This is a genomic window from Bradyrhizobium sp. Pa8, assembly GCF_052588265.1.
The window spans coordinates 396,891-508,863 of record NZ_CP176767.1; the positions used below are offsets into that span (position 1 = coordinate 396,891).

General features: G+C 64.4%; 109 protein-coding genes, 1 tRNA gene and 3 pseudogenes (2 of these 113 only partly in view). 62 read left to right on the plus strand and 51 right to left on the minus strand.

Features of this window, described 5'->3' with window-relative positions; translation table 11 throughout:
- Positions 1 to 319: the 5' portion of a 3-isopropylmalate dehydratase small subunit gene (leuD, locus tag ACKWRH_RS01830; RefSeq protein ID WP_106945535.1), read on the minus strand. Its footprint begins 287 nt before the window's first position; 319 of the gene's 606 nt are visible here — the first part of the coding sequence; the start codon lies at positions 317 to 319; the stop codon falls past the left edge of the window.
- Positions 320 to 400: 81 nt separating this feature from the next.
- Complete coding sequence (locus tag ACKWRH_RS01835; protein WP_445219085.1) at positions 401 to 799, minus strand: metallopeptidase family protein; 399 nt, start codon at positions 797 to 799, stop codon at positions 401 to 403.
- Positions 800 to 965: 166 nt separating this feature from the next.
- On the opposite strand from ACKWRH_RS01835, the gene ACKWRH_RS01840 reads away from it, so the two are divergent.
- Positions 966 to 1,247 carry a hypothetical protein gene (locus ACKWRH_RS01840; protein WP_445219086.1) on the plus strand — a complete coding sequence of 94 codons (282 nt, stop codon included), beginning with the start codon at positions 966 to 968 and terminating at the stop codon, positions 1,245 to 1,247.
- A 49-nt stretch (positions 1,248 to 1,296) separates the two neighbouring features.
- Complete coding sequence (locus ACKWRH_RS01845) at positions 1,297 to 1,557, plus strand: hypothetical protein (protein ID WP_445219087.1); 261 nt, start codon at positions 1,297 to 1,299, stop codon at positions 1,555 to 1,557.
- Between the two features lie 10 nt (positions 1,558 to 1,567).
- On the opposite strand, the gene ACKWRH_RS01850 is transcribed toward ACKWRH_RS01845, so the two are convergent.
- Positions 1,568 to 1,867, minus strand: coding sequence for a DUF1330 domain-containing protein (locus ACKWRH_RS01850; RefSeq protein WP_445219088.1), 300 nt, complete (start codon positions 1,865 to 1,867; stop codon positions 1,568 to 1,570).
- Positions 1,868 to 2,058: 191 nt separating this feature from the next.
- Between ACKWRH_RS01850 and ACKWRH_RS01855 the strand changes: the two genes are divergently transcribed.
- Positions 2,059 to 2,622 (plus strand): hypothetical protein, encoded by a 564-nt coding sequence (locus tag ACKWRH_RS01855; RefSeq protein WP_445219089.1) that lies wholly within the window; start codon positions 2,059 to 2,061, stop codon positions 2,620 to 2,622.
- 51 nt (positions 2,623 to 2,673) lie between these two features.
- Here the strand turns inward: ACKWRH_RS01855 and ACKWRH_RS01860 are convergent, their stop codons facing one another.
- The 7 genes from ACKWRH_RS01860 to ffh all read right to left on the minus strand — a co-directional run bounded on the left by ACKWRH_RS01860 (position 2,674) and on the right by ffh (position 8,613).
- Positions 2,674 to 2,883: a hypothetical protein gene (locus ACKWRH_RS01860; RefSeq protein ID WP_445219090.1), complete on the minus strand. Its 210-nt coding sequence runs from the start codon at positions 2,881 to 2,883 to the stop codon at positions 2,674 to 2,676.
- A gap of 94 nt (positions 2,884 to 2,977) precedes the next feature.
- Positions 2,978 to 4,384: a 3-isopropylmalate dehydratase large subunit gene (gene leuC / locus ACKWRH_RS01865; protein WP_445219091.1), complete on the minus strand. Its 1,407-nt coding sequence runs from the start codon at positions 4,382 to 4,384 to the stop codon at positions 2,978 to 2,980.
- Positions 4,385 to 4,705: 321 nt separating this feature from the next.
- Positions 4,706 to 5,086 carry a 50S ribosomal protein L19 gene (gene rplS / locus ACKWRH_RS01870; RefSeq protein ID WP_445219092.1) on the minus strand — a complete coding sequence of 127 codons (381 nt, stop codon included), beginning with the start codon at positions 5,084 to 5,086 and terminating at the stop codon, positions 4,706 to 4,708.
- 108 nt (positions 5,087 to 5,194) lie between these two features.
- On the minus strand, positions 5,195 to 5,950 hold the full coding sequence (trmD, locus tag ACKWRH_RS01875) for a tRNA (guanosine(37)-N1)-methyltransferase TrmD (protein WP_445219093.1): 756 nt from the start codon (positions 5,948 to 5,950) through the stop codon (positions 5,195 to 5,197).
- A 116-nt stretch (positions 5,951 to 6,066) separates the two neighbouring features.
- On the minus strand, positions 6,067 to 6,624 hold the full coding sequence (rimM, locus tag ACKWRH_RS01880; protein ID WP_445219094.1) for a ribosome maturation factor RimM: 558 nt from the start codon (positions 6,622 to 6,624) through the stop codon (positions 6,067 to 6,069).
- 9 nt (positions 6,625 to 6,633) lie between these two features.
- Positions 6,634 to 6,966 carry a 30S ribosomal protein S16 gene (gene rpsP / locus ACKWRH_RS01885; RefSeq protein WP_014490649.1) on the minus strand — a complete coding sequence of 111 codons (333 nt, stop codon included), beginning with the start codon at positions 6,964 to 6,966 and terminating at the stop codon, positions 6,634 to 6,636.
- Between the two features lie 99 nt (positions 6,967 to 7,065).
- Positions 7,066 to 8,613, minus strand: a complete 1,548-nt coding sequence (gene ffh, locus ACKWRH_RS01890) for a signal recognition particle protein (RefSeq protein WP_445219095.1) — start codon at positions 8,611 to 8,613, stop codon at positions 7,066 to 7,068.
- Positions 8,614 to 9,061: 448 nt separating this feature from the next.
- Between ffh and ACKWRH_RS01895 the strand changes: the two genes are divergently transcribed.
- Positions 9,062 to 10,126 carry an MBL fold metallo-hydrolase gene (locus ACKWRH_RS01895; RefSeq protein WP_445219096.1) on the plus strand — a complete coding sequence of 355 codons (1,065 nt, stop codon included), beginning with the start codon at positions 9,062 to 9,064 and terminating at the stop codon, positions 10,124 to 10,126.
- A gap of 159 nt (positions 10,127 to 10,285) precedes the next feature.
- On the opposite strand, the gene ACKWRH_RS01900 is transcribed toward ACKWRH_RS01895, so the two are convergent.
- Together ACKWRH_RS01900 and ACKWRH_RS01905 are read right to left on the minus strand one after the other, a co-directional pair.
- Positions 10,286 to 11,005, minus strand: coding sequence for an SIMPL domain-containing protein (locus ACKWRH_RS01900; RefSeq protein ID WP_445219097.1), 720 nt, complete (start codon positions 11,003 to 11,005; stop codon positions 10,286 to 10,288).
- A 5-nt stretch (positions 11,006 to 11,010) separates the two neighbouring features.
- Positions 11,011 to 11,754 carry a GyrI-like domain-containing protein gene (locus ACKWRH_RS01905; protein WP_445219098.1) on the minus strand — a complete coding sequence of 248 codons (744 nt, stop codon included), beginning with the start codon at positions 11,752 to 11,754 and terminating at the stop codon, positions 11,011 to 11,013.
- A gap of 206 nt (positions 11,755 to 11,960) precedes the next feature.
- Here ACKWRH_RS01905 and dapF point away from each other — a divergent pair, with 206 nt between their 5' ends.
- Complete coding sequence (gene dapF, locus ACKWRH_RS01910; protein ID WP_445219099.1) at positions 11,961 to 12,836, plus strand: diaminopimelate epimerase; 876 nt, start codon at positions 11,961 to 11,963, stop codon at positions 12,834 to 12,836.
- Entirely contained in the window at positions 12,836 to 14,089 is a 1,254-nt protein-coding gene (gene mtaB / locus ACKWRH_RS01915) for a tRNA (N(6)-L-threonylcarbamoyladenosine(37)-C(2))-methylthiotransferase MtaB (protein WP_445219100.1), read from the plus strand. Before dapF ends, mtaB begins: the two co-directional genes overlap by 1 nt.
- Positions 14,090 to 14,240: 151 nt before the next feature.
- Here the strand turns inward: mtaB and ACKWRH_RS01920 are convergent, their stop codons facing one another.
- The gene (locus ACKWRH_RS01920; protein WP_445219101.1) at positions 14,241 to 15,350 is read right to left on the minus strand and encodes a DUF2336 domain-containing protein; all 1,110 of its coding nucleotides are present in this window, start codon (positions 15,348 to 15,350) and stop codon (positions 14,241 to 14,243) included.
- Between the two features lie 105 nt (positions 15,351 to 15,455).
- Positions 15,456 to 16,157 (minus strand): RluA family pseudouridine synthase, encoded by a 702-nt coding sequence (locus ACKWRH_RS01925; RefSeq protein ID WP_445222603.1) that lies wholly within the window; start codon positions 16,155 to 16,157, stop codon positions 15,456 to 15,458.
- A 222-nt stretch (positions 16,158 to 16,379) separates the two neighbouring features.
- Between ACKWRH_RS01925 and ftsY the strand changes: the two genes are divergently transcribed.
- Both ftsY and ACKWRH_RS01935 read left to right on the plus strand, forming a co-directional pair.
- The gene (gene ftsY, locus ACKWRH_RS01930; protein WP_445219102.1) at positions 16,380 to 17,327 is read left to right on the plus strand and encodes a signal recognition particle-docking protein FtsY; all 948 of its coding nucleotides are present in this window, start codon (positions 16,380 to 16,382) and stop codon (positions 17,325 to 17,327) included.
- A gap of 2 nt (positions 17,328 to 17,329) precedes the next feature.
- Positions 17,330 to 17,932, plus strand: a complete 603-nt coding sequence (locus ACKWRH_RS01935) for a septation protein A (protein WP_445219103.1) — start codon at positions 17,330 to 17,332, stop codon at positions 17,930 to 17,932.
- Between the two features lie 195 nt (positions 17,933 to 18,127).
- On the opposite strand, the gene ACKWRH_RS01940 is transcribed toward ACKWRH_RS01935, so the two are convergent.
- From ACKWRH_RS01940 to ccmA, 5 genes are all read right to left on the minus strand, one after another.
- Positions 18,128 to 18,721: a DsbE family thiol:disulfide interchange protein gene (locus tag ACKWRH_RS01940; RefSeq protein ID WP_282524166.1), complete on the minus strand. Its 594-nt coding sequence runs from the start codon at positions 18,719 to 18,721 to the stop codon at positions 18,128 to 18,130.
- Positions 18,722 to 18,731: 10 nt separating this feature from the next.
- The gene (gene ccmD / locus ACKWRH_RS01945; protein WP_014490637.1) at positions 18,732 to 18,917 is read right to left on the minus strand and encodes a heme exporter protein CcmD; all 186 of its coding nucleotides are present in this window, start codon (positions 18,915 to 18,917) and stop codon (positions 18,732 to 18,734) included.
- Complete coding sequence (locus tag ACKWRH_RS01950; RefSeq protein WP_445219104.1) at positions 18,914 to 19,645, minus strand: heme ABC transporter permease; 732 nt, start codon at positions 19,643 to 19,645, stop codon at positions 18,914 to 18,916. The genes ccmD and ACKWRH_RS01950 overlap by 4 nt, the downstream gene beginning before the upstream one ends.
- Positions 19,646 to 19,736: 91 nt before the next feature.
- Positions 19,737 to 20,405 (minus strand): heme exporter protein CcmB, encoded by a 669-nt coding sequence (gene ccmB, locus ACKWRH_RS01955; protein WP_445219105.1) that lies wholly within the window; start codon positions 20,403 to 20,405, stop codon positions 19,737 to 19,739.
- A gap of 277 nt (positions 20,406 to 20,682) precedes the next feature.
- Positions 20,683 to 21,285 (minus strand): heme ABC exporter ATP-binding protein CcmA, encoded by a 603-nt coding sequence (ccmA, locus tag ACKWRH_RS01960; RefSeq protein ID WP_445222604.1) that lies wholly within the window; start codon positions 21,283 to 21,285, stop codon positions 20,683 to 20,685.
- A gap of 244 nt (positions 21,286 to 21,529) precedes the next feature.
- On the opposite strand from ccmA, the gene acnA reads away from it, so the two are divergent.
- The 3 genes from acnA (at position 21,530) to ACKWRH_RS01975 (ending at position 26,227) form a co-directional block, all read left to right on the plus strand.
- On the plus strand, positions 21,530 to 24,250 hold the full coding sequence (gene acnA / locus ACKWRH_RS01965) for an aconitate hydratase AcnA (protein ID WP_445219106.1): 2,721 nt from the start codon (positions 21,530 to 21,532) through the stop codon (positions 24,248 to 24,250).
- Between the two features lie 217 nt (positions 24,251 to 24,467).
- Positions 24,468 to 25,244 (plus strand): DUF1223 domain-containing protein, encoded by a 777-nt coding sequence (locus ACKWRH_RS01970; protein ID WP_445219107.1) that lies wholly within the window; start codon positions 24,468 to 24,470, stop codon positions 25,242 to 25,244.
- 611 nt (positions 25,245 to 25,855) lie between these two features.
- Positions 25,856 to 26,227 carry a DUF2794 domain-containing protein gene (locus tag ACKWRH_RS01975; protein WP_014490631.1) on the plus strand — a complete coding sequence of 124 codons (372 nt, stop codon included), beginning with the start codon at positions 25,856 to 25,858 and terminating at the stop codon, positions 26,225 to 26,227.
- 113 nt (positions 26,228 to 26,340) lie between these two features.
- Here the strand turns inward: ACKWRH_RS01975 and ACKWRH_RS01980 are convergent, their stop codons facing one another.
- From ACKWRH_RS01980 to ACKWRH_RS01995, 4 genes are all read right to left on the minus strand, one after another.
- Entirely contained in the window at positions 26,341 to 26,871 is a 531-nt protein-coding gene (locus tag ACKWRH_RS01980; protein WP_445219108.1) for a GNAT family N-acetyltransferase, read from the minus strand.
- Between the two features lie 226 nt (positions 26,872 to 27,097).
- Positions 27,098 to 27,889: a Bax inhibitor-1/YccA family protein gene (locus ACKWRH_RS01985; protein ID WP_014490629.1), complete on the minus strand. Its 792-nt coding sequence runs from the start codon at positions 27,887 to 27,889 to the stop codon at positions 27,098 to 27,100.
- A gap of 270 nt (positions 27,890 to 28,159) precedes the next feature.
- Complete coding sequence (locus ACKWRH_RS01990) at positions 28,160 to 30,730, minus strand: ABC transporter permease (protein WP_445219109.1); 2,571 nt, start codon at positions 30,728 to 30,730, stop codon at positions 28,160 to 28,162.
- Positions 30,727 to 31,449, minus strand: a complete 723-nt coding sequence (locus ACKWRH_RS01995; protein WP_445219110.1) for an ABC transporter ATP-binding protein — start codon at positions 31,447 to 31,449, stop codon at positions 30,727 to 30,729. Before ACKWRH_RS01995 ends, ACKWRH_RS01990 begins: the two co-directional genes overlap by 4 nt.
- A 55-nt stretch (positions 31,450 to 31,504) precedes the next feature.
- On the opposite strand from ACKWRH_RS01995, the gene ACKWRH_RS02000 reads away from it, so the two are divergent.
- The 12 genes from ACKWRH_RS02000 (at position 31,505) to ACKWRH_RS02055 (ending at position 45,628) form a co-directional block, all read left to right on the plus strand.
- Positions 31,505 to 32,140 (plus strand): GDSL-type esterase/lipase family protein, encoded by a 636-nt coding sequence (locus ACKWRH_RS02000; protein ID WP_445219111.1) that lies wholly within the window; start codon positions 31,505 to 31,507, stop codon positions 32,138 to 32,140.
- Positions 32,141 to 32,314: 174 nt separating this feature from the next.
- Complete coding sequence (gene thpR, locus ACKWRH_RS02005) at positions 32,315 to 32,851, plus strand: RNA 2',3'-cyclic phosphodiesterase (protein WP_282524177.1); 537 nt, start codon at positions 32,315 to 32,317, stop codon at positions 32,849 to 32,851.
- Between the two features lie 229 nt (positions 32,852 to 33,080).
- On the plus strand, positions 33,081 to 34,265 hold the full coding sequence (zapE, locus tag ACKWRH_RS02010) for a cell division protein ZapE (RefSeq protein WP_445219112.1): 1,185 nt from the start codon (positions 33,081 to 33,083) through the stop codon (positions 34,263 to 34,265).
- Positions 34,266 to 34,506: 241 nt separating this feature from the next.
- On the plus strand, positions 34,507 to 35,475 hold the full coding sequence (gene mdh, locus ACKWRH_RS02015) for a malate dehydrogenase (RefSeq protein WP_028150483.1): 969 nt from the start codon (positions 34,507 to 34,509) through the stop codon (positions 35,473 to 35,475).
- 206 nt (positions 35,476 to 35,681) lie between these two features.
- Positions 35,682 to 36,878, plus strand: coding sequence for an ADP-forming succinate--CoA ligase subunit beta (gene sucC, locus ACKWRH_RS02020; RefSeq protein WP_445219113.1), 1,197 nt, complete (start codon positions 35,682 to 35,684; stop codon positions 36,876 to 36,878).
- A gap of 4 nt (positions 36,879 to 36,882) precedes the next feature.
- A complete protein-coding gene (locus ACKWRH_RS02025) occupies positions 36,883 to 37,362 on the plus strand; it encodes a DUF1579 family protein (RefSeq protein ID WP_354241455.1) in 480 nt (159 codons plus the stop codon).
- A 33-nt stretch (positions 37,363 to 37,395) separates the two neighbouring features.
- Complete coding sequence (gene sucD, locus ACKWRH_RS02030) at positions 37,396 to 38,280, plus strand: succinate--CoA ligase subunit alpha (protein ID WP_445219114.1); 885 nt, start codon at positions 37,396 to 37,398, stop codon at positions 38,278 to 38,280.
- Positions 38,281 to 38,417: 137 nt separating this feature from the next.
- On the plus strand, positions 38,418 to 41,387 hold the full coding sequence (locus tag ACKWRH_RS02035) for a 2-oxoglutarate dehydrogenase E1 component (RefSeq protein WP_445219115.1): 2,970 nt from the start codon (positions 38,418 to 38,420) through the stop codon (positions 41,385 to 41,387).
- A gap of 159 nt (positions 41,388 to 41,546) precedes the next feature.
- Entirely contained in the window at positions 41,547 to 42,788 is a 1,242-nt protein-coding gene (gene odhB, locus ACKWRH_RS02040; RefSeq protein WP_445219116.1) for a 2-oxoglutarate dehydrogenase complex dihydrolipoyllysine-residue succinyltransferase, read from the plus strand.
- A 56-nt stretch (positions 42,789 to 42,844) separates the two neighbouring features.
- Entirely contained in the window at positions 42,845 to 43,606 is a 762-nt protein-coding gene (locus ACKWRH_RS02045; RefSeq protein WP_445219117.1) for an SDR family oxidoreductase, read from the plus strand.
- 57 nt (positions 43,607 to 43,663) lie between these two features.
- Entirely contained in the window at positions 43,664 to 45,064 is a 1,401-nt protein-coding gene (lpdA, locus tag ACKWRH_RS02050; RefSeq protein WP_445219118.1) for a dihydrolipoyl dehydrogenase, read from the plus strand.
- A 33-nt stretch (positions 45,065 to 45,097) separates the two neighbouring features.
- Positions 45,098 to 45,628 carry a hypothetical protein gene (locus ACKWRH_RS02055; protein WP_014490615.1) on the plus strand — a complete coding sequence of 177 codons (531 nt, stop codon included), beginning with the start codon at positions 45,098 to 45,100 and terminating at the stop codon, positions 45,626 to 45,628.
- Positions 45,629 to 45,813: 185 nt separating this feature from the next.
- On the opposite strand, the gene ACKWRH_RS02060 is transcribed toward ACKWRH_RS02055, so the two are convergent.
- The 4 genes from ACKWRH_RS02060 to ACKWRH_RS02075 form a co-directional block, all read right to left on the minus strand.
- The gene (locus ACKWRH_RS02060) at positions 45,814 to 46,404 is read right to left on the minus strand and encodes a DUF4337 domain-containing protein (RefSeq protein WP_445219119.1); all 591 of its coding nucleotides are present in this window, start codon (positions 46,402 to 46,404) and stop codon (positions 45,814 to 45,816) included.
- A 114-nt stretch (positions 46,405 to 46,518) separates the two neighbouring features.
- Positions 46,519 to 48,057 carry a sulfatase gene (locus ACKWRH_RS02065; protein ID WP_445219120.1) on the minus strand — a complete coding sequence of 513 codons (1,539 nt, stop codon included), beginning with the start codon at positions 48,055 to 48,057 and terminating at the stop codon, positions 46,519 to 46,521.
- Between the two features lie 5 nt (positions 48,058 to 48,062).
- The gene (locus ACKWRH_RS02070) at positions 48,063 to 49,466 is read right to left on the minus strand and encodes a class I SAM-dependent methyltransferase (RefSeq protein WP_445219121.1); all 1,404 of its coding nucleotides are present in this window, start codon (positions 49,464 to 49,466) and stop codon (positions 48,063 to 48,065) included.
- A complete protein-coding gene (locus ACKWRH_RS02075; protein ID WP_253573733.1) occupies positions 49,453 to 49,701 on the minus strand; it encodes a hypothetical protein in 249 nt (82 codons plus the stop codon). The genes ACKWRH_RS02070 and ACKWRH_RS02075 overlap by 14 nt, the downstream gene beginning before the upstream one ends.
- Before the next feature lie 328 nt (positions 49,702 to 50,029).
- Between ACKWRH_RS02075 and ACKWRH_RS02080 the strand changes: the two genes are divergently transcribed.
- The gene (locus ACKWRH_RS02080) at positions 50,030 to 50,602 is read left to right on the plus strand and encodes a hypothetical protein (protein WP_445219122.1); all 573 of its coding nucleotides are present in this window, start codon (positions 50,030 to 50,032) and stop codon (positions 50,600 to 50,602) included.
- 9 nt (positions 50,603 to 50,611) lie between these two features.
- Here the strand turns inward: ACKWRH_RS02080 and ACKWRH_RS02085 are convergent, their stop codons facing one another.
- The gene (locus ACKWRH_RS02085; RefSeq protein WP_445219123.1) at positions 50,612 to 51,577 is read right to left on the minus strand and encodes a tyrosine recombinase XerC; all 966 of its coding nucleotides are present in this window, start codon (positions 51,575 to 51,577) and stop codon (positions 50,612 to 50,614) included.
- Positions 51,578 to 51,691: 114 nt separating this feature from the next.
- Between ACKWRH_RS02085 and ACKWRH_RS02090 the strand changes: the two genes are divergently transcribed.
- Positions 51,692 to 53,902 (plus strand): primosomal protein N', encoded by a 2,211-nt coding sequence (locus ACKWRH_RS02090; RefSeq protein WP_445219124.1) that lies wholly within the window; start codon positions 51,692 to 51,694, stop codon positions 53,900 to 53,902.
- Positions 53,903 to 54,129: 227 nt separating this feature from the next.
- On the opposite strand, the gene ACKWRH_RS02095 is transcribed toward ACKWRH_RS02090, so the two are convergent.
- Positions 54,130 to 54,639 (minus strand): septal ring lytic transglycosylase RlpA family protein, encoded by a 510-nt coding sequence (locus ACKWRH_RS02095; protein WP_445219125.1) that lies wholly within the window; start codon positions 54,637 to 54,639, stop codon positions 54,130 to 54,132.
- 627 nt (positions 54,640 to 55,266) lie between these two features.
- On the opposite strand from ACKWRH_RS02095, the gene ACKWRH_RS02100 reads away from it, so the two are divergent.
- The 6 genes from ACKWRH_RS02100 to ACKWRH_RS02125 all read left to right on the plus strand — a co-directional run bounded on the left by ACKWRH_RS02100 (position 55,267) and on the right by ACKWRH_RS02125 (position 62,185).
- Positions 55,267 to 55,827: a F0F1 ATP synthase subunit delta gene (locus ACKWRH_RS02100; RefSeq protein ID WP_445219126.1), complete on the plus strand. Its 561-nt coding sequence runs from the start codon at positions 55,267 to 55,269 to the stop codon at positions 55,825 to 55,827.
- Positions 55,827 to 57,356, plus strand: a complete 1,530-nt coding sequence (gene atpA, locus ACKWRH_RS02105; protein WP_063980422.1) for a F0F1 ATP synthase subunit alpha — start codon at positions 55,827 to 55,829, stop codon at positions 57,354 to 57,356. Before ACKWRH_RS02100 ends, atpA begins: the two co-directional genes overlap by 1 nt.
- A gap of 141 nt (positions 57,357 to 57,497) precedes the next feature.
- Entirely contained in the window at positions 57,498 to 58,373 is an 876-nt protein-coding gene (locus ACKWRH_RS02110; RefSeq protein ID WP_445219127.1) for a F0F1 ATP synthase subunit gamma, read from the plus strand.
- Positions 58,374 to 58,427: 54 nt separating this feature from the next.
- Positions 58,428 to 59,870, plus strand: coding sequence for a F0F1 ATP synthase subunit beta (gene atpD / locus ACKWRH_RS02115; protein ID WP_445219128.1), 1,443 nt, complete (start codon positions 58,428 to 58,430; stop codon positions 59,868 to 59,870).
- Positions 59,871 to 59,966: 96 nt separating this feature from the next.
- Positions 59,967 to 60,374, plus strand: a complete 408-nt coding sequence (locus ACKWRH_RS02120; RefSeq protein WP_445219129.1) for a F0F1 ATP synthase subunit epsilon — start codon at positions 59,967 to 59,969, stop codon at positions 60,372 to 60,374.
- A 149-nt stretch (positions 60,375 to 60,523) separates the two neighbouring features.
- Positions 60,524 to 62,185: an adenylate/guanylate cyclase domain-containing protein gene (locus ACKWRH_RS02125; RefSeq protein WP_445219130.1), complete on the plus strand. Its 1,662-nt coding sequence runs from the start codon at positions 60,524 to 60,526 to the stop codon at positions 62,183 to 62,185.
- A gap of 135 nt (positions 62,186 to 62,320) precedes the next feature.
- Here the strand turns inward: ACKWRH_RS02125 and ACKWRH_RS02130 are convergent, their stop codons facing one another.
- From ACKWRH_RS02130 to ACKWRH_RS02170, 9 genes are all read right to left on the minus strand, one after another.
- Entirely contained in the window at positions 62,321 to 62,821 is a 501-nt protein-coding gene (locus ACKWRH_RS02130) for an RNA pyrophosphohydrolase (protein ID WP_028158540.1), read from the minus strand.
- A gap of 63 nt (positions 62,822 to 62,884) precedes the next feature.
- The gene (locus ACKWRH_RS02135) at positions 62,885 to 63,391 is read right to left on the minus strand and encodes an RNA pyrophosphohydrolase (protein ID WP_445219131.1); all 507 of its coding nucleotides are present in this window, start codon (positions 63,389 to 63,391) and stop codon (positions 62,885 to 62,887) included.
- 71 nt (positions 63,392 to 63,462) lie between these two features.
- A complete protein-coding gene (locus ACKWRH_RS02140) occupies positions 63,463 to 64,686 on the minus strand; it encodes a divergent polysaccharide deacetylase family protein (protein ID WP_445219132.1) in 1,224 nt (407 codons plus the stop codon).
- Positions 64,687 to 64,831: 145 nt separating this feature from the next.
- The gene (locus ACKWRH_RS02145) at positions 64,832 to 66,187 is read right to left on the minus strand and encodes a S41 family peptidase (RefSeq protein WP_014490597.1); all 1,356 of its coding nucleotides are present in this window, start codon (positions 66,185 to 66,187) and stop codon (positions 64,832 to 64,834) included.
- Positions 66,184 to 67,563 (minus strand): murein hydrolase activator EnvC family protein, encoded by a 1,380-nt coding sequence (locus ACKWRH_RS02150; protein ID WP_445219133.1) that lies wholly within the window; start codon positions 67,561 to 67,563, stop codon positions 66,184 to 66,186. The genes ACKWRH_RS02145 and ACKWRH_RS02150 overlap by 4 nt, the downstream gene beginning before the upstream one ends.
- A 32-nt stretch (positions 67,564 to 67,595) precedes the next feature.
- On the minus strand, positions 67,596 to 68,078 hold the full coding sequence (rlmH, locus tag ACKWRH_RS02155; RefSeq protein WP_014490595.1) for a 23S rRNA (pseudouridine(1915)-N(3))-methyltransferase RlmH: 483 nt from the start codon (positions 68,076 to 68,078) through the stop codon (positions 67,596 to 67,598).
- A 93-nt stretch (positions 68,079 to 68,171) separates the two neighbouring features.
- A complete protein-coding gene (rsfS, locus tag ACKWRH_RS02160) occupies positions 68,172 to 68,528 on the minus strand; it encodes a ribosome silencing factor (protein WP_282524195.1) in 357 nt (118 codons plus the stop codon).
- Between the two features lie 208 nt (positions 68,529 to 68,736).
- Positions 68,737 to 69,381 (minus strand): nicotinate-nucleotide adenylyltransferase, encoded by a 645-nt coding sequence (locus tag ACKWRH_RS02165; RefSeq protein ID WP_445219134.1) that lies wholly within the window; start codon positions 69,379 to 69,381, stop codon positions 68,737 to 68,739.
- Between the two features lie 23 nt (positions 69,382 to 69,404).
- Complete coding sequence (locus tag ACKWRH_RS02170; protein ID WP_445219135.1) at positions 69,405 to 70,700, minus strand: glutamate-5-semialdehyde dehydrogenase; 1,296 nt, start codon at positions 70,698 to 70,700, stop codon at positions 69,405 to 69,407.
- A 195-nt stretch (positions 70,701 to 70,895) separates the two neighbouring features.
- Between ACKWRH_RS02170 and ACKWRH_RS02175 the strand changes: the two genes are divergently transcribed.
- Together ACKWRH_RS02175 and ACKWRH_RS02180 are read left to right on the plus strand one after the other, a co-directional pair.
- Positions 70,896 to 71,174: a type II toxin-antitoxin system ParD family antitoxin gene (locus ACKWRH_RS02175; RefSeq protein ID WP_445219136.1), complete on the plus strand. Its 279-nt coding sequence runs from the start codon at positions 70,896 to 70,898 to the stop codon at positions 71,172 to 71,174.
- A 132-nt stretch (positions 71,175 to 71,306) separates the two neighbouring features.
- Positions 71,307 to 71,459 (plus strand): type II toxin-antitoxin system RelE/ParE family toxin, encoded by a 153-nt coding sequence (locus tag ACKWRH_RS02180; protein WP_445219137.1) that lies wholly within the window; start codon positions 71,307 to 71,309, stop codon positions 71,457 to 71,459.
- 10 nt (positions 71,460 to 71,469) lie between these two features.
- Here ACKWRH_RS02180 and proB read toward each other — a convergent pair whose 3' ends face one another.
- Positions 71,470 to 72,591 (minus strand): glutamate 5-kinase, encoded by a 1,122-nt coding sequence (gene proB, locus ACKWRH_RS02185; RefSeq protein ID WP_445219138.1) that lies wholly within the window; start codon positions 72,589 to 72,591, stop codon positions 71,470 to 71,472.
- A gap of 195 nt (positions 72,592 to 72,786) precedes the next feature.
- Here proB and ACKWRH_RS02190 point away from each other — a divergent pair, with 195 nt between their 5' ends.
- Positions 72,787 to 73,752, plus strand: a complete 966-nt coding sequence (locus ACKWRH_RS02190) for a Bug family tripartite tricarboxylate transporter substrate binding protein (RefSeq protein ID WP_445219139.1) — start codon at positions 72,787 to 72,789, stop codon at positions 73,750 to 73,752.
- A 182-nt stretch (positions 73,753 to 73,934) separates the two neighbouring features.
- Here the strand turns inward: ACKWRH_RS02190 and ACKWRH_RS02195 are convergent, their stop codons facing one another.
- The 3 genes from ACKWRH_RS02195 to ACKWRH_RS02205 all read right to left on the minus strand — a co-directional run bounded on the left by ACKWRH_RS02195 (position 73,935) and on the right by ACKWRH_RS02205 (position 77,260).
- On the minus strand, positions 73,935 to 75,569 hold the full coding sequence (locus ACKWRH_RS02195; protein ID WP_445219140.1) for an alkaline phosphatase family protein: 1,635 nt from the start codon (positions 75,567 to 75,569) through the stop codon (positions 73,935 to 73,937).
- Positions 75,570 to 75,651: 82 nt separating this feature from the next.
- Positions 75,652 to 76,692 (minus strand): GTPase ObgE, encoded by a 1,041-nt coding sequence (obgE, locus tag ACKWRH_RS02200; protein ID WP_445219141.1) that lies wholly within the window; start codon positions 76,690 to 76,692, stop codon positions 75,652 to 75,654.
- Between the two features lie 85 nt (positions 76,693 to 76,777).
- Entirely contained in the window at positions 76,778 to 77,260 is a 483-nt protein-coding gene (locus ACKWRH_RS02205) for a MaoC family dehydratase (RefSeq protein WP_014490587.1), read from the minus strand.
- 118 nt (positions 77,261 to 77,378) lie between these two features.
- On the opposite strand from ACKWRH_RS02205, the gene ACKWRH_RS02210 reads away from it, so the two are divergent.
- Positions 77,379 to 78,293, plus strand: coding sequence for a DMT family transporter (locus ACKWRH_RS02210; protein ID WP_445219142.1), 915 nt, complete (start codon positions 77,379 to 77,381; stop codon positions 78,291 to 78,293).
- Positions 78,294 to 78,473: 180 nt separating this feature from the next.
- Here the strand turns inward: ACKWRH_RS02210 and ACKWRH_RS02215 are convergent, their stop codons facing one another.
- The 3 genes from ACKWRH_RS02215 to rplU form a co-directional block, all read right to left on the minus strand.
- Positions 78,474 to 79,067, minus strand: a complete 594-nt coding sequence (locus ACKWRH_RS02215) for a GNAT family N-acetyltransferase (protein WP_028149983.1) — start codon at positions 79,065 to 79,067, stop codon at positions 78,474 to 78,476.
- Between the two features lie 143 nt (positions 79,068 to 79,210).
- Entirely contained in the window at positions 79,211 to 79,480 is a 270-nt protein-coding gene (gene rpmA / locus ACKWRH_RS02220) for a 50S ribosomal protein L27 (protein ID WP_011083253.1), read from the minus strand.
- A gap of 97 nt (positions 79,481 to 79,577) precedes the next feature.
- Positions 79,578 to 79,967, minus strand: a complete 390-nt coding sequence (rplU, locus tag ACKWRH_RS02225; protein WP_445219143.1) for a 50S ribosomal protein L21 — start codon at positions 79,965 to 79,967, stop codon at positions 79,578 to 79,580.
- Between the two features lie 332 nt (positions 79,968 to 80,299).
- Here rplU and ACKWRH_RS02230 point away from each other — a divergent pair, with 332 nt between their 5' ends.
- Positions 80,300 to 81,433 (plus strand): ROK family protein, encoded by a 1,134-nt coding sequence (locus ACKWRH_RS02230; protein WP_445219144.1) that lies wholly within the window; start codon positions 80,300 to 80,302, stop codon positions 81,431 to 81,433.
- 168 nt (positions 81,434 to 81,601) lie between these two features.
- Here the strand turns inward: ACKWRH_RS02230 and ACKWRH_RS02235 are convergent, their stop codons facing one another.
- Entirely contained in the window at positions 81,602 to 82,450 is an 849-nt protein-coding gene (locus tag ACKWRH_RS02235) for an alpha/beta fold hydrolase (protein WP_445222605.1), read from the minus strand.
- 250 nt (positions 82,451 to 82,700) lie between these two features.
- Between ACKWRH_RS02235 and ACKWRH_RS02240 the strand changes: the two genes are divergently transcribed.
- From ACKWRH_RS02240 to ACKWRH_RS02310, 15 genes and pseudogenes are all read left to right on the plus strand, one after another.
- Positions 82,701 to 82,790: transfer RNA gene (locus tag ACKWRH_RS02240), tRNA-Ser, on the plus strand.
- A 211-nt stretch (positions 82,791 to 83,001) separates the two neighbouring features.
- The gene (locus ACKWRH_RS02245) at positions 83,002 to 83,256 is read left to right on the plus strand and encodes a hypothetical protein (RefSeq protein WP_445219145.1); all 255 of its coding nucleotides are present in this window, start codon (positions 83,002 to 83,004) and stop codon (positions 83,254 to 83,256) included.
- Positions 83,257 to 83,272: 16 nt separating this feature from the next.
- Complete coding sequence (locus ACKWRH_RS02250; protein WP_445222606.1) at positions 83,273 to 85,021, plus strand: restriction endonuclease subunit M; 1,749 nt, start codon at positions 83,273 to 83,275, stop codon at positions 85,019 to 85,021.
- Between the two features lie 8 nt (positions 85,022 to 85,029).
- A complete protein-coding gene (locus tag ACKWRH_RS02255) occupies positions 85,030 to 86,457 on the plus strand; it encodes a hypothetical protein (RefSeq protein ID WP_445219146.1) in 1,428 nt (475 codons plus the stop codon).
- Complete coding sequence (locus ACKWRH_RS02260; protein ID WP_445219147.1) at positions 86,457 to 87,251, plus strand: hypothetical protein; 795 nt, start codon at positions 86,457 to 86,459, stop codon at positions 87,249 to 87,251. The genes ACKWRH_RS02255 and ACKWRH_RS02260 overlap by 1 nt, the downstream gene beginning before the upstream one ends.
- Before the next feature lie 8 nt (positions 87,252 to 87,259).
- Positions 87,260 to 87,424 (plus strand): hypothetical protein, encoded by a 165-nt coding sequence (locus ACKWRH_RS02265; protein WP_445219148.1) that lies wholly within the window; start codon positions 87,260 to 87,262, stop codon positions 87,422 to 87,424.
- Positions 87,425 to 87,439: 15 nt separating this feature from the next.
- Positions 87,440 to 87,523, plus strand: a pseudogene (locus tag ACKWRH_RS02270) (winged helix-turn-helix domain-containing protein); the annotation flags it as partial.
- Between the two features lie 96 nt (positions 87,524 to 87,619).
- A complete protein-coding gene (locus ACKWRH_RS02275) occupies positions 87,620 to 88,153 on the plus strand; it encodes a restriction endonuclease (RefSeq protein WP_445222607.1) in 534 nt (177 codons plus the stop codon).
- A 417-nt stretch (positions 88,154 to 88,570) separates the two neighbouring features.
- Complete coding sequence (locus tag ACKWRH_RS02280; RefSeq protein WP_445219149.1) at positions 88,571 to 89,524, plus strand: LysR family transcriptional regulator; 954 nt, start codon at positions 88,571 to 88,573, stop codon at positions 89,522 to 89,524.
- A gap of 142 nt (positions 89,525 to 89,666) precedes the next feature.
- A complete protein-coding gene (gene leuC, locus ACKWRH_RS02285) occupies positions 89,667 to 91,100 on the plus strand; it encodes a 3-isopropylmalate dehydratase large subunit (protein ID WP_445219150.1) in 1,434 nt (477 codons plus the stop codon).
- Positions 91,101 to 91,748 carry a 3-isopropylmalate dehydratase small subunit gene (gene leuD / locus ACKWRH_RS02290; RefSeq protein WP_445219151.1) on the plus strand — a complete coding sequence of 216 codons (648 nt, stop codon included), beginning with the start codon at positions 91,101 to 91,103 and terminating at the stop codon, positions 91,746 to 91,748.
- The gene (gene leuB, locus ACKWRH_RS02295) at positions 91,745 to 92,884 is read left to right on the plus strand and encodes a 3-isopropylmalate dehydrogenase (RefSeq protein WP_445219152.1); all 1,140 of its coding nucleotides are present in this window, start codon (positions 91,745 to 91,747) and stop codon (positions 92,882 to 92,884) included. The genes leuD (ACKWRH_RS02290) and leuB overlap by 4 nt, the downstream gene beginning before the upstream one ends.
- Positions 92,884 to 93,933 (plus strand): ABC transporter substrate-binding protein, encoded by a 1,050-nt coding sequence (locus ACKWRH_RS02300; RefSeq protein WP_445219153.1) that lies wholly within the window; start codon positions 92,884 to 92,886, stop codon positions 93,931 to 93,933. The genes leuB and ACKWRH_RS02300 overlap by 1 nt, the downstream gene beginning before the upstream one ends.
- Positions 93,930 to 94,763, plus strand: coding sequence for an ABC transporter ATP-binding protein (locus ACKWRH_RS02305; protein ID WP_445219154.1), 834 nt, complete (start codon positions 93,930 to 93,932; stop codon positions 94,761 to 94,763). Before ACKWRH_RS02300 ends, ACKWRH_RS02305 begins: the two co-directional genes overlap by 4 nt.
- A complete protein-coding gene (locus ACKWRH_RS02310) occupies positions 94,760 to 95,635 on the plus strand; it encodes an ABC transporter permease (protein ID WP_028158517.1) in 876 nt (291 codons plus the stop codon). The genes ACKWRH_RS02305 and ACKWRH_RS02310 overlap by 4 nt, the downstream gene beginning before the upstream one ends.
- A gap of 25 nt (positions 95,636 to 95,660) precedes the next feature.
- Here ACKWRH_RS02310 and ACKWRH_RS02315 read toward each other — a convergent pair whose 3' ends face one another.
- The gene (locus ACKWRH_RS02315) at positions 95,661 to 96,554 is read right to left on the minus strand and encodes a LysR family transcriptional regulator (protein ID WP_445219155.1); all 894 of its coding nucleotides are present in this window, start codon (positions 96,552 to 96,554) and stop codon (positions 95,661 to 95,663) included.
- A 116-nt stretch (positions 96,555 to 96,670) separates the two neighbouring features.
- Between ACKWRH_RS02315 and ACKWRH_RS02320 the strand changes: the two genes are divergently transcribed.
- The 5 genes and pseudogenes from ACKWRH_RS02320 to ACKWRH_RS02340 all read left to right on the plus strand — a co-directional run bounded on the left by ACKWRH_RS02320 (position 96,671) and on the right by ACKWRH_RS02340 (position 102,154).
- A complete protein-coding gene (locus ACKWRH_RS02320; RefSeq protein WP_445219156.1) occupies positions 96,671 to 98,311 on the plus strand; it encodes an FAD-dependent oxidoreductase in 1,641 nt (546 codons plus the stop codon).
- A 79-nt stretch (positions 98,312 to 98,390) separates the two neighbouring features.
- Complete coding sequence (locus tag ACKWRH_RS02325; protein ID WP_445219157.1) at positions 98,391 to 99,371, plus strand: Bug family tripartite tricarboxylate transporter substrate binding protein; 981 nt, start codon at positions 98,391 to 98,393, stop codon at positions 99,369 to 99,371.
- 115 nt (positions 99,372 to 99,486) lie between these two features.
- A pseudogene (gene pip, locus ACKWRH_RS02330) lies at positions 99,487 to 100,438 on the plus strand (prolyl aminopeptidase).
- A gap of 161 nt (positions 100,439 to 100,599) precedes the next feature.
- A pseudogene (locus ACKWRH_RS02335) lies at positions 100,600 to 100,734 on the plus strand (IS5/IS1182 family transposase); the annotation flags it as partial.
- A 61-nt stretch (positions 100,735 to 100,795) separates the two neighbouring features.
- A complete protein-coding gene (locus tag ACKWRH_RS02340) occupies positions 100,796 to 102,154 on the plus strand; it encodes an IS701 family transposase (RefSeq protein ID WP_445217214.1) in 1,359 nt (452 codons plus the stop codon).
- A 56-nt stretch (positions 102,155 to 102,210) separates the two neighbouring features.
- Here the strand turns inward: ACKWRH_RS02340 and ACKWRH_RS02345 are convergent, their stop codons facing one another.
- Entirely contained in the window at positions 102,211 to 102,606 is a 396-nt protein-coding gene (locus ACKWRH_RS02345) for a VOC family protein (protein WP_014490564.1), read from the minus strand.
- A 221-nt stretch (positions 102,607 to 102,827) separates the two neighbouring features.
- On the opposite strand from ACKWRH_RS02345, the gene ACKWRH_RS02350 reads away from it, so the two are divergent.
- The 4 genes from ACKWRH_RS02350 to ACKWRH_RS02365 all read left to right on the plus strand — a co-directional run bounded on the left by ACKWRH_RS02350 (position 102,828) and on the right by ACKWRH_RS02365 (position 106,410).
- A complete protein-coding gene (locus ACKWRH_RS02350) occupies positions 102,828 to 103,490 on the plus strand; it encodes a hypothetical protein (RefSeq protein WP_445219158.1) in 663 nt (220 codons plus the stop codon).
- A 36-nt stretch (positions 103,491 to 103,526) separates the two neighbouring features.
- Complete coding sequence (locus ACKWRH_RS02355; RefSeq protein WP_445219159.1) at positions 103,527 to 104,363, plus strand: alpha/beta fold hydrolase; 837 nt, start codon at positions 103,527 to 103,529, stop codon at positions 104,361 to 104,363.
- A gap of 164 nt (positions 104,364 to 104,527) precedes the next feature.
- Positions 104,528 to 105,799: a DUF2157 domain-containing protein gene (locus tag ACKWRH_RS02360; RefSeq protein WP_445219160.1), complete on the plus strand. Its 1,272-nt coding sequence runs from the start codon at positions 104,528 to 104,530 to the stop codon at positions 105,797 to 105,799.
- Complete coding sequence (locus tag ACKWRH_RS02365; protein WP_445219161.1) at positions 105,796 to 106,410, plus strand: GDYXXLXY domain-containing protein; 615 nt, start codon at positions 105,796 to 105,798, stop codon at positions 106,408 to 106,410. The genes ACKWRH_RS02360 and ACKWRH_RS02365 overlap by 4 nt, the downstream gene beginning before the upstream one ends.
- A gap of 7 nt (positions 106,411 to 106,417) precedes the next feature.
- Here ACKWRH_RS02365 and ACKWRH_RS02370 read toward each other — a convergent pair whose 3' ends face one another.
- Positions 106,418 to 107,776: an aminotransferase-like domain-containing protein gene (locus ACKWRH_RS02370; protein WP_445219162.1), complete on the minus strand. Its 1,359-nt coding sequence runs from the start codon at positions 107,774 to 107,776 to the stop codon at positions 106,418 to 106,420.
- Positions 107,777 to 107,937: 161 nt separating this feature from the next.
- Between ACKWRH_RS02370 and ACKWRH_RS02375 the strand changes: the two genes are divergently transcribed.
- Entirely contained in the window at positions 107,938 to 108,798 is an 861-nt protein-coding gene (locus ACKWRH_RS02375) for a DMT family transporter (RefSeq protein WP_445219163.1), read from the plus strand.
- A gap of 681 nt (positions 108,799 to 109,479) precedes the next feature.
- On the opposite strand, the gene ACKWRH_RS02380 is transcribed toward ACKWRH_RS02375, so the two are convergent.
- On the minus strand, positions 109,480 to 110,694 hold the full coding sequence (locus ACKWRH_RS02380; protein WP_014490558.1) for an EAL domain-containing response regulator: 1,215 nt from the start codon (positions 110,692 to 110,694) through the stop codon (positions 109,480 to 109,482).
- Positions 110,695 to 110,729: 35 nt separating this feature from the next.
- Here ACKWRH_RS02380 and ACKWRH_RS02385 point away from each other — a divergent pair, with 35 nt between their 5' ends.
- Positions 110,730 to 110,921, plus strand: coding sequence for a hypothetical protein (locus ACKWRH_RS02385; RefSeq protein WP_445219164.1), 192 nt, complete (start codon positions 110,730 to 110,732; stop codon positions 110,919 to 110,921).
- 584 nt (positions 110,922 to 111,505) lie between these two features.
- On the opposite strand, the gene ACKWRH_RS02390 is transcribed toward ACKWRH_RS02385, so the two are convergent.
- Positions 111,506 to 111,973 carry the 3' portion of a hypothetical protein gene (locus tag ACKWRH_RS02390; protein WP_445219165.1) on the minus strand. It continues 696 nt past the right edge of the window, so the window shows 468 of its 1,164 coding nt (coding positions 697-1,164); its start codon lies beyond the right edge, outside the window; the stop codon is at positions 111,506 to 111,508.

Sequence of the window (111,973 nt, forward strand, 5' to 3'; positions counted from 1 at the left end):
AGATGTCACCGAACGAGGTCGAGATCACGCAGCGGATGCCGAAGTCGAGCAGCGCCCAGGGCGCGTGCTCACGGCTCGAGCCGCAGCCGAAATTGTCGCCGGCGACCAGCACCTTCGAAGTGCGATAGGCCGGCTGGTTGAGGACGAAATCCGGATTCTCGCTGCCATCGTCCTTGTAGCGCTGCTCGGAGAAGAGCCCCTTGCCAAGGCCGGTGCGCTTGATGGTCTTGAGGTACTGCTTCGGAATGATCATGTCGGTGTCGACATTGATGATCTTCAGCGGCGCCGCGACGCCTTCCAGCGTGGTGAACTTGTCCATGGTTGCGCTTTCCCGGGGGTGGTTTTGGGAACGGATATTTATCGTGTCCGGGCCCCGAATCCTAGGCCGAATTCGGCAGATCTAGTCTGCTCGGGCCTCAATCGCGGCCATATCGTCGTCCGAGAGGCCGAAATGGTGGCCGATCTCGTGGATCAGGACGTGGCGGACGATGTGGCCGAGGCTCTCATCGTGCTCGGCCCAGTAATCCAGGATCGGCCGGCGGTAGAGCCAGACCATGTTGGGCAGCCGCGCCACATCACCCAGGCTCTGCTGGGGCAGCCCGACGCCCTGGAACAGGCCGAGCAGGTCGAACTCGCTCTCGCATTCCATCTCGTCCATGACTTCCTCGGTCGGGAAGTCGTCGACACGGAGGATCACGCCCTCACAGAGGCCGCGAAATTCCGCCGGCAGCCGCTCGAAGATGTCATGCGCCGTCGCTTCCATCTCGGCCAGCGACGGTGCTTTCAATTCCGTCCACATGGGCTTTTCTTAGCGCGGGTTCCGTGGCGATGCATCCGGCTTTATAGGAGGCTACGAAGAGTTGACGCCGCGCGCGAAAACGAGGAGCGTACGGCGCCTCAAGGGGATAGCTCAGGTGGGTGGTGGTGCGATGCGGGCAGGAACAGCAGTACTGGTTCTACTTTGCATGGGGTTGTTTTCGCAATTTTGCGTTGGTGCGGAAGCCCAGACGGCCGGCGCCGGCGTCAGGCTGGCCCAGGTGGCCTCGCCAGACGACGTTCCCCCGCCGCGCAGGCGCCCGCCCGCGCGGCTGCGCGTCACGCCCTACTACGCTCCGGACGGCGTCTATCCGCGCTACAATCCGGGTCCCGACGCGGTCCGCGAGTGCAACGCCACCTATGTGCAGGAATATCGGCCGAGCGGCACGGTGATCGTGCCGCATATGAGCTGCTACTGGCGGCGGGGCTGACGCGCCTCAACGGCCGTGTGATGCCCGCATCTTGAGGGCGGAGTTCGTCATGACGAGATGGATTGCATTGGCCGTTGTCGCCGGGCTCGCAGCGGGTTTGCCTCGCGCTTCAACCGCGCAGAGTGTGACGAAGTCGGATGCCTCGGCCGGGACAGCGATTTTCGATGCGAGACGGCACGCAAGACACCATGACGTTGCGCGGCGCTCAGCGACCCATGATCCGCATTATTACGCGCGGCCCGTCTACTACCGTCCCTATCCCTACGGCGTGCCGGCACCCTTCGTGTTCGGCTACGGGCCGTGGTGGTGACACCGCCGCGTTAGCCCGCCGGCGCAAATCCCTTGACCAGCAGCACGGTCGCCTGCGCGCCCGCCTTGCGATCGCGCGAGATCTCTTCGTAGTCCGGCGAATTCGAGAAGGCGAGGAACGCGGCCTCGTCGGGAAACGACATCATGACGAGCTTGTCGAACGGCCATGGGCCCTCGAGCACGCGCGGCTGTTCGTCGGCGGCGAGCAGCCGTCCATCGTGCTTTCTGAACACGTCGAAGAACCGCGCCTGATAGCGGTCATAGGCCGCGCGGTCCGTCATCTTCAATTGCGCGATCGCGTAGACGGTCATCTCTCGAATTCCTCTTGTCGGCATCGCAATCGTATATGCGTCTGCGCTGCACGTGGCGGGAATGTCTTCATTCATGGGGCGTTCACGTCGCTGTCCCTAATTTAATGTCGGGATCGACTGTCAATGAACAGGGATGACGCGGGCTGGTAACGAGCGTCGCAACTCCGCTGTCCAGACCCAAGGAGGACTCCATGCTGAGGATATTGGGTCTCAGGGCAAGCCCCATGCGCTTGCTCGGGATTGCGGCCGCCACGACGCTGATGCTGTCGGCCGGGAACGCGCGTCGTGCTGAAGCGCTGAGCTTGATCAATCCGGCAACGTCACCTGCAACGAAGGCTGCGGCCGACGACCTCGTCACCCAGGTTCGCCACGGCGGCGGTGGTGGCGGACATGGTGGTGGCGGCTTCCATGGCGGCGGCGGTTTTCGTGGCGGTGGTTTCCACGGTGGCGGAGGACATATCGGCGGTTTCCGCGGCGGCGGCTTTCGTGGCGGCCATATCGGCGGCTTCCGCGCCGCGCCCGCCTTTCACGGCGGCGGCTATCGCTACGGCGGATTTCGCCACTATGGCGGTTACCATCGCTACGGGATCTATCGCCCGCATTACGGCTATCGCCACTTCCACCGGCGCTATTATTACGGCGGCTACTATCCCTACTACCACTATCCGCGCCGCTGCCGGGTGATCTGGACCTATTACGGCCCGCGCCGCGTCTGCCGGTGGCCTCGCTGGCACTATCCGTACCGCTATTGGTAATCGCAATCGAAATGAAAAGGGCGCCGCGACGGCGCCCTTTGTTCGTGTGGCCTAGAGCCAATCCTTCAGCTTCCATGACGCCGGCTTCCACCGCGTCAGGTTCTCGAGCTTCCACTGCTTGATCATCGCCGGTGGCCAGCGGCTGAGCTTCGAGGTCTCCTCGACCTCGGGCTTGGCGACGATGGGCAAGGGCGTTACGCGCCGCCGGTGCTGGCGCGTCGCCTCGCCGATCAGATCGACATATTCAGGCTTGTTGGCCATGAGTTGTGTCCTCGCGAAACCGTCGCGAGGACACAGTGTCGGCGATGCCGATTAACGGCCGTTTGCCGCTTTAGCTCAAATTGCAGGGAGCGGCTTACCGCCACTCCCTGACGTCGACGAAGTGACCCGCGATCGCGGCTGCTGCCGCCATCGCCGGCGACACCAGATGCGTGCGGCCCTTGAAGCCCTGGCGGCCCTCGAAGTTGCGGTTCGAGGTCGAGGCGCAGCGCTCTTCCGGGGCCAGCTTGTCCGGGTTCATCGCGAGGCACATCGAGCAACCGGGCTCGCGCCATTCGAAGCCGGCCTTGATGAAGATCTTGTCCAGACCCTCAGCCTCGGCCTGCTCCTTCACGATGCCGGAGCCCGGCACGACCATGGCATTGACATGCGCTGAAACGGTCTTGCCTTCGGCAATCTTCGCCGCCGCGCGCAGATCCTCGATGCGGCCGTTGGTGCAGGAGCCGATGAAGATGCGGTCGACCTTGATGTCGGTGATCTTCGTGCCCGCCGTCAGGCCCATGTATTTCAGGGCGCGGTGCTTGGAGAGACGCTTGGCCTCGTCCGCGATCTGGTCAGGATCGGGCACGATGCCGGTCACCGAGATGACGTCCTCAGGCGAGGTGCCCCAGGTCACGATCGGCGGCAGCTTGGCAGCGTCGAGGCGCAGCTCGTGGTCGAAATGCGCGCCGTCGTCGGAGCGCAGCTTCTCCCAGTAGCGCATCGCCGCGTCCCAGTCCGCGCCCTTCGGTGCCTTCGGGCGGCCGCGGAGGAAGTCGAACGCCTTCTGGTCGGGCGCAACCAGGCCGGCGCGCGCGCCGCCTTCGATCGACATGTTGCAGACCGTCATGCGGCCTTCCATGCTGAGCGCGCGGATCGCATCACCGGCGTATTCCAGCACGTAGCCGGTGCCGCCGGCAGTGCCGATCTCGCCGATGATGGCGAGGATGATGTCCTTGCCCGTCACGCCCTCCGGCAATTTGCCGTCGACGGTGACGCGCATGTTCTTCGCCTTCTTCTGGATCAGCGTCTGCGTCGCTAGCACGTGCTCGACCTCGGAGGTGCCGATGCCGTGCGCGAGCGCGCCGAACGCGCCATGCGTCGAGGTGTGGCTGTCACCGCAGACGATGGTGGTGCCGGGCAGGGTAAAGCCCTGCTCGGGCCCGATGACGTGGACGACGCCCTGGCGCTTGTCGAACTCGTCGTAATATTCGATGCCGAATTCCTTGGCGTTCTCGGCCAGCGCCTTGATCTGCTCGATGCTCTCCGGATCGGGATTCGGCTTGGTGCGATCGGTGGTCGGAACGTTGTGGTCGACGACGGCGAGCGTCTTTTCCGGCGAGTGCACCTTGCGGCCGGTGGCGCGCAGACCTTCGAACGCCTGCGGCGAGGTCACTTCGTGCACCAGATGGCGGTCGATATAGAGCAGGCAGGTGCCGTCGTCGGCTTCGTGCACCAGATGGTCGTTCCAGATCTTGTCGTACAATGTGGTCGGCTTGGACATGAGCTTCAGCTCCAGGAATGTTGTGTGCGGATATGCGCGGTCACGCGCGGGCAACAAAATCGTCAGCGCAGCTTTTAGGCTGCGCGCGTAAGCTCTGACGTTGCCGAGGTCGCGAAGCGTCCGAAGAACCGACCAGGCAGCCGCGAGCGATCGTCGATGACGATGCGCGTGACGGGGGCGAGGCTGGTCTGATCTGGAAACATTCCAAGAATATATAGCAGGCCGATTTGGAAGCGCGAGTGCTTTGACGCGCACGGCTGACGCAACAAAAAAGCGCGGGGTTTTGCCCCGCGCTCTCTAGAACTTGCCTTATGGCGAAGATTACTCGCCGACGGCAGCCGCGCGGTCCTGCTTCTCGACGATGCGGGCCGACTTGCCGCGAAGGTTGCGGAGGTAATAGAGCTTGGCACGACGCACCTTGCCGCGGCGCACCACCTTGATCGAGTCGATCATCGGGGAGAGCAGCGGGAACACGCGCTCGACACCCTCGCCATAGGAGATCTTGCGGACGGTGAAGCTCTCGTTGAGGCCGCCGCCGGAACGGCCGATGCAGACGCCTTCATAGGCCTGCACGCGGGTACGGTCGCCTTCGACGACCTTCACGTTGACGATCACGGTGTCACCGGGACCGAATTCCGGAATCTCCTTGCTGGCGGAGAGCTTGTCGAATTGCTCTTTTTCGAGCTGTTGGATCAGGTTCATGGGTAAATCTCCATCGGCGCGCCCAGCCGCAGGACGGGGGCTGCGCGAAATTCGTTGATCCAGCTATTGCGGATGTGGCCGCTCCTATAAGGCAAGCCGGAGCGTTTGTCACCCGTCTGTCTTGTTTTTTGGCGTTTTTTGGCGTCCGGCCCGATTCGGGGCTTTGGCCGGGATTTGGGCCCATAAATCAGGCCGCCGGGCCGCCGTCAGGGACTCGGATTGTGCCCGCCGCCAGGCTGCAACCTTGGCGTGGTCGCCGGAGGTCAGGGTTTCCGGGATCGGAGCCCCCTCGAACAGCTGCGGACGGGTGTATTGGGGGTATTCGAGGAGGCCCTCCGAAAAGCTTTCCTCGGTTCCCGAGGCCTCCTTGCCCATCACGCCGGGCAGCAGCCGGACGCAGGCGTCGATCAGGGCCAGCGCGGCGATTTCGCCCCCGGACAGCACGTAGTCGCCGATCGAGACCTCCTCCAGGCCCCGTCCATCGATCACCCGCTGGTCCACCCCCTCGAACCGTCCGCAGACGATCAGGGGGCCCGGACCCTCGGCCAGCTCCATCACCCGCGCCTGGGTCAATGGCCGACCCCTCGGGCTCATCAGCAGTTTCGGCCGGTCCGGGTTGATCTCGACGGCATCGATCGCCGCCGCCAGAACATCGGCCCGCAGCACCATGCCCGGTCCGCCGCCCGCGGGGGTGTCGTCGACGCTCCGATGCCGGTCGGTGGCCGAAGCCCGGATGTCCCGCGCCTCGAGCTCCCAGAGCCCGCCAGCCAGCGCCCGGCCGGCCAGGCTCACGCCGAGCGGCCCCGGAAACATCTCCGGAAACAGCGTCAGCACCGTCGCGCGCCAAGGTGAAGGGTTCGTCATTGTTTCCCGATCTCGTCGTCCCGGGGCGTGCGGAGCGCGAGCCCGGGACCATAACCACCGCAGTCAGTTTTGCGATGATCGGAGCCACCAGCTTAGCCAAAAACCACGGCCTATGGTTATGGGTCCCCGCGTTCGCGGGGACGACTCGGAGAGAGAGCCTCGCCCCCGTCCTCACCCTCGATCTCCTGCGGCAGCGCGATCACAACGCGTCCACCTGCGAGATCGACTTCCGGCACCACCGCGTTTGTGAACGGCAGCAGCATCGTCGTGCCCTTTGGCGGCGCGATCTCGATGATGTCGCCAGCGCCGAAATTGTGGATCGCGAGCACGCGGCCGAGCGCGTCGCCGTCGGTGGTGACGGCGGCGAGCCCGATCAGGTCGGTGTGGTAATATTCGCCCGCATCGGTCGCGGGCAGCTTTTCGCGCGCGACGTAGAGCTCGATGCCGTTGAGGCGCTCGGCCTCATCGCGGGTCGTGACGCCCTTGAACGTCGCGACCAGATGATCCCTGGCCTCGCGCGCCTGCGCGACCTCGAACTGGCGCTTGCCGTCCTTGGCGAGAAGCGGACCGTAGCGCTTGATGGCAAAGGGATCTTCGGTGAAGGTCCACAGCTTGACCGCACCGCGCACACCATGCGCGGCGCCGATCCGCGCGACGCAGACCAGCGCCGACATGATCTGACCTTACGCCTTCGCGGCGGCTTCGGCCTGCGCCTTGCGCTCCTTGCGCGGCACGGCCTTCTGCGGGTTGTTGCGCGCTTCGCGCTTCTTGACGCCGGCGGCGTCGAGGAAACGCGCCACGCGGTCCGACGGCTGCGCACCCTTGGCGACCCAGGCCTTCACCTTGTCCATGTCGAGCTTGAGGCGGGCCTCGTTGTCCTTCGGCAGCAGCGGGTTGAAATAACCGAGACGCTCGATGAAGCGGCCATCGCGGGGAAAGCGCGAATCGGCGACGACTACGTGGTAGACGGGGCGCTTCTTGGTGCCTGCACGAGCGAGGCGGATAACGACGGACATTTAGTTCTCCTTCGAAGTACGGTTTGCAAAGTACGTTTTGTTCAGTTGATTGGTATTCCGCGTTGCGCGGGACGCTTGCGATCCCCCGCGACGAATTCCTCATTTCTTCTTGCCGGGAAAACCGCCGAGCCCCGGAAGGGTCGGCTTGCCGCTGAGGCCCGTAAGCCCCGGCAAATTCGGCAGGCCGGAGCGAAGACCGGGCGGCAGATCCTTCGGCAGGCTGGGCAGACCCTGCCCGCCGCCGCTCTGCATCTTCTCCTGCATTGCCTTCATCTCTTCAGGCGAGGGCGGCTTCATGCCGCCGCCAAAGCCCATCGCCTGCGCGATGCCGGCGAGCGGGCCGCGCTTGCCCGAGCCCATGGCCTTCATCACGTCGGCCATGTTCCGGTGCATCTTGAGCAGCTTGTTGACCTGCTCGACGCTCTGGCCGCTTCCCGCGGCGATGCGCTTCTTGCGGCTGGCCTTGAGCAGGTCGGGATGACGGCGCTCGTCGCGCGTCATGGAATCGATCACCGCGACCTGGCGCTTCAGGATCTTGTCGTCGATGCCGGCGGCCGCGATCTGGTTCTTCATCTTGGCGATGCCGGGCATCATGCCCATCAGCCCGCTGATGCCGCCCATGTTCGCCATCTGCAACAGCTGCTCGCGCATGTCGTTGAGGTCGAACTGACCCTTGCGCATGCGCTCGGCGGTGCGCGCGGCCTTCTCGGCGTCGATGTTGGCGGCGGCACGTTCGACCAGCGACACCACGTCGCCCATGCCGAGGATGCGGCCGGCGATACGATCGGGATGGAAATCTTCCAGCGCGTCGGTCTTTTCACCGGTGCCGATCAGCTTGATCGGCTTGCCGGTGACGGCGCGCATCGACAGCGCGGCGCCGCCGCGGCCGTCGCCGTCGACGCGGGTCAGCACGATGCCGGTGAGCCCGACGCGCTGATCGAAGGCGCGTGCAAGATTCACGGCGTCCTGGCCGGTGAGGCTGTCGGCGACCAGCAGCACTTCATGCGGATTTGCGGCGGCTTTGATCGCCGCTGCTTCCGCCATCATCTCTTCGTCGAGCGTGGTGCGGCCGGCGGTGTCGAGCAGCACGATGTCGTAGCCGCCGAGCTTGCCGGCTTCGAGTGCGCGCTTCGCGATCTGCGGCGGCTGCTGGCCCGCCACGATCGGCAAGGTCGGAATGTCGAGGTCGCGGCCGAGCACGGCCAACTGCTCCATCGCCGCGGGGCGATAGACGTCGAGCGAAGCCATCAGCACCTTGCGCTTGTCGCGCTGGACCAGGCGGCGGGCGAGCTTCGCGGTGGTGGTCGTCTTACCCGAGCCTTGCAGGCCGACCATCATGATCGGCACCGGCGGCACGGAATTGACGTCGATGGTCTGGCTTTCGGCGCCGAGCGTGTTGATCAGCTCGTCATGGACGATCTTGACCACCATCTGGCCGGGCGTGACCGACTTGACGACGGTGGCGCCGATCGCCTGCTCGCGGACGCGCTCAGTGAAGCTGCGCACGACTTCGAGCGCGACGTCGGCCTCGAGCAGTGCGCGGCGCACCTCGCGCATCGCGGCGTCGACGTCCTTTTCGGTCAGCGCACCGCGCCCCGTCAGACGATCGAGAATGCCACCAAGCCGTTCCGACAGACTGTCGAACAATGCCGTTGTCCCTTGTCCTGCTCGCGCAGGGTTGCCGTGTTCACCACTGTCATGCCCCGGCTTGACCGGGGCATCCAGTACGCCGCGGCACCTCGGTTCAGCCGAGCGGCCTCTGGGATACTGGATCGCCCGATCAAGTCGGGCGATGACCACTTCCTTGGCAAGCGATCTTCCAAACACCTTTACGCCCGAGGGCGCACAGCGCTGTCGGGCGTTGACCTCTGGCCTCCAGGGCCAGTCGGCGGGTCGAAAAGAAAGCCTTTCCGAGAAAGTGGCGGGGTTAAACGCCGCTCCCGCCCAAAAGTCAAGGAAAGTTAGGGGGCCGGGGTGCCTTTGCCAGGGCAAGGTCCTGAGAATACGGCACTTTTGGCGACCGGTTCCTTTTGCCTGGGCTCCGCCCATATAGAAGATGATGACTTACCTTCGTTACCATCCCTGAAGCCCGCTTGTGCCGATCACCCGCCGCCGCCTCTTTGGATTGATCGCTGGTGGCGCCGCGCTGGTCGGTGTTCCGCCCCTCTGGATGTCCCGCATGAAAACCTATGACGGCCCGGTCTCCGACCATTTCGACGGCCTGACCTTCTTCGATCCCGACGGGGCGCCGCCCAGATCCCTAGGCGAGGTGCTGCGCTGGCAATTAGGTGCCCGGGGGCAGCGCGCGGACTGGCCCGACTGGGTGCCGAACTCTCACGCCGACACGCCACCCGCCCGAGTCGAGGGCGACAAGGTGCGGCTCTCCTTCGTCGGCCACGCCAGCTGGCTGATTCAGGCCGGCGGCCTCAACATCCTCGTCGATCCCGTCTGGTCCTCGCGGGTCTCGCCCGTCAGCTTTGCCGGTCCGAAGCGGCACAACGACCCCGGCATCGCGTTCGAGAAGCTGCCGAAGATCGACGTCGTGCTGGTTTCGCACGGTCATTACGATCATCTCGACATCGCGACGCTGTCGCGGCTCGCCAAGAATTTTGCACCGCGCGTGGTCACCCCGCTCGGCAATGACGTGACGATGCGCAGCACCGACTCTTCCATCAAGGCGGAGGCCTTCGACTGGCACGATCGCGTCGAGCTCGGCGGCGGCATCGCCGCGACGCTGGTGCCGACCCGACACTGGTCGGCGCGCGGCATGTTCGATCGCAATAAGGCGCTGTGGGCGAGCTTCGTGCTGGAGACGCCGGCGGGGAAAATCTACGTCGTCTGCGATTCCGGTTATGGCGACGGCGGGCATTTCCGCCGCGTCGCCGAGAAGCACGGGCCGCTGCGTCTGGCGATCCTCCCGATCGGCGCCTACGAGCCGCGCTGGTTCATGCGCGACCAGCACATGAATCCGGAAGACGCCGTGAAGGCGCTGGCCGATTGCGGCGCGCAAGCCGCGCTCGGGCATCATCACGGCACGTTCCAGCTGACGGATGAAGCGATCGACGCGCCGGCGAAGGCGCTGGTCGAAGCGCTCGATACCGCGAAGATTCCGCAGGAGCGGTTCGTGGCGATGAAGCCCGGGCAGGTGGTGGAGATATGAATCCATCCACGTGCACAACTGTGCCCCGGACGCAGCGCAGCGTCTCTTCGACGGTGCGCTGCAGAGCCGGGGCCCATGCTGCAGCACGTGCCGTAGGATTTCTGGGTCCCGGCTCTGCGCAGCAGCGTTTCACGCTGCAGCGCGTCCGGGACAAGACACTTATTTGCCTTCAGGGCGAATGATCGCCCAGCTCACATTCACCGTCACCGACAGCGTTTCCTCGCCCGGCGCTACTGCCGCGGGCGCCGCCATCGGCGCGGTCGCCATTCTTGCCTTGAACAGCGGCACCGGAGCGCCGCCCTCGGATACGCTGAGCGGCGCGCCGAGCGTGACGCCGGTGGCCTTGGCGTAGATATCGGCCTTGCGCCGCGCGTCGACGACCGCCTGTTCGCGGGCGTCGTCGAGCAGTTTTGAGGCCTGCGTCACCTCGAACGAGATGTTGCCGATGTCGTTGGCGCCTGCGCCGACCAGCGTGTCGATGATGCCAGCGACCTTGGTCACGTCGCGGATTTTCACGGTGACGCGGTTAGAGGCGCGAAAGCCGACCACGGGCGAGGCGCCGGTGGATTTGTTCTGGCCATACTGCGGCTGCAAGGACAGGCGCGAGGTCTGATAGTCCTTCTCGGCGATGCCGGCGCCCTTCAGCGCCAGCAGCACCTTGCCCATCGCGGCGTTGTTGGCGTCGGAGGCTTCCTTCGCCGTCTTGGCGTCGTTGGCGACGCCGGCATCGATCTGCGCGAGATCGGGTGCCGCGGAAATCGTGGCTTCGCCGCTCACCGAGATCGCGGAGGGAAAATCGTCCGCGCGTGCGGGCGCCACCAGCAGCGTGGCGGCGAAAGCGGCGGCAAGGGACGTAAAAAGGACGGCAGGCTTCTTCATCTCTCTCACTTCAATGGCACGAACACGTTGATCACGAGCTTGTCCTCCGCCGTCTTCAGGGGATCGGTGAGGTACTCCTCGACAAAGGTGTCCTTGGCTTCCAGCTTCTTGTCGTCGAGGTGATTGGTGATCGCCTCATAGGTGTTGTCCATGTTGTCGTAGGAGCCGCGATGGACGAACTTCAGCGCCTTGCCTTCCGGCGATTTGCCGATGCTCATGTCCTTGGGCAGGTTCTTCGGGTCCTGCTCGACCGGGATCTCGGCCAGGAAGGTGAAGCCGGTGTCGTCGGTCGAGGTGTAGACGATCATCGAATTGCCGACGGGCTTGATGCTCTGCTTGTCCAGCAGCGTGTTCAGCGCCTTGAAAGCGTCGATCAGCGTGTCGAAGGCCGAATCCCAATTGGCGGTGCCCTTGACCATCAGGACCTTCTTCGGCTCGAGCGTGGTCTCCTGGCCAAAGGGATCGGCGGTCTGCACCGGAGCAGGCGTTGCGGCCGCAGCGGGCGGTGGGGCCGCCGGAGCGGGTGACGGCGAAGCGCTGGCCGCAGGCGATGGCGCCGGAGAGGGTGCCGCCGCGGGCGCAGGTGCGGCACTTGCGGCCGGGGAGGGCGAGGCCGACGGAGCCGGCGAAGGGCTGGCCGACGCGGCGGGCGCCGGGCTCGGGGTCTGCGCCAGAGCGCCGGGCACGCCAAACGACATGGTCGCTGCCGGGATCAGCGCGAGCAGTGCGAGGCGACAAAAACGATTCATTCTATTCTCCCCAAGGGCTTATGCGCCAAGGCCTTACATCCCCAAGGCCTTAAGCCGGCCGCGCGTCCCGGATCGCGCGAACCGCGCCGTTCTAACACGCGAGGGCCGAATTCGTCCCATGACAGATGCGTCATGGCCATGGCGGCAAATCACTGGCCAAGCCACCAAGGATCGCCATATAAGGCAGGCGAAATTCGGGAAATTTCATGAGCGCTCTGGCCAACCACGCATTTGCCAAGATGAACGGCATCGGCAACGAGATCGTCGTTGTCGACATGCGTGATTCCGCCGCGCCGGTGACGCCGGACGACGCCCGCGCGGTCGCCTCCGCGACGGGCGGCGTGCCCTACGACCAGCTCATGGTGCTCCGGAAGCCGCGGTTCGACGGTACCGAGGCCTTCATCAGCATCTACAACAATGACGGCTCCGAGGCCGGCGCCTGCGGCAACGGCATGCGCTGCGTGGTGCGGCGTATCTTCGAGAAGACCGGGCAGACCACGGCAACGTTCGAGACCGCCGCGGGCCTGCTCAATTGCTGGCAGGGCCCGGCGCCCGATCTCTACACCGTCGATATGGGCGCGCCGAAGTTCGGCTGGCAGGAGATTCCGCTGGCGGAAGAGTTTCGCGACACCCGCTACATCGAATTGCAGATCGGGCCGATCGACAATCCGATCCTGCATTCGCCCTCAGTGGTGAGCATGGGCAATCCGCATGCGATCTTCTGGGTCGAGGACGTCAACGCCTACGATCTCGAGCGCTTCGGTCCGCTGCTGGAAAATCACCCGATCTTCCCCGAGCGTGCCAACATCACGCTCGCCCATATCGTCGATCGCGACCACGTCACGATCCGCACCTGGGAGCGTGGCGCGGGCCTGACCAGAGCTTGCGGTTCGGCGGCCTGCGCGACCGCGGTTGCTGCCGCGCGGCTGAAGCGCACCGAGCGCAATGTCGAGATCACGCTGCCCGGCGGCAAGCTCGGGATCGAATGGCGTGAAAGCGACGACCACGTGCTGATGACGGGCCCTGCGACCTTCGAATACGAGGGCTCCTTCGATCCGGCGCTGTTTGCGCCGGTCGGCTGATGGCCGTCGACGTCGTCACCTTCGGCTGCCGCCTCAATGCCTTCGAGGCCGAACTGATCCGCCGCGAGGCCGAGGGCGCGGGCCTTTCCGACACCATCGTCATCAACAGTTGCGCCGTCACCAACGAAGCGGTGGCGCAGGCGCGCCAGTCGATCCGCAAATTGAAGCGCGAGCGGCCGGGTGCTCGCATCGTCGTCACCGGCTGTGCGGCGCAGACGCAGAGCCGGATGTTCGCAGACATGGCCGAGGTCGATCGTGTCCTCGGCAATGACGACAAGATGCGCAGCGAGGCCTGGCGCGATGCGCGTGCCGCGTTCGATCTCGGTGCGAGCGAAAAAATCGCCGTCAGCGACATCATGGCGGTGAAGCAGATGGCGCCGCATCTGATCGACGGCTTTGCGAGCGGCCTGCCGCGCGTGTTCGTGCAGGTGCAGAACGGCTGCGACCATCGCTGCACGTTCTGCATCATCCCCTACGGCCGCGGCAATTCACGCTCGGTGCCGATGGGCGCGGTGGTCGATCAGGTGCGGGCGCTGGTTGCGCGCGGCCATGCCGAGATCGTGCTGACCGGTGTGGACCTCACCAGCTATGGCGCCGACCTGCCGGGTGCACCGAGACTCGGCATGCTGACGAAGCAGATCTTGCGGCATGTGCCGGAGCTGCAGCGCCTGCGCATCTCCTCGATCGATTCGATCGAGGCCGATGCCGATCTGCTGGATGCCATCGGCGACGATGCGCGCCTGATGCCGCATCTGCACCTGTCGCTGCAATCCGGCGACGACATGATTTTGAAGCGGATGAAACGGCGGCATTCGCGCAACGACGCGATTGCGTTCTGCGACCAGGTGCGCCGCCTGCGCCCGGACATCGCCTTCGGCGCCGACATCATCGCGGGCTTTCCGACCGAGACCGAGGAGATGTTTTCGCGCTCGCTGGATCTCGTCGAGGAGTGCGGCCTGACGTTCCTGCACGTCTTCCCGTATTCGCCGCGCCCCGGCACGCCGGCCGCGCGGATGCCGCAGGTCGCAGGCGGTGCGATCAAGGAGCGGGCGAAGCGGCTGCGTACGGCGGGCGAAGCGGTATTGCGACGGCGGCTGCAAGAAGAAGTGGGTGGGACGCGCGATGTGTTGATCGAGAGCGGCAGCCAGGGGCGCACGGAGCATTATCTGCCGGTGGCGATCGCGGGCGAACGTGTTGGCCGTGTGGTGCAGCTGATGATTGCCGGCAGCGATGGCGAGCGGTTGACCACATAGTCGGTGTCGTCGCCCGGCTTGACCGGGCGACCCAGTACGCCGCGGCCTCTCCGCATCCCACTAACTCTCTGGAATACTGGATCACCCGCTCCAGTGCGCAATTGCGCACAAGGCGGGTGATGACACCGGTGCGTAGCGCGCGGCGCGCGCCCTACAACGCCCGCACCTGCCAGAATCGCAGCGTCCGCCGCGCGTTCTCCGGCGTCATTCGCGCGTAGTTGCTTTTCGCCCTCGCGATATCCGCGGGCTTCATCGCGCCGGTGGCAAAGCGACTCTCGAGCACGGCGGCTGTGGTTTCCCAGCTGAGCTGGGCCGCCTTGCACGGCACCAGCAGGCCGTCCTCGCGCAGGCTCTGCATCAGCGGACGAATCACCTCAATGGTCGATCCGGACAGTGCCGCCAATGCAGCCACGGCTTCCTCATAGCGCCGCTGCGCGGCGAAGCCGAGCAGCGTCGCCTCGGTCAGCTGGCCCGTCGCCTTGAGATTTGCGATGGCCCGCTTGGCGCCTTCGAAATCGCGCACGCCCGACATCTCGCGCTCGACACCGACGGTCACGGCGGCGATCGCGCCCTGGATCTCCTCGAACAGATGCGGCGGTGCGCGCGACAGCAGCCGGGTACGCACGGTATCCGTCGCCGAGCGCAGCAACCGGCGGCGCAAGTCGGACGGCAGGTCGACGCGGACGCCGACGCTCACGGCGAGCTCGGAATCGGCCTCGGCCTGCCCGACGATGACGGCAAATCCGTTTCCGGAAACGCGCGCGCCGGGATTGGCGGCAAGCCGCCGACTGACGCTGGGATAGCGCCGCGCCAGCAGCGCATCGGTGACGATCTCCTTGAGCCACCAGCGCCCGGCGACCGCGAGCAGATGTGGCTCGCCCTTGCTGGAGGCGATCTTCACGAGCTCGCCATCGTCGAGGCGCGCGGATTCCTGGAGCACGGGGCCGGCGATGCGAATTTCGTCATTATTGGCGAGGCGGCGGATCACGGAGGGCGGCGCCTGCGCGATCGGCGCAAGCTGCGCGCTGATCTCGGCCAACGCAATTCGTGCGCCCATGTCGGCGATGGCGCGCAGCTCGATGGTGCCGATCAGGCGCTCGAGCACGTCGTCGAACAGCGCGATCTGCTCGTCGTCAAAACTGCCGGCGGAGGAGAGGAAGAGGTCGGTGACGCGGCGGGCCGTTTCCAGGCCTTTTTCCGCCGAGCCGAGCCGAATCGCGGATTCGACTTCATCGATGATCGAAAACTCGGCCGTGGACATGACGCGTTGCTCGTCCTGAGCGAATGACGGGAGCTTGTTCTAAGCAATCGCTATCATTAGAGACGAGCACTGAACGTTTCGTAAACCACGCACCCCGGGCGGGCGCTATTCCCCATTCCAGCCGCAGGCGCGGAGCTTCTCGTGCATGTGGGGCGGGGCCGGCGCGACCACGCGGACCGGCTCCTTGTTCCGCGAGATCGGCACCACGATCTCGCGGGAATGCAGATGCAGCCGCGGCTCGCCGAAGCGCGGGCCGTTGCCGTAAATGTTATCGCCGAAAATCGGCCAGCCGGTCGCGGCCGAATGCACCCGCAATTGATGGGTGCGGCCGGTCACCGGTTCCATGGCGAGCCAGGTCAGCCCGTCGCCCCGTCCCATCACCTTCCAGTTGGTGATCGCCTTCTGGCCCTCGGGATCCGGTTTCTGCCACCAGCCACGCTCGGCATTGAGCCGGCCGAGCGGCATGTCGATGGTGCCTTCGTCCTCGGCAGGGCCGCCCTCGACCACGGTCCAGTAGGTCTTGCCGATCTTGCCGTGCTTGAACAACAGGCCGAGCGAGGCCGTCGCCTTGCGGTGGCGGCCGAGCACGAGGCAACCGGAGGTGTCCTTGTCCAGACGGTGGGCCAGCACCGGCGGTCGCGGCAGGCCGAAACGAAGCGCGTCGAACGACGTTTCCAGATTGGCCCCGCCCTTGGGGCCGCGATGCACCGGCAGGCCGGCGGGCTTGTCGATGACCAGCATCAGCCCGTCGCGATGGAGCACGCGCGCCAGGATCTCGTCGGCAGTCAATTCGGGAACATCGAGCAATTGCAAGACTTTCGGTCAACACTTTCGTTTGGGAGCCGGAACGGCTAACACACCAGTGCGGTGGATTTGGCATTCGCTCAGCGCTAGCCGCGAAACGCGAAGCGAATGCCAAATCCAGGGCCGCACTGGCAACAATATTTTCTCGTGCCGCTCTTCAATTTGAAGTTCCTAACCGGACTTGCGGCAAGAGAGTCGGAACTTCAAATCGGCGGCACGAGCACCATGAACGATACCACGTCAGATCCCCCCAAGCTGAGCTGGTGGCGCCGCCTGTCCAACGGGCTGAAGCGCACCTCGTCCTCGCTCGGGACCGCGGTCGCCGACCTCGTCACCAAGCGCAAGCTCGACCGCGCCATGCTCGACGACATCGAGGACGTGCTGCTGCGCGCCGACCTCGGTACCTCGGTCGCGGTGCGGATCGCGGATGCCGTCGGCACGGGGCGCTACGACAAGGCGATCTCGGCGGACGAGGTCAAGGACGTCGTCGCCACCGAGGTCGAAAAGGTGCTGGCGCCGGTGGCAAAGCCGCTCGAGATCGATACGGCCAAGAAGCCGTTCGTCATCCTCGTCGTCGGCGTCAACGGCTCCGGCAAGACCACGACCATCGGCAAGCTCTCGCAAAAATTCGCATCCGAAGGCCGCAAGGTGATGCTGGCCGCCGGCGACACGTTTCGCGCGGCAGCCATCGAGCAGCTCAAGGTCTGGGGCGAGCGCACCAGGACGCCGGTCATCGCCGGCACGCAGGGCTCGGATTCGGCAAGCCTTGCCTTCAGCGCGCTGACGGCGGCGAAGGAGCAGGCCATCGACGTGCTCCTGATCGACACCGCCGGCCGCCTGCAGAACAAGGCCGAGCTGATGAACGAGCTCGAAAAGGTCGTGCGCGTGATCCGCAAGGTGGATGACACTGCGCCGCATGCCGTGCTGCTTGTGCTCGACGCCACAGTCGGCCAGAACGCGCTGTCGCAGGTCGAGGCCTTCCATCGCACGGCGGGGGTCACCGGCCTCGTGATGACGAAGCTCGACGGCACCGCGCGCGGCGGCATCCTGGTGGCGCTCGCGGAGAAATTCAAACTGCCGGTGCATTTCATCGGCGTCGGCGAAGGCGTCGACGATCTCGCGCCGTTCACCGCGCGCGATTTCGCCCGTGCGATCGCCGGAATCGAAAGCTGAGAATGGACAAGACCCAGCCGCATCCGCTGTTCAAGCTCGCGACCGAGCTCGGTCCGCTGCTCGTGTTCTTCTTCGTGAATGCGAAGTTCAATCTGTTCGCCGCGACCGGCGCCTTCATGGTCGCGATCGTCGCGGCGATGATCGCCTCCTACGTGGTGACGCGCCATATCCCGATCATGGCGATCGTGACAGGCGTGATCGTGCTGGTGTTCGGCACGCTGACGCTGGTGCTGCACGACGAGACCTTCATCAAGGTCAAGCCCACCATCATCTATGGCCTGTTCGCGGCGATCCTCGGCGGCGGACTGTTGTTCGGCCGCTCCTTCATCGCTGTGATGTTTGACCAGATGTTCAACCTGACGCCGCAGGGCTGGCGCATCCTCACGCTGCGCTGGGCGCTGTTCTTCGCCGGCATGGCGGTGCTCAACGAGATCGTCTGGCGCACCCAGAGCACGGATTTCTGGGTGAACTTCAAGGTGTTCGGCGTCACGCCGATCACGATGATCTTCGCCATCGCCCAGATGCCGCTGACCAAGCGCTACCATCTCGAACCGGTGTCGCTGGAAGCGAGCGAGGCCGAGGCGGGGGATGTAAGGAAGGGGTGAGCTCTCTCAGCTCGTCATTGCGAGCTGAAATGCGGCCACGCACTCAACTGTCATCGCCCGGCTTGACCGGGCGATCCAGTATTCCAGAGACAGTCGTGAGATACGGTGAGGCCGCGGCGTACTGGATGCCCCGGTCAAGCCGGGGCATGACAGCGATGCTTGTAACTGGCTTGGTCGCTCGCACTGACGACGACGTCAGCTCCCGGCCTTCAATGCCTTCTCCATCTGCGGCAACAACACGGTCCGCAGATTGTCCGGCGTGATCGGTCCGACCAGCTTGTAGACGATGGTGCCCTCGCGTCCGACGACGAACGTCTCCGGCACGCCATAGACGCCCCATTCGATCGAGGCGCGGCCGTTGGCATCCACGCCGACGCGGCCGAACGGGTTGCCGTAGCGGCCGAGGAAACGGCGCGCATTGTCGGCCGCGTCCTTGTAGTTGATGCCGACGAGCTGGAAGCGCTTGTCCTTGGCGAGCTCGGTCAGGAGCGGCGCCTCGTCATGGCATGGCACGCACCAGGACGCCCAGACATTGACGAGGCTGACCTTGCCCTTGAAGGCGGCGGGATCGAGGCCCGGCACCTGCGAATTGTCGGCCTGCAATCCCTCGAGCGGCGGCAGCGCGGTCTGCGGGGCCGGCCGCCCGATCAGCGCGGACGGAATCCGCGAGGGATCGCCGCTGCCGAGCCGGAACCAGAACAGCAGCGCCAGGGCGATGAAGGCGATCAGCGGCAGCACCATCAGGAAGGTGCGGCGCTGCGGCGGAGCGGAAGTCGGTTGATCGCTCATGATTGATCGCTCACGGCGTGTCCGTTGCGCTGCGTCCGGAGCGGCGCGTGACGCCGCTGCGGTCGAGCTCGCGCAGGCGCTCGGTCTGGCTGCGATAGTCGAGCACGATCCAGCCGATCAGGATCACGACGACGAGCGCGGCCGCGGCATAGGACGTCACGATGAAGGACGCGTAGGGACCAAGCGACATCGTCATGCGGCCTTCTGGCTCGCCTGCATCATCTGCAAGGAGCGGACGCGGCGGCGCAAGATCTCGTTGCGCATCGCCGCCAGGTGCAACGTGACGAACAGCAGCGTGAACGCGATGGCCATCAGCAGCAGCGGAATCAGGAACGATTTGTCGAGCGTCGAGCCGCCCATGCGCATCACCGACGCCGGCTGGTGCAGCGTGTTCCACCAATCGACCGAGAACTTGATGATCGGCAGGTTGATCGCGCCGACCAGCGTCAGCACCGCGGCCGCGCGCGCCGCGCGCGAGGGATCCTCGACCGCGCGCCACAGCGCCATCAGGCCGAGATACATCAGGAAGAGGATCAGCACCGAGGTCAGCCGCGCGTCCCATTCCCAATAGGTGCCCCACATCGGCCGGCCCCACAGCGATCCCGTGAGCAGCGCGAGGAAGGTGAAGGCAGCGCCGATCGGCGCGGCGGCTTTGGCCGCGACGTCGGCGAGCGGATGCCGCCACACCAGCGTGCCCAACGAGGCGATGCTCATCACGCCCCAGACGAACATCGACAGCCAGGCGTTGGGCACGTGGATGAACATGATCTTCACCGTCGCGCCCTGCTGATAGTCGTCGGGCGCGAGAGCGGACTGGTAGAGGCCGATGGTGAGCAGGATGACGGTCGCGGCCGCAAGCCACGGCAGCACCCGCGCCGTCAGCGCGAGGAACCGTGTCGGATTGGCGAGGTCGATCAGCGTCATGGTATTCTGATAATCACAGGTAGGCACTCACGCAATCAGCATAAAAGCGCGCAGCGAAAGTTGATCGGGGTCAAGGGCAATCCAGCCCATTTCAATCGAGACCATGGCGCAGGCTCGCGGCCGCCGCGAAAGGGCCGATGATGAGGCTGACCAGCGACAGCGCGCACAGGATCGAGAACGGCGCGCCGAACGTCATGGGACCGACGATCACGGCCTGCGAGGCCGCGACGCCGAAAATCAGCACCGGAATCGACAGCGGCAGCACCAGCACGGCCATCAATAGTCCGCCCCGGTGCAGCGTCACCGCGAGCGCCGCGCCGATCATGCCGGTGAAGGTCAGCGCCGGCGTACCGGCCAGGAGCGTCAGCGCCACCGCCCCGGTTGCGACCATGTCGAGGTTGAGCAGCAGGCCGAGCACCGGGGTTGCGACAATCAGTGGCAGGCCCGCCGCCAGCCAATGCGCCAGCGCCTTGGCGGCGCAGGCGAGTTCCAGCGGCGTCCGGCTCATCGCGATCAGGTCGAGCGAGCCGTCCTCGTGGTCGGCCATGAACAGCCGGTCCAGGGTGAGCAAGCTCGCCAGCAGCGCGCCGAGCCACAGGATCGCCGGTCCCAGCCGCGACAGCAGCGCCAGATCCGGCCCCACCGCGAACGGCATCAGCACCACCACGGTCAGGAAGAACAGCACGCCGATCAGCGCCCCGCCGCCGACGCGGAGCGCGATCCGGATGTCCCGGCGGATGAGCGCGGACAGGGCGGTCATGGGGTGGCTCCGACGGCGAGGCGGCCAAGTGAGCCCAATTCATGGCCCAAGCAAACTGGGCTCCCTCCCCCCTTGCGGGGGAGGGCGGGGGAGAGGGGTAGCCCCGGGGAAAGTGCTTGTCGGGTCTCGACCTCCAGCAACGGAGCGCCTGTTTCCCAGGCGCTAGAGCCGAAACGTCCTACCGTGTGGCACCCCTCTCCCTGACCCTCCCCCACAAGGGGGCAGGGAACGGACGGAGCGGTGCCAGGCCTCTCGAAAAGCTGAGGGTCAGCGAATCTCATACCATCTCCCCAATCCTCAGCTCCCGCGAATCGATCCCCAGCGGCGCATGGGTCGCCGCGATGATCAGGCCGCCGCGGCCGAGATGCTCCCGCATCAGGCCCTCGAACATGCCCTGGCCGGCCACGTCCAGCGCCGTGGTCGGCTCGTCCAGCAGCCAGACCGGGCGGCGCACGGTCAACAGCCGGGCCAATGACAGGCGGCGGCGCTGGCCGGCGGACAGGAAGGCGGCCGGCAAATGGGTGGCATGATCGAGCCCGACGATGGCGAGGCTCTTGGCCGCATCACTGCGCTCGCCGCCCAGAAAATCAGCCCAGAATGACAGGTTTTCCGCCACGCTCAGCGCCGGCTTCAGGGCGTCGCGATGGCCGAGATAGTGGCACTGCTCGGGCAGCGTCAGCTCGGCATCGCCGCCGGCGAGCGCGATTGTCCCGCCGGCCGGAATCAGCAGGCCCGCGATCAGCCGCAGCAGCGAGGTCTTGCCCGAGCCGTTGCGGCCGACGACCGCCACGGTCTCGCCGGCGACAGCCTCGAAATCGAGCCCGGAAAACACCTCGCGGCCGCCGCGCACGCAGACGACCCCGCGTCCGGACAGCTGCATCTTGCCTTGGTTCAATCCGCTCAAAGCCTGGCCTCAGGAAATCTTGGGGTAGCGCATGGGAATTTTTGGCTCGCGGATTGCTGCGGCACGTTTGTGGCTGTGGCGGCGCGGTTAGAAAGCTTCTATAAGCCCGGAACTACTTGATGCAGCAACTCAACCTGCCCCTGCAAGCGAACCAGCCGGACTCGCTGACGGTGTTAAAATACCCCTTGCCGGGTATAACTAACAATTGGGATTTTCCTACATGACCTCGCTCGACAGCTTCAAATGCAAAAAGACCCTCAAGGTCGGCGCCAAGACCTATGTCTATTACAGCCTGCCCACGGCCGAGAAGAATGGTCTGAAGGGAATTTCGAAACTCCCCTATTCGATGAAGGTTCTGCTCGAGAACCTCCTGCGCAACGAGGACGGCCGCACGGTCAAGAAGGAAGACATCGTGGCGGTGTCTAAGTGGCTGCGCAAGAAGTCGCTGGAGCATGAGATCGCGTTCCGCCCGGCCCGCGTGCTGATGCAGGATTTCACCGGCGTGCCGGCCGTGGTCGATCTCGCCGCGATGCGCAACGCGATGCAGAAGCTCGGCGGCGATGCCGAGAAGATCAATCCGCTGGTTCCGGTCGACCTCGTCATCGACCACTCCGTGATCGTGAACTTCTTCGGCGACAACAAGGCCTTCGGCAAGAACGTCACCGAGGAATACAAGCAGAACCAGGAGCGCTACGAGTTCCTGAAGTGGGGCCAGAAGGCGTTCTCGAACTTCTCCGTCGTGCCGCCCGGCACCGGCATCTGCCATCAGGTCAATCTCGAATATCTCTCCCAGACGGTCTGGACCAAGAAGGAGAAGATGACGGTCGGCAAGAAGACCGGCACCTTCGAGGTCGCCTATCCCGACTCGCTGGTCGGCACCGACTCCCACACCACCATGGTCAACGGTCTCGCCGTGCTCGGCTGGGGCGTCGGCGGCATCGAGGCGGAAGCCTGCATGCTCGGTCAGCCGCTGTCGATGCTGCTGCCCAACGTCGTCGGCTTCAAGCTGAAGGGCGCGATGAAGGAAGGCGTCACCGCGACCGACCTCGTGCTCACCGTCACGCAGATGCTGCGCAAGCTCGGCGTGGTCGGCAAGTTCGTCGAGTTCTTCGGCCCCGGCCTCGACCACCTCTCCGTCGCCGACAAGGCGACGATCGCCAACATGGCCCCCGAATACGGTGCGACCTGCGGCTTCTTCCCGGTCGACGCCGCTGCGCTCGACTACCTCAAGACCTCCGGCCGCGCTCCGGCGCGCGTCGCGCTGGTGCAGGCCTATGCCAAGGCGCAGGGCCTGTTCCGCACCGCCAAGTCGGCCGATCCGGTGTTCACGGAAACGCTGACCCTCGACCTCGGCGACGTCGTTCCCTCGATGGCCGGTCCGAAGCGCCCCGAAGGCCGCATCGCGCTGCCGTCGGTCGCCGAAGGCTTTTCGCTTGCGCTCGGCACCGAGTACAAGAAGACCGAAGAGCCGACGAAGCGCTTTGCCGTCGACGGCAAGAACTTCGAGATCGGTCATGGCGACGTCGTGATCGCCGCCATCACCTCCTGCACCAACACCTCGAATCCGAGCGTCTTGATCGGCGCCGGCCTGCTTGCGCGCAACGCTGCCGCCAAGGGCCTCAAGGCAAAACCGTGGGTGAAGACCTCGCTCGCGCCGGGCAGCCAGGTGGTCGCGGCCTATCTCGCCGATTCCGGTCTCCAGGCCGATCTCGACAAGGTCGGCTTCAACCTGGTCGGTTTCGGCTGCACCACCTGCATCGGCAATTCCGGTCCGCTGCCCGAGGAGATCTCGAAGTCGATCAACGACAACGGCATCGTCGCGGCCGCCGTGCTCTCCGGCAACCGCAACTTCGAAGGCCGCGTCTCGCCGGACGTGCAGGCGAACTATCTGGCTTCGCCGCCGCTGGTCGTCGCCCACGCGCTCGCGGGCAGCGTCACCAAGAACCTCGCCGTCGAGCCGCTCGGTGAAGGCAAGGACGGCAAGCCGGTGTACCTCAAGGACATCTGGCCGACGACGAAGGAGATCAACGCCTTCATGAAGAAGTTCGTGACCGCGTCGATCTTCAAGAAGAAGTATGCCGACGTGTTCAAGGGCGATACGAACTGGCGTAAGATCAAGACGGTCGAGAGCGAGACCTATCGCTGGAACATGAGCTCGACCTACGTGCAGAACCCGCCCTATTTCGACGGCATGAAGAAGGAGCCGGAGCCGGTCACCGACATCGTCGAGGCGCGCATCCTCGCCATGTTCGGCGACAAGATCACCACCGACCACATCTCGCCGGCCGGTTCGATCAAGCTCACCTCGCCCGCCGGCAAATATCTCAGCGAGCATCAGGTGCGTCCGGCCGACTTCAACCAGTACGGCACGCGTCGCGGCAACCATGAAGTGATGATGCGCGGCACCTTCGCCAACATCCGCATCAAGAACTTCATGCTGAAGGGCGCTGACGGAAATATTCCGGAAGGCGGTCTCACCAAGCACTGGCCCGACGGCGAGCAGATGTCGATCTACGACGCCGCGATGAAGTACCAGCAGGAGGAAGTGCCGCTGGTGGTGTTCGCCGGTGCCGAATACGGCAACGGTTCCTCGCGCGACTGGGCTGCGAAGGGCACGCGCCTGCTCGGCGTCCGCGCCGTGATCTGCCAGAGCTTCGAGCGCATCCACCGCTCCAACCTGGTCGGCATGGGCGTGCTGCCGCTGACCTTCGAGGAAGGCACCTCCTGGTCGTCGCTCGGCCTGAAGGGCGACGAGAAGGTCACGCTGCGCGGCCTCGTCGGCGACCTGAAGCCGCGTCAGAAGCTGACCGCGGAGATCGTCTCCGGCGACGGTTCATTGCAGCGCGTTTCGCTGCTTTGCCGCATCGATACGCTGGACGAGCTCGATTACTACCGGAACGGCGGCATTCTGCACTACGTGCTGCGCAAGCTCGCGGCCTAAGCGCGAATTTGTGAACGGTGGCTCACCGCGACGTGAGTAGAAGGTTAAACGAGGGCGGCCTATCACAGGGCCGCCTTCGTGCGTTAGAACACGCGTCCGATGGTCCCGCCCGGCGGAAAACCTCGCTCCGGACGGCTGAATGTACGATGCCCGTAAGACTACGGTGACCATCAGGCGATAGGATTTTCCCCCACGCGTGCGAGGTGTGACGTTCAACATGACTGCAATGATGGCTTCTAATCTGGTTTCGCGCTGGTCCGGTGCACTCTGGTCGGGAGCACTCGGCATCTGCGCCATCGTCGCCGTCATCCGTCCCGCCGAGGCTGATCCCCGCGCCGTGGTCGAGCTCTTCACATCGCAGGGCTGCTCCTCCTGCCCGCCCGCCGACCAGGTCATCGGCGATCTCGCCAACGACCCGTCGATCATCGCGCTGAGCATGCCGATCGACTATTGGGATTATCTCGGCTGGAAGGACACGCTTGCGGATTCGCGCTTCTCGGCGCGGCAGCGCGCCTATTCGCGCATGCGCGGCGACCGCGAGGTCTATACGCCTCAAGTCGTGGTCAACGGTTCGACGCATGTCATCGGCAGCGACCGCGCCGGCATCGAGAGCGCGATCGGCAAGACCGACAAGGGCACCGGCGTGATGAGCGTGCCGGTGACGATGTCGCTTGCAGGCAAGCAGATCAACGTCTCGGTGGCGGCGAGCAAGGAGTCACCGGTCTCGCACGGCGAGGTCTGGATCTGCTCGATCACGAAATCGGTGCCGATCGCAATCAGCCGCGGCGAAAATCGCGGGCAGCAGATCACCTATCACAACGTCGTGCGCAACCTGCTCAAGGTCGGCGACTGGAACGGGCGTCCGGAAAGCTGGACGGTGCCGTTGGAAAATCTCACGCGCGACGGCGTCGACGGCGCTGTGGTCTATGTCCAGGACGGCAGCCGTGAGAAGCCGGGTGCGATGCTCGGCGCGGCGTACACGTCGCTGCACTAGATCCGATTTCTCTCGATAGCGTCGCACGCGCTCTCACGCCTCATGATGAGGAGCGCGCCCTCGCGCGCGAGGCGGACGATGCTGCGCATCGCCGCGAGAACCATGCAGGCCCGGCTGATGCAGCTCGATCTCGATCCTTCGAGACGCCGTTTCGCGGTTCCTCAGGATGAGGGGAGAGAGTTGTCTTCGCGTTAATCAGAGGGAAGCTGGTCGTGCCGGAAACGTCACGACACAAACCAAAAAGGACCAACTTGCGTTGGCCCTCCTTGTCGCGCGTACAGACCCGATCCTGACGGCCCCGGGGGGCTGGGGGCTGAGGAATCCGGAACCGAAAGGACCGGGTCAACGCACATAAGTCTTTTCGCAATGCAGGGCGGCAGGCGCTTGGCAGAAAAGCGGCGATATCAAGATTCCTTCTAACGATCCCGTGACGGTTTGCCGCGACAGAGTTCCACTCCTGCGTGTGCTCCGATTCGCACCTGATTCAATGAGTTGAGTGAAGAGCCCCTTGCGGCGGGGAACGGTTGGCGCGATCATGCAACTGTCATGATCCGCGGTTCCGGGGACGGTCTTCGCGGATGCGATCATGCCGCGAGATGAGGAGGCGCTCGATGAGTCTGACGCCGGAGGATGCCGATCCGAGCGAGCAGCGCGCAGTGGCGCGCCCCGCCGCTGCGAATGCCCAACCCAACCGGGTGACATTCAACCGGCTGGAACTGAACCGCATCCTCAACCTCTACGGCCGCATGGTCGCCGACGGCGAGTGGCGCGACTATGCCATCGACTTCCTGAAGGACCGAGCGGTGTTCTCGGTCTTCCGCCGCGCCTCGGAGGTCCCGATCTATCGCATCGAGAAAGACCCGCGGCTGGCGCGCAAGCAGGGCATGTACAGCGTGATCTCGGCGACCGGCCTGATTCTGCGCCGCGGCCACGAGCTCGAGCGCGTGCTGCTGGTGATCGATCGCAAGCTGGCGGTGGTGTAGCCGTAGTGCCGTAGGATGGGTAGAGCGAAGCGAAACCCATCACCTTCGGTCACTCAGACTGGGCTTGATGGGTTTCGCTGCGCTCTGCCCATCCTACGATGTCAGCTCGCGCCCTATTTCCCCGGCACCGTGCTCGCGCCTTCGCCGAGGTCGCGCTGCATCATCACCGTGTCGAGCCAGCGGCCGAATTTCAAGCCAACATTCGGATGCGTGCCGATCATCTTGAAGCCGCCGCGCGTGTGCACGCCGATCGAGCCGGCATTGGCGGAATCGCCGATCACCGCGATCATCTGGCGGAAGCCGCGCGCCTCGCATTCGGTGATCAGCCGCTCCAGCAGCAATGAGCCGATGCCGCGGCGGTGGAACGAGGGATCGAGATAGATCGAGTTCTCGACCGTGAAGCGGTAGGCCGGGCGCGGCCGGTAGGCGCCGGCATAGGCATAGCCGGCGACGCGGCCGTCGAGGATGGCGACGAAATAGGGATAGCCGCCGTCGATCAGCGCGCGGTAGCGGCGCGTCATCTCGGCCAGATCCGGCGGCGCCAGCTCGAATGTCGCGGTGCCCTCGCGGACGGCCTGCTGGTAGATGGCGGTGATGGCGGGAAGGTCGGCCTCAATGGCGGGCCTGATCTCAGGTGCGGACATGGGAGGAAGATTAGAGCCTTCCCGGGACGGCTGGAAGGGGGCGAAGGCGCCTCTCCGCCGTCATTGCGAGCGCAGCGAAGCAATCCAGAAATGCGCCTGCGGAGGGTCTCTGGATTGCTTCGTCGCAAGCGCTCCTCGCAATGAGGGCGTTTGGGGAAAGATCCCGGCGCAAACAAAAACCCCGGCCTCTCGGCCGGGGTTCGTATCCGTTCTCTCGGTTGATCGCTTAGTCGCGCTGGCCGAGGAGCTGCAGCAGCAGCGTGAACAGGTTGATGAAGTTCAGGTACAGCGACAGCGCGCCGGTGATGGCCGCACGCTCTGCGATGTCACCGCCGGCCGAGGCGTAGCCGTAGATGTAGTCGTTCTTCAGTCGCTGGGTGTCCCAGGCGGTGAGGCCGGCGAACACCAGCACGCCGACCACGGACACGATGAACTGCAGCATCGTGCTGGCCAGGAACAGGTTGACCAGGCTCGCGATGATGATGCCGATCAGGCCCATGAACAGGAACGAGCCCATCCCGGTCAGATCACGCTTGGTGGTGTAGCCGTAGAGGCTGAGCGCGCCGAACGTGGCCGCGGTGATGAAGAACACCCGCACGATCGAGGTGTGCGTGAACACCAGGAAGATCGAGGACAGCGAAATGCCCATCAGCGCCGCGAACACCCAGAACAGGATCTGCGCGGTCGAGGGGGCGAGACGGTTGATGCCCGCCGAGATCACGAACACCATCGCGAGCGGCGCGAGCATGAACAGCCACTTCAGCGGGCTGACGAACATCGCGTAGCCGAACGGCGTCAGGAACAGCTTGCCGACGCGGACGGCTTCCGGGGTCGGAACGTCGGTCACGGCGGCCATATAGACGCCGAGCGCGGCCAAGCCGGTGATGGCGAGGCCGATGCTCATGTAATTGTAGATGCGCAGCATATAGGCGCGCAGGCCGGCATCGACCGTCGCGGCGTCAACACGCCCGGCGGCCCTGCCGAAAGGAGAAGCGTAGTTACGGTCTAGGTCCGACATGGTCGAATTCCCGTTGGTTAGCCCGGTCCGGCATGAGGGTCGCCATGCCGCCGGTTCGTCAAATTCTATCTCGGATACCGATCTGTGCCGACTAAATTCTGGCTCATAATCGGGGCTCCGAACCCATTGGATATGTGGGAAACTAACACATTCGCTGCAACCGTCCACGCGCGGCTGAATGTCGCCCTCGCCCGCAATCCTGGCGAGCAGACGTGGTTAATCGCTGGAATCGTGCGATTCCGACATCGCGGGGTCGCCCGCTACCATTTGTCACAAATTCCGCAACACCGTGGCGGGCTTTTTGTTCAATGCCAGCAGCGTCCCGGCAAGCCCAAGTCCGACCGTGACCACCAGGGCCGCCGCGACCACGCCGGCCGCGCTGCCGGCCTGCCAGACGAAACTCAGCGTCATCAGCCGCGTCACGATCATCCAGGCCGCGATGCTGCCGGCGATCACGCCGAACACCGCGGTGGCAAGTCCGATCAGCAGGTATTCGAGGGCATAGGCGCCGAGCAGCCGCAGCCGGGTCGCGCCGAGGGTCTTGAGGATCACGGCATCGTAGACCCGGTGGCGGTGGCCGGCGGCGAGCGCGCCGCCCAGTACCAGGATCGCCGAGATCAGGGTCACCGCGCTGGCGCCGCGGATCGCGAGCGCCAGATTGGTCACGACCGAGCCAACCGTCTCCATCACCTCGCGCACGCGCACGCTCGTCACCATCGGATAGGCGTCGGCGACCTCCTTGATGATCTTGCCGTCGCCGGCCGCAGTGCCGCCGGTCTCGGTCAGCGTCGCGATATGGGTATGCGGTGCGCCCTTGAAGGCGTTGGGCGAGAACACCAGCACGAAATTGATGCCCATGCCCTGCCAGTCGATGGTGCGCAAATTGCCGATCTTGGCGGGGATGTCGCGGCCGAGCACATTGACCACGATCTCGTCGCCGAGCTTGAGACCGAGCCCGTCGGCGATCTTCTTCTCCATCGAGACCAGCAGCGGGCCGGAATAGCCGGCGCTCCACCATTCGCCCTCGACCACCTTGGAGCCCTTCGGCAACTCGGCGGTGTAGGTCAGGCCGCGGTCGCTTTGCAGCACCCATTCGGAATCGGTGGTGGGCTTGAGGTCCTCGGCACGGACCCCGCGCGCGGCAACGATGCGCCCGCGCAGCATCGGCACGTCCTCGACCTTTGCGCCTGGCGCGATCCGGCGCAGATAGCCGTCGAACTGCTCGGCCTGCGTGCTCGGGATGTCGATGAAGAAGAACGACGGCGCGTGCTCGGGGAGGGCCGCAAGGAACTGCCGCCGCAGATTGCCGTCGATCTGGGTGATGGTGACGAGCACGGCGAGCCCGAGCCCGAGCGACAGCACGACGGAGGGCGTCAGCGCGCCCGGCCGGTGGATGTTGGCGATCGCCAGCCGCAGCATCGGCAGGCGCGTGCGCGGCAGCCGGCGCGCGATCGTCATCAGCAGGGCGGCGATGCCGCGGAGCAGGGCGAACACGACGACGGAGGAGGCCACGAACACCGCGGCGATGCGCTTGTCGAAGGACAATCCGATCACGACCGCGATCAGCAGCGCGATCACGACGGCCATGAACACGACATAGCTCCAGCGCGGCCGGTGCCATTCGGAGCTGATGGTGTCGCGGAACAGCGCGGCGACAGGCACGTCGTGCACCCGCCCGAGCGGCCACAGGCCGAAGGCGAGCGCCGTGAGCAGGCCATAGACGAAGGACAGCGCGAGCTCGTCGGCATGCACGGCCGGCACCACCGGCAGCGGCAGCAGTTTTCCGAACAGGCCGACGATGGCGAACGGCATGGCGGCGCCGAGCGCAAGGCCGATCACCGAGCCAATTCCCGCCAGCAGGAGGACCTGCGCCAGATAGATGCCGAACACGTCGCGGCCGGTGGCGCCGACCGCCTTGAACGCCGCGATGACTTCGAGCCGGCGGTCGATATGGCTCTTGACGGCATTGGCGACGCCGACGCCGCCGACCAGGAGCGCCGCGAGGCCGACCAGCGTCAAGAATTGCGTGAAGCGGTTGATGTTGCGCTCGAGCTGCGGCGAGGCATTGGAGCGGCTGCGGATCTCCCAGCCGGCCTGCGGCGCAGCGTTGCGCGCGTCCGCGATGAAGGCGTCGGTGGCGCGCTCGCTGTTGCCGGTGTCGGGCAGCTTCACCCGGTACACCCAGCGCACCAGGCTGCCGGGCTGGATCAGGCCGGTGGCGCGCAGGCCCGCCTCGCTGATCAGGAAGCGCGGCCCGAAACCGATGCCGCCGGCGAGCTTGTCGGGCTCGGCTTCGACGGTGCTGCGGATCTGGAACGTTGCGCTTCCGATGGTGACGCGGTCGCCGGTCTTCAGCGACAGCCGCGCCAGCAGCGTCGGATCGGCGGCGGCACCGAACGCGCCGTCGCGCTCTGCGAGCAGGTCGGACATCGGCAGCGGCGGCGCCAGCGTCAGCTGGCCCAGCATCGGATAGGTGTCGTCGACCGCCTTCATCTCGACCAGCGCGAGCTGGCCGTCGGCGGAGCGCGCCATCCCGCGCAAGGTGGCGGCGGTGGACACGGTGCCGCGCGAGCGCAGGAAGGAGACTTCCTCGGGCTTGGCCTCGCGCTGGAACAGCACGAAGGAGACGTCGCCGCCGAGCAGCGTGCGGCCCTCGCGCGCGAGACCGTCGCTCAGGCTTGCCGAGACCGAGCCGACGCCGGCAATGGCCATCACGCCGAGCGCGATGCAGGCGATGAAGACATAGAAGCCGCGCAGGCCTCCGCGCAATTCGCGCAGCGCGTAGCGCAGCGACAGCGCGACGCCGTTGGGCTTCGCGGACGGTTCGGCCGCGATGCTCATGCCGGGGCAGACTGGGTGTCGATGCGGCCGGAGCGCAGGCGGATCACACGATCGCAGCGCTGCGCGAGCGAGGAATCGTGCGTGACCAGCACCAGCGTCATGCCGCGCTCGGCGTGTTTGTTGAACAGAAGATCGACGATCTGTTTTCCCGTCGCCTCGTCGAGATTGCCGGTCGGCTCGTCCGCGACGAGGATGGCGGGATCGGGCGCCAGCGCGCGGGCGAGCGCGACGCGCTGCTGCTCGCCGCCGGACAGCTGCGTCGGATAGTGATGCAGGCGATCGCCGAGTCCGACCGATTGCAGCTCCTGCGCCGCGCGTCTTGCAGCGTCAGGGTTGCCGGCGAGTTCGAGCGGCACGGCGACGTTCTCGAGCGCCGTCATGGTCGGGATCAGATGGAAGGACTGGAAGACGATGCCGACCTGGCGGCCGCGGAAGCGGGCCAGCGCGTCCTCGTCGAGGGCATTGAAAGGCGTGCCGTTGACCACCACCTCTCCGCTATCAGGACGCTCCAGCCCCGCCATCACCATCAGCAGCGTGGATTTGCCCGAGCCTGACGGGCCGATCAGGCCGATCGTCTCGCCCGAGGCGACCCGCAGGCTGATATCCTTGAGGATGTGAACGCGTGCCGCGCCCGTACCCAATGAAAGATTGACGTTGGAGATGGCGATGGTGTCCGGCGCGGTGCCGGCGAGCGAAGAGGTTTCGATGCGACTGTCCATGGTCCGGTCATATGGCAACTCCGCACACGCGGTCGAGAGGCGTTACGGATTGTTCATGCACATAGCCGTGTTGATGTTCGCTTTGATGACGGCGGTGGATCCGGCATGGGCCGAAGCGGCAAAGCCGGCCAAGCTTGTCGTTCTCGGCGATTCCCTGAGCGCCGGCCTCGGCCTCCCGACCCAGGACGCATTCCCCACAAAACTTCAAAAAGCCTTGCAGGCCAAAGGCATAGCGGTCGACATGACCAATGCGGGCGTGTCCGGCGACACCTCGTCCGGCGGCCGTGACCGGCTCGACTGGTCGGTCCCGGACGGAACCGACGGCGTGATCATCGAGCTCGGCGCCAACGACGCGCTGCGCGGCATCGATCCCGACCTGACGCGCACTGCGCTGACCGACATCGTCCGGCGACTGAAGGCACGCAAGATCGCGGTGATGCTGTGCGGCATGCTGGCGCCGCCGAATTACGGCGCGGAATACGCCGCGCGCTTCAATTCGATTTATCCGGATATTGCGAAGAAATTCGACGTGCCGCTCTACCCGTTCTTCCTCGACGGTGTCGCGGCCGACGCCAAGCTCAACCAGGCCGACGGCATTCATCCGACCGCCGCCGGCGTCGACATCATCGTCGGCAACATCATGCCCACCGTGGAGGCATTTTTGCGCAACATAAGCGAGCAGCGCCGCTGAAAAGCGGGCACCGCTAACCCTAATTCCCAGGGTTTTACCGGGGTGAGCCGCGCGATGCTTCGCAGAGTCATACAACTGCGATAGGAATCAGGGTACCGGTGATTCGTCGCCGGCTCTAAAATTTGGATATGATCCTTCCCAGGGATCATGCCCAAGCATCGGGAGTGCGAAACGATGCCGCGTTTGTTCACAGGTCTGGAAATTCCGGCCGAGATCGGCCAGACGCTTTCCAATTTGCGGGGCGGCCTTCCCGGCGCCCGCTGGGTCGATCCCGAAAATTATCATGTTACCCTGCGCTTCATCGGCGATATCGACGGCATGTCCGCCAACGAGATCGCATCGATGCTGTTTCGCGTTGATCGCAAGCCCTTCGAGGTGAAGGTGCAGGGGCTCACGAGCTTCGGCGGCCGCAAGCCGCGCGCCGTGGTCGCAACCATCGCGCCGAGCAAGCCGCTGATGGAATTGCAGGCCGAGCTCGAACGCATGATGCAGCGCATGGGCCTCGATCCCGAGGGGCGCAAGTTCACCCCGCATGTCACGCTGGCCCGGCTGCACGACGCCTCCGACCGCGACGTCGCCGACTATCTCTCGCTGCGCGGTTACTTCCCGAGCAAGGCGTTCATGGCCGAACGCTTTGTCTTGTTCTCGTCACGCGCATCGACCGGCGGCGGCCCCTATGTGGTCGAGGACGCCTACGAGCTGTGTGAGTAGCACCGCTCTCGTGCCCCGGACGCGGCGCAGCGCCATCAGCGCGTTTACGCGCGTCTTCGACACGCTATGGCGGTGCGCTGCCGAGCCGGGGCCCATCGCTCCACGATCGATGTACGAAATAGTGAGTCCTGGCTCTGCGCAGGGTTACTGCGTGCTGGGACGCGGAACGCATACCTCTCGCACCAATTCACGGCTTGCAATTTCCGCGCATCTCTGGCGGTAAAGAGCCATGCTCTCCACCACCAGTTCCTCATTCCGCGAGGCATACCAGGCCCAGATCGCGTCCGGCGCGATCGAGCCCGATGCTGCGCAGGCCGAAATCGCCGAAGCCTATGCGGCGCTCGATCACCGGCTCGCGAATTACAAGCCGCAGCGCAAGCAGGGCCTGCTCAGTCGTCTGTTCAGCGGCGACAAGGACGAGGCGCCGCGCGGGCTCTACGTCCATGGCGAAGTCGGCCGCGGCAAGACCATGCTGATGGATCTGTTCTTCCAGCACAGTACAGTCGAGCACAAGCGCCGCGCGCATTTCCACGAGTTCATGGCGGAAGCGCATGAGCGCATCTACGATTATCGCCAGGGCATCTCGCGCGGCGAGATCGCCGATGGCGATGTCATCGCGCTGACCGCGAACGCGATCTTCGAGGAAAGCTGGCTGCTCTGCTTCGACGAATTCCACGTCACCGACATCGCGGACGCGATGATCCTCGGCCGCCTGTTCGCAAAGCTGTTCGAGCTCGGCACCGTGGTGGTCGCGACCTCCAACGTCGCGCCCGACGATCTCTACAAGGGCGGCCTGAACCGTTCATTGTTCCTGCCCTTCATCAAGCAGATCACCGACCACATGGACGTGCTGCGGCTCGATGCGCGCACGGATTTCCGCCTGGAAAAGCTTCAGGGCGTGCCGATGTGGCTGACGCCGGCCGACGGCGACGCGGACGCAGCGCTCGACCGCGCCTGGTCGAAGATGACCGGCGGCGCCAAATGCAAGTCGCGCGATATTTCGTTCAAGGGCCGCATTCTGCACGTGCCGTGCTCGGCCCATGGCGTGGCGCGGTTCGGATTTGCGGATCTCTGCGAAAAACCGCTCGGCGCGTCCGACTACCTCCGCCTCGCGCACGATTATCACACCATCCTGGTCGACCATATTCCAGTGATGGATTTTTCCCAGCGCAACGCCGCCAAGCGTTTCATCACGCTGATCGATACGCTCTATGACAATGCCGTGAAGCTGATGGCCTCGGCTGATGCCAATCCGATCTCGCTCTACCTCGCGCACGAGGGCAACGAGGCCATGGAGTTCAAGCGGACGGCGTCGCGCCTGATCGAAATGAGCTCGGAGTCCTATCTGGCGCTGCCTCACGGTCGCAAGGATTCCACCGCCAGCGGCTCCACCAAGGGCCTGGTGGAGACTTAAGTCCTATTTGCCAGCGCTGTCATTCCGGGGCGTCGTGAAGCGACGAGCCCGGAATCCATACTCCCGCTGGTGGTTGTGGATTCCGGGCTCGCGACTTTCGTCGCGCCCCGGAATGACAGGGATGCGCTTCAATATTCGCCAAGCCCGACAATTGGGCATCCACCGACTTGAACGGGGGGAGCGAAAGGGATAACCACCCGTCTCAGTTTTCCCTCCTTACGTGTCTAAAGGACAGGTTCACATGGCGCGCGACAAGATTGCTTTGATTGGCTCAGGTCAGATCGGCGGAACGCTGGCTCATCTCATTGGCCTGAAAGAACTGGGCGACGTGGTGATGTTCGACATCGCCGAGGGCGTGCCGCAGGGCAAGGCGCTCGACATCGCGCAGTCGTCGCCGGTCGACGGTTTTGACGCGCACTACACCGGCGCCAATTCGTACGAAGCCCTCGACAACGCCAAAGTCTGCATCGTCACCGCCGGCGTGCCGCGCAAGCCCGGTATGAGCCGCGACGATCTCCTCTCCATCAACCTCAAGGTCATGGAGCAGGTCGGCGCCGGCATCAAGAAATACGCCCCCGACGCTTTCGTCATCTGCATCACCAACCCGCTCGACGCGATGGTGTGGGCGCTGCAGAAGGCTTCGGGTCTGCCGCACAAGAAGGTCGTCGGCATGGCCGGCGTGCTGGATTCCTCGCGCTTCCGCTACTTCCTGGCCGACGAGTTCAACGTCTCGGTCGAGGACGTCACCGCCTTCGTGCTCGGCGGTCACGGCGACACCATGGTGCCGCTGGTGAAGTACTCCACCGTCGCCGGCATTCCGCTGCCCGACCTCGTCAAGATGGGCTGGACCTCGCAGGCGCGCCTCGACGAGATCGTCGACCGCACCCGCAACGGCGGCGCCGAGATCGTCAATCTGCTCAAGACCGGCTCGGCCTTCTACGCGCCCGCCGCTTCCGCGATCGCGATGGCCGAGAGCTATCTGCGTGACAAGAAGCGCGTGCTGCCCTCGGCCGCCTATCTGAACGGCGAATACGGCGTGAAGGACATGTATGTCGGCGTGCCCGTCGTGATCGGCGCCAAGGGCGTCGAGCGCGTCGTCGAGATCGAGCTCGCCGGCAAGGACCGCGAGGCTTTCGACAAGTCGGTCGGCGCCGTACAGGGCCTGGTCGATGCCTGCAAGAAGATCGCACCCGATCTTCTCGGCCGCTAAGCGGAAAAATCCCCGCCGAAGACCGAAATCCGGTCTTCGGCGGTTTCACTTCCGGGGCCGTCTGACCGGGCGGGCGCCCGGTTCGGCAGTCCAGAGATCTCGATGTCAAAGAATCCGGGTTGCAGTTCCTGTGGTATATGGTATGCCAGCCACAAGACTGAGGTGGGCCCAAGAGGTCACCGCCCGCGGGTTCAGGGAGCGACCATATGAATATCCATGAATATCAGGCCAAAGCGCTGCTGAACGAGTTCGGCGTCGCGATCTCCAAGGGCGTCCCCGTCCTGAAGCCCGCGGACGCGGAAGCCGCCGCCAAGGCCCTCCCGGGCCCGGTCTGGGTGGTGAAGAGCCAGATCCACGCCGGCGGCCGCGGCAAGGGCAAGTTCAAGGAAGCCTCGGCCGGCGACAAGGGCGGCGTCCGCATCGCCAAGTCGGCCGCTGAGGTCGCCGAATTCGCCAAGCAGATGCTCGGCGCCACGCTCGTGACGATCCAGACTGGCCCCGCCGGCAAGCAGGTCAATCGCCTCTACATCGAGGACGGCTCGGACATCGACAAGGAGTTCTACCTCTCGATCCTGGTCGACCGCGAGACCTCGCGCGTGTCGTTCGTGGTGTCGACCGAAGGCGGCGTCAACATCGAGGACGTCGCGCACAACACCCCCGAGAAGATCGTCACCTTCTCCGTCGATCCCGCGACCGGCATCATGGGCCATCACGGCCGCACCGTCGCCAACGCGCTCAAGCTCTCCGGCGATCTCGCCAAGCAGGCCGAGAAGCTCACCGCGCAGCTTTACGCCGCCTTCGTCGCCAAGGACATGTCGATGCTGGAGATCAACCCGCTGGTCGTGACCAAGCAGGGCCAGCTCCGCGTGCTCGACGCCAAGGTGTCGTTCGACGACAATGCGCTGTTCCGTCATCCCGAGGTGCTCGCGCTGCGCGACGAGACCGAGGAAGACGCCAAGGAAATCGAGGCGTCGAAATACGACCTCAACTACGTCACCCTCGACGGCAACATCGGCTGCATGGTCAACGGCGCCGGCCTCGCGATGGCGACGATGGACATCATCAAGCTCTACGGCATGGCGCCGGCGAACTTCCTCGACGTCGGCGGCAGCGCCAGCAAGGAGAAGGTCGCGGCCGCCTTCAAGATCATCACCGCCGATCCCAACGTGAAGGGCATCCTCGTCAACATCTTCGGTGGCATCATGAAGTGCGACGTGATCGCCGAAGGCGTCACGGCCGCCGTGCGCGAGGTCGGCCTCAGCGTGCCGCTGGTGGTTCGCCTCGAAGGTACCAATGTCGAGCTCGGCAAGAAGATCATCCGCGAATCCGGCCTGAACGTGGTGCCGGCCGACAATCTCGACGACGCCGCGCAGAAGATCGTGAAGGCCGTCAAGGGAGGCTAAGGCCATGACCCAGGACCATCTCGCCGCATCATCTCCGCTTGCAGAGCACACGCGCCTCGCCGCGTTCGCCGGCGAATGGAATGGCGAAGAGGTGGTCTTTCCGTCGCGCTGGGTCGCCGGCGGGCCGGCGACCTCGCACGTCGTCGCGCGCATGGATCTGAACGGCTTCTACCTGATCCAGGACTGTGTCCAGATGCGCGACGGCAAGCAGGCTTTCGCTACCCACGGCCTCTTCACCTACGACCGCGACGACCGGACCTACAAATTGTTCTGGTACGATTCGCTCGGCTACACGCCGCCCTCGCCCGCCTCCGGCGGCTGGGTCGGCAAGACCCTGACGCTGGTGCGCGGCTCGCTCCGCGGCAATGCGCGCCACGTCTACGAAATCATCGACGACGATTCCTACTCGTTGAAGATCCAGTTCTCGCCGGACGCGGAAGGCTGGGCCGACGTGCTCACCGGCATCTACCGCCGCATCCACTGACCTCTCACTCGTTAGTTCGCGAAAGCAGACCTCATGTCCATCCTGATCGACAAGAACACCAAGGTCATCTGCCAGGGCTTTACCGGCAAGAACGGCACCTTCCACTCGGAGGCCGCGCTTGCCTACGGCACCAAGATGGTCGGCGGCACCTCGCCGGGCAAAGGCGGCGCCACGCATCTGGGCCTGCCGGTGTTCGACACGGTGCGCGATGCGCGTGAGAAGACCGGCGCCGATGCGTCGGTGATCTACGTGCCGCCGCCGGGTGCGGCCGACGCGATCTGCGAAGCGATCGACGCGGAGATCCCGCTGATCGTCTGCATCACCGAGGGCATTCCTGTTATCGACATGGTGCGCGTGAAGCGCTCGCTAGCCGGTTCCAAGTCGCGCCTGATCGGGCCGAACTGCCCGGGCGTCATGACCGCCGGCGAGTGCAAGATCGGCATCATGCCCGCCAACATCTTCAAGACCGGCAGCGTCGGCATCGTCTCCCGCTCCGGCACGCTGACCTATGAAGCCGTGTTCCAGACCTCGCAGGAAGGCCTCGGCCAGACCACCGCGGTCGGCATCGGCGGCGACCCGGTCAAGGGCACCGAGTTCATCGACGTGCTGGAAATGCTGCTCGCCGACCCCAAGACCGAATCGATCATCATGATCGGCGAGATCGGCGGTTCCGCCGAGGAGGACGCCGCCCAGTTCCTCAAGGACGAGGCCAAGCGCGGCCGCAAGAAGCCGATGGTCGGTTTCATTGCCGGTGTCACCGCGCCTCCCGGCCGCCGCATGGGCCATGCCGGCGCGATCATCTCCGGCGGCAAGGGCGACGCCGGTTCCAAGACCGATGCGATGAAATCGGCTGGGATTACAGTGTCGCCGTCTCCCGCCCGCCTCGGCCACACGCTTGCCGAAAAGTTGAAGGGCTAATTCACTTCTTCGTACTTTTCCGGGCGAAGTTTCGTAGCAAATAGGATAAATGGTGCCTGTCGCACTGGGCCTCTGCCGGGGAGCTCAGCGCCAGCGCCGTTTGTTATGCGCGAACCGAAATCGCCAGGAACTCAAGTATGTCTCGCCAGGACGCGAACGCAGCCTTTGCCCTCTCTTCCTTTTTGCAGGGCACCAACGCCACCTACATCGACGAAATCTACGCCCGCTACGAGAAGGACCCGTCCTCGGTCGACGCCGAGTGGCAGGAGTTCTTCAAGAGCCTCAACGACCAGCCCGGCGATATCAGCAAGAACGCCGAAGGCCCGTCCTGGGAGCGCGCCAATTGGCCGCTGACACCGCAGGACGACCTCACCTCCGCCCTCGACGGCAACTGGGCCCAGGTCGAGAAGGCCGCCGGTGCCAAGATCGCTGCCAAGGTGCAGGCCCAGGCGGGCAACAAGAGCGCTGATTTCTCGTCCGCCGACGTGCTCCAGGCCACGCGCGACTCCGTCCGCGCGCTGATGCTGATTCGCTCCTACCGCATGCGCGGCCACTTCCACGCCAAGCTCGATCCGCTCGGCATCGAAGCCCCGCGCAACCGCGAAGAGCTCGACCCGCGCACCTACGGCTTCAGCGAAGCCGATTTCGACCGCAAGATCTTCCTCGATCACGTGCTGGGGCTCGAATACGCCACGCTGCGCGAGATCACCGCGATCTGCGAGCGCACCTACTGCCAGACGCTCGGCGTCGAGTTCATGCACATCAGCAACGCCGCGCAGAAGGCGTGGATCCAGGAGCGCATCGAGGGGCCGGACAAGGAAATCTCGTTCACCCGCGAAGGCCGGCGCGCGATCCTGACGAAGCTGGTCGAAGCCGAAGGCTTCGAGAAGTTCTGCGACACCAAGTTCACCGGCACCAAGCGCTTTGGCCTCGACGGCGGTGAATCGCTGATTCCCGCGCTCGAGCAGATCATCAAGCGCGGCGGCAATCTCGGCGTGAAGGAAGTCGTGCTCGGCATGCCGCATCGCGGCCGCCTCAACGTGCTGACCCAGGTGATGGGCAAGGCGCACCGCGCCCTGTTCCATGAATTCAAGGGCGGCTCGGCCAACCCCGATGCGGTCGAAGGCTCCGGCGACGTCAAATATCACCTCGGCGCCTCCTCGGACCGCGAGTTCGACGGCAACCGCATCCATCTGTCGCTGACCGCCAACCCCTCGCATCTCGAGATCGTCGATCCCGTGGTGCTCGGCAAGGTCCGCGCCAAGCAGGACCAGCACGGCGATCCGCCGGACCAGCGCATCTCGGTGATGCCGCTGCTGATGCATGGCGACGCCGCGTTCGCCGGCCAGGGCGTGGTCGCGGAATGCTTCGGCCTGTCGGACCTGAAGGGCTACCGCACCGGCGGCTCCGTGCACTTCATCGTCAACAACCAGATCGGCTTCACCACCTATCCGCGCTACTCGCGCTCCTCGCCCTATCCGTCCGACGTGGCGAAGATGATCGACGCACCGATCTTCCACGTGAACGGCGACGACCCGGAAGCCGTCGTGTTCGCGGCCAAGGTCGCAACCGAGTTCCGGCAGAAATTCCACAAGCCCGTCGTCATCGACATGTTCTGCTACCGCAGGCATGGCCATAACGAGGGCGACGAGCCGGCTTTCACCCAGCCGGTGATGTACAAGAGGATCGCCGCGCATCCGTCGACGCTCGAGCTCTACGCCCGCCGCCTGATCAGCGAAGGCGTGATGACCGAGGGCGAGGTCGATAAGGCCAAGGCCGACTGGCGCGCGCGGCTCGACGCCGAGTTCGAGGCCGGCACCTCCTACAAGCCGAACAAGGCCGACTGGCTCGACGGCAAGTGGTCCGGCTTCAAGATCGCCGACCAGGAAGAGGATGCGCGCCGCGGCGTCACCGGCGTCGACACCGCCGAGCTGAAAGAAATCGGCCGCAAGATCACCAAGGTGCCGGATGGCTTCCGCGTTCACCGCACCATCCAGCGCTTCCTCGACAACCGCGCCAAGGCAATCGACACCGGCGTCGGCATCGATTGGGCCACCGGCGAGGCACTGGCGTTCTGCACGCTGCTCAACGAGAACCACCATGTCCGCCTGTCGGGCCAGGATTCCGAGCGTGGCACCTTCTCGCAGCGCCATTCGGTCCTGATCGACCAGGAAGACGAGAGCCGCTACACGCCGTTCAACCATCTCGGTCACGAGCAGGGCCATTACGAGGTCATCAACTCGCTGCTGTCGGAAGAAGCCGTGCTCGGCTTCGAATACGGCTACTCGCTCGCCGAGCCGAACACGCTGACGCTGTGGGAAGCCCAGTTCGGCGACTTCGCCAACGGTGCGCAGGTCGTGTTCGACCAGTTCATCTCCTCGGGCGAGCGCAAATGGCTGCGCATGTCCGGCCTCGTCTGCCTCTTGCCGCACGGCTATGAGGGCCAGGGACCGGAGCACTCCTCGGCGCGTCTGGAGCGTTATCTGCAGATGTGCGCCGAAGACAACATGCAGGTGGTCTACCCGACCACGCCGGCGAACTACTTCCACGTGCTGCGCCGCCAGCTTCATCGCGAGATCCGCAAGCCGCTGATCCTGATGACGCCGAAGTCGCTGCTGCGCCACAAGCGGGCGGTGTCGCGTCTCGAGGAGCTCGCGAAGGGAACGACCTTCCACCGCATCCTCTATGATGACGCCCAGATGCTGCCGAACGAGGCGATCAAGCTCGTCCCCGACGAGAAGGTCCGCCGCATCGTGCTCTGCTCCGGCAAGGTCTATTACGACCTCTACGAGGAGCGCGAGAAGCGCGGCATCGACGACATCTACCTGATGCGCGTCGAGCAGCTTTATCCGGTGCCGCTGAAGGCGCTGGTGGCCGAGCTGTCGCGCTTCAAGAAGGCTGAAGTGGTGTGGTGCCAGGAAGAGCCCCGCAACATGGGTGCCTGGCACTTCATCGAGCCCTATCTGGAATGGGTGCTGAACCAGGTGAACGGTGCGAGCCGGCGTCCGCGTTATGTCGGCCGCGCCGCTTCCGCCGCGACCGCCACTGGTCTGATGTCCAAGCATCAGGCGCAGCTGAAGGCGTTCCTGGACGAAGCACTGAGCTAAGAAGTCTTTACACCTCGTCATGCCCCGCGCAGGCGGGGCATCCAGTATTCCGCGCCGCCCGTCGTTATCGCGACCGTCACGGCGTACTGGATCGCCCGCCTTCGCGGGCGATGACATCCGAATTATTGACCGCACCGGCGATCCCTTAAGGAAAAGACCATGACTGAAATTCGTGTGCCGACGCTCGGCGAATCCGTCACCGAGGCCACCATCGGCCGCTGGTTCAAGAAGGCCGGCGATCCCGTCGCCGTCGACGAGCCCTTGGTGGAGCTCGAGACCGACAAGGTCACCATCGAGGTCCCGGCGCCCTCCGCCGGCACGCTGAGCGAGATCGTCGCGGCCGATGGCGCAACCGTTGCGGTCGGTGCGCTGCTCGGCCAGATCACCGACGGTGCCGGTGCTGCGAAGCCCGCCGCTGCTCCCGCGAAGCCCGCCGCCGCCGCTCCGGCCGCCGTGGCTGCTGCGCCGGCGCCTAGCGCGCCGAAGGCGCCGCCGGCCGATGCGCCGCTCGCCCCGTCCGTGCGCAAGCTGTCGGCCGAGACCGGCATCGATGCCTCCACCGTCCCGGGCTCCGGCAAGGACGGCCGCGTCACCAAGGGCGACATGCTTGCCGCGATCGAGCGTGCCGCGTCCGCGCCGACCCCGGTCAACCAGCCCGCCGCCGCCGTCCAGGTCCGCGCGCCGTCGCCGGCCGATGACGCCGCCCGCGAAGAGCGCGTCAAGATGACCCGCCTGCGCCAGACCATCGCGCGCCGCCTCAAGGACGTGCAGAACACGGCGGCCATGCTGACGACCTTCAACGAGGTCGACATGACCAACGTCATGGCGCTGCGCGCCCACTACAAGGATGCGTTCGAGAAGAAGCACGGCTCGAAGCTCGGCTTCATGGGCTTCTTCACCAAGGCCGTTGTGCAGGCGCTGAAGGACATCCCGGCGGTCAACGCCGAGATCGACGGCACCGATCTGATCTACAAGAACTACTACCACATCGGCGTCGCCGTCGGCACCGACAAGGGCCTCGTCGTGCCGGTGGTGCGCGACTGCGACAACAAGTCGATCGCCGACATCGAGAAGGGCATCGCCGATTTCGGCCGCCGCGCCCGTGACGGCCAGCTCAAGATCGACGAGATGCAGGGCGGCACCTTCACCATCACCAATGGCGGCATCTACGGCTCGCTGATGTCGACCCCGATCCTGAACGCGCCGCAGTCCGGCATCCTCGGCATGCACAAGATCCAGGAGCGGCCGATGGTCGTCGCCGGCAAGATCGAGGTGCGCCCGATGATGTACCTGGCGCTGTCCTACGATCACCGCGTCATCGACGGCAAGGAAGCCGTGACCTTCCTGGTTCGCGTCAAGGAGAGCCTGGAAGATCCGGCGCGCCTGGTGCTGGATCTCTGATCCCTGAAGCTCCGCGAGCGCCGTCGCCTTTACCGTGCGACGGCGCGGGTCGAACCATGGAGGCGCGCGTGACGGATAAAGTCGTTGTCATCACCGGCGGCAGCCGCGGCATCGGGCGGGCGACCGCGATTGCGGCGGCCGCGCGCGGCTTCCGGGTCGTCGTCGGCTACGCCAGCAACAAAACGGCCGCTGACGAGGTGGTTGCCCAGATCGCGGCCAGCAACGGCAAGGCCATCGCGGTGAAATGCGATGTTGCCGAGGAAAGCGACATCATCGAGCTGTTCGAGGCTGCCGACAAGTTCGGCACGCTCGGTGCACTCGTCAACAATGGCGGCATCGTCGGCCAGAGCGGCGTGCGCGTCGACGAGATGTCGGCCGAGCGCATCCGGCGCGTGATGGCGGTCAACGTCACCGGCTCGATCCTCTGCGCGCGCGAAGCGGTGAAGCGGATGTCGACCAAGCACGGCGGCCAGGGCGGCGTCATCGTCAATCTGTCATCGGTCGCTGCCAGACTTGGTGCGCCGAATACCTATGTCGACTATGCGGCGTCCAAGGGCGCGATCGATTCCTTTACCGTTGGCCTCGGCTATGAGGTCGCAGGCGAGGGCATCCGTGTCGCGGGCATCCGCCCCGGCCTGATCGACACCGAAATCCACGCCGCCGGCGGCGAGCCCGACCGCGCCCATCGTCTGGCCCATATGGTGCCGATGAAGCGCGTCGGCACCGCCGACGAAATCGCCAATGCCATCGTCTGGCTGATGTCGGACGAGGCCTCCTACGTCACCTCAGCCATTCTCGATGTGTCCGGCGGACGCTGACGCGCCGCGCGGACGCTGACACATCCTCATCACGCTAAACTCACGGGACTTTCTCTCATGGCTACCTACGATCTCGTCGTCATCGGCACCGGACCGGGCGGTTATGTCTGCGCGGTGCGCGCCAGCCAGCTCGGCATGAAAGTCGCCGTGGTCGAAAAGAACGCCACGCTCGGCGGTACCTGCCTGAACGTCGGCTGCATGCCGTCGAAGGCGCTGCTGCACGCGTCCGAGATGTTCGAGGAAGCCGGGCACTCCTTCGCCAAGATGGGCGTGTCCGTTTCCGCGCCGAAGCTCGAGCTGCCGGCGATGATGAACTTCAAGCAGCAGGGCATCGACGGCAACGTCAAGGGCGTCGAGTTCCTGATGAAGAAGAACAAGATCGACGTGCTGAAGGGCACGGGCAAGATTCTTGGCACCGGCAAGGTCGAAGTCTCCGCCGACGGCAAGTCGCAAGTCATCGACACCAAGAACATCGTGATCGCCACCGGCTCGGACATCGCGCGCCTGAAGGGCATCGAGATCGACGAGAAGCGCATCGTGTCCTCGACCGGCGCGCTGTCGCTGGAGAAGGTGCCCGGCAGATTGCTGGTGATCGGTGCCGGCGTGATCGGGCTTGAGCTCGGCTCGGTGTGGCGCAGGCTCGGGTCCGAAGTCATGGTCGTCGAATTCCTCGATCGCATCCTGCCCGGCATGGACGGCGAGATCGCCAAGCAATTCCAGCGCATGCTGGAAAAGCAGGGATTTGCATTCAAGCTTGGTTCGAAGGTCACCGGCGTCGAAGTGAACAGCAAGGCACTGCTTGCGAAAATCGAACCGGCTGCGGGTGGCGCGGCCGAGACCATCGAGGCCGATGTCGTTCTCGTCTGCATCGGCCGCGTGCCCTACACCGATGGGCTGGGCCTGAAGGAAGCCGGTGTTGCGCTCGACAATCGCGGCCGTGTGCAGATCGATCCGCATTTCGCCACCAGCCTCAAGGGCGTCTATGCCATCGGCGACGTCGTCGCGGGTCCGATGCTCGCGCACAAGGCCGAGGATGAGGGCGTTGCGGTTGCGGAGATCATCGCAGGGCAAGCCGGCCACGTGAACTACGACGTTATCCCAGGCGTCGTGTATACCACGCCGGAAGTGTCTGCCGTCGGCAAGACCGAGGAGGAGCTGAAGCAGGCCGGCGTGGCTTATACCGTCGGAAAGTTTCCCTTTACCGCCAACGGCCGCTCCAAGGTCAACCAGACCACCGACGGCTTCGTGAAGATTCTCGCAGATGCGAAGACCGATCGCGTGCTCGGCGTGCACATTATCGGCCGTGAAGCCGGCGAAATGATCCATGAAGCCTGCGTTCTCATGGAGTTTGGCGGCAGCGCGGAAGATCTCGCGCGCACCTGCCACGCGCATCCGACCCGCTCGGAAGCCATCAAGGAAGCCGCGCTTGCGGTGGGCAAGCGGGCCATCCATATGTAGGCGACGCGCCTAGCTGAATCGGGCGGGAAACACATGCTGCGCCGCCTACTTCAACCGGTCTGGGTCTTGCTGGCGATCATCTTCCTGATCGAAGCCTGGCTGTGGGACCATCTCGAGCCGATCGTCGCGCGGGTTGTTGCAGCCATCCCGCTCGCACGCTTCAAGCAATGGCTGACCGAGCGCGTCGATGCGCTGCCGCCGGCCATGACGCTGATCGTGTTCGCGGTGCCGATCATCCCGCTGTTTCCGCTCAAGCTGATCGGCCTGTATCTGCTCACGCATGAATACTGGCTGACCGGCGTATCCACGTTTCTGTTCGCAAAGCTGCTCGGCGTCGGCGTCACCGCCTTCGTATTCGACGTGACGCGCGACAAGCTGATGGAGATGCACTGGTTCGAGCGGCTCTACGATCTCGTGATGAAGCTGCGCGCCAAGGCCGCCGAGCTGGTCGACCCGATCAAGCACCGCATCCGCGAGCTGATCGCCGGCAACGGCGAAGGCTGGTCCGCCCGTACGCTCCGCCTGATCCAGCGGTTCCGCAAGAGCGTGCACCAGGCGCGGTGATCTGCCCGCTATAGACTCACTGTCATTGCCACACATTCGATGTCATCGCCCGGCTTGACCGGGCGATCCAGTATTTCAAAGACGTCAATCGAATCCGGAGGAGCCGCGGCGTACTGGATGCCCCGGTCAAGCCGGGGCATGACACCGTCGATGTTGTTGCCCTTATGCGCCCCGCCTCAACGCCCTCAATGCAAATGCAACAGATGCGGCCACCACAGGCCGAGCGCGGTCATGAGGAGGCCGGCCAGCGTCAGGACGCCGCCGACATAAGCGAGCGCGATCATGCCGGTGATGATGGTGGCCGAGGCCAGCACGATGCCGATCTGGAAGGCGGCGGACGCCAGCTCGAAATGATGGTACTTCGCGGTCGCCTCGTCGCGTTCGTGTTCGGCGTGCTTGGCCTTCTCGGCGAGCTGCTCGGTGCCTTCGCCGGTCTCGGGCTCGGAGCGGTAGCGCGCCGCGGTCTTGGTCCAGTCGTCGATCTGCTTCTGCACCGTCGCCTTCATGGCGTCGTCGGTCGTAGCGGCCAGCGTCAGCTTGCCCTGCTCGGCCGCGGTCACGACCACGGTGCGGCGAATACTCTTGGCCTGGAAGAACGCCCAGAGATTGGCGCCCTCGACGTTCTTGCTGATCGATTCGGTCTGGGCGCCCTTGCCGAGCGTCTCCGAGATCGCCAGGAACAGCGCCAGCACGGCGATCAGCAGCGCGATCTTCTTGTTCGAGCCGGACGCGTGTTCGGCGTGCTCGGCATGCTCCATGCTTTCATGCGCGCTCATGATTCCCCCTCCTGCTGCGGCCCGCTACGATTGACCGAATGCGTTGCCGGACGCAAGCGCCAAGCCAAGCGTCAAGCCGCATTCGCGGCATCCCGTCGTCGCGATGGCCGGGGTCTATCTCACGCGCTTGGACGGATATTCGATCGCGCGGCCGAAATCTGTGCTGCTGTCATACGGCGTTACGAAAAAGCGTGGATAATGCGGCTGGAACGCCGCGCCGGCCAGGCAGGAGAGCACCAGGGGAAACGTATCGACCAGCGTCAGGTCATCGGCCGCCATGGCACGGCAGGGCCCGGGTAATCGCATCGCGTTCAGGGCGCCGAACCGTTCGTGCAGATCCTCGTCCGTCCATGCCGTCGCCGGCTTCTCGAATTGGCCGCGAAAGGCCGTGCCATGGTCCGACTGGAGCACGATCAGCGCGCCTGGATCGGCTCGCGTGATTTCATGGAGAAGCGCCAGCGTCTGTGAGTTGACGCAAGTGAGCTGCTCGATGAAGGCCGGCCGCGCCCCCGGGCGCCAGAGCTGGAGATCCGGATCGGCCGGGCGAAAGCTGCAATCCGACCGGAAACGGATCGGCGGGTGCGGCGCCAGGACATGGGCATAGAGAAAGAACGGCGCGGGCATCGCGCGGATGGTGCTCAGCTTCGCATTGAGATCGTCGACGCCGCCCCATGCGAACGGCGTCGACTGGCGGTGCTGCACGATCAGGTCGATGATCGGGGTGTTGGAGAGGATCGCGATGTCGAGCTCGTCTAGCCCCAGATGGCCGCGCACGCATCGCGGCTCGTCCGGTGCGCATTCGGTCAGATAGTCATAGCCGTTCTCGAAATGCACATAAGTGTAGCCCGCCGACTTCAGGCGAGCCACGGTACCGTTCTTGCCCCTGACGCGCGCCTGCATCTCCTGCAACGGCAGGGGTCGAAGCGTCTCGCCTTCGCCCTCAACAGGGTAGTCGAAGCCGGCCGTGCTGGAAATCGAATTGACGGTGGCCGGGAAATTGGAGCGGCTCTTACCCAGCACGGCGAAGTCCAGCCCGCGCAGCGACTGGATGAAGTCGGTGTTGTCGAAGTTGAAATCCTCGGCGAGCACGTCCTGCCGCGGATACCCGTCGAGCACGATCCAGTAGATGTTTGGCGAGAGTGCAAATCGCTCGCGCGTCCCGGTCGTATCAGAAGCAGTGGCGTGCGCGGGGGAGTCGCGCATCGCGAATGTCGCAATTCGCGCGATCGACGGCACCGCAAATGCGGCCGACAGAACCAGCGCGATCGATACAGCGGCGCGATTGCGGATCGTGCCGAGTGTCACGATGAGGCTGCCCAATGTCACCAGCACCCAGGCCAGTGGCGCCAGCTGGCCGAGATGTGCTTTCAGTTCGCGTTGGATCAGATCGATGTCGTAGGCGAAGAAGACGAACATCATCAATCCCGATGCAAGCAGGATGCGCCAGAGCGGCAGCCTCCGCAGCAGGATCTTGAGGCCGGCGGCCAGCATGGCCGTGATCGCCAATGTGCCGGCGGCATAGTGCAGCACCCGCGAGGGGCCGGCGAGCGCCGTGATGTTCCCGGCGTCGAAATCGAGCAAGGCCAACGTCGACAGGATCGCGGCCGCGAGCAGCGATCGCAGGAGAAGCCAGTGATCGTCCTGAGGGCGCATCGTGGCTAGCCCGCAACGCGTTCGAATTCGTACAGCGTGCGGCCGCCGGCCGCGAGTTCGAGGCGCTGCACGATCCGGGCGTGACGACCGAGCGCCTGCTCGAACTGCGCACTGTCGTAATCCGCGAAGATGTCGCGCCGCAGCCGCAGCATGCGCTGGACCATCGGATCCGGCTTCGGCACGAATTCGATCACGCCGCGCGGCGCGAGGCCGACCAGCCATTCCACGACAAACGGCAGCGGCACGTTGCGGCCGATCGCGAGGTGATGCACCAGCGCCAGCGCGACGACGGCGTCGGCGTTGCGGCGCGAGGTCAGGCCGGACCGCTCTGCCTCGGCCCAGCCCTGCGCGGGGCTCGGGTTTGCCGCGTCAGAGAACAGCGGCAGGAAGTTGAGGTCTCCGGCGGGCGCGCGCGATGCCGCTGCCTCCAGCGCGTCGAGGTCGCTGTCGAAGCCGACCACCGATCCCGCCCCGTTCGCCAGCAGCGCCTTGGCGTAACGGCCGGTGTTGCAGCCGATGTCCCAGGCGCAGACGGGCAGATGGCGCCGGGCGAAGTCCGCGACGAAATCCTGCTTCCTGCGCTCCTCGTCGCCGGCATAGGACACATTGCCGATCTCGTAGCGCTGCCATTCCGTCGGCGCGATCGCCTTCGGCGTCAGCTTCGAAATCCAGCCATGCAGCCGCTGCAGCACCAGTTCCAGCGCAGCCCTGGGCAGCGGCCTCACCGGGCGGGCGGCCGTATCAGGCGCGTGCCGCGCGCGTCGCTGCATCAGGTCCGGCAGCGTGATGTTGGTCAGGATATCAGGCGCGAGCCAGCGCCTGAACCGGCCGAGCAGCGCGACGATGTCGCTGCTCGCGATACCTTCGAGCGCGCCGCGATACCAGGCATTGTGCGCAATCCCGAACAGCGCACGCAGCAGCAGCGGATTGACGAACTGCTCGACGAACTGGCGCTGGCCGGTCCAGTAGTCGCCGTCCTGGTATGGGACGAAGGAGGGGATGTCGATGAAGACCGGACGGTGGCCTGCGAACTGAACATTGTAGGCGCTCGCATCGGACAGCGCGAAACCGAAATCGAGAGCGCGCAGCTGCACGTCGAGGTGCAACAGCGCAGCGCGCTTGAGCAGCGCGAAGGGCCATTCATAGGGATAGGAGATGAACGGCAGTCTTGGGTGGACGAGGACGCGTCCGCCCCGCGCCGGCTCCGGCACCTCCGCCAGCAGTGTCGCATCGGCCTCGTCCGCCCCGATGATCCATCCACGACCAGTCAAATCGTCATAGGCGCCGGATGATTTCAGCCGCGCGAAATTCTGCGCGGCCTCGCTGTTGACGGAGCGCAGGATCGTGTCGCCGGACGAGAAGATGGTGCCGGTGGGGTCGCGGAATGAGCCGGGATCACGAATGGCCATTGCCCGAAGAGTCCTTGGGCCAGCGCTCCGGGGGAGCTTTCGAACGCCAGAACAATCCCAGGATCCGCCGTCCATAGGCGCGAACCGCAATCAGGCCGCCGGCAATGGCCGCGATCAGGCTCTGCACCGCGAATGCGCCCGTACCCGGATCGAGATAGGCATAGGCGCTGGTCGGCATCAGCGCAGCCAGACACGCCAGCATGGTCATGAAGACCACAGGAGATTTCTTCTTCATTGAAGCCCCGTGACGACGATGGCGGCCGGCCATAACGGGCCGGACGCGCTGTCTGTGACAGAGCGTAGCATTCCACCTGCGCGCGTAACCTTAAATCTTGTCCATCAAGGCGGAGCTGGCCCAAATTTCGCCACCGCTGCACAGCCCGATTCCGCGAATAAGGCAGGTGGGACATGCCGGGAAACAATTTTTCGGCGACGTGCGCGCTCACGAATTTTATGTTGCCGGTTTACCGATGATTGACCGAAGGCCGCAATCGGCGGCGGAGGCAAGCGTCATAGCCGCTGCCATTAATGGTTTCGCGTGCGAGCTGTTCTAGTCATGCCTCATGACCGCAGCGGATTTCATCGCAGCCTGCTTCTGGCCGTTCGTCGTCCTCGCGACGTTGGCGTTGCTAAGGGCCCGCAAGATCGCGGCCTTTCCGTTCGTCCTCAAGATCGTGACCGCGTTCGGCGTGGCCTACTTCGTGCTGGTGCTGTTTTTCGACAAGAGTTCGGTCATCGCCGTCAACGACATGCATGCCTTTCTCGTTCTCTTCGGCCTGGCGGTCGTCGGCTCTCAGTTGCGAGTCCCTGCGCCTCGGGGCTCATGGCGCGACAAGGCGAAGGGGTTCGGTGCGATGATCGCGATCGTGCTGTTCGGGAGCCTCATTGCATGGTTCTTCGGACGGATGCTCGTCCTCGATCACATGACCTCCCGCCTCGTGATCGAAGGTCGCGTCGATCGTGCGTGGAGGTCAACTGGCCGCAGCAGGGCGGAATATCTCGTCCGCATCGCGGGCCAATCCGTGAAGGTCACGGAGCCGATCTATGAGCGCCTCGAGAAGTTCAGGCCAATGGTCCGTGTCGAGGTCGGACGCGGCTCGAACTACGTCTACGAGATCGAATATCTCGCGAATTGAGCCGCAGCTTCACCGCCGCGGATGCGCGCTCGCATAGACTTCGAGCAGCCGCTCCGAATCGATGCCGGTGTAGATCTGCGTCGTCGAGAGCGAGGAGTGACCCAACAGCTCCTGGATCGCGCGCAGGTCGCCGCCACGCGAGAGCAGATGCGTGGCGAAGGAGTGTCGCAGCGCATGCGGCGTGGCGCTGTCGGGCAGGCCGAGCGCGCCGCGCAGCCGCTCCATCGCGAGCTGGATGATGCGCGGACTCAAGGGACCGCCGCGCGCGCCGAGGAAGATCGGGCCTTCCGCCGGCAGCGGATAGGGGCACATCGCAACGTATTCCTGCACGAGCGCGAGCACGTTCTGCAGCACCGGCACCATGCGGGTCTTGTTGCCTTTGCCTGTTACGATCAGCACGTCGCCTTCGCCGGGCCGCGGCACCTCGCGGCGCTTCAACCCCAGCGCTTCGGAGATGCGCAGGCCCGAGCCATACAAGAGCGCCATCACCGCGGCATCGCGGGCCAGAACCCACGTCTCGCGTTCCTCGCCGGCGCGCTCGTCGGCGTCGGCGAGGCGTTTGGCCGACGCCATCGGCAGCGGCTTCGGCAGGCTTTTTGCGACTTTCGGCGCGCGGATCGCCGACAATGCGCCGACCTTGCCCTTGCCTTCGCGTTCGAGGAACCGGCCGAACGAGCGCAGGCCCGCGAGCGCGCGCATCAGCGAGCGGCCGGCAATGTCGTCGGCGCGGCGCATCGCCATGAAGGCGCGGATGTCGGTGGCTTCCAGCGCGGCAAAGCGCGCCAGCGTCACGCGCTCGCCCCAATGATTGCAAAGGAAATCCAGGCATTGCCGCAGGTCGCGGCCATAGGCCTCCAGCGTCTTCGGCGACAGCCGCCGCTCGGCGCCGAGATGCGACAGCCAGCGCGTCATCTCCTGCGCGATGTCAGGATCGGCGCTGGCGAGCTCGATTGGGGGGGCGGCCGCTTTGCTCATGCGCTCTGGACGTAATGATTCCGCACAGTATATCGCATCACACCCGTTTACTGTTCGCTAAGGCCGCCCCGCGGCGCTAGCCTTGAGCTCCCCAGGTTCCGATTCTCTCCCCCCATGGATCATTCGTCGCGCAGCACGACCACCCCCGCCAACGCGACCCGCATGGTCGACGTGCTGGTGCCGGTCGCGCTCGACCAGGCCTATTCGTACAAGGTGCCGCGCGGGATGGAGCTGAAGGCGGGGGATCTTGTCGGCGTGCCGCTCGGACCCCGCGAGGTGCTGGCCGTGGTCTGGGCGGAAAACGCCAATCCCGACCCGCGCCTGCACAACCGGCTCAAGGAGGTCAGCGAAAAGCTCGATCTTCCTCCGCTGAAGCCTGAGCTGCGCTCGGTCGTCGACTGGGTCGCCAATTACACGCTGAGCCCGCGCGGCATGGTGCTGCGGATGTGCCTGCGCATGGGCGAGAATCTCGGCCCGGAGCGGGTGCGCGCCGGCGTGCGCCTGATCGGCGATCCGCCGCGGCGGCTGACGCCGGCGCGGCAGCGCGTGATCGAGGTGCTGTCGGACCGGCTGCTGCACGGCAAGTCCGAGGCGGCGAAGGAAGCAGGGGTCTCGGCCGGCGTGATCGACGGCCTCGTCGACGAAGGCACGCTCACGGTCGAGCCGATGCCGCCGCCTCCGCCGCCGCCGGCACCCGATCCGGATTTTGGCCGGCCGGATTTTTCACCGCTCCAGCGCGCCGGGGTGGATGCAATGCGCGCGCTCGCCGCCAACGGCACCTTTCACGTTGCGCTGCTCGACGGCGTCACCGGCTCCGGCAAAACCGAGGTCTATTTCGAGGCGATTGCAGAGACCATCCGCCGCGGCAAGCAGACTCTGATCCTGATGCCGGAGATCGCGCTGACCGGCCAGTTCCTCGACCGCTTCGCGCAGCGCTTTGGCGTGCGGCCGATCGAATGGCATTCGGAGCTGACGCCGCGCACCCGCGCGCGCAATTGGGCCGCGATCTCCGACGGCAGTGCGCCGGTCGTGGTCGGCGCGCGCTCGGCGCTGTTTCTGCCGTACGCCAATCTTGGCCTCATCGTGGTCGATGAAGAGCACGACCAGGCCTACAAGCAGGACGAGGGCGTGCATTATCACGCCCGCGACATGGCGGTGGTGCGCGCGCATATCGCAAAGATCCCGATCGTGCTGGCCTCCGCCACGCCGTCGGTCGAATCCGAGGTCAATGCGCGCAAGAACCGCTATCAACGCATCGCACTGCCCTCGCGCTTCGGCGGCCAGCACATGCCGCATATCGAGGCGATCGACATGCGCCGCGAGCCGCCGGCGCGCGGCCGCTTCATCTCGCCGCGGCTCGCTGGCGAGATCAGAAAAGCGATTGAAAAGCGCGAGCAGGCGTTGCTGTTCCTCAATCGCCGCGGTTATGCGCCGCTGACGCTGTGCCGTGCCTGCGGCCATCGCTTCGCCTGCACCATCTGCGATGCCTGGCTGGTCGATCACCGCTTTCGCCAGCGGCTGGTTTGCCACCATTGCGGCTTCTCGATGCCGCGCCCGCAGACCTGCCCGCATTGTGCGGCGGAGGAATCACTGGTCGCGGTCGGGCCGGGCGTCGAGCGCTTGCAGGAGGAGGCGGCCGCGCTGTTCCCCGAGGCGCGCACCATGGTGCTGTCGAGCGATCTGATCACCTCGATCGAGACGATGCGCTCCGAGCTCACCGAGATCGCGGAGGGCCGCGTCGACATCATCATCGGCACGCAGCTCGTCGCCAAGGGCCACAACTTTCCGCGGCTCAATCTCGTCGGCGTGGTCGATGCGGACCTGGGCCTGTCCAACGGCGATCCGCGCGCCTCGGAACGCACCTGGCAGCTGCTCAACCAGGTGATCGGCCGTGCCGGGCGCGAGCAGGGCCGCGGCGTCGGCTATCTCCAAACCCACCAGCCCGATCATCCCGTGATGAAGGCGCTGATCGCCTGCGACCGCGAGGCCTTCTACGACAGCGAGATCGATCTGCGCGAGCGCACGCTCTATCCGCCGTTCGGCCGGCTCGCGAGCCTGATCATTTCGGCAGGCGACCGTCCGAGCGCCGAAGGCTTGGGCCGCCGCCTCGTTGCGCTCGCACCGCGCGACGAGCGCGTCGTGGTGCTGGGACCGGCGGAGGCCCCGCTCGCCGTGATCAAGGGCCGCTACCGTTTCCGCATCCTGGTGAAATCGGCGCGCGGTTTCGACCTGTCGGACTATTTACGGAACTGGCTGGCGGTGTGTCCAAAGCCGAAGGGCAATCAAAAGCTCGAAGTGGACGTCGACCCGCAGAGCTTTTTGTAGGGATCGTCAAAACTCTCTCCTCGTCATTGCGAGCGCAGCGAAGCAATCCAGACTGTCTCCGCGGAGGGATCCTGGATTGCTTCGCTGCGCTCGCAATGACGGGGCAGCAAAAAGCCCGCCGTCCCCCAAGACGGCGGGCTTGCTTCACCTGCGCCGATCCCGCCGCTCACAGGTCCATGCGGACGCTGACGGGAACTGCGCTTGTGTGGTGAGGCGCTGGTCGCGCCTTAGGAGATCACTTCCGCGGTGACGCGGCCGACACCGGCGCCGGTGAGGCCAATGGCGCGGGCAGCGCCGGTGGAGAGGTCGAGAACACGGCCGCGAATGAACGGGCCACGGTCATTGATGGTGACGATGACGCTCGAGCCGCCATGGGTGACGCGCAGCTTGGTGCCGAATGGCAGCGAACGGTGCGCCGCGGTCATGGCGTTCTGGTTGAAGCGTTGGCCCGAGGCAGTCCTGCTGCCGGACTCGTTGCCATAATAGGAGGCCATGCCGGAGAAGCTGCGGCCCGTGCCCGACGACGGCGTCATCGACGCGTTGGCATTGCGCCAATCGGAGGTCGTGTTGGCATCGTTCTGGGCGTGGTGGCGATGATGATGATGAGAATACCGGTGGTGATGCCGGGATTTGGCAGAGGCCTCGGTGGCGGTTCCACCGACGACGAGAGTGGCGGCAACGAAAGCGATCGCCGTGCGCGGCCGGGTCACGGAGCCCAGCGTCTTCAATGACAGCATTTAGTGGTCCCTAATCTAGTATTGCCACATATGTGGCAAGTGCAGCCCCCGTAAGTTTGTGAGCGGGATCGCGTTTCGATTCCTAATGAGGCGCGAATTGGGCAGTAAATTCGTTCTATGTCGTCATGACATATCTTGTGATTGGCACTGATATTGCAAACGATGTTCGGAAATCTTTCGTTTTAACAATTCTTTAACCGAATTATTACTTATGAATACTGTAAAACGAAGTCGTTATACTTCACGTTTAGAATTAGGAAAGTATTCAGGGGAGACTGCGAGTCTCGTCCGAATCACGCCTCAGCGATCTGTGCTCATGGCCGCTATGCGCTGAACCAATGGGCGCGATGCAGCCGAGAGGGCGCGTCATTCCGCGACGTGGCAGGCCGCTATCGCGGCGCCGTCGGCTGCGACGAACTGGCGACAGAAGGTCGTGCCTTTAATTTGGCGTCATGTTGCACGTGCGCGCCTGCTATGTTAGCAAAGCCGCGATTTTAACGGACCCGGCACCTCCCGTGTCGGCCGAAAATCGAAGTCCCGCTTGAATTCCAAGGGCTTGGATCGCTTGGCGCCGCTTCGCGGCGACGGTTTTTCCCTTGCGAGTTTGACAGCAAAAAGAGCGCGTCTGTGGCTGCAGAAGATACGTCCGTTTCCGGTGTGTCGGGCCGTTATGCAACGGCCTTGTTTGAACTGGCCCGCGACCAGAATGTGGTTGACGAGGTCAAAGCCGATCTCGACAAATTCGAGGGTTTGCTGAACGAAAGCGCCGATCTGAAGCGCCTCGTCCGCAGCCCGGTGTTCGCGGCCGACGCCCAGTCCAGGGCCCTCTCGGCCGTGCTGGACAAGGCGGGCATCGCCGGCATCTCCGCCAATTTTCTGAAGGTCCTGACCGCCAACCGCCGCCTGTTCGCGGTGGCTGACGTCATTCGCGCCTATCGCGCCCTCGTCGCCCGGTTCAAGGGCGAGGTGACGGCCGACGTCACCGTGGCGGAAGCGCTTTCGGACAAGAATCTCGACGCCCTCAAGGTTGCCCTGAAGTCGGTGACCGGCAAGGACGTCGCGCTCAACGTGAATGTCGATCCCTCGATCATCGGTGGCCTCGTCGTCAAGCTCGGCAGCCGCATGATCGATAGTTCGCTTCGCACCAAACTCAATTCGATCAAGCACGCGATGAAAGAGGCAGGCTGATGGACATCCGCGCCGCGGAAATTTCCGCGATCCTGAAGGACCAGATCAAGAATTTCGGCCAGGAAGCTGAAGTCTCCGAAGTCGGACAGGTGCTGTCCGTCGGCGACGGTATTGCCCGCGTCTACGGTCTGGACAACGTCCAGGCCGGTGAAATGGTCGAGTTCGAGAACGGCACCCGCGGCATGGCGCTGAACCTCGAAACCGACAACGTCGGTATCGTTATTTTCGGCGCCGACCGCGAGATCAAGGAAGGCCAGACCGTCAAGCGCACCCGCGCCATCGTGGACGCGCCGGTCGGCAAGGGCCTGCTCGGCCGCGTCGTCGACGCGCTCGGCAATCCGATCGACGGCAAGGGCCCGATTCAGGCCGACAAGCGCATGCGCGTCGACGTCAAGGCGCCCGGCATCATTCCGCGCAAGTCGGTGAGCGAGCCGATGGCGACCGGCCTCAAGGCGATCGACGCCCTGATCCCGATCGGCCGTGGCCAGCGCGAGCTGATCATCGGTGACCGTCAGACCGGCAAGACCGCGATCGCGCTCGACACCATCCTGAACCAGAAGCCGCTCAACGCGCAGCCGGACGAGAACATCAAGCTGTATTGCGTCTACGTCGCGATCGGCCAGAAGCGTTCGACCGTCGCCCAGTTCGTGAAGGTGCTGGAAGAGCAGGGCGCGCTCGAATACTCGATCATCGTCGCTGCCACCGCCTCGGATCCGGCGCCGATGCAGTACATCGCGCCGTTTACCGGCTGCACCATGGGCGAGTACTTCCGCGACAACGGCATGCACGCCGTCATCATCTATGACGATCTGTCCAAGCAGGCCGTCGCCTACCGTCAGATGTCGCTGCTGCTGCGCCGCCCGCCGGGCCGCGAAGCCTATCCGGGCGACGTGTTCTATCTGCATTCCCGCCTGCTCGAGCGCGCGGCGAAGCTGAACAAGGACCAGGGCTCGGGCTCGCTGACGGCGCTGCCGGTCATCGAAACCCAGGCCAACGACGTGTCGGCCTATATTCCGACCAACGTCATCTCGATCACCGACGGCCAGATCTTCCTGGAAACCGACCTGTTCTTCCAGGGCATCCGCCCCGCCGTGAACGTCGGTCTGTCGGTGTCGCGCGTCGGTTCGTCCGCGCAGACCAAGGCCACCAAGAAGGTCGCCGGCAAGATCAAGGGCGAGCTCGCGCAGTACCGCGAAATGGCGGCGTTCGCGCAGTTCGGCTCCGATCTCGACGCCTCGACCCAGCGCCTGCTCAACCGCGGTTCGCGCCTGACCGAGCTGCTGAAGCAGCCGCAGTTCGCGCCGCTGAAGATGGAAGAGCAGGTCTGCGTGATTTGGGCCGGCACCAACGGCTATCTCGATCCGCTTCCGCTCAACAAGGTGCGCGCGTTCGAGGACGGCCTGCTGTCGCTGCTGCGCGGCAAGAACGCCGAGATCCTCAACGCGATCCGCGACAGCCGCGATCTCTCCGACGACACCGCCGCCAAGCTGAAGTCGGTGGTCGAAGGCTTCGCGAAGAGCTTCGCGTAAGTGCCGTCAAGGCCGGGCTTGTCCCGGCCATCCACGTCTATCGGCGTGTGAGGCACCACGTGGATGCCCGGGACGAGCCCGGGCATGACGACTGGATAGGTTTGCGATCAGGCCAAAGGGGCGGATCGTCGGGGACGAAGAATGGCGTCACTTAAAGACATGCGCGTCCGCATCGCCTCCACCAAGGCGACGCAGAAGATCACCAAGGCGATGCAGATGGTCGCGGCGTCGAGATTGCGCCGTGCCCAGCAAGCGGCCGAGGCGGCGCGGCCCTATGCCGACAAGATGAGCGCGGTGATCTCCAACATCGCCAGCGCTGCCGCGGGTTCGCCCGGCGCACCGGTGCTGCTGGCCGGCACCGGCAGGGACCAGGTCCACCTGCTGCTGGTCTGCACCGGCGAGCGCGGTCTGTCCGGCGCCTTCAACTCCTCGATCGTGCGCCTCGCCCGCGAGCGCGCCCAGGCGCTGATCGCGCAGGGCAAGGAAGTCAAATTCTTCTGCGTCGGCCGCAAGGGCTATGAGCAGCTCCGCCGCCTGTTCGACAAGCAGATCGTCGAGCACCTCGACCTGCGCAGTGTTCGCCAGCTCGGCTTCGTCAACGCCGAGGACATCGCCAAGAAGGTGCTGGCCCGTTTCGACAACGGTGAGTTCGACGTCTGCACGCTGTTCTACGCGCAGTTCAAGTCGGTGATCGCCCAGATCCCGACCGCGCAGCAGATCATCCCGCTGGTCGTCGAGGAAAAGGCGGCGAACGCGCCGACGACGTCCTACGAATACGAGCCGGAGGAGGACGAACTGCTGTCCGGCCTGCTGCCGCGCAATATTGCGGTGCAGATCTTCCGCGCGCTGCTGGAGAACAACGCTTCGTTCTACGGCGCGCAGATGAGCTCGATGGACAACGCCACCCGCAATGCCGGCGAAATGATCCGCAAGCAAACCCAGATCTACAACCGAACCCGTCAAGCCCAGATCACCAAGGAGCTGATCGAGATCATCTCCGGCGCCGAGGCGGTCTGACGCTCGAACCAAACGACGGTCGTTCAAGTCCAGAATTTCGAAGGAGAGCTATTCATGGCTACAGCAGCTAAGCAGGTCGGTCGCGTCACCCAGGTCATGGGCGCCGTCGTCGACGTGCAGTTCGAGGGCCACCTGCCCGCCATTCTCAATTCGCTGGAAACCCGGAACGGCAACATCCGCCTCGTGCTGGAAGTTGCGCAGCATCTCGGTGAGTCCACCGTGCGCACGATCGCGATGGACGTGACCGAAGGTCTGGTGCGGGGCCAGGAAGTGACCGACACCGGCCAGCCGATCGCGGTTCCGGTGGGCGACGGCACGCTCGGCCGCATCATGAACGTCATCGGCGAGCCGATCGACGAAGCCGGCCCGATCAAGTCCGAAGGCGTGCGCGCTATCCACCAGGAAGCGCCGACCTACACCGACCAGTCGACCGAAGCTGAAATTCTCGTCACCGGCATCAAGGTCGTCGATCTTCTCGCTCCGTATGCGAAGGGCGGCAAGATCGGCCTGTTCGGCGGCGCCGGCGTCGGCAAGACCGTGCTGATTCAGGAGCTGATCAACAACGTCGCGAAGGCGCACGGTGGTTACTCCGTGTTCGCCGGCGTCGGCGAGCGCACCCGCGAAGGCAACGACCTCTATCACGAGTTCATCGAGTCCAAGGTCAACGCCGATCCGCACAATCCGGATCCGAGCGTGAAGTCCAAGTGCGCGCTGGTGTTCGGCCAGATGAACGAGCCGCCGGGCGCCCGCGCCCGCGTCGGCCTCACGGGTCTCACCGTCGCCGAGCACTTCCGCGACCAGGGCCAGGACGTGCTGTTCTTCGTCGATAACATCTTCCGCTTCACCCAGGCCGGCTCGGAAGTGTCGGCGCTGCTCGGCCGCATCCCGTCGGCGGTGGGTTATCAGCCGACGCTCGCCACCGACATGGGCGCGCTCCAGGAGCGCATCACCACCACGCAGAAGGGCTCGATCACCTCGGTGCAGGCCATCTACGTTCCGGCCGACGACTTGACCGACCCGGCGCCCGCGACCTCGTTCGCGCATTTGGACGCGACCACGGTGTTGAACCGCGCGATCTCGGAAAAGGGCATCTATCCCGCGGTGGACCCGCTCGACTCGACCTCGCGCATGCTCTCGCCGCTCGTCGTCGGTCAGGAGCACTACGACACCGCGCGTCAGGTCCAGCAGGTGCTGCAGCGCTACAAGTCGCTCCAGGACATCATCGCCATTCTCGGCATGGACGAGCTTTCGGAAGAGGACAAGCTGACGGTGGCTCGCGCCCGCAAGATCGAGCGCTTCCTGTCGCAGCCGTTCCACGTCGCCGAAATCTTCACCGGCTCGCCCGGCAAGTTCGTCGACCTCGCGGACACCATCAAGGGCTTCCGCGGCCTCTGCGAAGGCAAGTATGATCACCTGCCGGAAGCCGCCTTCTACATGGTCGGCACCATCGAAGAGGCAGTCGAGAAGGGCAAGAAGCTGGCGGCGGAAGCCGCCTAAGCTGGCGATTAGCGAATAGGGAGTGGCGAGTAGAATCTATTCGCCATTCGCTGCTCGCCACTCGCGCGTTCGCTACTCACCATTCGCAGGTTTCCAATGGCCACCATCCACTTCGATCTCGTCTCGCCGGAAAAGCTCGCATTCTCGGGCGAGGTCGACCAGGTCGATATCCCCGGCGTCGAGGGTGACTTTGGCGTGCTGGCGGGACATGCGCCGGTCGTGGCTGCGATCCGGCCCGGCATCCTCACCGTGACTGCGGGCGGCAGGCACGAGAAGATCATCGTGCTCGGCGGTATCGCCGAAGTCTCCGAAAAGGGCCTCACCGTGCTCGCCGACGTCGCGACGTCGCTCGACGAACTCGACCGTGCCCAGTTCGCCGCGACCATCTCCGAGATGGAAGAAGGCTTGAAGGAGCACGAAGGCGGCGAGCTCGATCAGGCCATCGAGCGGCTCGACCACTTCAAGAGCATCCAGCAGCAGCTCAACAGCACGGCTATGCACTAAGCCCCGGTGCACTGCTCCGGGGCTCAAGCTAAAAATTCCTGAACAGGTTCAGCGCTCGTCACGGAAGTGGCGGGCGCTGAAACTTTGTTGCACCGCGCCGCCGATAGCGGCATTCTGCGCCTGCGAATTTGTTTCGGGGCTGGCAGCAGATGAAACGCAAGATCGCAGCGATTTTCGCAGCCGATATTGCCGGTTACTCAAGACTGGTCGCGGAAGACGAAGAGGAGACGCTGCGGCGTCTCGCCTCGTATCGCGAGGTCGTCGACGATTTCATTGCGAAGGCCAACGGCCGCATCTTCAACACGGCGGGCGACGCCGTGCTCGCGGAATTTCCGAGCGCGGTCGATGCGGTGCGCTGCGCGATCGACATCCAGGAATCCCTGCGAACCCGCAACATGGCCTATCCGCCGAGCCGGCAGATGTCGTTCCGCATCGGCATCACCATCGGTGATGTGGTCGAGCGCGATGGCGATCTGCTCGGTGACGGCGTCAATATCGCCGCCCGGCTCGAAGGCCTCGCCGAGGTCGGCGGCATCTGCGTCTCCCGTGCCGTGCACGAGCAGGTCGCCAACAAGCTGTCGGTGCAGTTCGCCGACATCGGCGCGCAGGAGGTCAAGAACATCCCGACGCCGGTGCACGCTTACATGGTGGCGATGCGGCGCGAGGACGGCACCTATTCCACGCCGAAAGTGAAGAAGCCCGCCTCCAAGCTGGCCGCGGCACCCGTCTGGATGTGGCCGCTGGTGGTCGCCGTCGTCTCGGTCGTCGCCATCCTTGTCACCGGCTTCCTTTACAACACCAAGCTCAAGCAGACGGTCACTGCCGCAGTCGCGCCGGTTGCGACGCCAAGTGCAGCGCCAGCGGCAAATGCCGTGGCGCCGAGCCCGATGCCGACCCAGATGGCAAAAGCGCCGATGGCTCCGATGAGCCCAGCCGGCGCTGCGATGGCACCGATGCCCGCGCCCTCACCATCCGCCGCGCCGCTGTCAGGCAAGCTTGCCGTCGACAGCGTGCCCTTCATCAACGAGCGCATCCGCAACTATCTGGCCGGCGACTATGCCGCCTCCGGCGACCACAAGGCCTTCGCGCTCAATATCGGCGGATTCACAGGCGCGGCGCTGAACCAGCCGACCGAGGAAGCCGCGCGCGACATGGCGCTCGAGCAGTGCCAGAAGCGCGCCGATGCCGCGCAATCGCCGCGGCGCTGCGAACTCTATGCGGTCGGCAACAACGTCGTCTACACACACGGCAAGCCGCCGATGCCGCCACAGCCCTGGGTGCGCCACGACGCGATGACCGAGCGGGCCTTCGCGCCGAAGGATTTTCCGATGGTGCGCGATCCGGCAAAAGTCCGGCTCGAGAACATGTTCGTGCCGGCGGCAAAATCCCGCTCGATCGCGCTCGGTCCGGGCGGTCAATATTTCATGGTGCTGGGCGCGTCATCCGTCGACGACTCGGCGCGACGTTCGCTGGAATCGTGCGGCGCGATCGCCGGCGTGGCCTGTCTGATCGTCGCGGTCGACGACAATTTCGTCGTGCCGATCCCGACCCTGTTCAGGATCACCGGCTTCTTCCATGCCGCGTCGAACGCCTCGATCGTCGCCGACGCGCGCGCCGAGGTCGTGCGCAAGCTTGCCGATGGCATGGGCTGGAACGCGGTCGCGGTCGGGACCGCGGGCCGGCCTGGCATCGGCCTGAAGGCCGCGGACGAGCAGACCGCCGTCAATTCCGCGCTCGCCGACTGCGCCAAGCGCGACAGCGATTGCCACGTCATCGCGATTGGCCCGTTCACGGTGGGACCGACCAATTAGAGCTTGCTGGACATAGGCCGCCACGCCACTTGCGCCCCGCGGCCGATTCCCTCCGACGCTTCAAAAACTTCACCCCAACCGCCGCGCAAGCGCCGGCAATCGCCGGCTACTGTGCATGGGGTTGTTTTCGCAGTTTTAGTTTGCGAAGGGCGCAAACTGCTGCGCGACCGCGCGGTAGACCTCGCGGCGGAACGGCACCACGAGATCGGCGACACGGTCGAGCCGCTCCCAACGCCAAGCGTCGAACTCCGCAGGCTGTTCGTTGCGCGGCGTCAGCGGATCGATCTCGTCGTCGCGGCCGGTGAAGCGCAGCGCGAACCATTTCTGGCGCTGCCCGCGGAATTTCGCCAGTCGGTGCGTCTGCGGCCCGTCGTAGGGCGGGAATTCGTAAGTCAGCCAGTCTGTCTCGCCGAGATAGTCCGCACTCTTGACGCTGGTCTCTTCCCAAAGCTCGCGCAGCGCCGCATCGCGCAGGTTCTCGCCCTCATCGACACCGCCTTGCGGCATCTGCCAGTCGAGGCCCGGCAGGATGATCTCGGGGCCGTCGCCCTTGAAGCGGTGGCCGATCAGCACGCGGCCATCGGCATTGAAGAGGGCGATCCCCACGTTGGGACGGTAGGGTTTTTGATTGGTCACGCGCGCGTCTTTCATCGTCATTCCGGCGATGCATTAGCACCGAACCCGGGATGACGATTTGATTTATTCATCCGCCAGCGCGGAAAATTCCTTCACCACGCGCTCATAGACCGGGCGCTTGAACGGGATGATCAAACCGGTCAGGTTCTTCATCGGCTCCCAGCGCCAGCTCACGAACTCGGCCTTGTGGCCGCCGCCGCCGGGTTTTTCGACATTGATCTCGCTGTCCTTGCCGGTGAACCGGACCGCGAACCATTTCTGGCGCTGGCCGCGATAGCGGCCCTTCCAGGCGCGCCCCGCAACCGTGCGCGGAATGTCGTAGACGAGCCAGTCCGGGACCTCGCCGAGCCGCTCGACCGAGCGCACGCTGGTCTCCTCATAGAGCTCGCGCTTGGCGGCCTCCCAGGTGTCCTCACCGGGATCGACGCCGCCCTGCGGCATCTGCCAGACATGGGCGTCGTCGACATGCTCAATGCCGCCGGCGCGGCGGCCGATGAACACCAGACCCTTCGTGTTGATCAGCATCACACCGACGCAAGTACGGTAGGGCAGATCCTCGTAACGCGCCATTCCGCCAGACCTCTCGCGTGCTTTGGTGGGTATGCTGGCCCCGAGGGCCAGTGCCGTACCAATCCGTTGATTTAGCTGGATTTTGATTTCAGCATCGCGGTTGTCAATGGCACCAAAAGGATACCACGGTCGCTCAATGTCTTGGTCCAGCTGCCGATGCGCTCGATCGAGACCGGCAGGGCGGACGCGGTGCCGATTGCGACGCCGCGCTCGCGCGCCGTCGATTCGAGCTTGTTCAGGGCGCGGTCGATCTCAGCCGGGGTCGGCACCACGTCGATCGCGATGTCACCCCTGCCGAACGGCATCGCCTGGCTGGCCGCGGCCTGGGGCGCGATGCTGCGCGGCGAGGAGCCGTCGTCGAAGAAGCCGAGGCCGCGCTTGGCTGCCTCGCGGATGATCGGCTGCATCGCGGCGTCGGTCGCCACGAACCGGGCGCCCATGAAATTGGTGAGGCCGGCATAGCCTTGCATCCGGCTCAGGTGCCAGTACAGGCGGTCCATGTTCTGGTCGGTGGTGAGCGAGGTCAGCAGCGTCTGCGGGCCCGGGTCGTTGTCCGGGAAGTCGTAGGGCTCCATCGGGATCTGGAGGAAGATCTCGTGGCGCTGGGCGCGAGCCCGCTCGGCGAGCTTGCCGGGGTCGGCGCCATAGGGCGTGAAGGCCAGCGTCACCGCCGGCGGCAGTCGCATGATTGCGTCGGTCGTCTTGGCCGCGCCGACGCCGAGGCCGCCGATCAGGATCGCAACCACCGGCATCTTTGCGGCCTTGGCGCGGTCGGCATCCGCCGCGTAGACGTTGAACGGCTTCGCGCCCTCGGCTGTCACGGGGATCATGCCGTAGCGTGATTTTTCGAGCAGCTTTGGATCGATCCCGGCCATGACGGGCGGTGGGGCGGATGCGGCGGCCGCGTCGCCCTTGTCGGCCGCGTCGCCGCCACCGATCACCACGTCGTGGCGCGTGCCGGTGGAACCGTCGATCATGGTGACGGTCTTCTGCTCGCTCGCCTGTTTCGGCGCCTCCTTGGCCTCGTGCTTGCTCTCTTGCTTGCTCTCCTGGCCAAGGCCCGCAGCGGCCGGCTTCTCGTCGGTGGCCCTGGGCTCACGGATCGCAATCCGCGTCATCGGCTCGCCGCCAAGCGGATCCTTGTTGAAGATGGCGAAGCCGGCGAAGGCGACCAGGAACAGGCCGAGCATGACAGCGACGGCCTGCATGGCTGTGAACGGCAGCCGCAGCCGCCGTTTCCGGCGCGGCTTGTCCTGTCCGAGCGGGGCGCTCAGATCATCGGCCGTTTCAGTCATGCGAGATCCCGAATCACTCCCGCCGACGATACCACGCCGAGGTCAAGCGGCGGCAGGCCGGGATAGGCCGGGGGTAGCAGGAGCCCCAAGCAAAAAGGGCGGCTCCCGGAGCCGCCCTTTTCGTAACATCGCCTGAAGCGCCGACTTAGTTCGCCGCTTTGGGCTTGTCGGTCGTGGCCTTGTTGTCGCCCGGCGTCGGCGCCGCGGAGGCGCTGTTCTTGATGCCGTGGAGCAGGTCGTCCGCGAGCTTGAGCGCCTTGTCGTCCTTGGCGTCCGGCGGGACGTAGGACTGCGAGCCGGTCTTCTCGTCGCCGTCGTTCTTGAGATGGCCGCGCAGCGAAGCCTCGCCCTTGGTGTCGGTGCGCGACTTCAGCTCGTCCGGCACGTCCTGGAGCACTTCGATGTCGGGCACGATGCCCTTGGCCTGGATCGACTTGCCCGACGGCGTGTAGTAGCGCGCCGTGGTCAGACGCAGTGCGCCGTTGCCCGAGCCGAGCGGAATGATGGTCTGCACCGAGCCCTTGCCGAACGAGCGCGTGCCGACGATGGTCGCGCGCTTGTGGTCCTGCAGCGCGCCGGCGACGATTTCCGACGCCGAGGCCGAACCGCCATTGACCAGCACGATGACCGGCTTGCCCTTGGTGAGGTCGCCCGCATGCGCGGTGCGGCGCTGGGTCTCCTCGGCATTGCGGCCGCGGGTCGAGACGATCTCGCCCTTCTCCAGGAACGAGTCGGAGACGGTGACCGCTTCCTCGAGCAGGCCGCCCGGGTTGTTGCGGAGGTCGATGATGTAGCCCTTCAGCTTGTCGCCGATCTGATTCGAGAGGTTGGCGACCTCGCGCTTCAGGCCTTCGGTGGTCTGCTCGTTGAAGGTGGTGATGCGGATATAGGCGATGTCGTCGGCCTCGATGCGCGCGCGCACCGAGCGGACGCGAATGTTGTCACGCACCAGGGTGACGTCGATCGGATTGTCCTGGCCCTTGCGGATGATCTTGAGCTTGATCTTGGTGTTGACCGGACCGCGCATCTTCTCGACCGCCTGGTTCAGGGTCAGGCCCTGCACGGCTTCGTCATCGAGATTGGTGATGATGTCGTTGGCCATGACGCCGGCGCGCGAAGCCGGGGTGTCGTCGATCGGCGAGACCACCTTGATCAGGCCGTCCTCCATCGTGACTTCGATGCCGAGGCCGCCGAACTCACCGCGGGTCTGCACCTGCATGTCGCGGAAGCTCTTGGCGTCCATGTAGCTCGAATGCGGATCGAGGCCGGTGAGCATGCCGCTGATCGCGGATTCGATCAGCTTGGTGTCATCGGGCTTCTCGACATAGTCCGAGCGCACGCGCTCGAACACGTCGCCGAACAGATTGAGCTGGCGATAGGTGTCTGCGGTGGCGGCTCGCGCGCTGGAGCCCATGAAGACCGCGCGCGGCTGGGTCACGAACAGCGTCAGCGCAGCACCGGTGGCCGCGCTGAGGAGGATAACTGAAGTCTTGCGCATCATCCGCGAACCTTCTCGCCTTCATTTGCGGCCCACCATGGGCCTGGATCGATTGGAGTGCCGTCCTTACGGAACTCGACATAGAGCACAGGTTGACTCGCGTTCGTGGCGAGAATGGAGGCGACTTGAGAGGTCGATCCCATGGTCGCGACCGGTTCCCCCGTGAGCACAAACTGACCGATGTTAACCGAAATGCGCTCCATCCCGGCGATCAGGACATGATACCCGCCCCCGGCGTTGAGGATCAAGAGTTGTCCATAGCTGCGGAACGGGCCGGAATAGACAACCCAGCCATCACACGGCGTCGTGACCTGGGAGCCGGGCCTGGTTGCCAGCGAAATGCCCTTCTGGACACCGCCGAGCCCGTCGGAACCGCCAAAATCCCTGATCTTGTTACCGTTAACCGGCAGAGGCAGGAGCCCCTTGGCCGACGCGAAGGCGATCGCCGGGGTGGTCCGGGACCGGTCCTTGAAAGTGCCCGGACCAGGCTTGGCGTTGGCGGCCGCGTTTGCAGCCGCCTTGGCCTCGGCCTGCCTTGCGGCCTCGGCCGCCTTCTCGGCGGCCTTGGCGGCGCTCTGCAGATCCTGCTCCATCTTGGTGATCAGCCCCTGGAGATCGCCGACCTGCCTGGAGAGCGCGATGGCGCGCGAGTTCTCGGCGTCGAGGTCTTTTTCGCGCGACGCCTGCTGGCGCTGCCGCTCGTCGACCAGGGCGGTAAGCCGGGTCTGGTCGTTGCGGACCTTGTCGCGGTCGGTGGCAAGCTGGTCGCGTTCGGCGGCGATGTTCTTGCGCAGGGCCACGAGCTCGCCGAGGTCGCCCGCGAGTTTCTCGGCGCGGCCTCGCAATTCCGGCACCACGGCGCCGAGCAGCATGGCGGTGCGCAGTGATTGCAGCGCATCTTCGGGCCGCACCAAGAGCGCCGGCGGCGTGCGCCGGCCGGCGCGCTGCAGGGCCGCCAGTACCTCGACGATGTCGGCGCGGCGCGACTCCAGCGAGGTGCGCATCTGCTGCTCGCGGCCGTTGAGCGAGCGCAGCCGCGCTTCGGCTTCGTCGATCTTGGTCTCGACGGTCCGCACATTGGCTGCGGTATCGATCAGCTGCTGATTGAGCTGGGTGCGGTCCTGGCCAAGCGAGGTGATCTCGGCCTTGAGCTTGGCCTGCGCTTCCTCGGCGCTCTTCTGCCTCGCGCGGGCGGCCTCGAGCTCCTGCTCGCGCTGCTTGATCGCATCGGGCGAGACGGCCGCCGTCTGTGGCGCGGGCGCAATTGTCTGACCTTGCGTCTGAGCTTGCGCGAGGCTTGCGCCCAAGACACTTAAGCCCAAGACACTTGAGCCCAAGACGCCGGCGATCAGCAGCAGGTTGAGGATCGGCGCTCGCATCGCTTTACGCAAAGGTGCTCGTTGTGCGCGCATCACGCGCGGTGATAGGGGTGGCCGGCCAGAATCGTGGCGGCCCGATAAAGCTGTTCCAGAAGCATGACGCGGACCATTTGGTGCGGCCATGTCGCAGAGCCGAACGCGATCGCGAGCTTGGCCTTACGGCGCAATTCGGGCGAAAGTCCGTCCGCCCCTCCGATCACGAAGATAGTATGCCCGGCACCCTCGTCGCGCCAGCGCCCGAGGTGCCGTGCGAATACGGTGGAGTCGAGATTCTGGCCGCGCTCGTCCAGCGCCACCAGGATCGATTTTTCCGGGATGTGCGCACCGATCGCCGCGGCCTCTTCGGCCATCCGAGTCGCGGTGTCGCGCGCGCGGCTTTCGGGGATTTCGTGGATGGTGAGTTCGCGGAATCCGAGCTTGCGGCCGGCTTCGTCGAACCGCTCGAAATAGCGGTCGGCAAGTTCCCGTTCGGGGCCCTGCTTCAGCCGGCCCACCGCAATGACAGCAACGCGCATGATATCTTCAGGTCGTGTTTCGAGACCGCGCGCAATATGCGCGCGCACGACGCTAGCATGCGCGTCAGCCGATTCGAAATCGGCTCGATGAGCCTAGATCGCCTTCGCCGCCCCGGGGCCCTGCGTGTACAATCTCTCGAGATTGTAGAACTCGCGGACCTCGGGTCTGAACACGTGCACGATCACATCGCCGGAATCGATCAGCACCCAGTCGCAATTGGGCAAGCCCTCGACGTGGATGTTCTTGATGCCGTTTTCCTTGAGGCCCTTGGCGACGTTGTCCGCGATCGCGCCGACGTGCCGGTTCACCCGGCCGGTGGTGACGATCATGTAGTCGGAGTATGCCGATTTGCCGCGAAGGTCGATGGTGACCGTCTCTTCCGCCTTCATGTCGTCGAGGCGGGAGAGGATCAGGCTCAGCGTCTTGTCGGCGTCGGGTTGCGCCTTCAAGGCCGCCGTTTTGGTCGATGTTTTACGCGCCGGTTTCGCTACCTTGGGTAAAACAGACTTGGACAATACAGATGTGGTCAGGGACCATTCCTTTCACTGTATCGCGAACGCCGAATCCGACGCTCACTGGTTACACTACATCATGTGGGGTTAAGGGTTTCAATATGCCAGAGAGTCCGAAATCCCCACAACATCCACACACTCCGTCTCACTTCGGACCTTTCCAGCTCCCGTCCGGGTTCCGCAAGCCGGTCGAGGACAGGTTCAGTTTCAATCCCGTCAGAAAGACCCAGGCCGGCGCCGGCCGATCCGGGAGCAATGCCGCGTCCGTCTCGGGCACGCGGTAGCGTGCAAGGGCCTGGGCAGCGGGCGAGGCGAGGGCGCGAAAACTCTGCGGCGGGCGATCGATGACCGCAATCGGCACCTGGTCGGCGATGCGCCGCCAGTGCTGCCAACGATGGAATTGAGCGAGATTGTCGGCGCCCATGATCCAGACAAAGCGCAGGCCGCTGAGGCGGCGGCGCAAGGTGTTGATCGTGTCGATAGTATAGCGGGTACGAATGACGGATTCGAGACAGCTCACCTCGATCCTGGGATCGTCGGCGACGTCGCGCGCGGCCTGCATGCGCGCGCCGAGCTCATGCAGCGTGCCGTTCTCCTTCAGCGGATTGCCGGGCGTCACCAGCCACCACACGCGGTCGAGTTGGAGGCGTTTCAGCGCGAACCGGCTGATGGCGCGATGGGCCTCGTGCGGCGGATTGAACGAGCCGCCGAGCAGGCCGATGCGCATGCCTTCGGTGTAGGGCGGAATGGCCTGCGCGAAGAAACGTGGCGCGACGAAATTGTTACTCAATGCCCCACGCCTCGCGACATGACTTACGGCCGCGTCTGACCTGTGCCGTGGACGCGATATTTGAAGCTCGTGAGCTGCTCGGCGCCAACAGGACCACGGGCGTGGAATCGTCCGGTGGCGATGCCGATCTCGGCGCCGAAACCGAACTCGCCGCCATCGGCGAACTGCGTCGAGGCATTGTGCAGCACGATCGCGGAATCGACCTCGCTCAGGAATTTCCTCGCAGCAGCCTCATCCGCGCTCACGATCGCGTCGGTGTGATGCGAGCCGTGGTTCTGGATATGCGCGATCGCGCCGTCGACACCGTCCACCACCTTCGCCGCAATGATCGCGTCGAGATATTCGGTGTCCCAATCGTCTTCGCTGGCAGGCTTGACGCGCGTATCGGTCTTCTGCACGGCGTCGTCGCCGCGCACTTCGCAGCCTGCCTCGATCAGCATCTCGACCAGCGGCTTCAGGTTTTTGGCGGCAGCGGCGCGATCGACCAGCAGCGTCTCGGCCGCGCCGCAGATGCCGGTGCGGCGCATCTTGGCGTTGAGCACGATCGACTTCGCCATGGCGAGGTCGGCGCTGGCATCGATATAGACGTGGTTGACGCCTTCGAGATGCGCGAACACGGGCACGCGGGCTTCCTGCTCGACGCGCGCGACGAGGCTCTTGCCTCCGCGCGGCACGATCACGTCGATGGCACCGTTCAACCCTGACAGCATCATGCCGACCGCCGCGCGGTCGCGCGTCGGCACCAGCGTGATCGCCGCCTCGGGGAGGCCCGCTTCACGCAGGCCCTGGACGAGACATTCATGGATCGCGCGGCACGAACGAAAACTGTCGGAGCCGCCGCGCAGGATCACGGCATTGCCGGATTTCAGGCACAGCACGCCGGCATCCGCCGCAACGTTCGGCCGGCTCTCGAAGATCACGCCGACGACGCCGAGCGGCACGCGTACGCGCTCGATCGTCATGCCGTTCGGCCGCTGCCAGCTCTCGGTGACGATGCCGACCGGATCGGCGATGCCGCGCACGATGCCGATGCCCTCGGCCATGGCTTCGACGCGCGCCGGCGTCAGGGTCAGGCGGTCGATGAAGGAGGAGGTGGCATTGCCGGAGGCGCGAGCCTCCGCGACGTCCTCGGCATTGGCGGCAAGGATCGCGGCAGAGTTCGCGCGGATCGCCCGCTCCATGGCTTCGAGCGCCCGGTTCTTCTGCTCCGGCGGCGCCTGCGCCAGCACGCGCGCGGCAGCGCGGGCACGGGCGGCGAGATCGGACATCAGCGCCTGGAGATCGGCATTGCCGTCGACGGCTTTGAGGGGGGCGGCCATTGGAGCTTCAACCTTCTGCTAAGGCGGTGTCCTAGCACGGAAATCCCGCGTCTGCGAAGGGTCGGGAGGGTATGGCTGGGGCCCGGTTCGCGCCGCCCGGTCGGCCAATGGCCTAGTTGCCCCCGAAGGCCGGGCGGATCCTTGCGAGGCGCTCAAATATCAATAAGTATCATTACTTGATAACGGAGCCGTTCCATGGCGAGCAGCTACAGCATTGGAAAGCATTTCGAGGACCTGATCGACAATCTGGTCGAGAGCGGCCGCTATGCCACTGCGAGCGAGGTCATGCGCGAAGGCCTTCGCCTAGTCGAGGAGCGTGAAGAGCGGCGCAGGGTCAAGCTGGACGCGCTGCGGGAGGAAATCCAGAAGGGGTTTGACAGCGGACCAATGGAAGAGGTCGACGTCCAGGAATGGATGAACGACATCAAGGCGCGGGGACGGCAGCGACTGGCCGCGCGCAAACGTGGCGAATAGATTCCGCAAGGCCCCACAAGCCGACCAAGATCTGGATTCGATCTGGGATTTCATCGCGTCGGAGAGCGTTCGGCCGGCCGACAAGCAGATTGCGCGCATCGGCGAGATTTCGAGATGCTCGTGGAAAATCCCTTGGCTGGCCGCGAACGGCGAGAATTGCGCGACAGCCTGCGCAGCTTCCCCGTTGGCAATTACGTGATCTTCTATGTCCCGCTGCCCGATGGAGTCGAGATCATCCGCGTGATGCACGGCCGCCAAGATATCGGCTCTGACGACATGCAATAGTTGGCGGCCCTTACCCGCCCACCACCAGATCGTCGCGGTGGATCATCTCGGACCTCCCGCTGATGCCGAGGATGGCCATCACGTCCGGGGACGAGCGGCCCTTGATCCGTTCGGCGACCTCGGCATCGTAGGCGATCAGGCCGCGGCCGACCTCGCTGGTATCGGGGCCGCGCACGATCACGGCATCGCCGCGGGCGAACTGGCCTTCCACCTTGATCACGCCGGCCGGCAGCAGGCTGGCGCCCGCGCGCAACGCCGTCACGGCGCCGGCGTCGATGGTCAGCGTGCCCTTCGGCTCCAGCGTGCCCGCGATCCAGCGCTTGCGCGAGGTGATGGGGTTGGCCGGCGTCAGGAACCAGGTGCAGCGGCCGCCGTCGGCGATCGCCTGCAAGGGGTGCTCGATCTTGCCGGAGGCGATCAGCATATGCGTGCCGCCCGTCGTGGCGATCTTCGCGGCCTCGACCTTGGTGCGCATGCCGCCGCGCGAGAGTTCGGACTCGGCGTCGCCTGCCACGGCCTCGATCTCCGAGGAGATGCTGTCGACCACAGGAATCAGTTTTGCGTTCGGATTGTTCTTCGGCGGGGCGTCGTAGAGCCCGTCGATGTCGGACAGCAGCACCAGCAAATCGGCGCTCGCCATGGTGGCGACGCGCGCGGCGAGGCGGTCATTGTCGCCGTAGCGGATCTCGTTGGTGGCGACCGTGTCGTTCTCGTTGATGACGGGGATCGCGCGCCATTCCAGCAGCTTGCCGATGGTGGAGCGCGCATTGAGATAGCGCCGGCGCTCCTCGGTGTCCTGGAGCGTGACCAGGATCTGCCCCGCGCCGATGCCGTGGGCCCCAAGCACCTCCGACCAGATCCGCGCCAGCGCGATCTGGCCGACGGCGGCGGCGGCCTGGCTCTCCTCCAGCTTCAGCGGGCCGCGCGGCAGCTTGAGGCGGCTGCGGCCGAGTGCGATCGAGCCGGAAGAGACGACGAGCACGTCGCGGCCCTCGCGATGCAGCTTGGCCATGTCGTCGGCGAGCGCGGCGAGCCAGGAGGTGCGCACCTCGCCCTTGTCGGAATCGACCAGCAGGGCGGAGCCGACCTTGACGACGATGCGGCGGAATTGACTGAGTTCGGGGCTGGCCATGTGTGTATGTGTTGGCGCGTGTGACGGATTGCTCTGCATCGGAAACGGCGGAGCGACAGGCGGCGCCGGTTAAGGCCTGCTTTTGCAGCAGGACGACGGCCGGCGCAAGGCGGCGGGCATGGTAAACGGCGCTTGTCCGGGACGCCCGCCTGGCTCTAATTGTCGCCAACCATAATGGGCTCAAAGAGGAAACCGATGGATCGCCGCAACTTCATCGCCGGATGTCTCGGGTTGCCGCTGTTGGCGCAGGCGGGTGGATCGCAAGCGCAGGCCGGGCTGACAAAAATGATCTTCCCGTTCGCGGCGGGCGCGGGCGGCGACACGCTGTGCCGGCTGATCGCGCAGGAGATGGCGCCGGCGCTGCAGCGGACCATCGTGGTCGAGAACCGTACCGGCGGCGACGGCCTGATCGGTATCAAGGCGGTGAAGGGCGCGAGCGCCGACGGCAGCATGGTGCTGGTGACGACCGGACCCACCATGTATCTGCTGCCGATGGTGGAGACGACGCCGAGCTTCGACACGGCCAAGGATTTTATGCCGGTGTCGCTGCTGGCGCGGTTCGAATTCGCGCTCGTGATCGGTCCGGGGATCGACGCCACGGATTTCAAGTCATTCGTGGCGTGGCTGAAGGCGCATCCGGACAAGACGTCGTTCGGCGTGCCGAGCAACGGCACCATTCCGCATTTCGCCGGCTCGAAACTGGAGAAAGATCTCGGCATTCCCCTGAGCCGCGTACCCTATCGCGGCAGCGCGCCGATTCTCAACGACCTCGTCGGCGGCCATCTGCCGTTCGGAATCACCACACTGGCCGACGCGCTGCCGCAGCACCGCGCCAAGGGCGTGAAGATCATCGCGGTCGCGAGCGCGGAACGTTCGCCGTTCGCGCCCGAGGTCCCGACGCTGAAGGAGAGCGGCATCGATCTCGTTGCGGACGCCTGGTACGGCATGTGGCTTCCCGCCGGCAGTTCGCCGGACTTCGCCAGCAAGCTCGGCGCCGCCGCCAGTGCCGCGCTTGCGAAGCCGGAAGTGAAGGAGAGGCTCACCGCGATCGGGCTGATCCCGGTTGGCAGCAATGCGGATGGACTAACCAAGGAGCTCGCCGCGAACACGGCGTTCTGGCAGCCGATCGTGAAGGCGACGGGGTACAAGATCGAGAATTGAGTCTCTCCTCCCGTCATTGCGAGGAGCCCTTGCGACGAAGCAATCCAGAGTTCCTCCGTTGAGAGATTCTGGATTGCTTCGCTGCGCTCGCAATGACGGCGTGGATGGATGTTCGATTGTATCGATGATGCGCCGCGCGTAGAGCCCTCCTCCCCGCAAGCGGGGGAGAGGCGAAGAGCGGCTCACATCTTCGCGCGCTGCACGATGCCGTCCTTGATCGCGGCGAGTTCGGCTTCATCCCAGACGCCGATCAAAATGCCGCCCTTCACCTGGAGCTGTTTGTCGGCATAGTTCGCGATCTTCTCGCGCGGGGTTGTGATGTGGTCGTTCGGATGCAGCGCCCAGTCGAACAGCTCGGCCTGAAGGCGCGCGATGATGCCGGCACACTCCGGATCGTCACCGCGATCCAAAAACTCTTCCGGATCGGTTTCGAGATCATACAGCATCGGGCGGAAGCTGGAGGCGTGGATGTACTTCCAGCGGCCGTCGAACACCATGAACAGGCGGCAGCGCTCGATCGGCTGGTTCAGCTTCAGCCGCACGTCCTGCATGGCGTAGTCGTATTCGGAGAACGCCACCTTGCGCCAGTCGGACGGCCTCTCGCCGCGCAGCAGGGGCAGCAGCGAGCGTCCTTCCAGGATGTGGCCCGGCACCTCGCCGCCGAAATAATCGACGAAGGTCGGCGCGAGATCGATGCCTTCCACCAGCGCGTCGCTGCGCGTGCCACGCGTGGCGTCGGCTTCCCCGGAGGGATCGATGACGATCAGCGGAATTTTGGCCGACTGTTCGTGGAACAGATCCTTCTCGCCCATCCAGTGATCGCCGAGATAGTCGCCATGATCGGACGTGAACACGATCATGGTGCTGTCCAGCAGACCGCGCGCCTCCAGAAACTTCATCAGCACGCCCATCTGGTCGTCGATCTGGGTGATCAGGCCCATATAGGTCGGGATCACCTTCTCCCGCGCATCGTCGCGCGCCATGTTGCGGGAGTAGCGCATGTCCATGTAGGCGCCGAACACCGGATGCGGGTTCTGGCGTTCGCGCTCGGAGCGGATCGCCGGGATCATGTCATCGGTCGAATACATGCTCGCATAGGGCTGGGGCGCGATGTAGGGCCAGTGCGGCTTGATGTAGGACAGATGCAGGCACCACGGCCTGCCGTCGGTCTCGGCCTCGCTGATGAAGTCCATCGCGCGCCGCGTCATATAGGGCGTTTCGGAATGCTCGTCCGGCACGCGCGCGGCCTTGTCGGCGTGCACCAGGAGCCAGCCGTTCTGCAGCGAGCCGTCGTCCGCTGCGCCTGAATTCGCCCAATGCTCCCAGGGATTGGTCGCCTCGAATCCCTGGCTGCGCAGGTACTCATCGTATTTCGGGCGCGGCCGTCCCGTCGGATGCAGGCCGTCGTCTCGCTCATAAGGCTCGAACCCGCATTCGGCGACGTGCACGCCGATCATCGATTCCGGCGGGATGCCGAGTGCCTTCATGCCCTCGAGATCGGGCGCCATGTGGGTCTTGCCGACCAGCACGTTGCGCACGCCGATCTTCTTGAGGTGGTCGCCGAGCGTGGGCTCGCCGACGCGCAGCGGCCAGCCGTTCCAGTGCGAGCCGTGCGAGCGCATGTAGCGTCCGGTGTAGAACGACATCCGCGACGGGCCGCAGATCGGCGACTGCACATACGCCTTGCTGAAGAGCACGCCACGCTTGGCCATGGCGTCGATGTTGGGCGTCTTCAGCGTCGGATGGCCGGTGCAGCCGAGATAGTCGTAGCGAAGCTGGTCGCACATGATCCAGAGAACGTTCTTCGCGCGCGCCATGCTTCGCCCCTGCCGTTTCTTTATTTTTTGATGCTGCGCCATCGCGCCAGCGAAGACAAGCGGGCCGGTTGAGCGGGTCGGATTACGCCGACCACGGCTCCGCTTCGGCCGCGCTCTTCGCCTTGGCCGATACCGGAGCCTCGCCGATCACTTCGACAAGCGCGCGCAATGCTTCCTTCACGCCGTCGCCGGTGATGCCGGAGAGCAGCAGCGGCGTCTTCTTGGCCGCGCGCTTCAGTCGGTCCTTCTGCTTCTTCAACTCGTCCGGCTCGACCGCGTCGATCTTGTTCAGCGCGACGATCTCGATCTTGTCGGTGAGCAGCCCGCCATAGGCGTTGAGCTCGTTGCGCACCGTCTTGTAGGCCTTGCCCGCGTGCTCGCAGGTCGCATCGATGAGATGCAGCAGCACGCGGCAGCGCTCGACATGGCCGAGGAAGCGATCGCCGAGGCCGGCGCCTTCATGCGCGCCTTCGATCAGGCCGGGAATATCCGCGAGCACGAACTCGCGGCCGTCGGAATTCACGACGCCGAGCTGCGGATGCAGGGTGGTGAAGGGATAGTCGGCGATCTTCGGCTTGGCCGCGCTGACCTTGGAGAGGAAGGTCGACTTGCCGGCATTGGGCAGACCGACCAGGCCGGCATCCGCGATCAGTTTCAGCCGCAGCCAGATCCAGCGCTCCTCGCCGGGCTGGCCGGGGTTGGCGTTGCGTGGCGCGCGATTGGTCGAGGACTTGAAATGCGCGTTGCCGAAGCCGCCATTGCCGCCCTCCGCCAGCACGAACTTCTCGCCGACATCAGTGAAGTCGTGGATCAGGGTCTCGCGGTCCTCGTCGAAGATCTGCGTGCCCACGGGGACCTTCAGCACGATGGCCTTGCCGTTGGCGCCATGGCGGTCCGAGCCAGAGCCGTTCTCGCCCTTCTGGGCCTTGAAATGCTGCTGGTAGCGGTAGTCGATCAGCGTGTTGAGGCCGTCGGCGACCTCGATGACCACGTTGCCGCCGCGGCCGCCATTGCCGCCGGAAGGACCGCCGAATTCGATGAACTTCTCGCGGCGGAACGCCACGCAGCCGTTCCCGCCGTCACCGGAGCGGATATAGACCTTTGCTTCGTCGAGGAATTTCATGGGCCATAGGTAGGGCAGGCGGTCCCGCGCGGCAACCCGGACTTATCCCTGAATCGGCCGAATTTCCGCGAATTTGGCCCCGTGCTTAACCTGCAGGCCGTCTCCGGATCAGGAATTTCTGCATTCCCTCCAGCACCAGCTCCTTGCGCTGGTTGAACACGGTGCTTTTGAGCGTCACCGCGCCGGTCGTGCGACCCGGCACCAGCTCCGTGACCTCGAGCGCGGGATAGATGGTGTCGTCGGCGAACACCGGTTTGAGGAACCGGCTCGATTGCTCGAGGAAGCCGACGAGGGAGTCCTCGACCATGAACGGAAACAGCCCTGCGCCGGGCGCGGTGTGGATCAAGGTCTGGAAGCCGTGGGCGAGCAGATGCGGCATGCCGCGGCTGCGGCAATATTCCACGTCGTAATGCACGGGATGGGTGTCGCCGCTCGCGGTCTGGAAGGCGGCGAACACCGCCGAGGTCTGGGTGCGGCTCGGCAGCACGAAGCGCTCGCCGACCACGAAATCCTCAAACCAGCGTTGCGCGGGGATCATGCGATGCCGGGTCGGGTCGAAGTCGGTCATGTCCATGCTCTCTAGTTCGGGAGGCGCCTATCGCTAGCGCGCCGCGAAGAGTGCGACAATCCGTTCAATCGGCAGATGCGGGCTTGTCCGGCGCGGCCATGTCATTAAAACGGCGCCGATGCCCTTCTTCAAGAATCTCTCCGCCTATGACGATCGCTCCGCGCGCCTTGCCGGCATCGCGCTGATGGTGCTGTCGATCTTCATGTTCTCGTTCGGCGACGCCATGGGTAAGTTCCTGGTCGGGACGTATTCGGTGGGGCAGCTCTTGTTCCTGCGCGCCTGCGCGGCGCTGTTGCTGCTGTCGCCGCTGGTCTGGCGGCAGCGTCACCAGTTCCTGCATCTGGAGCGGCCGCGCCTGCAGCTGTTTCGCGTCGTGCTGTCGACGCTGGAAGTGGCCGCCTTCTTCCTCGCGACGGTCTATCTGCCGCTGGCCGACGTCATCACCTATTATCTCGCGGGCCCCATCTTCGTCACCGCGATGTCGGCGATCTTTCTGGGCGAGAAGGTCGGCTGGCGGCGCTGGACGGCGATCCTGATCGGCTTCTGCGGCGTGCTGATCGCGTTGCGGCCGTCGGCGCAGACGGTCAGCCTGCCGGCGCTGATCGCGCTCGGCGGCAGTTTGTCTTTTGCGACCCTGATGCTGATCACGCGCAGCCTGCGCAAGACGCCCGACATCGTGATGGCGTCGTCGCAATTCGTCGGCACGTTCTCGCTGGGTGCTGTGTTGTCGGCATTCCACTGGGTGCCGCCGACACCGGGCAGCCTCGCGATCTTCGCACTGGCGGGTTGCGTCTCGGTGACCGCGCTGTTCTGCGTCAACCGCTCGCTCAAGCTGGCGCCGGCCAGCGTCGTGGTGCCCTATCAATATTCGATGATCGTCTGGGCCGTGATCTTCGGCTTCGTCGTGTTCGGCGACGTGCCGTCGATTGCCACCATCGTCGGCGCCGCCATCATCATCGGCGCCGGGTTCTATATTTACCTGCGCGAACGCGATCTCGGCCGCCCGAGCAACGAGGTCAATCCGCCCGCATAGCCACAACGTCGTCCCGGGGCGCGCAAAGCGCGAGCCCGGGACCCATACCCACAGGCAGTCGTTTTGCGAAAGCTCGGAGTGGGAGTTTCGCGCCACACTCCTCCCTGCGGGTATGGATCCCGGGCTCGCGACTTCGTCGCGCCCCGGGACGATAGCGGAGAATGTAGCAGCGCTTCCGCCCTACCTCATCCGTCTCGCACTGCTCCAGTTCTTCAGCGACGACCACACGCCGCGTGACAGGCGGAAGCAATCGACCGGAGTGGACGAGCCGAGCGCGAGGAAGCGATGCAGCTGGACGCCGCTCCACTGGAAGCCGCACTTCTCCAGCACGTTGCGCGAGGCCGGATTGGTGACGCGCGCACCCGCATAGAGATGATCGTCCTCGAACTCCTCGAAGAAGAAATCGATCGCGCCGCGCGCCGCCTCGGTGGCAAAGCCCTGGCCCCAATGCTCGACGCCGAGCCAGTAGCCGAGCTCGGCATTGTCGGGCGTGGAGCGGTCGATGCCGACCATGCCGACCGGCCCGGTATCGTGCTCGATCAGGAACACGGTCTCGCTGCCGAGCGCGGCGGTGGCGCGGACGAATTCGACGGCGTCGTCCTGCGAATAGGGGTGTGGAAGGCGGCGGGTGTTTTCCGCGACACGGCGGTCGTTGGCGAGGTGGGCGATGGTCCTGACGTCGGCGAGAGTCGGGCGCCGCAACGTCAGCCGCTCGGTGGCGACGACGCTAGGTCTCGCCTCCCGCAAGGTCACGCTCGAGAAATCCTGCAACATGTCCGGCTCCGTCAAAGTCACTAAGTGAAAAGTGAGCAAGTCAAACGAAAGGGGAGGCCGGTTTCCCTGCCTCCCCTGGAGCCGTCTTGTGGACTCCGCCGGTTCGGTCAAGGACCCGGCGGACTCCAAATTTGGTCCACCGTCTATTCAGCCGCCTCGGCGATCGGGAGTACCGATACGAATGTGCGGCCGTTGGCTTTGGCTTGGAACGTGACGCGACCCTCGATCTTGGCGAACAGAGTGTGGTCCGTGCCCATGCCGACATTAAGGCCGGGATGCCAGGTGGTGCCGCGCTGACGCGCAATGATGTTGCCGGGAATCACGACTTCGCCGCCGAACGCCTTGATGCCGAGGCGCTTGCCCTTCGAATCGCGACCGTTGCGCGATGAACCGCCTGCTTTTTTATGAGCCATGGCTCGTCTCCAAAATCCTGCGTATTTCTAGATCAATTCCTTGACGGAATCATTTCACAATTTCTCACGCATCAATTTGTGATTGCGCGTGATCAAATTATGCGGCGGCCTCTTCGGTGGTCGCTTCCTTCGCGACCTTCTCCTTCTTCGGACGCGGGCCCTTGGTGGGCTTGGCGCCGTCCGTCAGGATCTCGGAGATGCGCAGCACCGTGATCTCGTCGCGATAGCCGCGCTTGCGGCGCGAATTCTTGCGGCGGCGCTTCTTGAACGCGATGACCTTCGGCCCGCGCTTGTGGTCGAGCACCTCGACCGCAACGGACGCGCCTGCGACCGTCGGGACGCCCAGGACCGGCGTGTCGCCGCCGAGCACCAGAACTTCATTCAGCTGTATGATCGAGCCGACTTCGCCTTCGATCTTGCCTACTTCGAGAACATCATCCGGCACGACGCGGTATTGCTTGCCGCCGGTTTTGATGACTGCGAACATCGTTTTTTCTCCGTGTTCAAATCCCGGCCTCGCGACGAGAATCGTCCGGGCCGGCTTTTTGTCAGTCGCTATGGGTTTATGCGCGTTTTGTGCGGGCGGGAGTTATCCCTTTGAAAACCCACGCAAAAACAAACAGCGCGAGAAACGCCCCGCGCCGGTTGCGGGACTTATAGCCGCTCGCTCCCGCAAGTCAAGGAAAAGCAGGCGGAAACGGCCCGGATTTGAAGGATTTAGCATCCGTCCCGGCCCTCAGGCGAATCTGCAGCCGGTTTGCAACTTCCGGGTTCCCGCGCCGTTGTCCCGGCCGGAACAGGTAACCGGGCAGGGCTTTCATGGCAACGGACGAACTGGTCAAGACGACGACGGGCATCGCCGCCCACGGCGCGGCGCGGCTGCCGTCGGTGGACATCGACAGCTTCAACATCGAGATGAAGGACGAGGACGGTTTCCTCGGCGACCGCGCCAGCAAGGGCGCGTTCCGCGAAATCCTCGAGCGCTGGCGCAAGCCTTTGCGCAAGTCCGGCGAGGACCCGTTCGGCAAGGAGCCATCGGATGAGATCAGCAAGAAGACGCTGGACGCCATCCTGATCGGCGATGACACCGAGGCCTGGGCCGTGGTGCATAGCGCCATCGAGGACTTTGCCCAGGAGCTCGCCTACGTCACCCGTCGCTTCCTCAAGAGCAAGGCCTGGGCGAAGACCGAGCGCATCGTCGTCGGCGGCGGCTTCCGCGATTCACGGCTCGGCGAGCTCGCGATCGCGCGCACCGAGATCATCCTGAAGGCCGAGGATTTCAAGATCGACATGGTGCCGATTCGCGCCCATCCCGATGAAGCCGGCCTGATCGGCACGCTGCATCTGGCACCGTCATGGATATTCGAGGCCCATGACAGCATCCTCGCCGTCGACATCGGCGGCACCAACATCCGCTGCGGCCTGGTGGAGACCGGCTGGAAGAAGGCCAAGGACCTCTCGAAGGCCAAGGTCGTGAAGTCAGAGCTGTGGCGTCATGCCGATGACGAGCCGACCCGCGAGGGTGCGGTGAAGCGGCTCACCAAGATGCTGAAGGGGCTGATCACCGAGGCCGAGAAAGAGGGCTTCAAGCTCGCGCCGTTCATCGGCATCGCCTGTCCCGGCGTGATCAACGCGGACGGTTCGATCGAGAAGGGCGCACAGAACCTGCCGGGCAATTGGGAGAGCAGCAAGTTCAACCTGCCGGCGAGCCTGATCGAGGGCATCCCCGTGATCGGCGAGCACGACACCGCGATCCTGATGCACAATGACGGCGTGGTTCAGGGCCTCTCCGAGGTGCCGTTCATGCAGGACGTCGATCGCTGGGGCGTGCTCACCATCGGCACCGGGCTCGGCAATGCCCGCTTCACCAACCGGCGCAAGGAGAACGGCAACGGAAAAGACCGGGATACTACTGAGAACGGCAAGAAAAAGGGCAAGGCGGACAAGGAGTAACCTTGACTGGTTAGGTTAAGGACCGGATTGCGTTGCAGCGCACAGGACACTCGCTACGGTCGAATCGTCGCCTCACCCTGGCCGGCGAAGCCGCCCTTCCCAGCCAGTATTTCAATGAGCGGCACGGGACCGCCAGTGTTTACCGCGTCTGGCGGTCCCACCCTGTCTTCAGCGCCAGCCGATCCGCTGAAAGAACGCCGCGATCTCCGCGGCCGCGCGATCCGGATCTTCCCGATGCGGGAAGTGTCCGACATCAGGAAACATCGCGAGATCGAGCGCGCCGAACGTCTCGCCGAGACGGTCGGTCCAGGCATAGGGAAACAGCGGGTCGTGCTCGGCCCAGCGCACGCAGGTCGGCACGTTGATCGGTGCCAGCCGCGGGGCTTCGCCCTTCATCATCGCGACCCGCCCGGCATGCGAGGCGCGATAATGCGCAAAGCCGCCGGCAAGGTTGCCCGCCTTGAAGAAATTGTCGGCGAAGGCGTCGAGGACATCGTCGAAGGCGTTCTTCCGATGCGCCCAACCTTTGAGGAAGTGACTGATATAGAGCCGGCAGCTCTCGCGGCTCGTGCCGACGAGCGCGGGCGCCATCTCCATCTGCTGGAAGGATTGATACCAGATGTGATTGAGCCTATCAGGCGCCGCCATCCGCGGCCCGATGCCGGGATAGACGAAATCGAAGAAAAACAGCCCCGCGAGCCGCTCGCCCGCCTTCCGGGCCAAAGGCTGCATCACGGCACCGCCGACATCATGGCCGACCACGGCGAATCGGTCGATGCCGAGCCCGTCCATCAGCGCCAGCATGTCGGCGGCATGGCCGTCCGGCCCAAAAGGCCCGTCAGGCTTGTCGCTGTCGCCGAAGCCGCGCAGATCGGGCGCGATCAGCATGAAACGGTCCGAAAGCCTTGAGATCACCGGCTCCCAGGTCAGCCAGAATTCCGGCCAACCATGCAGCAAAAGCAGCGGTTTTCCCTGTCCGGCGCGGACCAGGTGGAAATCGGCTCCATTGGCCTTGATCGTGAGATGCTCTACGGCAGTTCCTCCCGGCGGTGAGAGCGCTTCCCAGCGAAGTGGACACCGGTTCGCCTCAGGAAAACGGGTCAAAACAAGAATCTGGAGCCCCGTTCCGATTCATCGGAACGGAAACGGCTCTAGGCGGGGGCGAAAGAGGCAGCGGATTTTCCCCTTTCGCGCCTTGTCTGGCCCGCCATCCTCGCCTATTAACGCCCCCAACCACAGGGGCCCTGCTCCTACCATGGCGCCTTCAGGAGAGGTGGCAGAGTGGTTGAATGCACCGCACTCGAAATGCGGCATAGGTGCAAGCCTATCGGGGGTTCGAATCCCTCCCTCTCCGCCAATGATTATGTTTGAGCGCCTCAGCTCGCGTCGCCAGCATGGCCGAACCCGTCACGATCATAACGTTGCTATTGCGTGCGGGGAATCGGCACTTGGTAATTGAAGCGACGCCCTGTGCAACCCTTCCCCTTGCTAATTTCGCCTAATATAAGCTGAGCCGAATTTGCGCCGCCGCATCCAGGATGCGCGCAGGCTGGGGGAAGGTCTATAGGATGGCTGAAAGCCGCAGACGTGAGGCAACAGACGAGTTCGTGCTGTTTTCGCAAGAAGAAAATCGCGGGCTGGACGATCGAACCGTAGAACGAAACGTCCGGGGCAAACTTATCCCGTATGCGAGTTGCTTGATTCGTGGCAAAGAATTTCAGCTTAAACCGGAAGAGCGCATCCGGCAGCTTTGGCTTGCGCGCCTGATTAACACGCTGGGCTATTCACCATCCCGCATAGCCCGTCACGTTCGGACGGGATAGCTCTAAACGTGCCGACATCGTCGTTTTCGATGCGGACAGACCAACCGTCCCTTACATAATCGTCGAGGTGAAACAGGCAAAGTACAAGGACGGTAAGGAGCAACTTCGATCCTATACTCATGCGACGGGTGCGCCTCTCGCGCTGTGGAGCAATGGCACGCTCGCCGAGGTCTGGCATCGCAAGAATCCCAATTACTTCATGCCAATTCATGATTTGCCGCGGGCAGATCAGACCATCGAGCAAGTCGTTGACCAGCCCTGGACCATCCAGAAGCTGATCGAGCTAGAAGAGGAGCGCGTCCGCGAGGGCAAATCGGCCAAATCGCTGCGCGATCTCATTGCTGACATGGAAGACGAAGTTCTCGCCAACGCTGGCGTCGACGTCTTCGAGGAGGTGTTCAAGCTAATCTTCACTAAGCTCTACGATGAGATGACCTCCTTTCGCCGTGGTAGCGCGCTACGCTTTCGGAATCAGAACACGGCGACGCAGTTAAAAACCGCAATCCAGAACCTGTTCGACGAGGCTAAGAAGAAGTGGCCCGGCGTATTCCTTGAAGATGAGCGTATCCGCCTGTCGCCTGATCACCTTCAGGTGTGTGTCGGCTCGCTTGAAGAGTGGAAGCTCTTCAACTCTAATCTCGACGTAATCGACGACGCTTTTGAGTATCTCGTGTCGAAGTCGTCAAAGGGGGAAAAGGGGCAGTACTTTACCCCGCGCTGGGTCATCGACATGTGCGTAAAGATGATGAACCCGGTGGAGGGCGAGACCGTCATTGACACGGCGTGTGGCTCGGCGGGATTCACAGTGCACGCAATGTTTCATGTCTGGCTAAAGATCATTGCCGACATGGGGAAGCAGGAAAATCATCTCTTCACGATGGAGGAGAAACCGCACCGCTGCATTGAATACGTGCGGGACAACGTCTTCGCTATCGATTTCGATGAGAAAAGTGTGCGCGTCTCCCGATGCCTCAATCTAATCGCGGGCGATGGCGAAACCAACGTGCTGCATCTCAACACACTCGATTGGACAAAGTGGGATGAGACCGCAAAGCAGGACGAGTGGCTGGACACCTACGGTGCGGGTTGGCGACGGCTTCGTAAGCTCCGCGAGTCGACTCGGCAGCGAGATTATCGCCAATTCCAGTTTGACGTGCTGATGGCCAATCCCCCGTTCGCGGGCGAAATCAAGCAGTCCGATATGTTGGCGCCCTATGAGCTTGCCCACAAGAAAGATGGCAAGCTGGATAAAGCCGTCGATCGGGACCTTCTGTTCGTCGAGCGCAATCTAGATTTCCTGAGACCGGGCGGGCGCATGGCAGTGGTGCTGCCACAGGGGCGGTTCAACAATTCGTCCGATCAGCGGTTGCGTGAATTCATCATGGAGCGTTGTCGCGTGCTGGCCGTGGTGGGGCTGCATCCCAACACCTTTAAGCCGCACACGGGCACGAAGACGAGTGTGCTCTTTGTCCAGAAATGGAACGACGACCCGGGCGTAGGACCATTATGCCCGAAGCAGAAGGACTACAATATCTTCTTTGCCACACAGCAAGTGGAGAGCGTCGACAATTCTGGGCGCAAAGTTTACCGACGCGATGACGATGGCACCTTTATGCGAGACAAGCATGGGCACTTCATCGTTGAGCATGATCTTTTCAATCATGAGGGGTTGACGCGGGACGGCATCGCCGAAGCCTTCGAAGAGTTCGCGCGAGCGGAGAAGCTCAGTTTTTTTCCGGGTGCCCCTTCGACGAGAGCCGCTTAGACGGCCTGTTGAAGGGGCTTGAGATCTCGATCTTGCCTTTAAGCGAGGTGCTCGTAGAGAACACGAAGGTTCGCATCGACAGCGGATATTTCGCGAAAGCCGCCATTCGGGCTGAGCGCTCGCTCGAGGTTCTTCCCAACGATTCCTTCGGCGATCTTGCCGGTGTGTTTCGCAAGGGCATTTTCGACATCAAAGCGGAAACCTATGTCAATCCCGGCGAGGGGATTCCCTTCATTCGGATTACCGATATCAAGACGGGCATGATCCAAAAGCATTCTACCGCTTGGATTGATCGAGCCGCTCATATCTTAGAAGCCAACACAGCGTTACATTCGGGTGATCTTGTACTGTCGAAAACCGCCTATCCTGCTGCATCGCTAGTAACCCTTCAAGAATGCAATGTCAGCCAAGACACGATTGCGGTGAGGCTGACCGCCGATGCGAAGCGCGTCTATCGACCAGGATTCATCGCCGCCTTTCTCAATGCGAAGCAGGGCTTGGCCCTGATGGCACGCCGTTTCCAGGGGAATGTCCAACAGCATCTGTCGTTAGAAGACGGCAAATCCTTGCGCATTCCGCGCTTCGCCTTGTCACTTCAGGATCAGGTCCACAGCTTGGTTCTTGATGCCGATCGACAACAAGATGCCGTCACGCAATCCATGGCAGAAGCTGAGTCAAGGCTTCTCGCTGCCCTCGGATTGGCTGATTGGGCTCCGCCAGAGCCGCTGACATATAATGCCCGCGCCAGCGACGCCTTTGCGGCGGGGCGACTGGATGCGCAATATTTTATGCCTGCCAAAGATCAGGTGCGGCGGTCGCTGGCAGCTATGCCTGGGCAGCTTCTCTCTGATCGCGTGGACAGCATACGCGAACAGTGGGTACCCGATCGTGCGCCTCCCGAGATGCGAGTTCGCAATTACGATGTGACGGATGCTCTCGTACCGCTCCTCGATGCGGAAAAAGAGCCTGCCGTGGCCGCTGACATCGGAAGCATGAAGAAAGTGTTGAAGGACGGCGACTTAACGGTTTCCCGGCTTCGCGCGTATCTCAAGGAAATCGCGGTCGTGCGTACAGGAGATGAGATCCCTTCCGTCGGCTCTTCCGAGTTTATTGTGCTTCGTCCTAAGGGTACGGCGATTTCTCCGGAGGCCTTAATGGTCTTCCTGCGCTCTGCTCCGGTGCAAACTATCTTAAAATGGTGTCAGGACGGCTCGCAGCATCCCCGGTTTAGCGAAGGAGATCTGTTGTCGATTTCAGTGCCTGATGCAGTCGCGCATGTATCGTCCGAGATTACCGACATAGTGCAGCGCGGCTTCGCTGCCCGCGCTCGTGCGCGCCAAGTACTCGAAGCTGCCAAACGCGCTGTCGAGATCGCTATCGAAGAGGGGGAGGCCGCGGCCATGGCTTTCCTCGCCCGAGCTGTGGAGGCTTCGTAATGCCTCTGCCTCCCCATGCTCTAGATTGGATGAACCGGGCTGAGATCGACTATATTGGTCCCTTCGTCAAAGCTTGGGCTGCGTTTAATGCGTGGTATCGCCACGACAGTGGAGAGGCCCAAGAGCGGGCTATGTTGAACTACGCTATCACCAACCCAAACAGCCGGCTCCGGCGGCGGATATTGCCACTTCTGCAGGAAGGAAATGCTACCGCTGAGTCGCAGGCACTAAAGCAGGCGATTTGCGATCTGCAAATCAAGCTCGACGCTATCCACTTCGAGGTAACGAGGAAGAGCGGCGGTGCCGAGCGTGTATCTCTTCGTCAGGTTTGCATTCGTCCCCGTCCGATCAATAGTGAACAGCGAACGCGAAACAGTCATGAGTATCGAGTTCGAAAAATCGCTGGCGGCGATATCGAGATAACTGTGACTGCAATTGCCACCGGTGTTGTTAGATTTCAACACGTGCAGCAAGCATACGACGCGAATAGCGTCTATCTGGAGGCGGGATTCGTGGCCTTGTCGGGTGCTCAACAAGTAACACTTCGGGAATTTTACGGCGGCTGTAATCCACGTCCGATGGTAGATTTGGTTCAAGGGGGTGGACCAGCGCTCCAAGCTGGCGCTATGGCCTTCCAATGCACATCGGAAGACTTGCTCGCTGGCTTAGTCGAAACCATTTACGCGATGCGGAACGCCCTTCTCCACGGCGAAGTCGACCCGGATCCACAAGTTCTCGCTTGTTATGAACCAGCATATCGGATCGTTATGCATTTTCTGAAGGCCATTCAGTAGGGCGTGTCATGACTAAGCTGAAAGGTCCCAAGTTCGTACAATATTTCCAACCCGTCATCGATGGGCTCCGTGATCTCGGGTCATCCGCCAAGCCTCGAGAGGTCTATGCCTGGGTGGCTGAACGGCTCTCCGTGCCGAAAGAAGAGATCGAAGGCACGACCAAGGGTGGTTAATCGAAGTTCGAGAACAAGGTCGGTTGGGCACGCTTTTACCTCGCCAAGGCGGGGTTGATCGACGCAGAGCAGCGCGGCGTATGGGTGCTGACGGAGGAGGGACGCAAGGCGAACCTCTCCCATGATGATGCGTATAATTTGTTCAAGGCTATCCATGATGGCTTTCAGCGCGCCGAGGGTGGGCCTGACGAGACGGTGACCGAGACGGCCGTTGATGAAGCTGACGCGAGCGCGCCGGATGAGAAAACCTATCTCAACCAAGATGAGATTCAGGAAGAGCTCGTCCGCATTCTGCGCGGCATCACTGACAAGGGATTCGAGGAGTTGTGCGCGCGGTTACTGCGGCACATCGGGTTCGAGAACCTGAAGGTTACTGGCCAAACCGGAGATCATGGCATCGACGGCGAAGGCTTTCTTCTCATCAACCGCTTCGTGCGCATCAAGGTTATGTTCCAGTGCAAGCGCTATGCTGGGACGGTGCAGGTAAAGGAAATCCGGGATTTCCGAGGCGCAATCCAAGGACGTTCCGAGCGCGGCATCTTCTTGACCACGGGTACCTTCACCAAGAATGCCCGCGGAGAAGCGGCTCGCGAGAACGCAACGGCGATCGAGCTTGTCGATATTGAACGTCTGCTGGAGCTGTTGATCGAAGAGGGGCTCGGAATTCGCGAGACAAAGGCACTTACCATCGACCGCGAGTTCTTCGCGCCTTACCAGAAAGTGGGCTAGCGGTTCGGTCGTCGCTGACGTGCTGCGCAATGATAAGCATTATGCCCCTGTTTTGCCCGACGGGTCAAATGACGCGGCGTCATTCGAAATCCGCCGACGCTAAGGTCGCTGCCGACCTCCGCATGCGTGACCCGGAAGCCAAGTGGTACTGCCGGCATCAACGCGCTCCAACGCCAATTCTGCCCCACCATCAGTCGGTGCGCATCGCCCTGAGAACTTGCCCGACGAGGCAGACGGCTCCAACCCCCGCGTAACTCATTGATCTTGCAGCCACCGTCTACGGTGCATGGGGTTGTTTTCGACATTTTTGTTGTCCGGCTACGGAAGCCGCGCGCTGGGCAGGGCCATCGGCCGCTGCTGCGATCCAAAAACGGTTATAGTCTTCCTGTCGCAAGCGCCCGCCCGAGGACCTCCCCGATGACGGCCAAAATCGATCTCCTCACGCTGCAATTGTTCGTGGCGATCGTCGAGGAGCAGAGTATCGCGAAGGCGGCGGAGAAGAAGAACATCGCTGCGTCCGCGGTCAGTCGCCGCGTCTCGGATATCGAGGACCTGTTTCAGGTCGAGCTGCTGCATCGTCATTCCAAGGGGATCGAGCCGACACCTGCCGGGTTCGCCCTGCTCGAGCACGCCCGCATCATCCTGGGTAACCTGAGCAAGCTCGAGAGCGAGCTGACGGGATACCGGCAGGGCAAGCGCGGGCTGATCCGGATCTGCGCCAACAAGTCCGCGATCCTCGAAGCCCTCGCGGATGAGCTCAGCCTGTTTCTCGAACAGCATCCGCTGGTCCACATCGACATCGAGGAGGATCTCAGCCCCGCGATCGTGCGCGCGGTGGTGGAGAACCGGGCCGACATCGGCATTTTCGGCGGCAACATCGACGGACAGGATCTGGAGCTATTGTCCTATCGCAGCGACAGCCTGGTCGCGCTGGTCACGCGCGACCACCCGCTGGCGGGCCGCGACAGTGTTCGCTTCCGCGAACTGGTCGATTTCGACTTCGTCAGCCTGGAGAAGGGCAGCTCGATCGAGACGCTGTGCGTCAGGGCCGCCGCGGCACTCGGGCAGCACCTCAAGGTGCGCATCCGCGTCAGCAGTTTCGATGCGCTGTTCCGCGTCGTCGATGCCAGGATGGGGGTCGGAATCGTGCCGCTGGAGATCGTTCGCGACCGCTACGGCGTCGACAGTCTCGTCACCGTCCCGCTCGATGAGTCCTGGGCGCGCCGCGACCTGGTCATCGGCGTGCGCGATTACAAGTCGTTGCCTTCGGTGACGAAGCTGCTGGTGGAGCATTTGCGGACCCATGATGATGCGCGTCTCGCCACGGGCAGCGTCTCCGACCGGCTGACGGTCGTGCGCGGCAGAAGCTGACATCGCTCCTGCCGACGGCCTGCCATCGCCGGCCGCGATGGCTCCCTGCTCAACCGTCACTGCACATTTCCGCGACGGACTTCTATCCTGCTTCCCAGGGTCGCTGCCGGTCGACATGATCGGCGGCAACACGGCACATTAGATGCCGAACAGGGGAGGACGGATCGTGGACACGCGCGGTCGCACGCTGCTGGCCAAAATCTGGGACCAGCATGTCATCGCCCATGTCAGCGATGATACCGATCTGCTTCACGTGGATCGCCATCTGCTGCATGACCTCGGCGGCTCCCGCGGCCTGATCGACCTCAAAAGCCGCAACATTCCGGTCCATAATCCCGAACTGACCTTCGCCACGCCCGATCATGCGATTTCGACGGCGTCCGGGCGTGCCGGCACGATCAAGACCGGGTGGGAGCTGCTGGCGGCGTTGCGGACCGAGACATCGGCAACCAACATCCGGTTGTTCGACATCGACCAGCCCGGACAGGGCATCGTCCACGTCATCGGTCCCGAGCTCGGTCTCAGCCTGCCCGGCTGCCTGATCGTTTGCGGCGACAGCCACACCTGCACCCATGGCGGGCTCGGCGCGCTCGCCTTCGGCATCGGCTCCAGCGAGCTCACGCATGTGCTGGCGACCCAGACCATCATCCAGCGCCGGCCGAAAACCATGCGCGTGACATTCGACGGCCGGTTGCCGTTCGGCGTCACGGCGAAGGATCTCATCCTCGCTTTGATCGGCCATGTCGGCGCCGCCGGCGGCACCGGTTATGCCGTCGAATATGCCGGCAGTGCGATCAGGGACCTGCCGATCGAAGGGCGGCTCACTATCTGCAATCTGTCGGTCGAGCTCGGCGCCAAGATGGGGCTGATCGCGCCGGATGAGACGACGTTTTCGTACATCCGCGGCCGTCCCTATGCGCCGCAAGGCGAGATGTGGGAGCGGGCCGTCGCGGCCTGGCGGACGCTTCGGAGCGACAGCGACGCAATGTTCGATCGCGAGGTGTCGATCGACGTCGGAACCATCATCCCCCAGATCACCTGGGGCACCAGTCCCGAACACGTCCTCGGTGTCGATGGCCGCATCCCGGATCCCGCAGACATCGCCGATCCCGCGCGCCGCGGCGCGATCGAGATCGCGCTCGACTATATGGGCCTGAAGCCCGGTGCGCCGATCGCCGGCACGCCGGTGGATTGGGTCTTCATCGGCTCCTGCACCAACAGCCGCCTCAGCGATCTGCGCGCCGCGGCCGAGGTCGCGCGCGGACGCAAGGTTGCGCCGGGCGTGCGGGCCTGGGTCGTGCCGGGTTCGGAGACCGTCAGGCGCGATGCGATGGCCGAGGGGCTCGACAAGATCTTCATCGACGCAGGCTTTGAATGGCGCGAGCCTGGATGCTCGATGTGCCTTGCCGCAAACGGCGAAACCGTGCCGCCCGGCCAGCGGTCGGTGTCGACGTCGAACCGGAATTTCATCGGCCGGCAAGGGCCGCGTGCGCGCACCCATCTGGCAAGCCCGGCCATGGCCGTGGCGGCGGCGGTGTCCGGTGCCATCGCCGACGTCCGAACGATGGAGCGCTAGATGCCGCAAGCCTTCACCAAGCTCACCGCGACGGCCGCGCCGATCATGCGCACCAATGTCGATACGGACGTCATCATCAGCATCAACCGCATGATCGGAAATTCCGTCCGCGGCAGTCTCGGCAAATGGGCGTTCGGATCGCTCCGCTATCTGCCCGATGGCTCGGACAATCCGGAGTTCATCCTCAATCGCGAGCCTTATCGCGCGGCGGAAATCCTGGTCACGGGTCCGAATTTCGGCTGCGGCTCGTCGCGGGAGGCGGCGGTGTGGTCGCTGCAGGAAATGGGCATCCGCGCCATCATCGGATCCGGCTTCGGCGACATCTTCTTCGCCAACTGCTTCCAGAACGGCATCCTGCCGGTGGTGCTGGACAAATCCGTCATCGATGGCCTCGCCGCGGAGATCGAAGCGAGCCAGGGCGCGGGACGTGTCAGTGTCGATCTGCAGGAGCAGACGGTCACCTCGCCATCGGGTGTGCGGCACGTCTTCGAGATCGATCCGCGCCGGCGTGCGGGTTTGCTCGAAGGCTTAGATGAGATTTCGCTGACCTTGCGGCGCGACCACGAGATCCGCGCCTTCCAGGCATCCGACCGCGACGCGCGGCCGTGGATTCACTTTGCAGGACATCAGGCAGGACAATTGGCATGAACACGCTCTCGAACATGATCAAGGTCGCCGTGGTCGGCGGTGAAGGCATCGGTCCTGAGGTGACCGACCAGTCTCACCGCATTCTCAAATGGTTTTCGGCGAGGCGCAGCATTCCCGTGGCTTTGCGCGAAGCGCAATACGGTCTCATCCCCTATCTCGCGACGGGCAAGGTGTTGCCGGATGACACCGTCGAGGCGATGGAGGAGGCCGACGCTATACTCTGGGGCGCGACAGGTGGTCCTGAAACCACCGAGGTCCCTCCGGCGGCGCGCAAGGCGGGAAGCCTGCTGTCGCTGCGCAGCAAGTACGACCTCTATGCCAATCTCCGGCCCATCGTCGCCAATCCGGCGCTGGCGGACTCCGCGCCGCTCAAGGCCGCGGTGCTGAAGGATGTCGACTTCATCATCATCCGCGAGCTCACCAGCGGCATCTATTTCGGCGAGCCGCGCGGCATCGAAACGCTGCCAGATGGCCAGCGCCGCGGTTTCAACACCCAGCAATACACCACCAGCCAGATTCGCCGGGTGGCGCGAACCGCGTTCGAACTGGCGCGGACGCGCAAGGGCCGGGTCTGCTCCGTCGACAAGGCCAACGTGCTGGAAACCAGCGTGCTGTGGCGCGAGGAGGTCACCGCGCTGCATCAAGCGGAATTCTCCGATGTGGAGCTGACCCACCTCTATGTCGACAACGCCGCGATGCAGATCGTGCGGGCGCCGTCACAGTTCGACGTCATGGTGACCTGCAATATCTTCGGCGACATTCTCTCCGATTGCGCCGCGATGGCATCGGGCTCGCTGGGCATGCTGCCGTCGGTCTCGCTCGGGCCGCCGGATCGGCTGGGCCGCCGCAAGGCGCTCTATGAACCGGTCCACGGCAGCGCGCCTGACATTGCGGGCAAGGGCATCGCCAATCCGCTCGGCTCGATCCTCAGCGTCGCGATGATGTTGCGCATCACCCTCAATCGGCCCGATGATGCCACGCTGCTGGAGAAGGCCGTGGATACGGCGCTGGCTGCCGGCGCAAGAACGGCCGATATCGCCGAACCCGGCGCAAAAAGACTTTCGACCCAGGAGATGGGCGATGCGGTTCTGAACGCGCTCGACAAGGTGGTCGGCAAGGAGAGGGAGCACGCGTGATGAGGACTCGGGTCACCAGACGGGCCGCGTTGACGATCGTCGCGGGCGCCGGTGCGTCCATGGCGGCAGGACGAGCGTGGGCGGATACCCCGTCGGGCCGCGTGATCTATCCGGTGGCCATTCCGGTCTATCAGTCCCAATTCGTCGCCGACCGGGCCGGATTCTTCAAGGAGGCCGGCCTCGACTGCAAGCTGATCCAGGGCGGCAGCGGCGTGAAGACGCGCGAGATCATTGCTTCGTCCCAGGGCGATATCGGTATCGGCGACATCACCCACCCGATGCAACTCAGCAATCACGGCCGCAGCGCGCGCGTCCTGATGCCGGTCGATACCCGCAGCAACGCGGCGATCTTCATCATCCGCAAGGATCTGTTCGATCAGGGCATCACCACTCTGGAGGCGCTGGCGAAGTGGAAACGGCCTGACGGACGAAAGCCGATCGTTTCGGTGTCGTCGCTGGGCGGTACCAACCACGTCTGGGCCTCCTATTACATGGAAACCATGGGACTGGACGACAAGGTGACCTGGATCGGCACCGGCAATGTCGACACCATGATGGGCACGTTGAAGACGAAGCAGGTCGATGTTCTCATCAACTCGCCTTCAATCCTGAAGGATTCGGTGGAGCAGGGTTGGGGGGCGCTGTTGTTCGATGGAACGGACGAGGCGGTCTGGACCAAGTACATCGGCGGCAAGGTCCCGGTGACGTCTCACTTCACGCTGCAGGCGACCATCGACAAAGACCCGCAGAAGATGCAGGCGTTCGTCACGGCGCTGTGGCGAGCCACCCTGTGGATCAAGGGGCACTCTCCCGAAGAGATCTATGATATGATCGAGCCTTACGTCGGAAGCACATCGCGCGACGCGAATATCTTCGACAGCGGCGTCATGAAGAAGGTCACCGATTACGAAGGCATCATCGATGCCGCCAGCTTCGCGCGCGGTCAGAAGGTTTGGTTCCGTGAAATGACCGGCATCAAGCCGCTCGCGATGGCCGACGTTGTGAACACCAGCTTCATCGAAGCGGCACGCAAGGCCTATCCCGCTTGACGATCCAGGCCTTACACGCGCCGCACGTCGATGCGCCGCCCGACACGCGGCGCATCGACGTGCGCGGTTTGTGCAAGACTTTCCAGTTGGCGGGTACGGCCATCGAGGCCGTGCGCGACGTCTCCTTCAATGTCCGGCGCGGCGAATTCGTCGCCCTGCTGGGGCCATCCGGCTCGGGCAAGAGCACCGTCCTCAACATGATCGCAACCCTGGTCAAGCCGACCAGCGGTCAGATCCTGATTGATGGTACGCCCGTCGTCCCCGGACAGGCGACGCCCAATGTCGGCTATGTGTTCCAGCGCGACACCCTGTTTCCCTGGCGCACCGTCGCCGACAACATCGGTTACGGCCTCGAACTGGCGGGTGTCCCGGCGGTGGAGCGAAAGGATCGTGTCCGCGCCTGTCTGGCGCAAGCCGGGCTGCAGGATTTCGACAATGCCTATCCCTCGGCGCTGTCGGGCGGCATGCGCCAGCGCGCCGCCTTGATGCGAACGCTGGTCGTCGAGCCGCAGGTTCTGCTGATGGACGAGCCGTTCGGTGCGCTCGACACCCACACCAAGATCGACATGCACGACGTGCTGCTTCGCATCTGGGAACGCGAGCAGCAGACCGTGCTGTTCGTGACCCATGATCTCGGCGAGGCCCTGACGCTGGCGGACCGCATCATTCTGTTTTCCGCGCGGCCGGGCCGGATCAAGGAGAGTTTCGAGGTGGATTTCGCCCGCCCGCGCAATGCCGTGAAGATCCGGGAGACGCCGCGCTATGCCGAGCTGTTTCAGCTGATCTGGCACTCGCTCGGCGAGGAATTCATCAAGGGCCGCAAGCCATGAGGCGAGCGCGCCGCCCCGGCAGGACCCTGGCTTGGCAGATGCTGATCTGCGTCGGCTTCCTGTCGATCTGGCAGTGGGGGTACGATCTGCACGGGCGCCTTCCCTGGCTGGTGCCGGATCTGCTCGACCCCTATTTCGTGTCCAAGCCGTCCGACATCTTCGAGCACTTCCTGATCCTGAGCTGCCTCAAGTCCAAGCTCGGCGTGTTCAACGGCTGGTTCAATGGCGAATTCGCCCGCTGCATGGCGCGATCCGAGAACAATCTCTGGATCGCGACCGCCGTCACCCTGAAGAACACGTTCTTCGGCTTCGTCACCGGCGTCAGCAGCGGCTTCGCCGCGGGCCTCGTGCTCGGCCGTTCGGATCGGCTCAGCGCGATCTTCCAGCCGTTCATCACGGCGGTGAATTCGATCCCCCGCATCGCGCTGGCGCCGATCATCGTGCTGGCCTTCGGCATCGGCGATACCTCGAAGATCGTCACGTCGTGGATCGTGGTCGTTTTCCTGGTGTTCTTCAATACGTTCGAAGGGGCGCGCTCGATCGACGAGGGCTTTGTCAACGCGGCGCGGCTGCTCGGCGCCAGCGAGTGGCAGATCACCCGCACGGTGGTCATCCCCTCGACCATGGCCTGGGTCTTTGCCTCGCTGACGCCTGCGATCTCCTTCGCCCTGATCGGCGTGATCGTCGGCGAGTTCATCGGTGCGGAACGGGGAATCGGCCGCCTGATCATCGAATCCGAGGCGCGGGCGGAGGCATCGGGAATGATGGTCGCCGTCGTCGTGCTGATGCTGGTCGGCGTCGCGCTGTCCGCGCTGATCTGGCGATTGCAGGCCTATCTGTTGCGCTGGCAGCAGCATAATCTCGCGGAGTAGCCCGAGCAGCGGCCTGCGGCGTTGATTACGACCCCGCCAGCATCGTCCGCGCCGTCGCCACAAACGCCTGCGCCGCCGGCGACAGCGTCCGTCCCTGACGTTGCAGCAGCGACACCGGGCGGGTGATCGCCGGGCGTATCAGCGGTCTTGCGATCAGCGTCGGGAATTGATCGGCCGGCAGCATCGTCGCGGGGAGGATGGCGAGGCCGAGCCCCTGGGCGGTCATGGCGAGCGCGGTGTTGATCAGCGTGACCTCATAGGTTGGAGAAAGGTGCTTGCCCTGCGCGCCGAGCGCCTGGTCGATCTGCATGCGGATTCGCGTCTCGCGCCGCATCGCGATGGTCGGAAGCTGCGCCAGCTCGTCCCATGTCAGCGCGCGCCGCGCGGCGAAGTCGGCGGTGCGGCGGCCGATCGCGCTCAGCCGTCCGCGGGTCAGCGTCTCGATCGTCATCTCCGCGAACTCACCCTCGACGCTGCCGATCGCGAACTCGGCATCGGTTGCGATCAGGCGCGGAACGAGATCGTCGGCGGCGACGTCGCGCATGTCGATGTCGATCTCGGGATGGGCCGCGCGGAATTTCGCCAGAACCTGCGGCAGCAGCGCCGATGCGGCGCCCGCCGACGCGACGAACGCGACGCGGCCGGCGCGCGCCTGCGCGAGGTCATGCATGCGCCGTGACAGGCCCAGCGCATCGCTCAACATGCGCTCGGCGGCGTGAAACGCCTCGTCGGCGGCCAGCGTCGGCTGCACCGAACGCGTGGAGCGGTCGAACAGTTTGACACCGAGCTGCACTTCGAGCTGCTGGATCAGGAGGCTCGCGGCCGATTGCGTGATGCCCAGCTCGCGCGCGGCCCGCGTGATGCTGCGCGTGCGATACACGCCAGTGAAGGCCCGCAATTGTCGCAAGGTGACATTCATCGGAAAAGCTCATGAATTGATGAGTTCTTTCCGACTTATCGCATAAGAGAGCCTGCAATAAAATGCATGCTGCGCGGGCAGCGAATCCGCGATGATGCAAGGGGATGGAAACGAGCATGAGGACTCAGGTGCTGGTCGTGGGCGCCGGGCCCGTGGGATTGACCGCGGCCATGGATCTGGCCTCGCGCGGGATCGACGTCGTCGTCGCGGAGATCCGCCACGCCGGCGATCCGCCCAGCGTCAAATGCAACCACGTCTCGGCGCGCTCGATGGAAATCTTCCGCCGGCTGGGCGTCGCCGTAAAGCTGCGCGACGCGGGCCTGCCCGCGGACTTCCCGAACGATTGCTCCTACCGGACCACGGCGACCGGCATCGAGCTCTGCCGTATCGACATTCCCTCGCGCGCGCGCCGTTACAGCGCCACCGGCGGCTCCGATACCTGGTGGCCGACGCCCGAGCCGCCGCACCGGATCAACCAGGTCTATCTCGAGCCGATCCTGTTCGGCCACGCCGCCGCTCAGCCGCGCATCACCATTTTGGCGCGCACGGAAATCACCGATATCGAGCAGGACGACGATCGTGTGGTCGCGCTGGGTCGCGACCTCGACAGAGGAAACGCGCTCCGCATCGAAGCCGACTTCGTGATCGGCTGCGATGGCAGCCGCTCGCTCGTCCGCAAATCGATCGGCGCCAGCCTGTCCGGCACGCCGGTGATTCAGCGGGTGCAATCAACCTTCATCGAGGCGCCGCAACTGAAGGAGTTGATGGGCGCGCACAAGCCGGCCTGGATGGTGCTCTCGCTCAACCCGCGCCGCTCCGGCACGACGGTTGCAATCGACGGCCACGACCGCTGGCTGATCCATAATCATCTGAGGCCCGACGAGCCTGAGTTCGACTCGATTGATCGCGACTGGTCGATCCGCGCCATTCTCGGCGTCGACGAGCGGTTCGCGTACAAAATCCTCAGCAAGGAGGACTGGGTCGGGCGCAGGCTGGTGGCCGATCGCTTCCGCGACCGCAGGGTCTTCATCTGTGGCGACGCCGCGCATCTGTGGATGCCCTATGCGGGCTACGGCATGAATGCGGGCATTGCTGATGCCGTCGATCTCTGCTGGCAATTGGCGGCGCATCTGAACGGATGGGCGCCGGCTTCGATCCTCGATGCCTATGAGGCGGAGCGCCAGCCCATCACCGACCAGGTGTCGCGCTTTGCAATGGACCATGCGATGAAGATGATGGCGCAGCGCGGCGGCGTGTCCGCGGAGATCGAGGACGACACGCCGCGCGGGCACGCGGCGCGTGCATCGCTTGCCAGGGCGGCCTACGATCTCAACGTGCAGCAATATTGCTGCGCGGGCCTCAATTTCGGCTACTACTACGATGCCTCGCCGATCATCGCCTATGACGGCGAAGCCCCGCCGGCCTATGCGATGGGAAGCTTTACACCCTCCACCGTGCCGGGCGCCCGGGCGCCGCATGTGTTCCTGCGCGACGGACGATCGCTCTACGACGCCTTCGGGGCCGGCTACACGTTGCTGCGGCTTGACCCGGCAATCGATGTGGCGCGGCTGCTCTCTGCCGCAGAACAGCGCGGCATGCCGCTCGCGCTGGTCGACATCGCGCCGGATGAGGCGAACGGGGCCTATACCGAGAAGCTCGTGCTGGCGCGACCCGATCAGCACATCGCCTGGCGCGGGCAGGCCGCGCCCGAAGATCCGCAAGGCTTGCTTGCGCGCATCACTGGCGCTGCGGTGTGATCGAATAGCAGGCTGCCTGCCAACGGTACGGCAGCCTGGTCGTGCCTACGAACAAGAATACGAAATGGGGGAGGAGAAATTGTTTCACGTTGCGAGGCGCCGGATTCTGGCCGTGCTGACGGCCGCGACTTTCGTTGTGTTGCCGCTGGAGGCAGGCCGCGCAGCCTATCCGGACCAATTGATCAAGATCATCGTCACCTTCCCTCCCGGCGGCAGCGCCGACACCGTCATTCGTGCGCTCGAGCCGCTGGTCACCGCCGAGCTCAAGCAGAGCCTGGTGATCGAGAACCGCGCAGGCGCTGGGGGTAACATCGGCATGGCCGCGGTGGCCCAGGCCAGACCCGACGGCTACACGCTCGGCGTTGCGCCGGCGGGCGCGCTGACGGTGAACCCGCACCTCAATTCGTCGATGCCGTTCGACCCAAAGGATCTCGCGCCGATCACGCTGCTGGCGGAAATTCCCTTTGTGCTGGTCGCGTCCGCGAACGTGCCAGCGCACAATGCGGCAGAGACGATCGCGCTCGCCAAGGCAAAGCCGGGAGCGCTGTCGATCGGACATGGCGGCAATTCGACGGCCATGCATCTGACGGCCGCGCTGTTCACGCAGAAGGCGGGGATCAGCATGGAACTCGTTCCGTATCGTGGGACGGCGCCGGCAGCGGTTGATGTCCTTGCGGGTCATGTCCCCTTCGCGGTGCTGGATATCCCCGCATCGCGGCAACTGATTCTCGAAGGTAAGCTCAACGCCGTCGGCGTTTCGTCGGCACGCCGGCTTGCATCCTTGCCCGATGTTCCGACCCTTGCCGAGAGTGGCATCGCGGGCTTCGAATCCGTGGGCTGGTTCGGGCTCGTTGCTCCCTCAGGCACGCCTGCGGACGTCATCAGCAGGCTGAACGAAGCTTTCACAAAAGCCTTGAAAGACCCGGTGGTGGCCGAGAAGATCCGGACCCTCGGCGCAGAGCCCGCGCCGACCTCACCGGAGCAGTTCGGCCGCTTCATTCAGAGCGAGAGCACGAAATGGGGCAAGCTCATCAGCGAGGCCGGCATCAAGGCGAACTAGGCCGCGTACCTATAAACCCGGTGCGACATGTGACTGGTGGCTTCGTCCGCTTTGCTCCTATAACCGAAACCACCATGATCGCTAATCGAAGCTCGTGGTGCCAAACGGAGGCCGTATGAGTCAGTTGAGGTCCATGTACCCACCCATCGAGCCCTATAGCGCTGGCACCCTCGACGTTGGAGAAGGTCACCGGGTTTATTACGAACGGGTGGGGACGCCGGGCGCGAAGCCGGCGGTCTTCCTGCACGGCGGACCGGGCGGAGGTTTGTCCCCTGAACATAGGCGTCTGTTTGATCCCAATCGATATGATGTCATGCTCTTCGATCAGCGAGGATGCGGGCAATCAACTCCGTATGCGGGGCTCGAAGCGAATACGACTTGGCATTTGGTATCGGACATCGAGCGCTTGCGTGAACTTGCAGGCGTCGACAAATGGCTCGTGTTCGGTGGCTCGTGGGGATCGACTCTCGCGTTAGCTTATGCAGAAACGCATCCCGACCGCGTCAGCGAGCTTGTTCTCCGTGGCGTCTACACCGTCACCAAGGCGGAGCTGCAATGGTACTATCAGTTCGGCGTCTCAGAGATCTTTCCGGAGAAATGGGAAAAGTTCCAGGCACCGATACCCCTGAGCGAGCGAGGCGACATGATTGCGGCGTATCGCAGCCGGCTGACGGGCGACGATCGAGCCACCCAGCTCGAGGCAGCCAAGGCTTGGGCTATTTGGGAGGGCGAAACGATCACGCTGCTGCCTAATCCAGCATTCTCGACATCGTTTGGCCAGGACCAATTTGCGCTCGCGTTTGCGCGATTGGAGAACCACTATTTCGTTCACGATTGCTGGCTGGAGGATGGGCAACTTCTGCGCAACGCTCACCGCCTCCGCGGTATCCCGGGGGCCATTGTTCACGGCCGCTACGACATGTCCAGCCCGATATGCGTACGCGCTGCATAGGGCGTGGCCTGATGCCGCATTCCATCTGGTCGAGGGTGCAGGTCATGCCTGGTCGGAGCCGGGTATCCTCGATCAACTGGTGCGCGCCACCGATCGCTTCGCGACAGCGCTATAAAGAGGGCAACGACGAAGTCGGAATAAATCCGGGCGCAGAAGAGGAGAATCATCCGTTGGTGGCGGGCTGGTCTCGGGCCGCATCATCGACGCGCTGGGTGCTTGCTACTCCACGTAAGAAGAGCGTCTGCGACACGTCGATTGTCCGCGTGTATCAGCACTGAGCGCTTCTTCAACAGGATCAAGCAATGCCGTCGTGTGGCGACGCGTTGTGACAAGCTTGCCGCCAACTATCTCGCCTTCGTCCAACTCGCTTCAATCAGGCTATGGCTCGGCGCTAATGAGTCCACGTCCTAGCACTACTTTGGCAGTTTCGTCGGTTTAATGAGCCTGTCAGGATTCCCGAATCGATTTTTCAATGATTCATAGGGGGTCGGCTTTTGGAGCGCCGACCATGGGGAACGCGACGTCGGATTGGGAAGACGAACTCGAACGTTGGCTGAAGCCATTTCTGGATCGCTTGGGTCATAAGGCCCGGCGACGGATGTGTCCGCTTTACATTGCGGGGCTGATCGGCCCTGGTGAACGCAAAAGCATTCAACCGATGGCGGAGCGCTTTGCAGCGGGCGATTACGACCAGCTGCACCATTTCATTGCCGATGGCGTCTGGGACGCGACGCCGCTGGAGACAGAGTTGTTCAGTCAGGCCGACCGGCTCGTCGGCGGCGACGATGCAGTGCTGGTTATCGATGACACCGCGGTGCCGAAGAAGGGCGAACGCTCGGTCGGTGTCGCGGCTCAATATGCCTCGGCGCTTGGCAAGACGGCAAATTGCCAAACGTTGGTGTCGCTGACGCTTGCGCGCGGCGAAGTGCCGGTGATGATCGCGTTGCGTCTCTTCCTGCCAGAGAGCTGGACAAGCGACGCTGCACGCTTGAAGCGCGCCGGCGTACCGGTCGAATACCGGGCGCCGCGATCCAAGCCAGAGATTGCTCTGGCCGAGATTGATCGCGCGATGACGGCCGGCGTGCGCTTTGGTTGTGTGCTGGCGGACGCAGGATACGGCCTCAGCGCGCCGTTTCGACAAGGGCTCACGGCACGCGGGCTGGTCTGGGCCGTTGGCATCCCCCGTCACCAGAAGGTGTACCCGGTCGGCGTCAAGTTGATCTGGCCAGTCGCTATGCGCGGGCGTCCCCGCAAGCTGTACATTCCGGACATCCTGTCGAGGGCAGCCGAAGACATGCTCGCCGATGCCAAATGGCAAACTGTGAGCTGGCGAACCGGGACCAAGGGTCGATTGAAAGCGCGTTTTGCGGCCGTTCGGGTGCGGATCGCCGATGGACCACCGCAGCGGATCAAGGATAAGGGCCAGCAGCATCTTCCCGGCGAGGAGGCCTGGCTGATCGGTGAACACAGGACCTCAGGGGAGAAGAAATACTATCTCGCCAATCTGCCGGCCGCGACAGATCTGCGCACACTGGCTGCCACGATTAAGGCGCGATGGATCTGCGAACAGGCGCATCAGCAGTTGAAAGAGGAACTCGGGCTTGATCACTTCGAGGGACGATCCTGGCAAGGTCTTCATCGTCACGCACTCATGACCATGATCGCGTACGCCTTCTTGCAACACCGTCGCCTCGCACAAGCGGGGCGGAAAAAAAAGAATCAACGGACCCCCGCCTCAGCCAAGCTTGCCGGCCGTTCGTCACGCCATCGTCGATCTCATTCTTCGACCGCCATCCCAGCGATGCCCATGTTGCAGAAGACGAATCCGTGAAAATCCGCAGCGCAAATAGATCTGCCAAAGTAGTGCTAGGCCTTCCTCTCCGCCGCTCAAGCTTGCTTGTTCTGACGGAGCCGTGACGGCCAGCCGATCCTGACCAGGGTCTCGTCCGGGTCCGACAGCGCAAACTCGTACATTCCCCACGGCGTGTCCTCCGGCCCCTGTCCGTTGGCCAACTCGCCCGAAAACTCTCGCGCGAGTTCGTCGACGGCCTCGGTGTAGAGATAGAGGCCGAACGGGTTGCGGCCTCTGATCAGCCAGCCTTCGACGGCATCGGTGAGATGGAGATGGCCACCCTTTCCATCGGAGAGGATGCGATAGCTGTCCTCACCGTCCGCCGGCTTGTCTCCGTCCGCGCGCGTAAAACCGAGCCGGGCGTAGAATTTCTCCGAGGCGGCGAGGTCGTTGCAGGGAAGGATGGACGTCAGTGCGTGAGTTGGAGGCATGCGAATCCCTTTGCGTTAGACCGCCGATACGTGGGGACGGAAGATTCAAAGTCATCACGGCCCGCCGTCCCGACCAGCTTGCGTCCTTTTGAAGACGACCTTATGACCTCGCGCAGGTGCCGAAGGGGCGCCTTCCCGCACAAGAGGCTCTCACCCTTCGAGAGGTTGTCCGTTTTCTTCCGGCGATACGATCCTTCGATCGGCATCCGGGAAGGCTAACGATGACGAGCCCTTTGTTCGGCAATAGCGGGAGTGTCGGACGCCTCATCGGGGTTGTCATAAACACCGTATTCTCGTCGGGTGCTGCAACGCTCGAATTCCCAAGCACCTGCGATGAATTGCTGCGTGAAATCAAAATTCGCGCGCGGCTACGCTTGAACGATCTGACCAATGAATCGCCGGACGTCATCTTCTATGCACGCTGGATATCGAGGCGGCGGCGCTGGGCGTGGCCCGCGAAATGGAAGTTGAGCCACGCTCTCAATATAGTCTGCACGGAGCTCGGTTTCCAGGATTGGGAACATGCACGTCATGTGCTTGGCGGGCAGGCCAAGCCAACGGATGACATGGGCGGGCTGTGGTACGATTTCCGTTGCCAGCTTCTGCTGAACGACTGGTTTGCGAGCTACGCCGAAGCTCGTGCCTTCTGCAAGCATGGAGCGACCCGCTTTCTGTTTCCTTACGCCAGGCAGGTCGTCGTGGGCGACGAGAATCTCGTGCGTATGCTGGGGCTCGACCCTGAATCGTCGCTGTGGGAGGAAACCCGGCGCGATCTCCTCGCAAGCTATGGCACGCCCGCCTGGCGCACCCTCTGCCATCTGCGGCTGACAGCGACCCGTGGTCGCCTTCCGATCGGTCGCAGGCCGGCGGCGCGGAATCTCTAGCACCATCGACGTCCCCTCAACGATCGCGCCCGCGGAATGAATCCGCGCGCCGCTTTCGCGTTAATTCTTTCAGAAAGCCATCGACATATGACAAGTCTCTTCGCAACGTCCAACGACGGCAGCCGCATTGCCTATGAACGCGCCGGTTCCGGACCAGCGATCGTGCTCCTGCACGGCGGCATGCAGTCGCGTCAGGTCTGGCACGCGGCCGGCTACGTCAGCGAGCTCCAGCCCGACTTCACCGTACTGGCCATCGACATTCGAGGTCACGGCGACAGCGAAAGGCCTCGGGATTCAATCGCCTACTCCGTCGATCGGCACTGCGACGATATTCTCGCGGTCGTCGATCACGCTTGTATCGAACGGTTTATGCTCTGGGGATATTCCTACGGAGCGAACATAGGGCGTTATCTTGCCGCTCGATCCCAGCGCGTGTTTCGGTTCGTCATGGTGGGCATACCGTTTGGCCTGGGCGCCGTCGGTGAATTTCGCAGCACCATTACCGGCGTCCGCGATCGATGGGCGCCAATCCTCAAGGCTCAAGAGGAAGTCAGTCTCGATGTCGAAGCGTTGACGCCCCCCGAGCGGGCTTATCTTCAAAGTGGCCGCGCCGGCCCTGAGGTGGCTTGGCTCGCGGCGATGCTGGATTGGGAAGATATCGATCCAGGGCGTCTTCTTTGCCCGACACTTTGGATCGTTGGCCGGGAAAATCCGGCTGCGCTCGGGAACGCGCAGACCATCGGGACTGCATTGCAGTCGACCAAAGTACAGCTCGTGATCCTGGACGGCCTGACCCATGAAGCCGAACTGAGTGCGGTCGATCTCGTCCTGCCTCGAGTTCGTCAGTTTCTGCATGGCGGGTCACCACCTTGACGGCCGATTACTTACTCGTTCGACCGTGAACGCGAAGCCGCTGTCGCGCGGGGGCGCGCGCCCGGTGCCCCCGCAACCAGAGCGGTGACAGGTTGAACCTGCTGCCGTCGCGGCCCGACCAACAGCATCCCGCCAACCGGCAGGGAGCGAGGTGTTTCACGACGATGTTCGACAAAACCTACCGGCAGCGCCTCGAGGCTGATCTGGCGCAATGGGAAGCCGATGGCGTGATCGCGCCGGCGGCGGCCACCTCCATCCGCAGCGCGCTGCCGCCGCTGTCGCCTGGCATCAACATCGCCGTCGTCGTTGCCATCGTCGGCGGCCTCTTGATCGCAGCCGCCTTCCTCGCCTTCGTCGCGGCGCACTGGACGGAGATCGCGCGGCTGCTGCGGTTCGCGATCCTGATCGCCGGCATGGTCGTCGCCGGCAGCCTCGGAGCGTGGTTCGCCGCGACGGGCCGCGCAGTTCTCGCCGATCTCTGCGCGAGCGTCGGTGCGATCATCTTCGGCGCCGGCATCGCGCTGGTCGGCCAGATGTATCATCTTGGCGAGGATTTCGCCGGCGGCATGCTGCTGTGGTCGATCGGAGCATTTGCCGCCGCACTGCTGACCGGATCGCGCGGCGCGCTTGCGGTCGCCCTCGTCGCCGCCTGCATCTGGACCTGCATGCGCAGCTATGATGCGCCTGATGTCCTGCATCTTCCGTTCGTGGCGGTCTGGCTGATCGCCGCCGCGCTCGCGCTTGCATGGAATTCCCGCGTGGCGGCCCATCTCGTCGCGGTCGCGCTGCTTCCGTGGTGGATCGCGACGTCGCTCCGCTTCGAGCTCGACGGTGCCCAGCCGTCGTTCGTGCTCGCGAACGGCGCTGCCCTGCTGTTCGGCGCCGGACTCGCGATCGCCGCTGTGCCGTCGCCGAGGGCGCTGCGCCTCGGAACGGTCCTGTCGATCTACGGAGCGTTTTCGCTGGCGGCCGTCGCTTGCCTGGAGGTGACGACGGTCGACGACATCATCCGCTTCCGGAACAGCACGGTGCCGGCCCAGCCGCTTTGGGCGATCCTGTGCGGGGCCGTTGGCGTGATCCTCGCGCTTGCGTCCGCCGGCATCAGCAGGCGTGCAGGTGAAATCCTTGCGGCATGTTCGATCGGGCTCGTCCTGCTCGCGGCGCCGATCTGGCCGGCATCCACGGCCGGCGAGCCCTGGTTCGCCTATGCCGCGCTGCTCTGCGCCATGCTGTGCCTCGTTGTCTCCGGTGTGCTCGATGATGTGCGTCCGCGGATCGTTGCCGGCTGGCTCGGGATCGCCGGCGTCATCGCGGGCATCACCTGGGCGGTGAAGGGCTCGCTGTTGCGCCGCTCGGCCTTCCTTGCCGCGGCCGGTGTCATTGCCGTCGTATTTGCCACCGCGCTCAATCGCGCGCTGCCGAGGGCTCAGCGATGATGGAGTTGACCGCGTCCGTGACAAAACTCTGGCAGCGCATCCCGAAAGCCGTGCTGTTCGGCGTCGCCGTCCTGCTTCAATGCGCGCTGCTGGTGCTGATGGTCGCCGATCGCACGCAGATCCTGCGCGAAGGTACCGAGGTGACATTGCAGACGCAGCCGGTCGATCCCCGCGATCTGCTGCGCGGCGACTATGTCGTGCTCCGCTACGACATCTCGCAACTTCCGGCGGGCACGCTCGCCGGCCAGCCCGCGGTCGAGCGCAAGCCCGTCGTGTTCGTCAAGCTCGCGCCGAATGCCAATGGGCTCTACGAGGCCGTCTCGGTGCATGCCGAGCCCGTCACGGTCACGGCTCCCGAAGTGCTGATCCGTGGCCGCGTCTCCTATTACGGCGGAACCTGCGGCTCGGGCCCGCGCGTCTTCTGCGAGAAACTGGCGATCAAATACGGTCTCGAAAGCTATTTCGTGCCCGAAGGCGAGGGCAAGAAGCTCGAGCAAGCCCGCAACCAGCAGAAACTCCGGGTCGTCGCCGCCGTACTCCCCTCAGGCCGCGCCGCCATCAAGCGCCTGCTGCTCGACGGCGAGCCGGTGTACGAGGAGCCGTTGTATTAGGCACTGATCATTTGGCCTTCAGCGCCCGCCGCAGCACGTCCCACATCCGGGGATCGCTCATATGCGCCACGTTGAAGCGCAGGAAGTCCGATGCCGTTTGCGACACGCTGAAGACGTTGCCCGGTGCCAGCACCACATCCTCCTCGAGCGCGGCGCGCGCGACGGCGGTGGCATCCTGCCCGCCCGCGAGGCGGCACCACAGGAAGAAGCCGCCGCGCGGCATCAGCCAGGGCTCGATGCCCAGCGCCTGGAGTTTTCGCGCGACGTCGCGGCGCGTCCGCGTGAGCTTCTGCCTGAGCTCGTCCATGTGCTTGCGATAGCTGCCGCCGGCCAGGACTTTGGCGATGATCTCGGTCGCCACCGGGCTCGGGCCGCCAAAACTGGTCGCGACCTGGAGGTCGACGAGGTGCTCGATCCAGTCGGCTCGCCCTGCGATATAACCGCAGCGCACCGAGGCCGACAGCGTCTTGGAGAAGCTGCCGATGCGGATCACGCGGTTCAATCCGTCGAGCGCGGCAAGGCGCGGCGAGCGCTCCGGCTCGAAGTCGCCGAAGATGTCGTCCTCGATGATGGTGAGGTCGTGCGCGGCGGCTGCGGTCAACAGCCGGTGCGCGGTCTGGAGCGGGATCGTCGCGCCGGTCGGATTATGCAGCGCTGAATTGGTGATGTAGAGCCGCGGCTGCTCAGTCGCGAGGATCTGCTCGAAGCGCGCGACATCGGGGCCCGACGATGTAAAGGGCACGCTGACGATCTTCGCCTGATGCGCGCGCAGCAGCGCGCGAAAATTGAAGTAGCAGGGATCGTCGACCAGCACGGTGTCGCCGGGGCGGAGCAGGAAGCGGCAGATCAGGTCGGTTGCCTGCGTGCCCGAACCGGTCAACATCAACTGGTTGATCGAGGCCTCGATCGCGTCTTCGGCGAGGCGCGCGAGCAGTAGCCGGCGCAGAGCAGGGGAGCCGCTCGTGCTACCGTAATTGGTCAGCACGCTCGCATCGGTGCGGGCAAGCGCACGGGTGGCGCGGCGCAAGGCCGCCTCCGGCATCCACTCCGGCGGCAGCCAGCCGCAGCCGGGTTTTGGCACGGCATCGTCCGTGTCGAGCGATTGCCGCGACACCCAGAACGGGTCCACGGCCCGATCGCGGCGGGGCTCGACCTCGGTCAACGCCAGCGGCGGGGTGATAGCCGGCGAGACATAGAAGCCCGAGCCGCGACGGGCGCGGATCAGGCCGTCCGCGGCCAGCCGATCATAGGCTTCGACGACGGTGGACGGCGAAACACCCATTGCCGCGGCAAGGCTGCGGATCGACGGCAGGCGGTCGCCGGCACTGAGCGCGCGGGCCGCGACCTTGGCACTGATCGCGCTCATCACGTCGGTGGTCCGCGTCCCGCCCCGTCCTTTCGCTTGTGCCTCATCGTCCAAAGTGTATTACCTTCCATATCCATACAGTTTTGCCGGATTGTACTGGATTGTCGCTGGTCTCGCCACCGGCGACGGCCGATGATCGTGACCCAAAAAGCGAGACGGACATGCATTCTGCAGGTAGCGGCTGGGGCAACGGGCTTCTCGGCGTCATCATCTTCAGCGGTTCGTTGCCGGCGACGCGCGTGGCGGTCGGCGGCTTCTCCGCGCTGTTTCTGACGTCTGCCCGCGCGGTCATCGCGGCCCTGATCGGTGTGGCCGTGCTCTTCCTGCTCCGTCAGGCGCGGCCGCAGCGGAAGGACCTCGTCTCGCTCACCATCGTCTCCATCGGAGTCGTCGTCGGTTTCCCCCTGCTGACGGCGCTCGCACTCCAGCACATCACCTCCGCGCATTCGATCGTCTTCATCGGGCTCTTGCCGTTGTCGACGGCGATCTTCGCGGTGCTGCGCGGCGGCGAGCGACCGCAGCCGCTGTTCTGGCTGTTCGCTGTCCTGGGCAGTGCCACGGTCGCGGGCTTTGCCCTGTCGAACGACGGCTCGGCCTCGCTCAGCGGCGATCTCCTGATGGTCGCGGCCATCGTGCTGTGCGGGCTCGGTTATGCCGAAGGCGCCGCGCTGTCGCGCCGCCTCGGCGGCTGGCAGGTGATCTCCTGGGCGCTGCTGCTCGCGCTGCCGCTGATGGTGCCGGTCGCGATCCTGACATGGCCGCCGACGTGGAGCGGCGTTGGCGTGCCCGCCTGGATCGGGCTCGCCTACGTCTCCGTCTTCAGCATGTTCGTCGGCTTCATCTTCTGGTACCGGGGCCTTGCGGTCGGCGGCATTGCCCGCGTCGGTCAGTTGCAGCAGCTCCAGCCGTTTTTCGGCCTCGCGCTCGCCGGCTTCTTGCTGCACGAGCCGGTCGCATGGAGCATGATCGCCGCGACCACGCTCGTGGTCGCCTGCGTTGTCTTCGCGCGGCGGTTTGCCTGAGGCGGTGCATCGCGGTTCCCGACCAGGGTCTGAAGTTGATGACCTTGATCGAACGCGCTTCCATCTGGTCATCGGCGCGACCATCACCTGGCGCGGTAGTTATGCGACCGTCAACGTTGATCTAGATCAACGTCTGTTCTCGCACGCAGTGTCGCACTGGATGGGAGAGTTATCTCCTCGGTGCATCGCGTGCCCTGTTTCGCGATCACAGTGACAGCATCCGCTTGGCCGGTCTGCCCGTTTCGCTGATGGGACGGTGATCGGCATTCTCACGCGACTGACATAAATCCGCAGAAAGCAAGGGAAGGAGCACCTCATGCGACACGGAACTCATTTTTGGCTAGCCGGCGCCGTTATTGCCTGCGCAGCCATGGGCTCGGTGCAGTGGTCGGAAGAGGATGGTCTTTCATTCTCGGTTCAGAGCGCACAGGCCCGCGTAGGGCGGCCAGCGACCCCAGTGAGTGTCGCTGGCGTCGCGCGGCGAACAACGCGCCGCGCCGTAGTCGGTGGCGCCGCCGTGGGCGCTGCTGTCGCGGCACCGACGTGCGCCCGCGTGCTGGTCAATGGCGCCTGGGTCTGCCGCTAGAAGAGTCATCTTTCATGGGAAGGTGATCGCAGCGACCGCGCTCGTGGTCGTGTGCGTCTTCTTCTTCGCGCTGCGGTTGGCGTGAGGCCTGTGCCTCACGCCTGCCCCATCACCGTTCGCGTCAGCGCGCTCCGGGCAAACTTCTTCAGCGGCATCGGCTTGCCGAACAGGAAACCCTGCACGAGGTCGAAGCCGAGCTCGTTGGCGGCGACGAGGTCGGCGCGGCTCTCGACACCTTCGGCCACGGTGCGCGCGCCGTAGGCGTGGGCGAGCTCGACGATGTGACGACACACCGTGCGCTTCAGCCGATCGCTGCCGCTGCCGGTGACGAAGTGCCGGTCGGCCTTTAGCTTGATGAAGGGAATCTTGTCCAGATCCATCAGTGACGGCCAGTTGGCGCCGAGATTGTCGATCGACAGGCCGATATTGTGCAGGCGCACCTCGCGGGCGACCTCGACGAGGAATTCGAGATCGCGGATCGCCTCCTCGCTGTCGATCTCGATCGTCAGCCCGCCGAAGGCCGGATGCGTCGGCATGCGGCGGCAGAGATCGCGCACGGCCAGCGGCTCCTTCAGATATGACGTCGGCAGGTTGATCGAGAGATCGACCGGGCTCTGCTGCTCCAGGAGATAGTGCCAGTCCTGCAAGGCGCGCTCGATCACGAACTCCGAGAGCTCGCGCAAATGCGGATCGTGCTCTTCGGGGATGAAGTAGGCGGGCGGCACCACGCCCCAGGTCGGATGCCGCATCCGCACCAGCGCCTCGGCGCCGCTGCGGACCAAGGTGCGCGCGTCGATCTTGGGCTGGTACCAGAGCTCGAGCCAGCCGGCATGAAGCGCCTCGCCGACATACACGGCCGGGCTCGGCGCCGGCTCGTCCGGCAGCAGCATCGCGACGCGCTCGCGCAGCGTCTCCGCGGCAAAGGGCGTGGTCAGTGGCGGCAGCATCGCGAGGCCGTATTCCTCGCCGACCTGCTGCACGGCCCTGACGATGATGGACTCGCGGGCGCCGACGGCGAGAACCTTGCCGTCAAAGGCCTCGCGCACCAGCGTCTCCAGAAACGTGCCGGGCTCGATGCCATCGGCGGCGATGCCGAGCAGGATCAGGTCCGGCAACTCGCGGGTCAGCACGGTCTGCAGCTCGTCCGCGCTGGCGCATTCGCTGGTGACGAAACCAAGATCCTCCAGCACCTCGGCGAGGAATGCGCGCAGATGGCGCTTGCCGTCGGCGACGCATGCGCGCGGCGTTACCTTTCGCCGTCCGAAGGTTTTGGGCCTCCGTCCGGCGAGCTCAACAAGTTCATCGTTCATCGCAAACCACTCCCGTTCCGCGACAGGTGTTAGCGATGGGAGCAGTTTCAAATATGGAGAGCTTCAGTCGATTGTTGAATTATCTGGGTAACGTTAAAGCCCGCATCACGTCTAAAATTGTCTGGATCTTCTTCCAGAAGTTTTTACGTCTGCGCGCGCGCGTGCGGCAATCCCGCGCAATTTTTGCAAGACGCGGCTTGGCTGCGGATGCGCGCGCTGTCCTGTAATCGGACGAGGTCGCGCGCACTTCGCCCAATTGAATAATGGACGCCTCAATTGCCTGTGGCCGTGGCGTGCTGGGGCATGCAGCACCAGCTCACGACCGCGACTCAGGACGGGAAACGCCTTGTAGAATCCGTGCTTGTCGAGCTGCGCATTCAGCTCGTTCAACGCGCTACGAACCGCTCGCGTTTCGCGCGGCGCCGGCGCGCGCGTGCAATGCCGCCATCGTCGATGTCCGCCGGTTCGATCTCATCGCAACCTCCTTCCCCGTCGCTCTTGCGGTGCATCGCAGGATCGGCGCGACAGCAGCGATGGGAGAGTTCATTTTCACGCGATGCGCGCATGTTCCATGGTTTACGCGTGACAGTTCTGCGACAACGCGGCCGGCTGCTGCGGCGCAAATGTGAAGCACATCACATGTGTCTTGCTGCAGCTGCGCTATTGCTGTGCGCAGCCGGTGGTGGGCTGTCGAGGATTACAGCAATGACGACGCGGCGATTGATGTATTGGTGGTTCAGATTCGTTCTGTCAGGGCGATTTACCGATCGCTTCCTGTGCCTGCCGCGGGCGGAGTAGCCGCGCCGCAATATCAGGTCTGTCCGATCAATTTGCGAAACGCCGCCGCGCCGTCCTGTACGGCGTCGCGTCCCTTCCAGGCCAGATAAGACAGCTTGCCGCCGAGCGTGTCGTGGCTGCGCAGCCGGCGCGAGCCGAGAATGTGGCCGACATTGGAGGGGAAGCGGCTCACCTCGGCGGACACCAGCGCCGCGATCGCATCCATCAATTGCTGGAGCCGGAGACCCCATTCGCAACCCTCGATGCCGTCGATGCGGACCTTGAGCGCATATTCGGTGTCGTAGATGTCGGCGAGCAGGTCGCGCGCGACCAGCACGCGGTTGTGCTTGAGCGCGACCCGCAAGGCGAGGCGCTTGTCGTCGAGCCGGTCGAGCACCATGGGAACGACGCAGGCATAGGGCGTGGCGGCGACGTCGGCCACGCTCTTGCTCGCGGCGGTCCTGGTGGCAAGGCGCACCAATTGCCAGGACGTCTTCAGGCG

Coding starts and splice junctions, on each gene's coding strand:
- ACKWRH_RS01835 (WP_445219085.1), bottom strand. CDS start 799: ATGTGGACGGAATTGAAAGCACCGTCGCTGGCCGAGATGGAAGCGACG.
- ACKWRH_RS01840 (WP_445219086.1), top strand. CDS start 966: ATGGGGTTGTTTTCGCAATTTTGCGTTGGTGCGGAAGCCCAGACGGCC.
- ACKWRH_RS01845 (WP_445219087.1), top strand. CDS start 1,297: ATGACGAGATGGATTGCATTGGCCGTTGTCGCCGGGCTCGCAGCGGGT.
- ACKWRH_RS01850 (WP_445219088.1), bottom strand. CDS start 1,867: ATGACCGTCTACGCGATCGCGCAATTGAAGATGACGGACCGCGCGGCC.
- ACKWRH_RS01855 (WP_445219089.1), top strand. CDS start 2,059: ATGCTGAGGATATTGGGTCTCAGGGCAAGCCCCATGCGCTTGCTCGGG.
- ACKWRH_RS01860 (WP_445219090.1), bottom strand. CDS start 2,883: ATGGCCAACAAGCCTGAATATGTCGATCTGATCGGCGAGGCGACGCGC.
- leuC (WP_445219091.1), bottom strand. CDS start 4,384: ATGTCCAAGCCGACCACATTGTACGACAAGATCTGGAACGACCATCTG.
- rplS (WP_445219092.1), bottom strand. CDS start 5,086: ATGAACCTGATCCAACAGCTCGAAAAAGAGCAATTCGACAAGCTCTCC.
- trmD (WP_445219093.1), bottom strand. CDS start 5,950: ATGACGAACCCTTCACCTTGGCGCGCGACGGTGCTGACGCTGTTTCCG.
- rimM (WP_445219094.1), bottom strand. CDS start 6,624: ATGTCGGCGCTGGTCTGCGTCGCGCGGATCGGCGCCGCGCATGGTGTG.
- rpsP (WP_014490649.1), bottom strand. CDS start 6,966: ATGTCCGTCGTTATCCGCCTCGCTCGTGCAGGCACCAAGAAGCGCCCC.
- ACKWRH_RS01900 (WP_445219097.1), bottom strand. CDS start 11,005: ATGAAGAAGCCTGCCGTCCTTTTTACGTCCCTTGCCGCCGCTTTCGCC.
- ACKWRH_RS01905 (WP_445219098.1), bottom strand. CDS start 11,754: ATGAATCGTTTTTGTCGCCTCGCACTGCTCGCGCTGATCCCGGCAGCG.
- dapF (WP_445219099.1), top strand. CDS start 11,961: ATGAGCGCTCTGGCCAACCACGCATTTGCCAAGATGAACGGCATCGGC.
- mtaB (WP_445219100.1), top strand. CDS start 12,836: ATGGCCGTCGACGTCGTCACCTTCGGCTGCCGCCTCAATGCCTTCGAG.
- ACKWRH_RS01920 (WP_445219101.1), bottom strand. CDS start 15,350: ATGTCCACGGCCGAGTTTTCGATCATCGATGAAGTCGAATCCGCGATT.
- ftsY (WP_445219102.1), top strand. CDS start 16,380: ATGAACGATACCACGTCAGATCCCCCCAAGCTGAGCTGGTGGCGCCGC.
- ACKWRH_RS01935 (WP_445219103.1), top strand. CDS start 17,330: ATGGACAAGACCCAGCCGCATCCGCTGTTCAAGCTCGCGACCGAGCTC.
- ACKWRH_RS01940 (WP_282524166.1), bottom strand. CDS start 18,721: ATGAGCGATCAACCGACTTCCGCTCCGCCGCAGCGCCGCACCTTCCTG.
- ccmD (WP_014490637.1), bottom strand. CDS start 18,917: ATGACGATGTCGCTTGGTCCCTACGCGTCCTTCATCGTGACGTCCTAT.
- ACKWRH_RS01950 (WP_445219104.1), bottom strand. CDS start 19,645: ATGACGCTGATCGACCTCGCCAATCCGACACGGTTCCTCGCGCTGACG.
- ccmB (WP_445219105.1), bottom strand. CDS start 20,405: ATGACCGCCCTGTCCGCGCTCATCCGCCGGGACATCCGGATCGCGCTC.
- ccmA (WP_445222604.1), bottom strand. CDS start 21,285: ATGCAGCTGTCCGGACGCGGGGTCGTCTGCGTGCGCGGCGGCCGCGAG.
- acnA (WP_445219106.1), top strand. CDS start 21,530: ATGACCTCGCTCGACAGCTTCAAATGCAAAAAGACCCTCAAGGTCGGC.
- ACKWRH_RS01970 (WP_445219107.1), top strand. CDS start 24,468: ATGACTGCAATGATGGCTTCTAATCTGGTTTCGCGCTGGTCCGGTGCA.
- ACKWRH_RS01975 (WP_014490631.1), top strand. CDS start 25,856: ATGAGTCTGACGCCGGAGGATGCCGATCCGAGCGAGCAGCGCGCAGTG.
- ACKWRH_RS01980 (WP_445219108.1), bottom strand. CDS start 26,871: ATGTCCGCACCTGAGATCAGGCCCGCCATTGAGGCCGACCTTCCCGCC.
- ACKWRH_RS01985 (WP_014490629.1), bottom strand. CDS start 27,889: ATGTCGGACCTAGACCGTAACTACGCTTCTCCTTTCGGCAGGGCCGCC.
- ACKWRH_RS01990 (WP_445219109.1), bottom strand. CDS start 30,730: ATGAGCATCGCGGCCGAACCGTCCGCGAAGCCCAACGGCGTCGCGCTG.
- ACKWRH_RS01995 (WP_445219110.1), bottom strand. CDS start 31,449: ATGGACAGTCGCATCGAAACCTCTTCGCTCGCCGGCACCGCGCCGGAC.
- ACKWRH_RS02000 (WP_445219111.1), top strand. CDS start 31,505: ATGCACATAGCCGTGTTGATGTTCGCTTTGATGACGGCGGTGGATCCG.
- thpR (WP_282524177.1), top strand. CDS start 32,315: ATGCCGCGTTTGTTCACAGGTCTGGAAATTCCGGCCGAGATCGGCCAG.
- zapE (WP_445219112.1), top strand. CDS start 33,081: ATGCTCTCCACCACCAGTTCCTCATTCCGCGAGGCATACCAGGCCCAG.
- mdh (WP_028150483.1), top strand. CDS start 34,507: ATGGCGCGCGACAAGATTGCTTTGATTGGCTCAGGTCAGATCGGCGGA.
- sucC (WP_445219113.1), top strand. CDS start 35,682: ATGAATATCCATGAATATCAGGCCAAAGCGCTGCTGAACGAGTTCGGC.
- ACKWRH_RS02025 (WP_354241455.1), top strand. CDS start 36,883: ATGACCCAGGACCATCTCGCCGCATCATCTCCGCTTGCAGAGCACACG.
- sucD (WP_445219114.1), top strand. CDS start 37,396: ATGTCCATCCTGATCGACAAGAACACCAAGGTCATCTGCCAGGGCTTT.
- ACKWRH_RS02035 (WP_445219115.1), top strand. CDS start 38,418: ATGTCTCGCCAGGACGCGAACGCAGCCTTTGCCCTCTCTTCCTTTTTG.
- odhB (WP_445219116.1), top strand. CDS start 41,547: ATGACTGAAATTCGTGTGCCGACGCTCGGCGAATCCGTCACCGAGGCC.
- ACKWRH_RS02045 (WP_445219117.1), top strand. CDS start 42,845: ATGGAGGCGCGCGTGACGGATAAAGTCGTTGTCATCACCGGCGGCAGC.
- lpdA (WP_445219118.1), top strand. CDS start 43,664: ATGGCTACCTACGATCTCGTCGTCATCGGCACCGGACCGGGCGGTTAT.
- ACKWRH_RS02055 (WP_014490615.1), top strand. CDS start 45,098: ATGCTGCGCCGCCTACTTCAACCGGTCTGGGTCTTGCTGGCGATCATC.
- ACKWRH_RS02060 (WP_445219119.1), bottom strand. CDS start 46,404: ATGAGCGCGCATGAAAGCATGGAGCATGCCGAGCACGCCGAACACGCG.
- ACKWRH_RS02065 (WP_445219120.1), bottom strand. CDS start 48,057: ATGCGCCCTCAGGACGATCACTGGCTTCTCCTGCGATCGCTGCTCGCG.
- ACKWRH_RS02070 (WP_445219121.1), bottom strand. CDS start 49,466: ATGGCCATTCGTGATCCCGGCTCATTCCGCGACCCCACCGGCACCATC.
- ACKWRH_RS02075 (WP_253573733.1), bottom strand. CDS start 49,701: ATGAAGAAGAAATCTCCTGTGGTCTTCATGACCATGCTGGCGTGTCTG.
- ACKWRH_RS02080 (WP_445219122.1), top strand. CDS start 50,030: ATGACCGCAGCGGATTTCATCGCAGCCTGCTTCTGGCCGTTCGTCGTC.
- ACKWRH_RS02085 (WP_445219123.1), bottom strand. CDS start 51,577: ATGAGCAAAGCGGCCGCCCCCCCAATCGAGCTCGCCAGCGCCGATCCT.
- ACKWRH_RS02090 (WP_445219124.1), top strand. CDS start 51,692: ATGGATCATTCGTCGCGCAGCACGACCACCCCCGCCAACGCGACCCGC.
- ACKWRH_RS02095 (WP_445219125.1), bottom strand. CDS start 54,639: ATGCTGTCATTGAAGACGCTGGGCTCCGTGACCCGGCCGCGCACGGCG.
- atpA (WP_063980422.1), top strand. CDS start 55,827: ATGGACATCCGCGCCGCGGAAATTTCCGCGATCCTGAAGGACCAGATC.
- ACKWRH_RS02110 (WP_445219127.1), top strand. CDS start 57,498: ATGGCGTCACTTAAAGACATGCGCGTCCGCATCGCCTCCACCAAGGCG.
- atpD (WP_445219128.1), top strand. CDS start 58,428: ATGGCTACAGCAGCTAAGCAGGTCGGTCGCGTCACCCAGGTCATGGGC.
- ACKWRH_RS02120 (WP_445219129.1), top strand. CDS start 59,967: ATGGCCACCATCCACTTCGATCTCGTCTCGCCGGAAAAGCTCGCATTC.
- ACKWRH_RS02125 (WP_445219130.1), top strand. CDS start 60,524: ATGAAACGCAAGATCGCAGCGATTTTCGCAGCCGATATTGCCGGTTAC.
- ACKWRH_RS02135 (WP_445219131.1), bottom strand. CDS start 63,391: ATGGCGCGTTACGAGGATCTGCCCTACCGTACTTGCGTCGGTGTGATG.
- ACKWRH_RS02140 (WP_445219132.1), bottom strand. CDS start 64,686: ATGACTGAAACGGCCGATGATCTGAGCGCCCCGCTCGGACAGGACAAG.
- ACKWRH_RS02145 (WP_014490597.1), bottom strand. CDS start 66,187: ATGATGCGCAAGACTTCAGTTATCCTCCTCAGCGCGGCCACCGGTGCT.
- ACKWRH_RS02150 (WP_445219133.1), bottom strand. CDS start 67,563: ATGCGAGCGCCGATCCTCAACCTGCTGCTGATCGCCGGCGTCTTGGGC.
- rlmH (WP_014490595.1), bottom strand. CDS start 68,078: ATGCGCGTTGCTGTCATTGCGGTGGGCCGGCTGAAGCAGGGCCCCGAA.
- ACKWRH_RS02170 (WP_445219135.1), bottom strand. CDS start 70,700: ATGGCCGCCCCCCTCAAAGCCGTCGACGGCAATGCCGATCTCCAGGCG.
- ACKWRH_RS02175 (WP_445219136.1), top strand. CDS start 70,896: ATGGCGAGCAGCTACAGCATTGGAAAGCATTTCGAGGACCTGATCGAC.
- proB (WP_445219138.1), bottom strand. CDS start 72,591: ATGGCCAGCCCCGAACTCAGTCAATTCCGCCGCATCGTCGTCAAGGTC.
- ACKWRH_RS02190 (WP_445219139.1), top strand. CDS start 72,787: ATGGATCGCCGCAACTTCATCGCCGGATGTCTCGGGTTGCCGCTGTTG.
- ACKWRH_RS02195 (WP_445219140.1), bottom strand. CDS start 75,569: ATGGCGCGCGCGAAGAACGTTCTCTGGATCATGTGCGACCAGCTTCGC.
- obgE (WP_445219141.1), bottom strand. CDS start 76,692: ATGAAATTCCTCGACGAAGCAAAGGTCTATATCCGCTCCGGTGACGGC.
- ACKWRH_RS02205 (WP_014490587.1), bottom strand. CDS start 77,260: ATGACCGACTTCGACCCGACCCGGCATCGCATGATCCCCGCGCAACGC.
- ACKWRH_RS02210 (WP_445219142.1), top strand. CDS start 77,379: ATGCCCTTCTTCAAGAATCTCTCCGCCTATGACGATCGCTCCGCGCGC.
- ACKWRH_RS02215 (WP_028149983.1), bottom strand. CDS start 79,067: ATGTTGCAGGATTTCTCGAGCGTGACCTTGCGGGAGGCGAGACCTAGC.
- rpmA (WP_011083253.1), bottom strand. CDS start 79,480: ATGGCTCATAAAAAAGCAGGCGGTTCATCGCGCAACGGTCGCGATTCG.
- rplU (WP_445219143.1), bottom strand. CDS start 79,967: ATGTTCGCAGTCATCAAAACCGGCGGCAAGCAATACCGCGTCGTGCCG.
- ACKWRH_RS02230 (WP_445219144.1), top strand. CDS start 80,300: ATGGCAACGGACGAACTGGTCAAGACGACGACGGGCATCGCCGCCCAC.
- ACKWRH_RS02245 (WP_445219145.1), top strand. CDS start 83,002: ATGGCTGAAAGCCGCAGACGTGAGGCAACAGACGAGTTCGTGCTGTTT.
- ACKWRH_RS02260 (WP_445219147.1), top strand. CDS start 86,457: ATGCCTCTGCCTCCCCATGCTCTAGATTGGATGAACCGGGCTGAGATC.
- ACKWRH_RS02265 (WP_445219148.1), top strand. CDS start 87,260: ATGACTAAGCTGAAAGGTCCCAAGTTCGTACAATATTTCCAACCCGTC.
- ACKWRH_RS02280 (WP_445219149.1), top strand. CDS start 88,571: ATGACGGCCAAAATCGATCTCCTCACGCTGCAATTGTTCGTGGCGATC.
- leuC (WP_445219150.1), top strand. CDS start 89,667: ATGCCGAACAGGGGAGGACGGATCGTGGACACGCGCGGTCGCACGCTG.
- leuD (WP_445219151.1), top strand. CDS start 91,101: ATGCCGCAAGCCTTCACCAAGCTCACCGCGACGGCCGCGCCGATCATG.
- leuB (WP_445219152.1), top strand. CDS start 91,745: ATGAACACGCTCTCGAACATGATCAAGGTCGCCGTGGTCGGCGGTGAA.
- ACKWRH_RS02300 (WP_445219153.1), top strand. CDS start 92,884: ATGAGGACTCGGGTCACCAGACGGGCCGCGTTGACGATCGTCGCGGGC.
- ACKWRH_RS02310 (WP_028158517.1), top strand. CDS start 94,760: ATGAGGCGAGCGCGCCGCCCCGGCAGGACCCTGGCTTGGCAGATGCTG.
- ACKWRH_RS02315 (WP_445219155.1), bottom strand. CDS start 96,554: ATGAATGTCACCTTGCGACAATTGCGGGCCTTCACTGGCGTGTATCGC.
- ACKWRH_RS02320 (WP_445219156.1), top strand. CDS start 96,671: ATGAGGACTCAGGTGCTGGTCGTGGGCGCCGGGCCCGTGGGATTGACC.
- ACKWRH_RS02340 (WP_445217214.1), top strand. CDS start 100,796: ATGATTCATAGGGGGTCGGCTTTTGGAGCGCCGACCATGGGGAACGCG.
- ACKWRH_RS02345 (WP_014490564.1), bottom strand. CDS start 102,606: ATGCCTCCAACTCACGCACTGACGTCCATCCTTCCCTGCAACGACCTC.
- ACKWRH_RS02350 (WP_445219158.1), top strand. CDS start 102,828: ATGACGAGCCCTTTGTTCGGCAATAGCGGGAGTGTCGGACGCCTCATC.
- ACKWRH_RS02355 (WP_445219159.1), top strand. CDS start 103,527: ATGAATCCGCGCGCCGCTTTCGCGTTAATTCTTTCAGAAAGCCATCGA.
- ACKWRH_RS02360 (WP_445219160.1), top strand. CDS start 104,528: ATGTTCGACAAAACCTACCGGCAGCGCCTCGAGGCTGATCTGGCGCAA.
- ACKWRH_RS02365 (WP_445219161.1), top strand. CDS start 105,796: ATGATGGAGTTGACCGCGTCCGTGACAAAACTCTGGCAGCGCATCCCG.
- ACKWRH_RS02370 (WP_445219162.1), bottom strand. CDS start 107,776: ATGAGCGCGATCAGTGCCAAGGTCGCGGCCCGCGCGCTCAGTGCCGGC.
- ACKWRH_RS02375 (WP_445219163.1), top strand. CDS start 107,938: ATGCATTCTGCAGGTAGCGGCTGGGGCAACGGGCTTCTCGGCGTCATC.
- ACKWRH_RS02380 (WP_014490558.1), bottom strand. CDS start 110,694: ATGAACGATGAACTTGTTGAGCTCGCCGGACGGAGGCCCAAAACCTTC.
- ACKWRH_RS02385 (WP_445219164.1), top strand. CDS start 110,730: ATGGGAGCAGTTTCAAATATGGAGAGCTTCAGTCGATTGTTGAATTAT.